The organism is Dactylosporangium sp. NPDC051541, from assembly GCF_044454505.1.
Lineage (GTDB): Bacteria > Actinomycetota > Actinomycetes > Mycobacteriales > Micromonosporaceae > Dactylosporangium.
Genome location: NZ_JBITDU010000022.1, coordinates 57,672 through 160,135, shown reverse-complemented (window position 1 = coordinate 160,135; position 102,464 = coordinate 57,672). Strand labels below are relative to the sequence as shown.

97 protein-coding genes and 1 pseudogene (1 of these 98 only partly in view) are annotated in these 102,464 nt (G+C 71.5%); 46 read left to right on the top strand and 52 right to left on the bottom strand.

The annotated features are described in order from the left end of the window. Nucleotides 1-135 precede the first annotated feature (135 nt). Nucleotides 136-861 (bottom strand): carbon-nitrogen hydrolase family protein, encoded by a 726-nt coding sequence (locus ACIA8L_RS50815; RefSeq protein WP_395916637.1) that lies wholly within the window; start codon nucleotides 859-861, stop codon nucleotides 136-138. 1,028 nt (nucleotides 862-1,889) lie between these two features. Between ACIA8L_RS50815 and ACIA8L_RS50810 the strand changes: the two genes are divergently transcribed. Then, the gene (locus ACIA8L_RS50810) at nucleotides 1,890-2,345 is read left to right on the top strand and encodes a response regulator (protein ID WP_395916636.1); all 456 of its coding nucleotides are present in this window, start codon (nucleotides 1,890-1,892) and stop codon (nucleotides 2,343-2,345) included. A 720-nt stretch (nucleotides 2,346-3,065) separates the two neighbouring features. Here the strand turns inward: ACIA8L_RS50810 and ACIA8L_RS50805 are convergent. The 7 genes from ACIA8L_RS50805 to ACIA8L_RS50775 form a co-directional block, all read right to left on the bottom strand. Further along, entirely contained in the window at nucleotides 3,066-3,323 is a 258-nt protein-coding gene (locus tag ACIA8L_RS50805) for a hypothetical protein (RefSeq protein WP_395916634.1), read from the bottom strand. Between the two features lie 154 nt (nucleotides 3,324-3,477). After that, on the bottom strand, nucleotides 3,478-4,737 hold the full coding sequence (locus ACIA8L_RS50800) for an EAL and HDOD domain-containing protein (RefSeq protein ID WP_395916632.1): 1,260 nt from the start codon (nucleotides 4,735-4,737) through the stop codon (nucleotides 3,478-3,480). A gap of 252 nt (nucleotides 4,738-4,989) precedes the next feature. Then, on the bottom strand, nucleotides 4,990-5,391 hold the full coding sequence (locus tag ACIA8L_RS50795) for a hypothetical protein (protein WP_395916630.1): 402 nt from the start codon (nucleotides 5,389-5,391) through the stop codon (nucleotides 4,990-4,992). Nucleotides 5,392-5,449: 58 nt separating this feature from the next. Continuing rightward, nucleotides 5,450-6,175 carry a DUF6766 family protein gene (locus ACIA8L_RS50790; protein WP_395916628.1) on the bottom strand — a complete coding sequence of 242 codons (726 nt, stop codon included), beginning with the start codon at nucleotides 6,173-6,175 and terminating at the stop codon, nucleotides 5,450-5,452. A gap of 81 nt (nucleotides 6,176-6,256) precedes the next feature. Next, entirely contained in the window at nucleotides 6,257-6,670 is a 414-nt protein-coding gene (locus tag ACIA8L_RS50785) for a hypothetical protein (RefSeq protein WP_395916626.1), read from the bottom strand. A 234-nt stretch (nucleotides 6,671-6,904) separates the two neighbouring features. Beyond that, nucleotides 6,905-7,948 (bottom strand): chemotaxis protein CheB, encoded by a 1,044-nt coding sequence (locus ACIA8L_RS50780; protein WP_395916625.1) that lies wholly within the window; start codon nucleotides 7,946-7,948, stop codon nucleotides 6,905-6,907. 149 nt (nucleotides 7,949-8,097) lie between these two features. Next, nucleotides 8,098-8,514, bottom strand: a complete 417-nt coding sequence (locus ACIA8L_RS50775) for an STAS domain-containing protein (RefSeq protein ID WP_395916624.1) — start codon at nucleotides 8,512-8,514, stop codon at nucleotides 8,098-8,100. 687 nt (nucleotides 8,515-9,201) lie between these two features. Between ACIA8L_RS50775 and ACIA8L_RS50770 the strand changes: the two are divergent. From ACIA8L_RS50770 to ACIA8L_RS50735, 8 genes and pseudogenes are all read left to right on the top strand, one after another. Continuing rightward, nucleotides 9,202-9,354 (top strand): annotated as a pseudogene (locus ACIA8L_RS50770) (hypothetical protein); the annotation flags it as partial. Between the two features lie 276 nt (nucleotides 9,355-9,630). Next, the gene (locus tag ACIA8L_RS50765) at nucleotides 9,631-10,863 is read left to right on the top strand and encodes a PP2C family protein-serine/threonine phosphatase (RefSeq protein ID WP_395916645.1); all 1,233 of its coding nucleotides are present in this window, start codon (nucleotides 9,631-9,633) and stop codon (nucleotides 10,861-10,863) included. Between the two features lie 271 nt (nucleotides 10,864-11,134). Then, complete coding sequence (locus tag ACIA8L_RS50760) at nucleotides 11,135-11,605, top strand: GAF domain-containing protein (protein ID WP_395916622.1); 471 nt, start codon at nucleotides 11,135-11,137, stop codon at nucleotides 11,603-11,605. Between the two features lie 2 nt (nucleotides 11,606-11,607). Next, nucleotides 11,608-12,243 (top strand): PAS domain-containing protein, encoded by a 636-nt coding sequence (locus ACIA8L_RS50755; protein WP_395916620.1) that lies wholly within the window; start codon nucleotides 11,608-11,610, stop codon nucleotides 12,241-12,243. Between the two features lie 170 nt (nucleotides 12,244-12,413). Further along, complete coding sequence (locus tag ACIA8L_RS50750) at nucleotides 12,414-12,791, top strand: sensor histidine kinase (protein ID WP_395916619.1); 378 nt, start codon at nucleotides 12,414-12,416, stop codon at nucleotides 12,789-12,791. A gap of 24 nt (nucleotides 12,792-12,815) precedes the next feature. Further along, nucleotides 12,816-13,109, top strand: coding sequence for a sensor histidine kinase (locus tag ACIA8L_RS50745; protein WP_395916643.1), 294 nt, complete (start codon nucleotides 12,816-12,818; stop codon nucleotides 13,107-13,109). Nucleotides 13,110-13,427: 318 nt separating this feature from the next. Beyond that, the gene (locus ACIA8L_RS50740) at nucleotides 13,428-13,616 is read left to right on the top strand and encodes a hypothetical protein (RefSeq protein ID WP_395916617.1); all 189 of its coding nucleotides are present in this window, start codon (nucleotides 13,428-13,430) and stop codon (nucleotides 13,614-13,616) included. Between the two features lie 39 nt (nucleotides 13,617-13,655). After that, a complete protein-coding gene (locus ACIA8L_RS50735) occupies nucleotides 13,656-16,493 on the top strand; it encodes a BTAD domain-containing putative transcriptional regulator (protein ID WP_395916616.1) in 2,838 nt (945 codons plus the stop codon). Nucleotides 16,494-16,662: 169 nt separating this feature from the next. Here the strand turns inward: ACIA8L_RS50735 and ACIA8L_RS50730 are convergent, their stop codons facing one another. The 3 genes from ACIA8L_RS50730 to ACIA8L_RS50720 form a co-directional block, all read right to left on the bottom strand. Continuing rightward, nucleotides 16,663-17,745, bottom strand: a complete 1,083-nt coding sequence (locus ACIA8L_RS50730; RefSeq protein ID WP_395916614.1) for a hypothetical protein — start codon at nucleotides 17,743-17,745, stop codon at nucleotides 16,663-16,665. Nucleotides 17,746-17,765: 20 nt separating this feature from the next. Further along, nucleotides 17,766-18,272 carry a SigE family RNA polymerase sigma factor gene (locus tag ACIA8L_RS50725; protein ID WP_395916612.1) on the bottom strand — a complete coding sequence of 169 codons (507 nt, stop codon included), beginning with the start codon at nucleotides 18,270-18,272 and terminating at the stop codon, nucleotides 17,766-17,768. A 166-nt stretch (nucleotides 18,273-18,438) separates the two neighbouring features. After that, nucleotides 18,439-19,245 carry an SAM-dependent methyltransferase gene (locus ACIA8L_RS50720; RefSeq protein WP_395916610.1) on the bottom strand — a complete coding sequence of 269 codons (807 nt, stop codon included), beginning with the start codon at nucleotides 19,243-19,245 and terminating at the stop codon, nucleotides 18,439-18,441. Nucleotides 19,246-19,394: 149 nt separating this feature from the next. Between ACIA8L_RS50720 and ACIA8L_RS50715 the strand changes: the two genes are divergently transcribed. Continuing rightward, nucleotides 19,395-20,354: a GlxA family transcriptional regulator gene (locus ACIA8L_RS50715; protein ID WP_395916607.1), complete on the top strand. Its 960-nt coding sequence runs from the start codon at nucleotides 19,395-19,397 to the stop codon at nucleotides 20,352-20,354. 257 nt (nucleotides 20,355-20,611) lie between these two features. On the opposite strand, the gene ACIA8L_RS50710 is transcribed toward ACIA8L_RS50715, so the two are convergent. The 7 genes from ACIA8L_RS50710 to ACIA8L_RS50680 form a co-directional block, all read right to left on the bottom strand. Continuing rightward, nucleotides 20,612-21,031 (bottom strand): hypothetical protein, encoded by a 420-nt coding sequence (locus ACIA8L_RS50710; RefSeq protein ID WP_395916605.1) that lies wholly within the window; start codon nucleotides 21,029-21,031, stop codon nucleotides 20,612-20,614. Next, nucleotides 21,028-21,723 carry a class I SAM-dependent methyltransferase gene (locus tag ACIA8L_RS50705; RefSeq protein ID WP_395916603.1) on the bottom strand — a complete coding sequence of 232 codons (696 nt, stop codon included), beginning with the start codon at nucleotides 21,721-21,723 and terminating at the stop codon, nucleotides 21,028-21,030. The genes ACIA8L_RS50710 and ACIA8L_RS50705 overlap by 4 nt, the downstream gene beginning before the upstream one ends. Then, a complete protein-coding gene (locus ACIA8L_RS50700) occupies nucleotides 21,720-22,499 on the bottom strand; it encodes a DUF2071 domain-containing protein (RefSeq protein ID WP_395916601.1) in 780 nt (259 codons plus the stop codon). The genes ACIA8L_RS50705 and ACIA8L_RS50700 overlap by 4 nt, the downstream gene beginning before the upstream one ends. Before the next feature lie 12 nt (nucleotides 22,500-22,511). Continuing rightward, nucleotides 22,512-23,414 carry a DUF3419 family protein gene (locus ACIA8L_RS50695; RefSeq protein ID WP_395916599.1) on the bottom strand — a complete coding sequence of 301 codons (903 nt, stop codon included), beginning with the start codon at nucleotides 23,412-23,414 and terminating at the stop codon, nucleotides 22,512-22,514. Next, on the bottom strand, nucleotides 23,407-23,778 hold the full coding sequence (locus ACIA8L_RS50690) for a DoxX-like family protein (RefSeq protein ID WP_395916597.1): 372 nt from the start codon (nucleotides 23,776-23,778) through the stop codon (nucleotides 23,407-23,409). The genes ACIA8L_RS50695 and ACIA8L_RS50690 overlap by 8 nt, the downstream gene beginning before the upstream one ends. Continuing rightward, entirely contained in the window at nucleotides 23,775-24,401 is a 627-nt protein-coding gene (locus ACIA8L_RS50685; protein ID WP_395916641.1) for a TetR/AcrR family transcriptional regulator, read from the bottom strand. The genes ACIA8L_RS50690 and ACIA8L_RS50685 overlap by 4 nt, the downstream gene beginning before the upstream one ends. A gap of 102 nt (nucleotides 24,402-24,503) precedes the next feature. Beyond that, entirely contained in the window at nucleotides 24,504-25,232 is a 729-nt protein-coding gene (locus ACIA8L_RS50680) for a lysozyme (RefSeq protein WP_395916596.1), read from the bottom strand. Nucleotides 25,233-25,367: 135 nt separating this feature from the next. Here ACIA8L_RS50680 and ACIA8L_RS50675 point away from each other — a divergent pair, with 135 nt between their 5' ends. Next, complete coding sequence (locus ACIA8L_RS50675; protein ID WP_395916594.1) at nucleotides 25,368-25,520, top strand: hypothetical protein; 153 nt, start codon at nucleotides 25,368-25,370, stop codon at nucleotides 25,518-25,520. A gap of 3 nt (nucleotides 25,521-25,523) precedes the next feature. Here the strand turns inward: ACIA8L_RS50675 and ACIA8L_RS50670 are convergent, their stop codons facing one another. The 3 genes from ACIA8L_RS50670 to ACIA8L_RS50660 all read right to left on the bottom strand — a co-directional run bounded on the left by ACIA8L_RS50670 (nucleotide 25,524) and on the right by ACIA8L_RS50660 (nucleotide 26,985). Continuing rightward, entirely contained in the window at nucleotides 25,524-25,865 is a 342-nt protein-coding gene (locus tag ACIA8L_RS50670) for a hypothetical protein (protein ID WP_395916593.1), read from the bottom strand. Further along, nucleotides 25,862-26,389, bottom strand: coding sequence for an SRPBCC family protein (locus ACIA8L_RS50665; protein ID WP_395916592.1), 528 nt, complete (start codon nucleotides 26,387-26,389; stop codon nucleotides 25,862-25,864). Before ACIA8L_RS50665 ends, ACIA8L_RS50670 begins: the two co-directional genes overlap by 4 nt. Before the next feature lie 188 nt (nucleotides 26,390-26,577). Then, nucleotides 26,578-26,985, bottom strand: a complete 408-nt coding sequence (locus ACIA8L_RS50660; protein ID WP_395916590.1) for a Dabb family protein — start codon at nucleotides 26,983-26,985, stop codon at nucleotides 26,578-26,580. A gap of 121 nt (nucleotides 26,986-27,106) precedes the next feature. On the opposite strand from ACIA8L_RS50660, the gene ACIA8L_RS50655 reads away from it, so the two are divergent. The 4 genes from ACIA8L_RS50655 (at nucleotide 27,107) to ACIA8L_RS50640 (ending at nucleotide 33,340) form a co-directional block, all read left to right on the top strand. Continuing rightward, nucleotides 27,107-29,812, top strand: coding sequence for an AAA family ATPase (locus ACIA8L_RS50655; protein ID WP_395916588.1), 2,706 nt, complete (start codon nucleotides 27,107-27,109; stop codon nucleotides 29,810-29,812). Between the two features lie 45 nt (nucleotides 29,813-29,857). Then, nucleotides 29,858-30,289, top strand: a complete 432-nt coding sequence (locus tag ACIA8L_RS50650; RefSeq protein WP_395916587.1) for a hypothetical protein — start codon at nucleotides 29,858-29,860, stop codon at nucleotides 30,287-30,289. 166 nt (nucleotides 30,290-30,455) lie between these two features. Next, nucleotides 30,456-30,737, top strand: a complete 282-nt coding sequence (locus ACIA8L_RS50645) for a GlsB/YeaQ/YmgE family stress response membrane protein (RefSeq protein WP_395916585.1) — start codon at nucleotides 30,456-30,458, stop codon at nucleotides 30,735-30,737. A 113-nt stretch (nucleotides 30,738-30,850) separates the two neighbouring features. Beyond that, on the top strand, nucleotides 30,851-33,340 hold the full coding sequence (locus tag ACIA8L_RS50640; protein WP_395916584.1) for a hypothetical protein: 2,490 nt from the start codon (nucleotides 30,851-30,853) through the stop codon (nucleotides 33,338-33,340). A 90-nt stretch (nucleotides 33,341-33,430) separates the two neighbouring features. Here ACIA8L_RS50640 and ACIA8L_RS50635 read toward each other — a convergent pair whose 3' ends face one another. The 5 genes from ACIA8L_RS50635 to ACIA8L_RS50615 are packed head-to-tail and all read right to left on the bottom strand — an operon-like array spanning nucleotide 33,431 to nucleotide 45,570. After that, nucleotides 33,431-36,613 (bottom strand): tetratricopeptide repeat protein, encoded by a 3,183-nt coding sequence (locus ACIA8L_RS50635; RefSeq protein WP_395916583.1) that lies wholly within the window; start codon nucleotides 36,611-36,613, stop codon nucleotides 33,431-33,433. Then, entirely contained in the window at nucleotides 36,610-38,541 is a 1,932-nt protein-coding gene (locus ACIA8L_RS50630) for a caspase family protein (RefSeq protein ID WP_395916581.1), read from the bottom strand. Before ACIA8L_RS50630 ends, ACIA8L_RS50635 begins: the two co-directional genes overlap by 4 nt. Before the next feature lie 12 nt (nucleotides 38,542-38,553). Then, complete coding sequence (locus ACIA8L_RS50625) at nucleotides 38,554-39,807, bottom strand: CHAT domain-containing protein (RefSeq protein ID WP_395916580.1); 1,254 nt, start codon at nucleotides 39,805-39,807, stop codon at nucleotides 38,554-38,556. A gap of 7 nt (nucleotides 39,808-39,814) precedes the next feature. Beyond that, nucleotides 39,815-42,529, bottom strand: coding sequence for a hypothetical protein (locus tag ACIA8L_RS50620; protein ID WP_395916578.1), 2,715 nt, complete (start codon nucleotides 42,527-42,529; stop codon nucleotides 39,815-39,817). A 38-nt stretch (nucleotides 42,530-42,567) separates the two neighbouring features. Then, nucleotides 42,568-45,570, bottom strand: coding sequence for a hypothetical protein (locus ACIA8L_RS50615; protein ID WP_395916576.1), 3,003 nt, complete (start codon nucleotides 45,568-45,570; stop codon nucleotides 42,568-42,570). 116 nt (nucleotides 45,571-45,686) lie between these two features. Between ACIA8L_RS50615 and ACIA8L_RS50610 the strand changes: the two genes are divergently transcribed. The 4 genes from ACIA8L_RS50610 to ACIA8L_RS50595 all read left to right on the top strand — a co-directional run bounded on the left by ACIA8L_RS50610 (nucleotide 45,687) and on the right by ACIA8L_RS50595 (nucleotide 53,002). Continuing rightward, nucleotides 45,687-47,831, top strand: a complete 2,145-nt coding sequence (locus ACIA8L_RS50610; protein WP_395916575.1) for a hypothetical protein — start codon at nucleotides 45,687-45,689, stop codon at nucleotides 47,829-47,831. 82 nt (nucleotides 47,832-47,913) lie between these two features. Beyond that, nucleotides 47,914-48,393 carry a hypothetical protein gene (locus ACIA8L_RS50605; RefSeq protein WP_395916573.1) on the top strand — a complete coding sequence of 160 codons (480 nt, stop codon included), beginning with the start codon at nucleotides 47,914-47,916 and terminating at the stop codon, nucleotides 48,391-48,393. After that, complete coding sequence (locus ACIA8L_RS50600) at nucleotides 48,390-50,783, top strand: esterase/lipase family protein (protein WP_395916571.1); 2,394 nt, start codon at nucleotides 48,390-48,392, stop codon at nucleotides 50,781-50,783. Before ACIA8L_RS50605 ends, ACIA8L_RS50600 begins: the two co-directional genes overlap by 4 nt. Before the next feature lie 35 nt (nucleotides 50,784-50,818). After that, nucleotides 50,819-53,002: a hypothetical protein gene (locus tag ACIA8L_RS50595; RefSeq protein WP_395916569.1), complete on the top strand. Its 2,184-nt coding sequence runs from the start codon at nucleotides 50,819-50,821 to the stop codon at nucleotides 53,000-53,002. Here the strand turns inward: ACIA8L_RS50595 and ACIA8L_RS50590 are convergent. Beyond that, nucleotides 52,999-54,066: an alkene reductase gene (locus ACIA8L_RS50590; RefSeq protein ID WP_395916567.1), complete on the bottom strand. Its 1,068-nt coding sequence runs from the start codon at nucleotides 54,064-54,066 to the stop codon at nucleotides 52,999-53,001. The genes ACIA8L_RS50595 and ACIA8L_RS50590 overlap by 4 nt on opposite strands. 535 nt (nucleotides 54,067-54,601) lie before the next feature. Between ACIA8L_RS50590 and ACIA8L_RS50585 the strand changes: the two genes are divergently transcribed. The 6 genes from ACIA8L_RS50585 (at nucleotide 54,602) to ACIA8L_RS50560 (ending at nucleotide 59,107) form a co-directional block, all read left to right on the top strand. Next, complete coding sequence (locus ACIA8L_RS50585) at nucleotides 54,602-54,826, top strand: hypothetical protein (protein WP_395916565.1); 225 nt, start codon at nucleotides 54,602-54,604, stop codon at nucleotides 54,824-54,826. A gap of 43 nt (nucleotides 54,827-54,869) precedes the next feature. Then, nucleotides 54,870-55,322: a DUF6879 family protein gene (locus ACIA8L_RS50580; RefSeq protein WP_395916563.1), complete on the top strand. Its 453-nt coding sequence runs from the start codon at nucleotides 54,870-54,872 to the stop codon at nucleotides 55,320-55,322. Between the two features lie 22 nt (nucleotides 55,323-55,344). Further along, entirely contained in the window at nucleotides 55,345-56,202 is an 858-nt protein-coding gene (locus ACIA8L_RS50575) for a helix-turn-helix domain-containing protein (protein WP_395916561.1), read from the top strand. A gap of 419 nt (nucleotides 56,203-56,621) precedes the next feature. After that, nucleotides 56,622-56,891, top strand: a complete 270-nt coding sequence (locus ACIA8L_RS50570; RefSeq protein WP_395916559.1) for a hypothetical protein — start codon at nucleotides 56,622-56,624, stop codon at nucleotides 56,889-56,891. A 17-nt stretch (nucleotides 56,892-56,908) separates the two neighbouring features. Next, nucleotides 56,909-58,117 (top strand): radical SAM protein, encoded by a 1,209-nt coding sequence (locus tag ACIA8L_RS50565; RefSeq protein WP_395916557.1) that lies wholly within the window; start codon nucleotides 56,909-56,911, stop codon nucleotides 58,115-58,117. A 189-nt stretch (nucleotides 58,118-58,306) separates the two neighbouring features. After that, complete coding sequence (locus ACIA8L_RS50560) at nucleotides 58,307-59,107, top strand: hypothetical protein (protein ID WP_395916556.1); 801 nt, start codon at nucleotides 58,307-58,309, stop codon at nucleotides 59,105-59,107. A gap of 201 nt (nucleotides 59,108-59,308) precedes the next feature. On the opposite strand, the gene ACIA8L_RS50555 is transcribed toward ACIA8L_RS50560, so the two are convergent. The 14 genes from ACIA8L_RS50555 to ACIA8L_RS50490 all read right to left on the bottom strand — a co-directional run bounded on the left by ACIA8L_RS50555 (nucleotide 59,309) and on the right by ACIA8L_RS50490 (nucleotide 74,803). Further along, complete coding sequence (locus tag ACIA8L_RS50555; RefSeq protein WP_395916554.1) at nucleotides 59,309-59,947, bottom strand: hypothetical protein; 639 nt, start codon at nucleotides 59,945-59,947, stop codon at nucleotides 59,309-59,311. Next, nucleotides 59,928-60,716 (bottom strand): ISL3 family transposase, encoded by a 789-nt coding sequence (locus tag ACIA8L_RS50550; RefSeq protein ID WP_395916552.1) that lies wholly within the window; start codon nucleotides 60,714-60,716, stop codon nucleotides 59,928-59,930. Before ACIA8L_RS50550 ends, ACIA8L_RS50555 begins: the two co-directional genes overlap by 20 nt. Nucleotides 60,717-60,811: 95 nt before the next feature. Then, nucleotides 60,812-61,066, bottom strand: a complete 255-nt coding sequence (locus ACIA8L_RS50545; RefSeq protein WP_395916550.1) for a hypothetical protein — start codon at nucleotides 61,064-61,066, stop codon at nucleotides 60,812-60,814. A 147-nt stretch (nucleotides 61,067-61,213) separates the two neighbouring features. Beyond that, a complete protein-coding gene (locus ACIA8L_RS50540) occupies nucleotides 61,214-64,456 on the bottom strand; it encodes a GH32 C-terminal domain-containing protein (protein WP_395916548.1) in 3,243 nt (1,080 codons plus the stop codon). Nucleotides 64,457-64,666: 210 nt separating this feature from the next. After that, on the bottom strand, nucleotides 64,667-65,878 hold the full coding sequence (locus ACIA8L_RS50535) for a right-handed parallel beta-helix repeat-containing protein (RefSeq protein ID WP_395916546.1): 1,212 nt from the start codon (nucleotides 65,876-65,878) through the stop codon (nucleotides 64,667-64,669). A 48-nt stretch (nucleotides 65,879-65,926) separates the two neighbouring features. Continuing rightward, a complete protein-coding gene (locus tag ACIA8L_RS50530) occupies nucleotides 65,927-66,301 on the bottom strand; it encodes a hypothetical protein (RefSeq protein ID WP_395916544.1) in 375 nt (124 codons plus the stop codon). 158 nt (nucleotides 66,302-66,459) lie between these two features. Next, the gene (locus ACIA8L_RS50525) at nucleotides 66,460-67,509 is read right to left on the bottom strand and encodes a LacI family DNA-binding transcriptional regulator (protein WP_395916543.1); all 1,050 of its coding nucleotides are present in this window, start codon (nucleotides 67,507-67,509) and stop codon (nucleotides 66,460-66,462) included. A 107-nt stretch (nucleotides 67,510-67,616) separates the two neighbouring features. After that, entirely contained in the window at nucleotides 67,617-68,522 is a 906-nt protein-coding gene (locus tag ACIA8L_RS50520; RefSeq protein WP_395916541.1) for a carbohydrate kinase, read from the bottom strand. Next, the gene (locus ACIA8L_RS50515) at nucleotides 68,519-69,475 is read right to left on the bottom strand and encodes a glycosyl hydrolase family 32 (RefSeq protein ID WP_395916539.1); all 957 of its coding nucleotides are present in this window, start codon (nucleotides 69,473-69,475) and stop codon (nucleotides 68,519-68,521) included. The genes ACIA8L_RS50520 and ACIA8L_RS50515 overlap by 4 nt, the downstream gene beginning before the upstream one ends. Before the next feature lie 32 nt (nucleotides 69,476-69,507). After that, nucleotides 69,508-70,530, bottom strand: a complete 1,023-nt coding sequence (locus ACIA8L_RS50510) for a LacI family DNA-binding transcriptional regulator (RefSeq protein ID WP_395916537.1) — start codon at nucleotides 70,528-70,530, stop codon at nucleotides 69,508-69,510. A 50-nt stretch (nucleotides 70,531-70,580) separates the two neighbouring features. Then, nucleotides 70,581-71,705, bottom strand: coding sequence for a glycoside hydrolase family 172 protein (locus ACIA8L_RS50505; RefSeq protein WP_395916536.1), 1,125 nt, complete (start codon nucleotides 71,703-71,705; stop codon nucleotides 70,581-70,583). A 37-nt stretch (nucleotides 71,706-71,742) separates the two neighbouring features. Continuing rightward, nucleotides 71,743-72,555, bottom strand: a complete 813-nt coding sequence (locus ACIA8L_RS50500) for a carbohydrate ABC transporter permease (RefSeq protein ID WP_395916534.1) — start codon at nucleotides 72,553-72,555, stop codon at nucleotides 71,743-71,745. After that, nucleotides 72,555-73,433 carry a carbohydrate ABC transporter permease gene (locus ACIA8L_RS50495; protein WP_395916533.1) on the bottom strand — a complete coding sequence of 293 codons (879 nt, stop codon included), beginning with the start codon at nucleotides 73,431-73,433 and terminating at the stop codon, nucleotides 72,555-72,557. The genes ACIA8L_RS50500 and ACIA8L_RS50495 overlap by 1 nt, the downstream gene beginning before the upstream one ends. 71 nt (nucleotides 73,434-73,504) lie before the next feature. After that, nucleotides 73,505-74,803, bottom strand: a complete 1,299-nt coding sequence (locus ACIA8L_RS50490; RefSeq protein ID WP_395916532.1) for an extracellular solute-binding protein — start codon at nucleotides 74,801-74,803, stop codon at nucleotides 73,505-73,507. A 265-nt stretch (nucleotides 74,804-75,068) separates the two neighbouring features. Between ACIA8L_RS50490 and ACIA8L_RS50485 the strand changes: the two genes are divergently transcribed. From ACIA8L_RS50485 to ACIA8L_RS50470, 4 genes are all read left to right on the top strand, one after another. Continuing rightward, on the top strand, nucleotides 75,069-76,106 hold the full coding sequence (locus tag ACIA8L_RS50485) for a LacI family DNA-binding transcriptional regulator (RefSeq protein ID WP_395916530.1): 1,038 nt from the start codon (nucleotides 75,069-75,071) through the stop codon (nucleotides 76,104-76,106). A gap of 104 nt (nucleotides 76,107-76,210) precedes the next feature. Continuing rightward, nucleotides 76,211-77,497 carry an extracellular solute-binding protein gene (locus ACIA8L_RS50480; RefSeq protein WP_395916528.1) on the top strand — a complete coding sequence of 429 codons (1,287 nt, stop codon included), beginning with the start codon at nucleotides 76,211-76,213 and terminating at the stop codon, nucleotides 77,495-77,497. A 57-nt stretch (nucleotides 77,498-77,554) separates the two neighbouring features. Continuing rightward, on the top strand, nucleotides 77,555-78,499 hold the full coding sequence (locus tag ACIA8L_RS50475) for a carbohydrate ABC transporter permease (RefSeq protein ID WP_395916526.1): 945 nt from the start codon (nucleotides 77,555-77,557) through the stop codon (nucleotides 78,497-78,499). A gap of 1 nt (nucleotide 78,500) precedes the next feature. Then, nucleotides 78,501-79,406 carry a carbohydrate ABC transporter permease gene (locus tag ACIA8L_RS50470; protein WP_395916524.1) on the top strand — a complete coding sequence of 302 codons (906 nt, stop codon included), beginning with the start codon at nucleotides 78,501-78,503 and terminating at the stop codon, nucleotides 79,404-79,406. An 8-nt stretch (nucleotides 79,407-79,414) separates the two neighbouring features. Here ACIA8L_RS50470 and ACIA8L_RS50465 read toward each other — a convergent pair whose 3' ends face one another. After that, complete coding sequence (locus tag ACIA8L_RS50465) at nucleotides 79,415-79,951, bottom strand: SMI1/KNR4 family protein (RefSeq protein ID WP_395916522.1); 537 nt, start codon at nucleotides 79,949-79,951, stop codon at nucleotides 79,415-79,417. Nucleotides 79,952-80,001: 50 nt separating this feature from the next. After that, nucleotides 80,002-80,784, bottom strand: coding sequence for a hypothetical protein (locus tag ACIA8L_RS50460; RefSeq protein WP_395916520.1), 783 nt, complete (start codon nucleotides 80,782-80,784; stop codon nucleotides 80,002-80,004). A gap of 383 nt (nucleotides 80,785-81,167) precedes the next feature. On the opposite strand from ACIA8L_RS50460, the gene ACIA8L_RS50455 reads away from it, so the two are divergent. Together ACIA8L_RS50455 and ACIA8L_RS50450 are read left to right on the top strand one after the other, a co-directional pair. Further along, a complete protein-coding gene (locus tag ACIA8L_RS50455) occupies nucleotides 81,168-81,986 on the top strand; it encodes a hypothetical protein (RefSeq protein WP_395916518.1) in 819 nt (272 codons plus the stop codon). Further along, nucleotides 81,983-82,525 carry a hypothetical protein gene (locus tag ACIA8L_RS50450; RefSeq protein ID WP_395916516.1) on the top strand — a complete coding sequence of 181 codons (543 nt, stop codon included), beginning with the start codon at nucleotides 81,983-81,985 and terminating at the stop codon, nucleotides 82,523-82,525. Before ACIA8L_RS50455 ends, ACIA8L_RS50450 begins: the two co-directional genes overlap by 4 nt. On the opposite strand, the gene ACIA8L_RS50445 is transcribed toward ACIA8L_RS50450, so the two are convergent. The 3 genes from ACIA8L_RS50445 to ACIA8L_RS50435 are packed head-to-tail and all read right to left on the bottom strand — an operon-like array spanning nucleotide 82,500 to nucleotide 83,260. Continuing rightward, nucleotides 82,500-82,733: a hypothetical protein gene (locus ACIA8L_RS50445; RefSeq protein WP_395916514.1), complete on the bottom strand. Its 234-nt coding sequence runs from the start codon at nucleotides 82,731-82,733 to the stop codon at nucleotides 82,500-82,502. The two genes, ACIA8L_RS50450 and ACIA8L_RS50445, sit on opposite strands and share 26 nt — an antisense overlap. A 57-nt stretch (nucleotides 82,734-82,790) precedes the next feature. Continuing rightward, on the bottom strand, nucleotides 82,791-82,949 hold the full coding sequence (locus ACIA8L_RS50440; protein WP_395916513.1) for a hypothetical protein: 159 nt from the start codon (nucleotides 82,947-82,949) through the stop codon (nucleotides 82,791-82,793). After that, nucleotides 82,919-83,260 (bottom strand): hypothetical protein, encoded by a 342-nt coding sequence (locus ACIA8L_RS50435; protein WP_395916511.1) that lies wholly within the window; start codon nucleotides 83,258-83,260, stop codon nucleotides 82,919-82,921. Before ACIA8L_RS50435 ends, ACIA8L_RS50440 begins: the two co-directional genes overlap by 31 nt. 127 nt (nucleotides 83,261-83,387) lie before the next feature. Here ACIA8L_RS50435 and ACIA8L_RS50430 point away from each other — a divergent pair, with 127 nt between their 5' ends. From ACIA8L_RS50430 to ACIA8L_RS50420, 3 genes are all read left to right on the top strand, one after another. After that, a complete protein-coding gene (locus ACIA8L_RS50430; protein WP_395916510.1) occupies nucleotides 83,388-86,924 on the top strand; it encodes a hypothetical protein in 3,537 nt (1,178 codons plus the stop codon). A gap of 22 nt (nucleotides 86,925-86,946) precedes the next feature. Further along, on the top strand, nucleotides 86,947-87,234 hold the full coding sequence (locus ACIA8L_RS50425) for a hypothetical protein (protein WP_395916508.1): 288 nt from the start codon (nucleotides 86,947-86,949) through the stop codon (nucleotides 87,232-87,234). A gap of 202 nt (nucleotides 87,235-87,436) precedes the next feature. After that, nucleotides 87,437-87,964, top strand: coding sequence for an IclR family transcriptional regulator C-terminal domain-containing protein (locus ACIA8L_RS50420; RefSeq protein WP_395916507.1), 528 nt, complete (start codon nucleotides 87,437-87,439; stop codon nucleotides 87,962-87,964). Between the two features lie 15 nt (nucleotides 87,965-87,979). Here the strand turns inward: ACIA8L_RS50420 and ACIA8L_RS50415 are convergent, their stop codons facing one another. Next, complete coding sequence (locus ACIA8L_RS50415; protein ID WP_395916505.1) at nucleotides 87,980-89,146, bottom strand: hypothetical protein; 1,167 nt, start codon at nucleotides 89,144-89,146, stop codon at nucleotides 87,980-87,982. Nucleotides 89,147-89,389: 243 nt separating this feature from the next. Between ACIA8L_RS50415 and ACIA8L_RS50410 the strand changes: the two genes are divergently transcribed. From ACIA8L_RS50410 to ACIA8L_RS50385, 6 genes are read left to right on the top strand one after another with little or no spacing between them, the layout of a single operon-like run. Next, nucleotides 89,390-89,983 carry a hypothetical protein gene (locus ACIA8L_RS50410; RefSeq protein ID WP_395916504.1) on the top strand — a complete coding sequence of 198 codons (594 nt, stop codon included), beginning with the start codon at nucleotides 89,390-89,392 and terminating at the stop codon, nucleotides 89,981-89,983. Nucleotides 89,984-90,028: 45 nt separating this feature from the next. Further along, nucleotides 90,029-90,547 carry a hypothetical protein gene (locus ACIA8L_RS50405; protein ID WP_395916502.1) on the top strand — a complete coding sequence of 173 codons (519 nt, stop codon included), beginning with the start codon at nucleotides 90,029-90,031 and terminating at the stop codon, nucleotides 90,545-90,547. Nucleotides 90,548-90,552: 5 nt separating this feature from the next. Beyond that, nucleotides 90,553-91,071 carry a hypothetical protein gene (locus ACIA8L_RS50400; RefSeq protein ID WP_395916500.1) on the top strand — a complete coding sequence of 173 codons (519 nt, stop codon included), beginning with the start codon at nucleotides 90,553-90,555 and terminating at the stop codon, nucleotides 91,069-91,071. Beyond that, entirely contained in the window at nucleotides 91,068-91,241 is a 174-nt protein-coding gene (locus tag ACIA8L_RS50395; RefSeq protein ID WP_395916498.1) for a hypothetical protein, read from the top strand. The genes ACIA8L_RS50400 and ACIA8L_RS50395 overlap by 4 nt, the downstream gene beginning before the upstream one ends. A 60-nt stretch (nucleotides 91,242-91,301) precedes the next feature. After that, nucleotides 91,302-91,823, top strand: coding sequence for a hypothetical protein (locus ACIA8L_RS50390; protein WP_395916496.1), 522 nt, complete (start codon nucleotides 91,302-91,304; stop codon nucleotides 91,821-91,823). Next, nucleotides 91,814-92,350, top strand: coding sequence for a MauE/DoxX family redox-associated membrane protein (locus ACIA8L_RS50385; protein ID WP_395916494.1), 537 nt, complete (start codon nucleotides 91,814-91,816; stop codon nucleotides 92,348-92,350). The genes ACIA8L_RS50390 and ACIA8L_RS50385 overlap by 10 nt, the downstream gene beginning before the upstream one ends. Before the next feature lie 86 nt (nucleotides 92,351-92,436). Here ACIA8L_RS50385 and ACIA8L_RS50380 read toward each other — a convergent pair whose 3' ends face one another. Beyond that, the gene (locus ACIA8L_RS50380; protein ID WP_395916492.1) at nucleotides 92,437-93,213 is read right to left on the bottom strand and encodes a phosphotransferase; all 777 of its coding nucleotides are present in this window, start codon (nucleotides 93,211-93,213) and stop codon (nucleotides 92,437-92,439) included. Between the two features lie 82 nt (nucleotides 93,214-93,295). Next, the gene (locus ACIA8L_RS50375; protein ID WP_395916490.1) at nucleotides 93,296-94,231 is read right to left on the bottom strand and encodes a LysR family transcriptional regulator; all 936 of its coding nucleotides are present in this window, start codon (nucleotides 94,229-94,231) and stop codon (nucleotides 93,296-93,298) included. A gap of 49 nt (nucleotides 94,232-94,280) precedes the next feature. Here ACIA8L_RS50375 and ACIA8L_RS50370 point away from each other — a divergent pair, with 49 nt between their 5' ends. Next, a complete protein-coding gene (locus tag ACIA8L_RS50370; RefSeq protein WP_395916488.1) occupies nucleotides 94,281-94,739 on the top strand; it encodes a group II truncated hemoglobin in 459 nt (152 codons plus the stop codon). A gap of 45 nt (nucleotides 94,740-94,784) precedes the next feature. Here ACIA8L_RS50370 and ACIA8L_RS50365 read toward each other — a convergent pair whose 3' ends face one another. Next, nucleotides 94,785-98,348: a trypsin-like peptidase domain-containing protein gene (locus tag ACIA8L_RS50365; protein ID WP_395916486.1), complete on the bottom strand. Its 3,564-nt coding sequence runs from the start codon at nucleotides 98,346-98,348 to the stop codon at nucleotides 94,785-94,787. Nucleotides 98,349-98,407: 59 nt separating this feature from the next. Next, on the bottom strand, nucleotides 98,408-99,664 hold the full coding sequence (locus tag ACIA8L_RS50360) for a PAS domain S-box protein (RefSeq protein WP_395916484.1): 1,257 nt from the start codon (nucleotides 99,662-99,664) through the stop codon (nucleotides 98,408-98,410). A gap of 322 nt (nucleotides 99,665-99,986) precedes the next feature. Here ACIA8L_RS50360 and ACIA8L_RS50355 point away from each other — a divergent pair, with 322 nt between their 5' ends. From ACIA8L_RS50355 to ACIA8L_RS50335, 5 genes are all read left to right on the top strand, one after another. Then, nucleotides 99,987-100,235, top strand: a complete 249-nt coding sequence (locus tag ACIA8L_RS50355) for a hypothetical protein (protein WP_395916482.1) — start codon at nucleotides 99,987-99,989, stop codon at nucleotides 100,233-100,235. After that, nucleotides 100,229-100,546 carry a type II toxin-antitoxin system PemK/MazF family toxin gene (locus ACIA8L_RS50350; protein WP_395916480.1) on the top strand — a complete coding sequence of 106 codons (318 nt, stop codon included), beginning with the start codon at nucleotides 100,229-100,231 and terminating at the stop codon, nucleotides 100,544-100,546. Before ACIA8L_RS50355 ends, ACIA8L_RS50350 begins: the two co-directional genes overlap by 7 nt. Before the next feature lie 306 nt (nucleotides 100,547-100,852). Further along, the gene (locus ACIA8L_RS50345) at nucleotides 100,853-101,005 is read left to right on the top strand and encodes a hypothetical protein (protein WP_395916478.1); all 153 of its coding nucleotides are present in this window, start codon (nucleotides 100,853-100,855) and stop codon (nucleotides 101,003-101,005) included. Nucleotides 101,006-101,123: 118 nt separating this feature from the next. Further along, the gene (locus ACIA8L_RS50340) at nucleotides 101,124-101,279 is read left to right on the top strand and encodes a hypothetical protein (RefSeq protein ID WP_395916476.1); all 156 of its coding nucleotides are present in this window, start codon (nucleotides 101,124-101,126) and stop codon (nucleotides 101,277-101,279) included. A gap of 75 nt (nucleotides 101,280-101,354) precedes the next feature. Then, nucleotides 101,355-102,119 carry a hypothetical protein gene (locus tag ACIA8L_RS50335; protein ID WP_395916474.1) on the top strand — a complete coding sequence of 255 codons (765 nt, stop codon included), beginning with the start codon at nucleotides 101,355-101,357 and terminating at the stop codon, nucleotides 102,117-102,119. Nucleotides 102,120-102,191: 72 nt separating this feature from the next. On the opposite strand, the gene ACIA8L_RS50330 is transcribed toward ACIA8L_RS50335, so the two are convergent. Beyond that, nucleotides 102,192-102,464, bottom strand: partial view of a B12-binding domain-containing radical SAM protein gene (locus ACIA8L_RS50330; protein WP_395916473.1) — the final stretch only. Its footprint extends 1,035 nt past the window's final position; the window shows 273 of its 1,308 coding nt (coding positions 1,036-1,308); its start codon lies off the right edge, out of view; its stop codon occupies nucleotides 102,192-102,194.

Genomic DNA, 102,464 nt, shown 5'->3' with positions numbered 1-102,464 from the left:
CAACCCGGCATCCCACGACCCGACCAGCTCAACATCGACCACAACCAGTCAACGAGCCAGCACGAGCGGAGCCACGACCTGCCGTTGCAGTACTAACCAGGACCAGCGCGAACCTGGCGGGTTCCGCGTTGGCGATCACACCAGTTGGGCGATGGCCATGCCGATCGTCCCACAGGGGACCTGGGCAATGACTCGTCCCATCGGGTCCATCACACAGGTGGGTCCAAGCCCGGTTCGGTATTCGTCGCGGTCGCCGGTTACATCGGCTGAGACCAGCCACATGCCAGTCTCCCGAACCCGGCGCGCACGGATCTCGTTATGCCGCTTGGACCACCACAACGCCTTGTCCCGGCGCATCATGTTCTGTGCCAGCACCAGGAGGACCCTGGCTCCCTTCGCCGCGATCGCGGCCGCCGCCTCAGGAACCCGCGTGTCGGAGCAGATGTTGATCCCGAACGGCACTCGATCACAGCCGAACACCAGGCCGTTGTCACCGGCGGTGAAGATCGACTCTCCTGGAGTCAGAAACCGCTTGCGATAGCGGCCAACGACCCGACCAGCGCTGATGAGCAGCGCCGTGTTGTAGTACGCCGGCCCGGATCGCTCGATCATGCCCAGCACCAGCATCGGGCGCACATCGGCCAGGCGGTGCAGAACTTCGGTCAACGCCGGCGAGCCGACCTCGAACGCATACTCCCGAACGTGCCGCTCAGTGACCAAGTAGCCCTGCAGGAAGCACTCCGGAAACAACAATAGATCGACACCCGCACCGCCCGCCTGCCCAGCGAAGTCGCGGACCATCCGAACAGCCGCGTCCACGTCACCGAGGATCTCCGGTGTCTGACAGCCCCCGACCCGCACCTCTTGAAGTTATCCGGTCGGCACGCCAACCACCACGACGGTCATGATCGGGTGCGCGGACATCCTTGATATGCCGCGATGCGCTCGTCCGCCAGGTCACGTTCCGTCGAGCTCGCCAGCCCGCTCCGACTCGTCGAATGTGAGAGCGACGTGGCTCCCGCTGCACCTGCCCGAGCTGTCAGGTCAGCTAGGAGTACCTCATTGCATGAGGAGGAGTGGAAGCTCACCGATCGCGATGAGAGGCTGAGGACACCGCACCAGGCCGGCGTCGCCGGCGACGCTGAATCCCGGGTTCCGAAATGGCGCGTCCCCATCATCAACTACCTGAGCAGTGGCGTGAAGAGCTCCGTCGTGTCGCACGCGAGACGGCTTCCACAGACGGCAACGACTGTACACAGGCAGCATGCGACCGGATCGCCAACGCCGTACTCGACCAGCTGTTGTCCCTTGCCGAGGTCGAGGAACACGTACGAGATCGACCACTCATGGACCAGATGCCGCCGCGACCCAAGCCCTCGCATTATGCAACCGAGCGTCGCCTGGCGATCTGTACTCCCGCCGAGCGATGCGCGAGCTACAGCTTGGACAGCACTGTCGACCAGCACGGACATTTGTGGTTCCCCGTGGGGTCGGCTCGCACCCCACCAGCAGCAGATCACCCACTACCCGACCATCCCAGGTCCGCTAATTAGCGCCTGCCCATAGGTTGCGCGCGCACAGCACGCCGTCACCAACCGCAGGGTCTGCCACCAAGCCGCGTCGCACCGACGTTGAACGGCAGAGGCCGAGGTCCGATCAGGCTTCAGGCGGCCTGTCGTGTGCGCCGCCGCCGGGAGGATCTGGCCAGGACCGGTTGGTGCATGTTTCGGCAGGACCGAGGTCCGGTCAGCGGCTGGGTCCGGGCCTCGACCCGATCGGGTGACAGCCGCTGCCGATGGTTCGCAGCTGCCCGCAGCCGTACAGTTACCGCAAACACCTCCTCGCCGATCGGGAGACCCCGGCGCAGGACCCTCGAAGGGAACCGCGCCATGCTGACCCAGCACCGTGCTCTACCGGCCCACATTCTGCTCGTCGAAGACGATCCGGGCGATGAACTGATGGCCCGAGAAGCATTCGAGGACGACGCTTTGGACAGCGAACTGCACGTGGCCCGCGACGGCGAACAGGCCCTGGACTTCCTCTATCAGCGTGGCGACTTCGTCGACGCCCCGCGTCCGGACTTCATCCTGCTCGACCTCAACCTGCCCAGAGTCGACGGCCGGCAGGTTTTGCGCCAGATCAAGAACGACGCGGTCGTGGCGAGTATCCCCGTGGTCGTCCTGACCACCTCGGCCGCCGTCGAGGACCTCATCGCCTGCTACGACACGCACGCCAACGCCTACATCACCAAACCCGCCGGTTACGAGGAGTTCATCGGCGTCGTACGGCGGATCAACCAGTTCTGGCTCGACACCGTCCGGCTGCCCACCGACGCAGCCGCATAGCCCGGCGCCGACCCGCCGCACCCCGGCGGAGAACGTCGATCAACCATCCGCTCGGCGGATCGTGGTGGATTGTTGATGCTTCTTCGGTGATTCCGATACGGCGTCCCCGCAGGCTCGTCGCGCGTTCAGCACCGCGCCCTTCGGCGTGGTCGGGCCTGACCGCATGTTCGGTGCGAGCGGCCAAGCCCCGGTGCAGCAATGCCAACGCGCGCGCTGCGGCACAGGCTGCGGCCCTGGCGGTGAGGAGGGTGTGCGGGGCCGAGGTGATGTCGTGTGATAGCCCCGGCTGCCGAACCGACCGGAGTGACCGTTGCCAGCAGCCCGCGTTGCCGGCCGAACAGAAATGTGCCGGTGTGCGGACGTCCGCCGCTGCAGTGCGCTGACCGCGACCGTCGAGCACGCTCGCCAGACCAAACCGCCGAGCAGGAGCAGAGTCGCAGCCGCCACGGTGGTCACCAGGGCGGCGACCGACAGCATGAGCAGCCCCGGATCGCCGCGGCGATGGGCAGTGCAGACGGACTCATTCGCCCGCCGCATCGCAACCCACGACATGACCGGCATCACCAGCACCGCCACAACGAACGTGGTCTCATGGACGCCCACGACCGGCTCGGCCGACTGGCCGAGATGGCTCCCGCGTCAAGCAACCGTTTGGGAAGGCCCATGCCGAACCGTGGGTGGGTTGTCATCCCCCGGCCCGCACTCCGTCACGACCTAAAATCAGAGGAAATCGGCACAGGGCGCCCGTTCTGGCGGAAGTAGCCAATCGTCCGCTTCCTGTAGGCCGGGAAGGAGACGGTGGCCGTCCGCAATCGCCGCATCGAGCTGGTCGAGCAGGGCGCCGATGGCCGTCGTCCCAGGATCGGCCGAATGACCCTCGGCGAGGCGGATCGCTCGGCGCATGAGCAGGCTGGCCTCTCTGGCTGCCATCAACACCGACTCAGCCGTGGCAACGAAATTGCGAGCTGGTCGTGTCATGGGGTACCTCATCAGCGGTTGGTGGACGACGTCCGATGCCGGTGGTGCGGAGCGTCGGCGGCGTCATCGAGAGTGCAATGCCCGTCAGCAGTCTCGATGCGGAGCGCTGCAGAGTTGACAAGGCGACTTCTTGCGATCGACCGGCCGACATCCGTCAGGCCGTCTGAGGCCGGTATTGCTGTGAGCCGGCACTGGCACCAGCGGGCGCGAGCTGTTGGATCGACCCGGTGGACCAGCACACGGCCAACAGGTAGTCGTCGGTCAGGTCCGCGGTGGCGGCGTCGCCGAGTTGATAGGCCAGCACCCTGTCGAGGATGGCCGCGAGTGGTCCGCACTGCTGGGTGGCGGCACGCGTGATGGCGTCGCTGAGGGAAAGTTGTGCGGCAAGTTCGGCGATCGGTATCGCCAGGAGATCGCTGGCAGCGGCGAGCAGGCCGAGGGTGAAGGCGCTGGGACCTGATTCGCCCTCGCGGCCGGCGAGGAGCTGGCACATTCGGGCGCAGATGAGCATGTTCTCGAGCTGCGCTTCGTCACCGTCAGCGACGTCTGCGATGGCCATCAGTGTCACCCATTGACGGATGCGAGTGGTGCCGGTCAATACGACTGCCTCGCCGATCGAGGCGACCGTGCGCGGCATGCCACTGGCGGCGGCATTTACCAGCCGCAGGAGGCGTATCGCGAGGTCCGGGTCGTGTTCGACGAGCGCGACGATGCGATGGATGTCGAAGTCGTCCTTGGCGAGCTCAGCCAGCAGCTGCAATCGTTGCAGGCGGACTGCGCCGAGCGATCGGGTCGTGACCAGGTGTGGACGGCCGAGGACATGGCCTTGGAAGAACTCAATGCCGAGATTGGTCGCGGCGATCAGCATTGCTTGCGTCTCGAGACGCTGAGCGATCAGCTGGACATGGCGGTACTGTCGGCATTGCGCGACTGTCGTGCGAGCGCGCACGACATTGCCGTCGAGCAGGTCGATCTTGGCGTAGTTCGCATACTCCAGTAGAGGGTCGCGTCCCTGGCCGGGTGCGAAGTCGTCCACGGCGATCGTGTAACCCTGTTCGGACAGAGCGGCGACGCCGTGCAGTACCGCGGAGTCGACAGGTACGTCGCTGAGAATCTCCAAACCGACCTGCGTCGCGTCGAACGGCAGCGGCAGGTCGCCGACGAGGAACTCTCGGGTCACGTTGACGAAGCAGGGACGCTGCCCAACCAGCTCCTGGATCCCGAACTGGCTGAACGCGGTGACGATTACCTGGCTGGTGGCGTAGGAGCCACGTTCGGAGGACGCTTTGCTCGCGGCGGTGTCGCGGAACAGCAGCTCATAGGCGACCACGTCGCCGGCCCGATCGTAGATTGCCTGCCGGCCGATATGTACCGCGTGCCCGGTCTCGACCGCGCCGCCAGTGTCCGCTGCCATACCTCATATCCAACTCGCGCTGCCGTGCCGGTGTCACCGAATACGTCACTGTGACGGGTGCAGTTCTGGTGCGGTCGGGTATCGGTGCGGCGCGGTGCAACGCCGTAGTCGCCGGTACTGTCGACGGCCGGAACGCCGGAGGCATCAGTGCCGCGCCCTACCGCTTCGATACCATCGACGTCCTGGTGAACTCGGTGTGACCGACTTCGACACAGGGTGATCCACCACACCAGCACCGGCAACCAGTGCCGATCAGTTCTGCTCGTCACTGGCCTGTCGCTGCTGCGCGGCGGCGTGCCGGTCCTCGGCGGCGTCCGCGCGGTGCTCGGCAGCTCGTACCCGGTGATCTTCCGCGTGGCCGATACCATCCTCGGCCAGCTCGTCGTGCAGCGTTGCGGCTTCTTCGTGTGCTGCCGCGGCGGCATCCTTCGCGGTCGCGGCGGACGCCGCCGCGCGGGCAGCCGCCACCTGCTCGCGGCGTGCGGCGCCGCGGCTGGCGTGGACGTGCTGCCCGGTTGAGCCGTGCGCGTCGTCGAGCTGTGCGTCGAGCTCGCGGCTGCGCTGGGCCAGCTCGTCGGCCCGCTCACGCGCTTGCTCGGCACGTTCGTGGGCCTGCTGACCGCGTGTACTGCGCGGGTCGTCGCCGGCGGTCATGGCGACACCACCGCCCCTTTCGCAGCATGTTGGCCATTGACCTGGACAGCCTGCCGGGTCATCCTTCGACTCCGGTAGCGGTGTGCGGGGTACCGACCGGTTTGGACTCCGGGGATCCGCGCTGGCGCAGGTAGATCGAGAGGATCGCCATGGACGCGACGGCGAGGAGTTCGGACTGCCAGTTCTGCAGGGTGCGGTTCCAGAAGTCCGGTTCGAGCAGGTACTGCGCCCAGGATACCGGGTCCTGCAGCTGGCTGAGTTGCCGCTCGTTGAACGCGGACGCGCCGGCGATCGACTGGGCCAGCCACGACAGCAGGAAGATGATCCCCATGACGAGGCCGAGGGAGTTGGCGTACAGCCACCGCCGCCACCCGGTGCGGCGGGCGAGCTTCGGCGAGTCGGGGGTGCTGTACGGGCCGACCTTCTGCTCGGCGTCGGTCTCGGTGCCGATCTTGTCGAGGGGTTTGGACTCGGGTGAGCCGCGCTGCACCAGCCACACGGTGAGGACGATGTAGAGGAAGAACTGCAGGTACTCCGACTGCCAGTTCTCGGCCACGTCCGCGGCGAACGAGGCGGAGGTGAGGTATCGGCCGAACGACACCGGTGGCAGCCCATCGGTGAGCTGTTCGGCGTTGAACTGGGCGTGCCCGGCGACTGCCTGCCCGATCAGGGCGAGCAGGAACAGCACACCGAAGACGAGGCCGAGGGAGTTGGCGCGCAGCCACCATCGGATGGGGGCCGTCCGCGCGGGCTGTTCTGTGGGTGTGCTCGTCGTGGCGCTCATCGGTGCAGGAGTCCGATCGTGATGAAGTAGGCCAGGCCGGCGCCGATGACCACGAGGCAGAGCATGAACATGGCACGCATGTCAGCCTCCGTTGACGGTGCAGTCGTAAGGGCGCTCGCCGCGGGACCGGCAGCCGGCGGCGACGACCCGCCAGCCGCCGGGGAACGTGGCGAGGAAGACGGTGCCGTCATCGTCGGCCGCGGCGATGACGACCTTGGCCCACTGCCCGTCCACGGTCACGTCGGTCACGGCGCCCGGGTCCGGCAGGTCCTCGTCGCCGACCGCGTCCGCGCAGTTGGTCCCGGACGAGCGGGCCAGCTCGGCCGCGGTGTCGGGTGCCAGCAGGGCGCACATTGCCTGACCGTCCCCACGCTGATGCGCCCGCAGCAGCGCCACCGCCTCGGCGGCAGCGGCGGCAGCGCTCGGCGGGACCCCGCAGCCTGCAGCAGCCACCAGGACCAGCCCAAGGGCCGCGACAGACCACCGCGTTCTCATGGCCGGATCATGCCCGCCGCAGACTAAATTCACACCTGCCGATCACGCATCGGAGACGCGGCCGCCGCTGGGCTCCGAGCATGACGCGACCTTCACCGACGTGGCGAGGACCCGCCATGGAGCCGATCACACAAGGGCACTGCTCGCGGGATATCGCCCCGCGGCCGCCGGGCGCAGGGTTCGCCGGGGCGCAGGGCGGCTGCACATACAGGCTCGGACGCGGCGTCGCATGCGTCATGGGCCAGGCTTGGACGGGTCGCCTTGCAGGTGTATCGCTGCTGGCGCCGTCGCGCCGGGCTGGTTGTGGTCCTCTGGTGCGGGGCTGGGTGTGTAATCGAGTTGGCCGGTGATGAGCCGGGCCAGCTCGGCGGCGCGGTCGGCGGCTTCCCGGTGCTCGGTGGCCTCGCCAGCGGTTGCCGGGTGGCGGCCGCCGGCGAGGTGGCGCAGGAATGCCGCCTGTTCCTCCAGTGCGGCGACCGCGGTCCACAGTTTCGCTTCGACGGTCTCGGCCTGTGCGGCGGCCAGGTGCTGCGGTGACCACTGGTGCCCGACGTGGCAGCGGTAGTAGCTGATCGCGGGCAGGTCGACCTGGGCGAGGGAGCCGCTGCAGTCCGGGCATACCAGCCTGGTCAGGCGGCTTTCGTCTGCCGACAGGAACAGCGGGTCATCGCTGTCGGCCATGCTCATGCTGACTCCTTCCGGCCCGGCGCCCGGGCGGGTCGCAGCTGCCGGGCGGGGCCGGATCGCGGCGCACAGCGCCGGGGCCAGCTCGGCGAGCGGGATGGCGGTCGCTGCCGGTACGGCCGCCTGCGCGGCGGCGGGCATGCCGGGAAACCGGGCATCGCGTTGCACCATGACACGTCCGCCGGCGCGTGCGGTCAGCGCGGCGCCGACCGCGCCGTCGTCAAGGGCCCCCGACAGCACGACCGAGATGAGGTCCGGGCCGGCCCATCGCGCGGCGCTGGCGAGCATCACGTCGACCGACGGCCGGTGCCGGTTGACTTTCGGGCCGGCGCTGAGCCGGACGCGGCCTTCGTGCAGCAACAGGTGGCGGTCCGGCGGTGCCACGAGAATGCTGCCTGGCGCGATGGACGCACCATTGCGGGCATGGGTTGCGGGCAGCGGCCCGGCCCGGGTCAGGATCTGCGGCAGCGCGCTGCGCGCCGTCGCCGTGATGTGGACCGTGACGAGCACCGCCGCGTCGAGATCCGCCGGGAGTCCGGCAACGAGGTACTGCAGCGCCTCGACGGCTCCCGCAGAGCCCCCGATACTGATCATCGGTACACCCATCCTCTGCTTGTGCCCCGCCGGCCCCGCCGGCAATCCAGCCGCCGGCGCGGACGCCCGGAATCAGCCGGTTGAGGTTGCCGACGTCGCGGCAGCACCGCACGTGGTGACCGGGACCCTTGCTGCGGCCGGCCGGCGTGTTATATGCCGGCCTGGTCCGAGTCCGGACGCCCGTCGGCGGTCGACGGTCCGGTTGTTGCCGGCACGGTGCTGATCGGTAGGACGGTGTCGAGACCGGTGAGGGCGAACATCCGGTTCAGGGCCGGATTCGGGCTGATGATGCTCAGCGACCGTCCGGCGTGCAGGGCGGCTTTGTGCGCGCGGACCAGGGCGGCCAGCCCGGACGAGTCGCAGAACCCGACCGCGGCAAGATCAATTGCCACCGCTGGTGCATCAGCGGCGTAGGCGTCGCGGACCGCGGTGCTCAAGGTGGCGATCGTGTCGTAGTCGAGGCTCCCGGCAACGGTGATCAGCACGGCACCCGCCGGGTCGGTCGTCTTGGTGATCGTCAAACCGGCGGCGGCCGGGTGTTCGTCGGACGGCTGGTCATGATCCATGGGCACTCCATAGCCGCACGGTGCAGCGGCCAGCCTAACGCAGCCTGATCGATCTTGCAGCGTGGCCGGCAGCCGTCCGGACGCTGCAGCCTGCACCTGGTCGCACGCCATCCGGTGGGCGTGGTGGTGGCGTCCGACGGGTCGTCGAGCAGGGATGCACGATGTACGGCCGGTCGGCGGACCCGGGCGGAGAGCCGTCCGGTGCAATTCGTCTGAACAATCCCGCCCGGCCGGGCAGCTCGTCGATCATGGAGGGGTGCGGCTGACGTGGGCGCGCACCGGGCTGGTGTGGTGGCAGTGGCGGCTGGCGGCGGTACCACTGGTGGTATGGCTGGTGGCGTCTGCGGCCGGCACCGGCGGTGTGCTCTACCTGCGGCAGCGGGCCCGCGACGCCGCCGTGCAGCGGTTCGTCGCCCGGACGGTGCTGATGCGCGACTCCGTCGCCAGCTACGTCGCGGATCTGCTTGAGCGCGAGCAGGTACAGGCCCGGGCGTTCCTGACCGACCCGACCGTCAACGAGCGGGACTTCCTGCGCTCGGTGGGGGCATTCGGCTACCCGGCCGCGGTACTGATCGATCAGGACGGCCGGGTGCTGCAGATCGCCCCACGCCGGCCGGACCTGCTCGGCGCTGACCTGACCGGCCGGTATGCGCACCTGCGAACCGCGGTCGTGGACGGCCGCCCGCCGTGTCCGGGGTCGTGCCGTCGGGCGTCCCGGAGCCGTTCGTACCGCACCTGTTCGATCGGTTCACCCGCGCCGGCAGTGGTGTCCCCACCACCAAACCCGGTACCGGCCTCGGTCTTTACCTCGTCGCCCGCCTCGCCGAATCCGGCGGCCTGCGGATCACCTACGCCCCGAACCGGCCCCGCGGCGCCCGGTTCATCCTCCACATCCCGCGCAGCGCCTCCCGCGACGCCGCAGCCCGGGAGGCCGGCACTGCGTCCCGGCCAGCCCCGGCCAGCCCCGGCCAGCCGGTAACCACGCATACCGCCGCCTCGCGGTGCTGGCGGCGGGTCTGGTACCGCGCGGTACAGTCAGCGTGGCATCGAGGAGGGACTCGCCGTGGCGGTGCAACAGATCGGCCGGCGCACCCGCCCGCCCGGGTGGAGGCGCGCATGAGCGCCACCGGCATTCCGCCCCCGACCGGCACCCTCGACAGCGTCGAGCAGCTACGCCGGCTGCAGACGGTCACCGACGCGGCCCTGTCCCGCCTCGGCGTCGAGGACCTGCTCAACGAACTGCTCGTCCGGGTCCGGGACCTGCTGCACGCCGACACCGCCACGATCCTGCTGCTCGACCCGACCGGTGCTGAGCTCGTCGCGACCGCGGCCAGTGGTCTGGAACGGGAGGTCCGCCTCGGCGTGCGGGTGCCGGTCGGGCACGGCTTCGCCGGGCAGGTCGCCGCCACTGCGGAGCCACTCGTCCTGGACCACGTCGACGCCACCACCGTCGTCAGCCGGATCCTGCTCGACGCCGGGATCACCGCGATGCTCGGCGTGCCGATGATCAGCACCGGGCAGGTCGTCGGCGTGCTGCACGTCGGCAGCCGCACACCGCGCCGGTTCACCGCCGAGGACACCGAACTGCTGCAGCTGGTCGCCGAGCGGGCCGCGCACGCCACCGTCGCCCGCGCCCACAGCCTCGACCGGGCCACCGCCCACGCGCTGCAGCGCAGCCTGCTGCCCAGCCGGCTGCCAGCCCTGCCAGGCCTGGACGTGGCCGTGCGCTACTTGCCCGGTACGGACACCGGCCTCGGCGGCGACTGGTACGACGTGTTCACCCTGCCCTCCGGTGTCATCGGCGTGGCCATCGGTGACGTCGCCGGCAAGGGGCTGCGCGCGGCAGTCATCATGGGTCGCATCCGCTCCGCGCTGCGCGCCTACGCCATGGAGACCGACGACCCCGCCGACGTCCTCACCCGCCTCGACCGCAAAGTGCAACGGTTCGAACCTGATGCCATGGCCACGGTCATCTACGCTGTCATCGCCCCCCGTCTGGACCGCATCACCCTGTCCAACGCCGGGCATCTGCCGCCCGTCGCTGTTACCCCCGGCCACCCGGCCCGGCTGAGCAGGGTCGGACCGGACCTACCGATCGGCGCATACCCCGGGGCCACCCGCACCGCCACCAGCCTGCCGCTGGACCCCGGCGACGGCCTGTTCTTCTACACCGACGGGCTCGTCGAACGCCGCCAGCCCATCACCGACGGCTTCGACAGACTCACCGCCGCGCTGACCGGCGGCGACGCCGAAGAGCAGTGCACCGCCGCGATGAACGCCCTGCTCGCCACGGACCCGGCAACCGACGACGTCGCGATGCTTGCCCTACGCCGGCCCGAGCCTCGCTGACCATTCGACCCGGACCGGCCCAGCATGACCCCAGTACCCCCAATGCCGCCACCTCCTGCGAGTCGGTGCTGCGCGACCGGACGGGATGTACCAAGAACAGACAGCAGCGGCCGTCATTCGACGGCTGACATGTCTGTGGGTGGTCGCGCAACGGCGCGCTACCCACAGCCGTCTATCGCCGAAGCGCGCACGCAGGGAGGCCTGCAGTGGGCCACCGGTCAAGCCAGGGGTTTCGTCGCCTGCTTACGTCGCTGCCGCGATTGCCGATCAGATGACCGTAATGCTGCGGCGGCAACCGCCGAATCGTGCGCCGGACCCGGTCGGTGACCCGGCCCGCCTGGCCGTGCTTCGCGGCAGCGAGCTGCTGCATGCGGGCAACCTGCCCGGGTTGGACCGGCTTACCGCGCTGGCCGCGCGGTTGCTCGACGCGCCGATCGCCCTGGTGACGCTCGTCGACGAAGCGCAGCAGGTATTCCTCAGCGACGCCGGTCTGACCGGTGAGCTCGCCGCGTCCAGGAAGACGCCGTTGTCGCATTCGTACTGCCAGCACACCGCGGCGGCCGATGCGCCGTTGATCGTCGGTGACGCCCGCGCTGATGCGCGGCTGTGGGCGAATCCCGCCATCGCCGCGTTCGACGCGATTGCCTACGCCGGGATTCCGCTGCACCATCCCGGCGGGCCGGCGCTGGGCACGCTCTGCGTCGTGGATCACCGGCCCGGCAGTGGTCGGAGGAGCAGGTAGCGGTGTTGCGGGATCTGGCGGCCGCAGCCGAGTCGGAAGTTGCGTTGTGGCTCGCCCACCGCGACGCGCTGCTGGCCGCGGCGCGGACCCAGACGATCCTGGACTGCGCGCACGACGCGTTCGTGTCCGTAGACGCCGGCGGCCATATCACCGGCTGGAACACTGCAGCTGAGCAGTTGTGCGGCTGGTCGGCCGCCGAGGTCCTCGGCAGACCCAGGACGGATCTGGTCATCCCCGCCCGATTCCGGGCCGCCTGCCAGGAGGCGCTGGCCCGGCTCCGTGACGGCCGGTCAAGGCTGGCCGGACGTCATCTTGAACTCGTCATGGTGCACCGGGCCGGCACCGAGTTCGCGGTCGAGATGACGCTGCAACGTCACGTCGAGCACGGCGAAGCGGCGTTTCACGCATTCGTCCGGGACATCACCGATCGCAAGGCCGCCCAGGCTGCGGTGGAGCAGGACCGGCAGCGCCTCGCCGATGAACAAAGCTTCCTGCAGACCCTGCTCGACAGCCTCGATACCGGTGTTGCCGCCTGTGACGCGGACGGACGGCTGGTGCCGTTCAACAAGGCACTGCGCGATGTACACGGGGCTGGCCCGCATTCCGCTCGTGCAGGCCAACGCCGGCATGCCCGTTAGCGGTCAGCAGATCGTCGTCCGCGCGGCCGGGCAGCCGCCACGACGATTCGTGGCCAACGCCCGCCCGATCGGCACCACTGACGGCCGGCACCTCGGTGCGGTCGTCGCCATGCATGACATCACCGAGCGGTATCACGCGGACCGGCACGGTCCTGCCCACCGACACCGACATGGCCACCGTCATGGCCCAGCGCATGCAACCCGATCTTCGTGATCGGCGGCAACACCGACATCCTGCTCAGGGTTCCCGTATCCCCGACAACCTTCGGACCCGCCTGAAAACGATTGCCCGCACCGGCCGGCACATGCAGCAACTCGTCAACGACCTCCTCGACGCCGCCCGCCTCGACGCCGGACCGCTGCACTTCACACCGCAGCCGGTCGCCCTGCGCGACGTTCTGCACGACTCCGCCGAAACTCTGCGACACGCCGCCGACCAGCAACACCTCACGCTGCAGGCAGACGTCGGCGAGCAGCTACTCGTCAGCGGCGATCCGCTGCGGTTGCGGCAACTGACCGACAACCTGCTCTCCAACGCCATCAAATAGACCCCGGCCGGCGGCACCGTCACCCTGACCGGCTGCCGCACCGGCGACCAGGTCACCGTCACCGTCTCCGACGCCGGCATCGGTATCCCCACCGACCAGTACCCACATCTGTTCACGCGGTTCTTCCGCGCCTCCACCGCCGTCGCTCACGGCATCAAAGGCACCGGACTCGGCCTTGCCCTGACCAAGGCCATCGCCGAAGCCCACCACGGCACCATCACTGTCAGCCCGAACACCGAACGTCCGGGCACCACCTTCACCGTCACCCTGCCCGCAGCGACCGGCACGATCGCCGACGAGCCCACCAGCGCCGCGTAGGGCACCCTCGTGAACGTGACGCGGGCAAGCACCTACTGCGACTCGCCGCTACCTTTCAGTTCGCTCTGGTGAGCGCACGATCGGCAGCCTGCCTTGCGGCGGGACGGTTCCGGTCTGCCGGTGACCGTGACCTGGTCCAGCTCGCGGCCGCAAATCACCATCCTCACCCCAGACCGACGCCGGAGGACTCCGGCAGCGGTCCTCCCACGACAACTCCCCTGCGCCGTGGCGATCCTGGACACGCTGAACCTCTGGTGAGCCGACCCGACCTGCTGACAGGACAACTCGCTGTTCAAGCCCAGGCCCCAGGGAGACTCGGTGACCACAACCGTCGACAACGCCAAGTCGCCCCATCTCAACTGGAGAGTCCTCCGCGTCGTCGGTCCTGCCGGAGTTCCGGCCGAGCCGGGCGATACCGGCCCGCTCGCCTATACCGACACTGGCATCGTCGGCGTCCTCGCCGAACCGCCGGGCCTGGTCTGGTCCGCAGGACGATGGACTTGGTAGCGTCACGGCTGCCAATCGGTCACGACGGGAGCCCAGGGTATGCAGGTCCGCCTACTCGGACCTTTGGACGTGGTGTTGGACGGTGTCGCGCGGCCGGTGCCCGGCCGCCGCCGACGTGCCCTGCTGGCGGTCCTGGCGGTGTACTGCGGCCGGACCGTTGACACCAGCCGCCTCGGCGACCTGGCCTGGGGGCCGGATGCGGCGCCGGCGCGAAACACCCTGCAGGTCAACGTGTCGTACCTGCGCCACACGTTCCGGCTGCCGATTGTGTCGTCCGCCCCGGGCTATCGGCTGGACCTCGGCTCCGACGGCACCGACATCCTGCAGGCTGGGCATCTGATCAGCCAGGGCAGCCAGTCCGCCGAGCTCACCGACCGGGTCGCGAAACTGCAGGCGGCCCTCGCCCTGTGGCGTGGTCTACCGCTGGCCGACGTCGTCGACGCCGCCTGGGCCCGGGAGCAGGTGGATCGGCTCGACCTGCTCCGGCTGCAGGCCAGGCAGTTCCTGATCGACGCCCAGCTCGGGCTCGGTGAGCACGCCGGGCTCGTCGTGGATCTCGAGGAGCTCGTCCAGCAGCACCCCCACCACGAGCCCTTCCACGCCCAACTGATGCTCGCGCTGTACCGGGCCGGCCGTCAGGTCGACGCCCTGGCCGCATACGAGCGGTTGCGGTGCACGCTCGCCGACGAGGTGGGCATCGACCCCGGTCCAGCGCTGCGCGAGCTGCAGGCCGCGATCCTGCACCACGACCCCGCGCTGGACCTGCCCGCGCCGCCGGTCGCCTCGCGCCCGGCGATCGCGGTGCCCGCGCAACTCCCGTTGACGCCGGCCGCCTTCACCGGGCGCACCCGCGAACTGGCCCACCTCGACAACCTGCTCAGCGCCAACAGCGCGACGCCGGCCCGGCTCGGCCCGGTGCTCATCTCCGCCGTGTCCGGCACCGCCGGCATCGGCAAGACCACCCTCGCGGTGCACTGGGCCCACCGGGTCCGCCACCAGTTCCCCGACGGGCAGCTCTACGTCAACCTGCGTGGCTTCGACCCCGGGCGTACCGCTATGGACCCCGCCGAAGCGCTCCGTGGGTTCCTCGACGCACTCGCGGCGCCTACCCTGCGCATCCCCACCGACCTCGACGCCCAGATCGACCTGTACCGCAGCCTGCTGGCCGGCAAACGCATCCTCGTCGTCCTCGACAACGCCAACCACGCCGATCAGGTCCGCCCGCTCCTACCCGCCGAGCCGGGCTGCCTTGCCATCATCACCAGCCGCAACCAGCTCAACGGCCTGGCCGCCGCCGACGGCGCCCATCCGCTCCACCTCGCGCTGCTCACTCACGCCGAAGCCCGTGACCTGCTGACCCAGCGTCTCAGCGCCGGACGGACCGCCGCCGAACCCGACGCCGTCGACATCATCATCGCCCGCTGCGCCCGGCTTCCCCTCGCCTTGGCCATCGTCGCCGCCCGCGCCGCCGTCAAACCCGGCTTCCCGCTCGCCACCCTCGCCGCCGAGCTCGGCGACTCCCAGGGCACCCTCGATATCCTGCACGGCGGCGAACCGTCCACGGACATCCGATCCGTGTTCTCCTGGTCGTACCGCACCCTCAGCGGCGCCGCCGCCCGGCTGTTCCGCCTGCTCGGACTCCATCGCGGGCCGGACATCGCGCTCCCTGCGGCGGCCAGTCTGATCGGCCTGCCGCCACATCGGACCCAGCCGCTGCTGACCGAACTGACCCGCGCGCATCTGCTGACCGAGCAGGATGCCGGCCGATACTCTCTGCACGACCTGCTTCGCGCCTACGCCGTCGAGCTCACCCTGGTCCACGACGACGCAGCCGAACGGTCCACCGCGCTGCGTAGGCTGCTGGAGCACTACCTGCACAGCGCCTACCGGGCCGAGCGGCTGCTGCGACCCAACCGGGAGCCCATCGAGCTCGCGCCGCCGGTCGCCGGGATCACCCTCGTCGAGTTGGCCGACCGAGATCAGGCCGTCGCCTGGTTCACCGCCGAGCAGCAGGTGCTCGTCGCCGCCGTAGGGCACGATCCCGGTGACACCGGCTGGCGGCCCTGGCAGCTGGCATGGTCGATGTTCACATTCCTCAGCCAGCGCAGCAGCTATCGGCTCAACGCGGTGGTCCAGCAGGCCGGGCTCGATGCCGCGCTGCGCTCAGCCGACGAACCCGGGCAGGGGTATGCCCATCGGTTTCTCGGTTCCCTCTACGGTCGGATCGGCGACTTCGAGCAGGCCGCTCACCACAACGAACGGGCGCTGCACTACTTCGAGCAGGTCAACGACCACGTCGTGGTCGCGAACATCCACCTGACCGTGGCCTGGGCGCTGGACGAGCAACACCGATATCAAGAGGCCATCCCCCACAACGAACGAGCGCTCCAGGCGCATCAAGCGGCAGGCAACCGATTCGGCGAGGCCGTTGCCCTCAACAACCTGTGCATGCTCTCCGTCCGCCTCGGCGAGTATCAGGCCGCCGAGGCGTACGGCACAGAGTCCCTCACCCGCTTCACCGAACTGGACGACCGGCTCGGACTCGCGAGCACCCTCGACACCTTCAGCCTCATGCACTTCCGTCTCGGCAACGTCGAGCAGGCGGCTGACTACGCGCACCAGGCCATCACCTTCTGCCGGGAGATCGGCGACCGTCACCACGAGGCCGCCATCCTCACCACACTCGGCGACGGCTACGCAGAAACCGGCGACCTCGTCCGGGCCCGTGACACCTGGCGGGAGGCCCTGACAATCCTGGAGGACCTCAAGCACTCGGATGCCGACAAGCTCCGAGCGAAGATCGGGCCGCCCGCGAGGCAGGCAGTGCGTGAGCCGGAGCGGCGTCCGGGGCCACGGCCGTCAACAGCCCCAGCGTGAGCGCGGCCGTGGCGACCACCGCCGGACCGATCCGCAGCCATCGTGCCTTCATCAATGGGTGCTCCTTCCGTCATCGACAACCACGATTGAGACGGCCGCCGTTGTTGCACGGAAAGCAGGACCGGCTCCGGTACTGGTAGCACCGGAGCCGGTCGATTCTGCTGGTCGGTCAGGGCGTCGGGTCCGCGGGCCAGGCGGCCGGGTCCGAGTTGGGCACCGGTTGCACCCCGGCGACGAGCCGCAGCGCGTCCTGCTGGCCGAGGAGCGCGGCGGTGTGCGGGTCGAGGGTGATCAGCAGGTCACCGGCGAGCCGGGACACGCGGCCCTCGCGGTACTCCATCGCCACTCCCCCGTACTCGACGTTCGGCTGGATCGGCTTGACCGCGGTCAGCGCGGCCGACTGGACGAGGATGGAGAACTCCGAGTCGCCGGCCTTGAAGTACGTGCGGGCGGCCGGGTTCGCGCCGCCGCTGAAGCCGCATGCGGTGACCGCCGTGGCCGGTGGCGTCCAGGTGACGGTGAAGTTGACGACGCAGCGGTACACCCGGTCGAAGCGCAGCCAGGTCGCCATCTCCAGGATTTTCGCCTGGTCGGTGTCGACGTTCGTGCCGGGGTTGTCGGGGAAGCCGCGCAGGATCTGGGCCCAGGTGCCGGGGACCGGCTGCCAGCGCAGGTATCCCCACCGCGCGCCGTCCTCCGGGTGCAGGCCGCTGGTCACGAACTTCGCCGGTTTCCCGCCGACGGTGACCGGCCTGGTGCTCGGGTTGCCGTGCAGTTCGGAGCCGTCGGCGTCGTGCGCCTTGTCGAGGCTGGCCTCGGAGACGCCGATCGACGCCCAGTACGCACCGTCGGCCGGCGTGGACACGTCGAGCAGTTCCCAGTCGTCCCCGGACCGCCAGAGGATGCCGCTGGGTTCGGTGCCGGTCACGTCCAGGTGGAAGCCGCCGTGCCCCGGCTGGCCGCCCTGGCCGAGGACCGGTGCCCCGGTGGCCACCGGGGGCCGCAGCCCGCCGGGCCACGCGGCCGGCGCGGTCGACGGCGGTGGCTCGCCGACCTGAGCCGGTCCGCCCTTGTCGCCCCCGCGCAGCGGGAGCACCGCGACGGCGCCGACCACGGCGAGGGCGAGCGCACCGGCGCCGGCGCCCACGAGGGTGCGGCGGACCGTCCGGCGCCGCTGTCCCCGCTGCCGGGCCCCGTCGAGGAGTTCTTCGACGTGGACGTCGCCGTCGGCGCGGTCGTGCAACGCCGTCATGATCTTTTCGTCGATGCGGTTCAACGAAGGTATCCCCTTTCGGTGTGGGCCGGCGTTCTCGCGAGCTGCTCGCGGAGCTTGTCCAGGGCGCGCATCGCCTGGGTGCGCACCGTCGCGGTGGAGACCTGGAGGATCTCGGCGATGCGTTCGTCGCTGAGATCCTCGTAGTAGCGCAGCGCGATCGTGGCCCGCTGCCGCGGCGGCAGGTCGGCGATGAGCCGCCACGCCGAGTCCCGGTCCGCCGCCTCAGCACCCAGGTCGACCCGGTCGACGCGGTCACCGACGGTGCCGGTCACGATCTCCCGCGACGACCGCCGCCGCCACCAGGTGATCTTGGTGTTGATCAGCATCCGGCGCAGGTACAGGTCCGGGTCACCGGACTCGGTGATCCTCTTCCAACGCACGAACGCCTTGCCCAGCACCTCCTGGACCAGGTCCTCGGCCAGGTGCCGATCCCCGATCAGCAACCGCGCCAGCTGGACGAGGCGCGCGCCCCGCAGCCGGACGTAGTCGTCGAACGTGATCACTCGGCCTCCCATCTCGTGTGTGCGCCTCTCACCCCTGCACCACGATCTGGAGGGCCGCTGCCGTTGCACGCCCCGCCGGCCAGTTTCCGCCGCGCCCCAGCGATATCTCCGGGTGCGGCGAAGGCCGGCTCCATCGTCGTCCCGCTTCAGTCACGCGCAACCCGGTTCAGGGGATGCGGGCGACCCCGCCGTCCAAGATGATCCGAGCGGGGTCCGGGGGCACGCTACCCGGCTCCGGCCGCCAGTGCCCGATCGGTACGACTCCCGGCTCGACCAGGTCAAGGCCGGTGAAGAAGCGGGCGATCTCGGCTCGGCTGCGCTGGCGCCACTGCCCGTCCGACTGCCGGTCCAGCTCCTCGACGGTCGCACGATCCAGCAGTTCGTCGGTGGCGTGGGAGATGACCAGATAGCTGCCGGCCGGCAGGGCCGCGGTCATCCGGGTCACCAGGCCGTACGGGTCCTCGAAGTCGCGGATGAAGTGCAGGACGGCCAACATGATCAACCCTACGGGCCGGCGCGGGTCGAGGACGCCGTGGCGGGTGCCGGCTTCGAGAATCCGTTCGGGCTGACGCAGGTCGGCCTCGAGGTAGTGGGTTCCGGTCTCGGGCGCGGCGGCCTGCAGCGCGGCGGCGTGCGCGAGGACGATGGGGTCGTTGTCGACGTACAGGACGCGCGCGTGCGGGTTGCTCCGTTGGGCGACCTGGTGCGTGTTGTCGGTGTCCGGCAGGCCGCTGCCGATGTCCAGGAACTGTCCGACGCCCGCCTCAGCGGCCAGGAATCGCACGGTGCGTGCGAGAAACCGGCGGTTCTCGCGGACCGAGTCGCGGATTGTCGGGAACGCGGCCGCGAAGGCGTCACCCGACGCTCGGTCGGCCGCGAAGTTTTCGGTGCCGCCCAGCCAGTAGTTGTACCGGCGCGCGGGGTGCGCCACTCCGGTGTCGAAGCGGCTCAGCGGACCGTGTTCCTCATGCATCGTGCCTCCTAAGGGTGGGATCGATCGATGGGCAGCCGGCCCGCGGCGAGTGGCACCCGGCCGGCGCCGATGAGTCAGGCCGTGCGGTATGGGCTCCCCCGGGTCGGCGACGCGAAGGTCGGAACCAGCGGCCGCGCTACAGTCGGGCCGTGTCGCGCCATCGGATCGTCGTGCTGCTGTTCGACCAGGTGCTGCCGCTCGACTTCGCCATCCCGATGCACGTGTTCGCCCGGGAGGCGCCGGCGTTCTACGACGTGACGACCGCGACCGTCGACGGCCGCCCGGTCGCGGCCGCGGGCGGGCTCCGGCTGACACCCGACGGAGACCTGCACGCGCTGCGCTCGGCCGACACGGTGGTGATCCCCGGCTACGCCGACGCGGTGAACACCATGCTCGATGCGGTGACGCTCGGGGCGCTGCGCGCGGCGGCGGGCCGCGGCGCGCGGATGGTGTCGATCTGCTCCGGCGCGTTCGCGCTCGCGCAGGCCGGGCTGCTGCGGCGCCGGCCGGCCACGACCCACTGGGCGCTGTGCGCGGAGTTGGCGCGGCAGTTCCCGGACACGGCCGTCGACCCCGCGGCGCTGTTCGTCGACGACGGGACGGTGCTCACCTCGGGCGGCGTGCTGGCCGGTGTCGATCTCGCGCTGCACATCCTGCGGCGTGACCTCGGTCCCGCGGTCGCCAATCAGGTGGCCCGGCGCATCGTGGCCCCGCCGCAGCGCGAGGGCGACCAGGCCCAGTTCGTCGAGTCGGCGCCGGTTCCGCCGGGCGACGACCCGATCGCGGCGGCCCAGCAGTGGATGCTGGCGGTCCTCGACCGGCCCGTCACCGTGGCGCAGATGGCGGCCCACGCACGACTGTCGCCGCGGCAATTCCACCGCCGCTTCGTCGACCGGACGCAGCTGACTCCGCTCGTCTGGCTGCATCGGCAGCGCATCGCGCGGACGAAAGAGCTGCTGGAGACGACGAGCCTCACGGTGCAGGCGATCGCGACCCGCGTCGGGCTCGGGACGTCGGCGAACCTTCGGCAGCATTTCCGGCGGGCGATGAGCATCTCGCCGACCCGGCACCGCCGGCTGTTCACCCACGGCGGCGCCCGCCGGCCCTGAGCATCACGCGGCCGCGGCGGCCGCGATCAGCGCGGCGGTCTCGTCCGGGCGGGTGACCGGCGCATCGGTGAGCGCGCCGTGCACCAGCACGATCGTTGGCCGCTGTTCGGTCATGCATCGATCATGGGATGCCGCGGGCGGTCCGAATAGCGGCAGAAATGACGTAAACGGCAAGGATGCTGCCGTGCACGCGCCGCCGATCGCACACCGTCACCAGCATCGCCGGGGCGTAGCTCCCGACCGGCGGGGTCACGAGATCAGCGGGTCGCGAGCGCGGCCGTGAACACGGCCAGGATCCAGGTCCAGAGCACGGCGAAGCCGACGTACCCGGCGGTGTGCAGGCGTGAGTCGCGCCAGGTCCGGGCCGGGAACGCCACGAACTGGGCCAGCCAGCGCAGGCCCCACACCGCGCACTCGGCGACCAGGATCGCGGTCGCCGTGCGGCCGGGCGCCAGCAGGTCCGCGGCCAAAGTGAGCGGAGCGAGACCGAGCAGGACACACATGACACCGATGAAGAACGTGTGGGTGTACAGCACGTGCCGGTTCAGCGGCCCCACGCCGGACAGTTCGCGGCGCCAGGCCAGCGCACGCGGCAGCGCCACGTGGCCGAGGCCGAGGGCTACCAGCGTGGCCCCGGCCAGCTGCAGTTGCCCGGTGACGGTGAGCAGGCTCGTCATCGGGCCAGTACCAGGGCCCGCACGAGCGGGGTCATCGTCGTCTCCCGCACCCGGGCCAGGCCGGCGCCGGTGGCGAGGCGCAGCCACTCGGCGCGGGGGTAGAAGTGCCAGGCGCCCGGGCCGTAGACGGCGATGTTGGCGGCGTCGCGGCAGTGTTCGACCAGGACCAGCCGGCCGCCCGGGCGCAGGACGCGGGCCAGCTCGGCGAAGACCGCCTGCCGCTGCCGGCTGTCGCGGACCTCGTGGGCGGCGAACGCGGCGAAGACGGCGTCCTGGGAGGCGTCCGGCACCGGCAGCCGGTCGGGGCGGCCCGCCACCGTCGCCGAGGCGGGTGGCACGTGGGCGCGGGCGCGGCGGATCGACGCCTCGCTGACCGCCGGGTCGAAGAGGTCCACGACGGTCGCGGCCCCGGCCGGGTAGCGGCCGGCGAGGGTGGCGCTGATCTCGTCGAGGCCGGTGCTCAGCACCACGTAGCGCTCCGGTGGGGCCGGGAGGAGGTCGGTCGCCCAGGTCCACCGGTAGAGCGGCGAGCGGTCGTAGACCCACCAGGTGGCGGCGAGCCCGGCGGCGACCCACACCGCCAGCCCGGCCGCGGCCGTGCGCACCAGCGGGTGCGGTGTCGCGAGGCCGGCGGCGACGGCGAGCAGCGCGATGAGGTACTTCGGCCAGTTGTACCGGATCACGGCGATCATCGGGCGGCTCCTTCGAGGGTGCGCCGGGAGCCGCGCTGCCAGCCGTAGTCGAGGTCGGCGACGTGGAAGGCGTTGGCGAGCACCGGCTCGGCGGCGGCGAACGGGCCGTGGCGCCAGAACGTGAGGCGGGGCACCTCGAGCTCGACGGGCTGCGGCTGCCAGGCGGTCCGCTCGGCTTTGACGACGACGATCGAGTGGGTCGCGGTCTCGAAGTCGAAGGTGTAGGGCAGCGGGCCCGCGAACCGGCGGGCGGCGGCCAGGTCGGCGAACGGGGAGCCGGGCGGCGGCGTGTCCGGCGGGTCGCCGAGCCGCGCGGTGACGGTCAGGTCGGCGCGGCCGTCGCGGCTGTCCACTGTGGCCTCCAGGTGGTCGGGCCCGCTGCGCAGGGCGATGCGGGCCAGGCGGTAGTGGTAGCGGGTGAGCAGGTTGCCACCGGCCGCGAGCAGCCGCCGGTCGGTCTGGCTGTGCAGGATGTAGAGACCGCGCATGGTGCGCCCGGCGGGCGTCGGGAAGCGGGCCAGGATGCGGTATCCGGTCAGGACGCAGTCGATGCCGAGCGCCGCGGGGACGCCGGCCGGCCGCAGCCCGCGCACGGACACCAGGCCGACGGCGACGAAGGCGTGCTCGGTGCCGCCGGGGTCGCGGTACACGTCGGGCTGGAGCCCCGGCGGGAGCGCGCGGCGGGCCAGGCTCGGCGGCACGGCGTAGGTCAGGACCAGCGAGTGGCCGAATCGGGTGCGCATCGGCAGCGGATGGCGGCGCAGCGCCTCGAGCATGAGCGTCTCCCGTCAGAGATCGACCGCGACAGTGGCGCCCCACAGCAGCGAGCGGTCGGGCAGGTGCCGGCCTGGCAACGGGGAACTGTCGCGGAATGTGCGCAGAATGGCAGTACCCCCGAAGCGCACTGCATGTCGCAGGGCTTCCACGAGGTCCACGGCGAATGCGGGCGGTGGCCCGTCCAGGACGTTGGAGAGCGTCACGGCGTCGTAGGTCCCGGCCGGAACCTGACGCAGGTGCGCGACGACCTCGGCGCGCACCCAGTCCACATCGGACGGTTGGGCCGGGGCGACGGCGCCGGTGTCGCCGAGCAGCAGCCGCCGCGCCCACGGGTTGGTGCGGTTCGGATAGCGGCCGAGGCCGGCCTCGAGTCGCCGGCGCAGCGCCCGGTCGAACCGCGGGGGGATCAGGTCGGCCAGGCCGGCGCGAAACCCGCGGTCCAGCACGGTGGCGACCGGCCGGGTCGAGCCGAGCGCAGTGAACATGAGCGCCCGCAGCATCGGCCGGTCGAGGTGGCGGCGCCAGTGCGCGGCCTGCGCGGTGGGGTCCTCGAGGCCCAGGAACTCCTCGAGGGCCGCCCGCCGCCACCCGGGCACCACTACGGCCGCGGATCGACGGGCAATTTTCAGGATCGATTCGGCGGTACCGTCGGCCGCGCGCGCTCCACCGAGCCGTCCCCGGGCGTAGGCGAGCTGCGCGGCACTGACGTCGACGGCGGTGACCCGGTGCCCGGCCGCGGCGAGCGCCGCCACCGTGTCCCCGGCCGAAGCGATGGCCAGCACCCGGCTGCGGGGCGCGAGCAGGCCGAGTTCAACGGCATGGTCCTCGTACATCCGCCCGAACATCACCCGCGCCGAGCGGCCCGCGGTGAGCCGCCCGGCCAGCCAGGGATTCGGCGTGCGGGTCTCAGGCACGGCGGGCCCGTTCGGGCAGCAGCCACGCGGCCGCGAGCAGGGCCGCGTTCGCGGTCAACATCCGCCCGGGCTCGTCGATGTGGCCCGCGCCGAACAGCAGCCCGCCGGCGTTGAACGCCACCAGCAGCACCGTCTGCACGGCCGCCGCGGCCCGCCCGGCCCGGCCCCAGATGACCCAGCCCGCGAGCGCGGTCTCAGCCAGGCCGATCAGGACGAGCAGCCCGTCCGACCATGAGCCGGCCCCCGGCACGCCGCTGACGATGGCGAGCTGGCCGGCGTCGGGCCGCACCAGCTTGCACCACAGCCCCTCGTAGAGCCAGACCGATGCGACGGCGCCGCGGGCCAGCCCGGTGACCGCGCTCATCGGGTGGCCTTGCGCAGCTTGGCCTTGAGCGCCCGGCGGGCGACCGGACCGAGGTCGTCGAGGACCTGGGTGAGCGCGGCGAACTGGGTCAGCGCGTCGATGGCCGCCGTGGCCCCGGCCTCGTCGACGCCCTCGTAGAGCTCGAGGCCGATGAACGCGGAGGCGACCAGCCGGGCCAGGCCGGGCCGGTCGAACAGGTCGGCGAGCGGCAGGTCGGCCAGGCCGCGGTCCAGGACCCGCTCGATCTCGGCGATCCACAGGCCGAGCGCCTCGGCGACGGGCCCGGCCAGCTTCGGATCGGTCTGCGCGCCGGCAAGCAGCTGCGCGAGCACGGTCACGTTGCCCTCGGCCCGCTCCGTCTCGTGCAGCTCGCGGCCGACGGCGAGCAGCTCGCCGAGGCTCGACGCGGCGTCGAACCGGTCGCGGTACAGCGCGACACGGGCCTGCGTCGCCTGCCGGCACGCCTGGGTGAGCAGCTGATCGATGCTGCCGAAGTGGTAGAAGACCAGCGCCTGGTTGACCCCGGCCGCGGCCGCGATGACCCGGGCCGAGGCGCCGGCCAGCCCCTCGGTCGCGACGACGCGCAGCGTGGCATCGACCAGTTTGCTCTTGGTGTCGGCCACGCCGCCCCCGTCCACGCCGCCCAGTTTGAGCGACTGCTCAAGAGCATAGCGCGACTTGAGCAGTCGCTCAACTGCCGTCCGGGGCGAGCTCCCAGACCCGGGTCAGCAGGCGCCGTTGCAGGCCAGGACCTTGAGCCGGTCGAGGGTGCCGTTCCACTGGTTGGAGTCGCCGGCGAAGGGACCGCTGCTGGAGTACTGCCAGAAGGACCACGTCGGCGCGCCGGCGGGCAGGGTGCCGGGGGTGCTGTTGTAGCGGGCGAGCCACAGTGGACTGCTGGCCCAGAAGCCGCTGTAGTTGCCAGTGCAGGTCACCCACCAGTCGGTGGTGGTGTAGATGACGGCCCAGCGGCCGGTGCGGGCGTGGTACTGGTTGAGAAAGGCCCGGATCCAGCTCACCATCGCGGACTGCGACAGCCCGTAGCACGTGGCGCCGTACGGGTTGTATTCGATGTCCAGCGCGCCCGGGAGGGTCTTACCGTCCTTCGACCAGCCACCGCCGTGCGCGACGAAGTAGTCGGCCTGGGCCGACCCGCCGCCGCCGTTGGGAATCGCGAAGTGATAGGACCCGCGGATCATCCCGATGTTGTAGGAGCCGTTGTACTGCTGGGCGAAGTACGGATTGGTGTAGTACGTGCCCTCGGTCGCCTTGATGTAGGCGAACCGCGAGCCGGCGCTCCACTGGGCCGACCAGTTCACGTTGCCCTGGTGACCGGAAACGTCCTGGCCGTACGTCACGGTGGCCGCCGCCGCGGGGTTGCCGCTGAGCAGCGCTGCGACCAGAACGGCCGCGGCCGACAGCGCCGCCAGCGCGCCGAGTCGTCGTGTGAACACGGTGCATCTCCTTCAGGGGTGCGGAAAGGATGGCAACGAACGCCATCGATTAACACCCGGACGGAAACGCCGATCAATAGACCTTCATCAGAGTTTAAGCGAGTTTTTAATATCCCCACCGTCGAGCCCTCACCGGTGGTGATCAGCCGGCCGCGCCGGCCCCGCACCGGCGGCCCGGCCCCCGTGCGCCGCTTCCTGCCCGACGTCGCCCTCCCGCTCGATCAGGCCGCCGAGGCCTACCGGACCACGGACGAACGCAACGCCGTCAAGGCCCTCCCGCCGCCCTGAGCGTCACGGTGCCGCGGGTCGTCGGCGCAGGACGTGGTAGGCGACCGCCAGGGCGACGCCGAGGACGACGATGGCGATCGCGTGCGCGGGGTGCAGGTTCTTCGACAGGCTGGGCGCGCGGTCCGGTCCGATCGCCCACAGGGCCAGGCCCGCCGCGTAGGCGGCGGCGAACGCGGCGGTCCACCAGCGCAGGGCGCGGAGGCGTCCGTTGCGCAGCACGGCGACCACGGCGATGGTGACCGGGACGACGGCCACCATGGCGAACTGCACAGCGACGAGGAACGTGGCCGACCAGGCGCTGATGATGAGGGGCCGGGAACGAGGGAGGGCCGGCACGGGGTTCACCGGCCTTCCGCGGTGGTCTTGAGGTCGGCCAGCCAGGCCTCGAGGCTGTAGCCGAGGTAGGCGGTGGAGGTCGCCACGTCGGCCTCGACCTGCTCGCCGGTCCAGGTCTCCTCGGTGCGCACCAGGACGCCGTCGGCGACCTCGGTGAACGTCCATACGTGCACGCCCATGTCGATGTGGACGCCTTCGCCGGTCCCCGCGCCGGTCCACCGGATGCACCGGCCCGTGGCCAGCTGCTCGACGGTGGACACGACGACCAGGGACGTGGCCGGGTTCAGCGGCGTCTCCGGAACCGGTGTCGTCCACCGGAACGCCGACCCGACCCGCAGGTCGCCCTCGTCGAGGCGCCGGCAGCCGGTGACCGCCGCCTGCCAGGACGGCCAGCGCTCGACGTCGGTCTGCAGGTCCCAGACGGTCTGCAGCGGCGCGTTGATCAACGTCTCGCCGCGGTAGCGGATCTTCGCCTCCGGATCGGCCCCGTGGCCGTCGCAGGTCACCACGGCCTGGTCGTCAGGGGATGTCACGTTGCTCCTCCCGTGTTCAGGTCGCTTGAATTGATCGACCAGTGGCGATAGGTGTGGCGCCTGCGTCACGGCGCGGGAGGGAATGGGCGCAAGAGACGGATGCCGTCCTCGGCCGGGCTGGCCTTCCACCTCGTGCGCCTCGTAGTCGAGGTTGCCGGGGTCGTTGCGCGACGGGGTGATCGCGGCGGTCATGTGGTTGTGGCGCTGCTGCCGAGATGGGTCGGGAGCGCCGCCATGAGCGCGGCCAGGTCGGGGTGCGCCTCGAGATGGCGTTTTTGCAGGTCGGCCACCTTTGCCGGGAAGTCGGCGTCGTCATCGTCGGTGATGTCGAAGGCCTCGAACTTCGCCATCAGGGGCAGCCCGTCGCGCTCGACGGCCAGGTGGGCGGGGTGGTTCAGGTACTCCCGATATCCGTCGAGATCCGGCAGGACGAACACGGCGCCGAAGTCGTAGTCGGCGCCGACATCGATGCCGACGACGAAGCTTCGCACGGCGGGGATTGCCGTGCCGACGGTCTGCATCAAGGTCAGCGCGCGCTGCACGACGTCGGCGGGCAGGCCGTCGCGCAAGGCGATGCGGTTGCCGTGGTAGATCACATCTGCTCCCGGTGACGCGGTCGGTGATGCGGTCCAGCCTGGCGGCGGCTCCGGCCTCGTCGCGTCGGTAGAACCTACTTACGTCTGGGTGCGGGCGTCCGGCGGTGGTTACCGTAGCCGGATGCGAATCTTTCCGCGCGGCGCTGCGCTCGTCGGCCGGGGTGCGGAGCAGCAGCGGATCGACGCGGTGATCGCCGCGGCCCGGGCCGGCCGCGGCGGTGCCCTGGTGCTGCGGGGCGAGCCGGGCGTCGGGAAGAGTGCCCTGCTCGGCTACGCTCGCGGTGCCGCGGACGGGTGTGCGGTCATGGCGGTGTCCGGGTCGCAGTTCGAGACGGAGCTGCCGTTCGCCGCCCTGCACCAGCTGTGCACGCCACTGCTGGGGAGGCTCCCCGACGTGCCGGTTCCGCAGCGCGAGGCGATGGAGGTGGCGCTCGGGCTGGCCAAGGGGCGGCCGGACCCGCTCGGCGTCGGACTGGCGGTGCTCAGCCTGCTCGCGTCGGCCGCCGGTGACCGGCCGGTGGTCTGCCTGCTCGACGACGCGCAGTGGCTGGACACCGCCTCAGCGGCGGCGATGACGTTCGTGGCGCGGCGCATCGGCGTGGAGCGCATCGCGGTCCTGTTCGCGGTTCGCCCGCAGGCCGAGGCCAGCGGTCTGGACGAGCTCCCGGCCCTGCCGGTGGACGGCCTGACCGCCGAGGACTCCCGAGCCCTGCTGTCGGCGTACAGCTACGTGCCCCTCGATCCGCAGGTGCGGGACCGGGTCGTGGCCGAGGCTCGGGGCAATCCGCTGGCGTTGCTCGAGTTCCCGAAGGGCGGCGGCTTCGGTCCACCGGACGCGCTGCCGATGGGGTCGCGGATCGAACGCGGCTACCGGGAGCGGCTGGCCGGCCTGTCCGCCGGCGCCCGGATGCTGCTGACCGTCGCCAGCGCCGACCCCACCGGGAGCGCCGCACTGCTGTGGCCGGCCGCCCAGCGGCTCGGCCTGCAGGTGCCGGCGGTCGCGGCGGAGGCGGCGGCGACGGGCCTGGCCGAGTTCGGCGCGCGGGTCCGGTTCTGCCATCCGCTGGCCCGCTCGGCGGTCTACGGCGCCGCCGACCCGCGGCAGCGCCGGGCCGCCCACCGGGCCCTGGCCGAGGTGACCGACGCGGCCACCGACCCGGTCCGGCGGGCGTGGCACCGGGCGCAGGCGGCCGCCGGCCCGGACGATGCGGTCGCCGCGGACCTGGAGCGTGCCGCGATGACCGCGCGGTCGCGCGGCGGGGTCCAGGCCGTCGCGGCGTTGCTGGAGCAGGCCGCGGCGCTGACGCTGGAGCCCGGCGCCCGGATCGAGCGCTCCCTCGACGCGGCCCACGCCAACCTTGACGCCGGCCGGTTCGACGCCGCGGCCGATCTGCTCGCGGTGGTGAACTGCCACCCGCTCGACGTCGCGCAACGGGCCCGCACCGAGCGGGCCCTGGGCGGCCTCGCCCTGATCCACCGCGACGACCGCAACGGCGCGGCGTTCATGCTGCAGGCCGCGCGCCGGCTGGCACCGCTCGACCCGGTCCAGGCGCGCGAGTGCCTCATCGAGGCGCTCGAGCTGAGCCTCTCCGCGGGATGCGCGAGCGCCACCTTGCCCGGCCTCCTCGAGGAGGCTGCCCGCACCCCGCGGACGGATCGGGAGACCGACGCCTTGGACGCGCTCCTAGCCCTGGTCGACGACGGGCACCGCAAGGCCGCACCGCTGATGCGCTGTGCCCTCGAACGCGCCGGCGAACCGCTGTGGCGGCGGTGGCCGTCGCTGTCCATCATGCTCGCCACGGAGCTCTGGGATCCCGAGGTGCACGCGGTGATCACCGCGTCGCTGCTGGCCGTCGGGCGGGCGTCGGGCGCGCCCATGCCGCTGCGGGTCGGGCTGGCCCAGGCGGCGCAGCAGGCGGTCCTGACCGGTGACCTCGACGCCGCGGTGGCCGCGATCGTCGAGGAGGAGGCCATCGCCGACGCGACGGGCGCGCCGCCGCTCGTGTATCACCGGCTGCAACTGGCGGCCATGCGCGGCCGGAAGGCGGACGTCGAGCTGCTGCAGCCGCGGGCCGGCGCGCCGGCCTCCGGGCAGCTCCGCGCCAACTTCACCTGGACGGCCGCGGTCCTGCACAACGGTCTGGGCGATTACCCGGCCGCACTCGACGCCGCGCGGAGCGCCACCTCCAGCGACGACCTCTTCCTCACCGGCATGGCCCTGCCGGAGCACATCGAGGCGGCCGTGCGATGCGGGGAGGAGCAGGAGGCGGCCGCCGCGCTGGACCGGCTGGCCGAACGGGTCGACGGCAGCCGCACGCCGACCGGCCTGGGGGTCGGTGCATACGCCCGGGCGCTTGTCACCGGCGATGAGGACGACTTCCGCGAAGCCGTCCGGTGGCTGCAGGACAGCACGCTGATCCCCTACCGGGCCCGGGCCCACCTGCTGTATGGGGAGTGGCTGCGCCGGCAGGGCCGGCGGCGCGACGCCCGGCGGGAGCTGACCACGGCGCACACCATGCTGTCCCGGCACGGCATCGAGGCGTTCGCCCGGCGTGCGGCCGATGAGCTGCGGGCGACCGGCCAGCACGCCCGCCGCCGCACCGCGCAGGGCCTCGACCAGCTCACGCTGCAGGAGCTGCACATCGCCCGGCGCGCGGCCGCCGGTGCGACGGCACCGGAGATTGCGACCCAGCTGTTCCTCAGTCCGCGCACGGTGGAGGCGCATCTGCGCAACATCTACCGCAAACTCGGCATCTCATCGCGGCGGCAGCTGCGCGAATTCGGGATCGCTCAGCATCCGCCGGGAGGTGACGCTGAGCGTACGTAGGTTCCGCCGACGCGACGGCGCCATGTGCGACGGCACGGTGGTGCGATGTCAACGACCTCTACAAGTACCGCAGCCGCGCGGCTCGGCGGCCGGGGCCCGGTCCCGGACCGCATCGGACGCATCCTCCTGGCCGTGTGCGCGGTCGCCACCCTGGGTGCGTTCGCCGACGGAATAACCCGGGTCAGCCGTGCGCCCGACGACTATCTGCTCACCGAGTTCTGGCGGACGATGGCCTATCTCGTCTTCGCCGGCATGTGGGCACTCCTGGCGGCCGCGCCGCGCGCGCAGCGCGGCCTGTTCGAACTGATCATGCTGCACAAGGGCGCGGTCACCGCCCAGGCGCTGCTGGCCTGGGACCTTCCGGGTGGGAAGCAGACGGCGATCATCGACGGTGCTGTGGTCACCGCGACCGCCGTCGCCTACGTGCTGTGCCGAGGCTGGTACGCGTGGCGGCGCAGCGGCCCACCCGGCGCCTAGTGCCGCCGCCCGCGGCTCTCGAAGCACTACACAACCGATCGGTTGCGTCAAGGAGTACACCCGGCGGCGTGGTTGGGAGCGGTACCACGTTTGCGATGCGGGCGTAGCGGGCAGACCGAATTCGGCGGCGGGAACCGCGCCGCTCGACAGCCTTCAGGAGGAAACTGTGACCGTCACCGGAATCATCACCGCGTTGATCGTCGGTCTGATCATCGGTGCGCTGGGGCGGCTCGTGGTCCCCGGCCGCCAGAACATCCCGATCTGGCTCACCATGGTCATCGGCGTCGTCGCCGCGCTCATCGGCACCGCGATCGCCAACGCCATCGGCGTCTCCACCGACACCCCGGGCGTCGACTGGGGCGAGCTCCTGGTCCAGGTCCTCGTGGCCGCCGTCGGTGTCGCCATCACGGTCGCCGTCATGGGCCGGGGTCGTAGCAGCGCGCTCTGACCGCCCCGCACGCCGCACTGATCGGCAATGCGGTCTCCGGACTTCACGGTCCGGAGGCCGCATTTTGCTGTCGCCGACCGTTCCCGGCCGGGTCGCGACTGTAGGTTCACTCCATGGCCGACGCAGAGCCGCTGCCCGACGGCGACGACGCCGCTCGCCGGCTGCGCGAACTGGTCGAACGGTTCACCGCCGGCGACCGGGCGGCCGTGACCACTGCCGGCGCGGCCCGGCTGGCCGAGGCGGCGGCCGCGGATCTGCGCTCCGGTCAGCGCGTGGACGTCCGCCGGCTGCAGGTGCTCGGCCACTTCCATCTGGCCCGGTTCCAGGCGCTCGACCAGGAGCCCGACCTGCAGCGGGCGATGACGTTCTACGCCCAGCTGTACCCGGTGCGCCCGGATCTGGTGCCGGCGAGCCTGCACGACCTGATCGAGGAGAACGCGGACGGCACCCGGCTGCTGCGGCGCGCCATCGAGGACGACGACCCGGCGGTCCTGGACGGGGCCATCGAGGTGCTGACCGCGGAGGCCGCCGCGGCCGACCCGCCCCGGCTGAGCAACCTGAGCACCGCCCTGATCCGGCGTTTCCTGCAGGCCGGCGACGCGGACGACCTCGACGGGGCGATCCGGGCCTTCGACCGGGCGGCCCGGCTGGCCGGTGGGGATGACCCGCAGCGGGCGCACTACCTCGCCGGTCTTGCCTCCGCACTGCGTGAGCGCGGTGTGCTCGCCGATGATGCCGGCGATCTGGACGCGGCGGTGTCGGCCGGCCGGGCGGCGGTCGCCGGCGCGGACGGCGACCTGTCGATGATGGCCGGGCAGAACCTCGGCAACGCACTGGTGGAACGCTTCCGCCGGGCCGGCGCCGGGGCGGACGTCGAGGAGGCGCTGCTCGCGCTCCGGGCGGTCGCCGCTCTGCTGAGCGCAGACGATCCGAGACTGCTCAGCGTGCGCAACTCGGCCGCGGTCGCGCTGCGGGCCCGCTACGACCGCTCGGGAGTGCCGGCCGATCTCGCCGCCGCGCACGACCTGCTGCAGGACATCGAGGAGCTTCCGGGCGACCCGCGGTCCCGCACGAACGCCTGGAACACGCGTGGCACGAACGGCATCGCCCGATTCGAGGCCTACGGCCGCCTCCCCGATCTCGACACCGCCATCAAGGACCTACAGAAGGCTCGGGGGTACGCGCGCGAGGCCGGTTCGCTCCCCGACGTCCTGATGAACCTCGGCAACGCCCACCTGGTCCGCTTCGAGCACCTGGACGACGAGACCGACCTGGCCGCGGCCGTCGACGCGCTGACCGAGGCGGAGCGGCTCGCGCCGAGCGCCGACCGGCTGAGCAATCTGGCCCTCGCGCTCAGCGCCCGCTTCGAGCACGCCGGCGACCGCACCGACCTGGACGCGGCCGTAGCCCTCGGCCAGCGGGCCGTGGAGGTCAGCGACGGCCACGTCGAACGGGCCGCGATGCTCGGCAATCTGGGCAATCTGCTCGCCGTCCGCGCCGACCATTCGGCCACGATGCTCGATCTGGACGCCGCCCGGGTCGTGCTCGAGGAGGCCGCGCGAACGGTACCCGGCAGCCACCCGGATGCGGCCCGGCACCGCAACAACCTCGGCCTGGCCTGGCGAGCACGCTTCGAGCGGACCGGTGAGCCGGGCGACCTGGACGCCGCGTTGCGCGAGCACGAGGCGGCCGTGGCGACGGTGCGGCCCGGCTCGCCGGAGCGGTCCGGCTACGTGTCGAACCTGGGCGTGGCCCGGCTCGCGCGGTACACCGCCGACGGCGACCCCGCGGACCTCGACGCGGCGGTGGCGGCGTTCGAGGCCGGCCTGGCGGCGCTGCCGGACGGCGCACGGGACACGCTCAGCATGTCGGGCAACCTCGGCACCGCCCTGACCGAGCGCGCCCGCCGCACCGCCGGCGTGGCCGATCGGGACCGGGCGGTGGACCTGCTGCGGCAGGCCTCGGCCGGCGGCCCCGACCAGGCCCGGGCGAGCTTCTACCTCGCCACCGCCCTGCTCGGGCCGCACAAGCCCGGACCGGGGTACTTCGAGGCGATGTCCGCCCTGGCCCGCGCGGCCGGGGCCGGCTCGGCGGCGCCGTCGCTGCGCCTCGCCGCGGCGTCGACGGCCGGGCACGCCGCCCGGGCCGCCGGGGACCCGTCGGTGGCCGTCGACGCCTTCCGGGTGGCGCTGTCGCTGCTGCCGCTGCTGTCGGGGCGCCGGCTGCGCCGGGCCGATCAGGAGTTCCACCTCGCCGAACGGGCCGGGCTGGCCGGTGCCGCCGCCGAGGCCTCCATCCGGGCGGATCGCCCGGCAGACGCCGTGGAACTGCTCGAGCAGGGCCGCGCGGTGCTGTGGAGCCAGCGGATCGCCGTGCGCGGCGCCACCGCCCGGCTCGATCCACGGGCCGCCCGCCGGCTCGCGGAGCTGCGTGAGCTGCTGGACGTGGACTCGCTGCGGCCCACCACCTTCGGCAGTCGTGGCGGGCCGGTGGCCGGGGTGCTGCGCGAGCTGCGGGCCGACGTGCGGCGGGAGCGGCTACTGCGGGAGATGCACGCCCTGCTGGCCGACCCGCCGCCCGCAGGCGAGCCGCAGCCGCGCTAACGAGATGGGCTCTTCAAGGGCGCCCGGCGATCGAGGTCGAGGCTGGTCGCGCGGATGCGCTCGGCGAGCAGTGTCAGGTCCGTCTGTACGTCAGCGCTCCGCCTTGCGGACGAGGCCGACGAGGGCGTCGGTCTCGGCTGACCACGGTGCGGTGGTGCGGGTCGCGCTGTCCAGGTCGGCCCGGATTCGTTCGGCCCGGCCGGCCAGGTCGGGGTGTTCGGCGCGCAGGGCGTCGAGGTGCGGGCTGATCTGCCGCGCCTGGTCCCACAGGACGTTGCGGCCGTGTTCGGTGAGCTCGACCGCGTGGCGGGGGTCGGCGGCGTGCAGGGCGGCCGCGGCGGCGTCGGCGGCCCAGCCGGAGCGGCGCACGAGCTGGTCCTCGCGGGCCGCGCGGTGCAGGCCGCGCCAGGTGAGCAGCGGCAGCAGGGCGACGGCCCGGCCGTAGCAGGCGCGGGCGCGGTGCCACTCGGCGTGCACGGCCGCGAGGCCGGCCGCGGCGATGGCGGCGTCGGCGCGTTCGCCCGCGGGGACACCGGGTAGTGCCGCGGCCCGGTCGAGCAGGTCCAGGGCGTCCGCCGGTCGTCCGGTGCGGGCGTACATGTCTGCCATGTCGATGAGGTAGCGGCCCAGGTACGGGTCGCCGTCGGCGGCGGCGCCGACGGCCTCCTCGGCGCCGGCCAGTGCGGCGGCCAGGTCCGGTCGTTCGCCCGTGGCCTCGTACAGCTGGAAGCGGATCCAGGCCATGGCGTGCAGGTAGCGGCTGCGGGCCGGGTGGGCGGCCGGAACCAGGGCCAGGGCGTCGGCGGCCACGTCGGCGGCCTCGGCCAGGTCGGTCAGCGCGGCCGTGACGAGGTACCGGTTGTGCAGGCTGGTGGCGAGCATGAGCCGGACGACCCGGCCGTCGGGGTTGTGCTCCGGCAGCGCCGCGCAGGCCTGCCGGGCGGCGTCGACGGCCGCGGTGGCGTCGGCCGGGTCCCGGGTCTCGGCGAGCCGGGCGGTGACCGCCAGGGCGTGCTGGTTCGCGGCGTCGGCCCGGGCGCCGCCGGCCAGCGCGTCCGAGCGGCGCGCCCACTCGGTGATCTCGACGGCGGCGTTGAGGTCGGCGAGGTCGCCGCGGACCTGGAACCGGTGCCGGAGCAGCCCGCCGAACAGGGCGGCGTTGCCCGCCACCTCGCGGGGCGTCGCCGTCGTGTCGTCCCGCAGGCTCCGGCTGAGCCGCGAGATCGCCTCGTCCAGGTGGGCGAGGTCGCCGGTGCGCTGATAGGCGATCAGCAGGGCGTGCGCGAGGTCGGCCACGGCCGCGGCGGTCGGCATCGCCTCGGCCGGGCCGCCGGCGGTGCGCGGGTTGGCCCGGCCGAGCCGGATCGCCTCGTCGAGGTCGTCCTGGCCGCCGCGGCTCATCGCCCGGGCCCGCAGGACCATCGCCAGGGTCTGGGTCGCGCCGCCGCGCAGGTGCTCGTCGGCCCCGGCCGCTGCGGCGTCCCGGGCGGCCGCCACCGCCTCGTCCAGCGCGGCCTCGTCGCCGCTGATGTAGAACCAGCGGTTGAGCGCACCGGCGAGGCAGGCCTGCGCGGCCGCGCGGCCGTCTGCGGTCAGTCCGGGCATTCGCAGTACCAGACGAGCGTTTTGCACTGCTTCTCGGGCGGTTTCCCGGTCCGCCGTGCGGGAGGCCTTGGATTCCAGCAGGGTGGAGAGTCGCAGCAGCAGGCCGGCGCGCTGCGGGTGGTAGGCGACGAGTGGCTCCAGCTGGGCCCGCGCGGCGGCGATCGCGGCGTCGAGGTCCTCGTCCCGGCCGGCCGTCAGGGCCCGCTCGGTCAGTGCGGTGAGGTCGGCCGGGTGGGCGGCGGTCGCGCCGATGATGGCCGCGTTGGTGAGGTGCAGCCCCCGGTCCGGGTGGCCGGGTGGCATCAGGTCGAGGGCGGCGCGGCTCAGGGTTTTCGCCCGGTCGGCGTCGGCCGGGTCGCCGGTCAGCTCGAACCGGGTGTACACGGTCATCGCGAGGTCACCGGTGACCGGCCCCCGCCGCGGGTGGTCCGCGGGCAGTGCGGCCAGGCAGCCCTCGTAGTGCGCGGCCGCCTCCGCCAGCGGCCCGGTGTCGCGGTCCAGGTCGGCCCGGGCCCGCAGCGCGGCGGCCAGGTTCGCCCGGGCCAGCGGCAGGTCGTCATGGCCGGGGCCGAGGGTGGCGACCGCCTGCCGGCCGCAGGCGACCGCGCGGTCCAGGGCGTCGGTGTCTCCGGTCACCTCGTACCGCACCCGGAGCGCGATGCCGAGGTTGGACCGCAGCAGCCCGAGCGCCGGATGGCCGGCCCCCGCGCGCACGGCGTCCTCGCCCGCCGCGATGGAGCGCTCCAGCGCGGCCGCGTCGCCGGTCCATTCGAAGCGCATCCGGTGCAGGGTGCACAGGTCACCGGCCATGGCCACGGCGTACACGTGACCGGGCGGCACCAGCCGGCCGGCCTGCTCCATGAGGCCGATCGCCGCATCGAGGCCGGCAACGTCCTGGGTCGGGATGGCCGCCTCGCGCCGGGCGTCGGCCGCCAGGTACAGGGTGAACGCCCGCTCCTCGTCGGTCCCGGACGGCGCCGGGCCGACCGGCGGCTGCTCGGCGAGCAGGGCGGTGACCTGCGCGTGGTAGCCGGCGAACCGGGCCGGGTCGGCCTCGGCCAGTGGCCGCAGCAGCGCCTCGGCCTCGGCCGCGTCGGTGCGGGCCGATCCGAGGTCGCCGGCCTCGGCGGCGACCGCGGCCGCGTTGAACAGGCACGCGCCGAGCTCGAACGCCCAGTGTTCGTCCCGGGCGCCGGGCGTGGCCCGGTAGATGGCGACCGCCTCGGCCAGGACCTGGGCCGCGTCCGGGCGGCCGAGTTCGGCGAGCCGGCCGCCGAGGTTGTTCAGGGACCGGGCGAGGTCGCCGCTGTACTCGGGGTCGTCGCGCGCGAGCGGCCGGCGCAGGTCCACCCCGGCCTGGGCGGCCGCGCAGGCGTCGGCGGGCCGCCCGCCGTCGGCCAGCCGGTTGCCGAGGTTGTCCAGCGCGGCCGCGAGGTTGCCCCGGTCGGCCACGGCACCGGTCCGCGCCGCGAGCGTGTGGAAGACCTCGACCGCCTCGGCGTGCGCGGCCAGCGCCTCGTCGGTGCGCCCCAGCCGGGCCAGGCTGGTTCCGAGGTCCGTCAGTGCCGAGCCGAGCACGCGGGCCGCGTCGTCCGTCCCGGTGCCGGCCGCCCGGGCCCGCGCCACCGCCCGGGCCGCGGCCGCGCGGGCGCTCTCGGCGTCCATCATGGAACGCGGGTGGTGAACTCGACGACCGTGACCGCCCAGTCCAGCGCGACCGGCGGCGGTGGCGCGTCCAGGTCGCGCCGGACGGCGAGCAGGCCGAGCCGGTCGAGCACGCCGGTGATGCCGGGCCGCGCGCCGCGCGCCGCCGAGTCCGGCACCTCGCGCAGGCGCGGTAGCGCGAACGGGTCCGAGCTGAACTGCTCCTCCGCGACCAGCAACACCAGCCAGTCGGTGACGGACGCACCCGGCTCGACCGGCCGCTCCGGGGGCAGGGACGCGGTGATCGGGCCGCGGTTGGCGGCCTCGACCGTCCACTGTGCCGCGACGAATTCGCCCGGGAACAGGTTCGCGTGCATGCGGTGCCGGTCGGTCAGGTCCAGCAGCACGCAGTACAGCTTCCGGTCGGTCGTGTTGTGCAGCCGGATGTACACCGTCGGCGGCACCCACCGCGCGCCGTCCCAGCGATAGGTGCAGTCGTACGCGGCCACCGGCTGGGCCTGGCCGCGGGGCGGGCGCGAACCGTCGGGCCGGGCCGGGACCACTTCGAGGCGGACCGCGTCCTGCAGGGCCGGGGATCCGCTTTCCAGGTTGCGGACCTGCAGCCAGCGGGCGATGTGCTCGAGGTCGCGGACGGTCTGCTCGATGCCGGCGCCGTCGGCGGGCACCGGCGCGGCCAGCGGCTTGCCGTCGGGCCCGGTGATCTGCAGGGTGCGGGCGCGGTCCACCTGCTGAACCCGCAGCCGCAGCGCCGAGGTGGCCGCGTCGGCCGGCGGCACGATCCGGATGTGCGGGGAGGGCCCGCCACCGGCGCCGCTGACCTGGACGGCGCCGGTCAGGGCCGCGATGACGTCGGGGTCGGCGTCGATCGACACCGCGACGGGCGGGAGCGGCACATCGGTGAGGACCATCTCGTACTGCGCCATGGTGTCCGGCGCCCAACCGTCCGGTTCGACAATGCTTCGATGCGGGTGTACTGCCACGACGTCGACCTCCCGCAGCGGCTCGGCGCCGTGCACGCCGAACCGCGCGCCGGCGACGGCACCGTGGAGCGCGCCGGTGTTGAGCTCCCAGCGGCCGTGCAGGTGGCGCATGACGATCCGCGCCGCCCGCGACCGCATGGCGCCGCCGAGGAACTCCCGGTCGGCGACGCCTTCGAGCGCCTCCAGCGTCGGCACCTGGCGGGAGAGCCGGCCCTCGACGCGGCAGCGGGCGTGGCTGTACAGCTCACGGTAGGTGACGTCGGGGCCGAGCCGGGCCAGGGCGTGGCACAGCGCCTCGGTGAAGATGCCGTGCCAGCCGTCGGCGAAGGGCCGCTCGTTCGCCAGCTCCCACTCGTCGCACGCGGCGAGCGCGATGTGTTCGGGCAGTTGCCGGCCCGCGGCGAGGGCCGGGTCCGTGGCCAGCTCCGGCAGCAGCTCGCGCAGCGTCGGCGCGCTCTGCGGCGCCGGGGCGAGCCGCGGGGTCAGGAACGGGTCCGGGGTGCGCATCCCGCCGCGGGAGTGGCAGGAGTCCAGGATCGTCACCAGCTGCGCGCCGCTGTGCAGCACCTCCCGCGCCAGGACCGCGAGCTCCTTGTCGTACAGGTCGGGCGCGCCGGCCCGGCTGTCGTGACACACGAGCGTCTGGCACATGCCGGAGTTCTCCGAGTACCAGATCTCGTCCGGCAGCGGGCCGGTCGAGCCGTGTCCGCTGTACCAGAACAGGGCGGTGTCGCCGGGGCCCAGCCCGCCGAGGTGGCGGCGGAACGCCTCGATGACGCCGCCGCGGGTGGCCTGTTCGTCGCAGAGCCGCTCGACGGCCAGGTCGGCCGGCCCGATCCGGTCGCGCAGGACCCGCTCGGCCAGGTCGATGTCGTTGACGCAGCCGCGCAGGTCCATCCCCGGCCGCCGGTACCGGTCGATGCCGATCAGCAGCGCGTTTACTCTGGGCATCGCGATCGCCGGTCAGGGTCCGGTGTGCGCGAACGGGGTCCACACGCTGGGCCGGTGGCGGTGCTCGGTCCGCAGCCGGCGGACCGCGTGATGCAGTGCCTGCGCCGACCGGTCGGCGTTCAGGACGCCACCGGCCGCGACGTCCTCGTACACCTCCTTGGCGACCTGGGCGGCCTCCTTGTCCCAGATCGACCACAGGGTGGCGATGACGTGCCGGTAGCCGGTGTAGTGCAGGGCCGCGGCGAGCGTGATGGCCTCGTCCGGCAGGTGTACCCCGCCGACGGCGGTCTTGCAGCCGGAGAGGTAGGCGAAGTCGCCGCTGTACTGCTGCGCGCTGAAGTCGGTGACGGTGAGCGGGCCGTCGTGCACGAGCAGCCCGCCGTGCGACGGGTCGGCCAGGTTCTGCTCCCCGTGGCACGCGAAGTGCACCCATTCGTGATCGTGGAGCTGCGCCATGACCGTGTCGCGGGTCGCCCGCTCGCCGACGAGTGCCGTGCAGGCGTCCCCGAACAGCTCCGTGATGAGCAGCTGCTCCGACTGTACGTTGGGCAGGTCGGCCTGGCCCGGGGTGTGCGGCATGCCGACGAACAGCATCCGCTCCGCGCCGGGGTGTCGCGGCCCGGCGCCGTTGCGCGCCTCGACCAGCGCGCGCAGCGTCGGGGTGTACGAGGAGATGACCCGATCCAGCACCGCCTCACCGGCCGTGCTGTGGTCACCGGCGGCGTGGACCGGCAGCAGGGCCAGCGGGCCGGTCGGGCACCACCAGATCCGCGGCCAGTCCCCGGCCGGCGGCGCGGTGTAGCCGAGGTGCCGCAGCACGTCGGCGGCGAACGCGTCCCACATCCAGTGCAGGCAACGGTCCAGGGCGGCCTCGACGGGGTTCGCCGCGTCGGCCGGGTCGATGTCGCGGACCGACGTGCCGCGCGTGTACCGGCCGGCCAGCGTCGCGGCCTGCCGGCCCTGCACCGCGTCCAGATAGGCCTCGACCTCGGCGACGACGTCCTCCTGCCGCAGGTTCGGCAGCTCGACCACGCTTACCCCGGACGCCCGCACGACCAGCGCGTCGCACCGCCACCGGCTGATGTTGATGATCACCACCGGGCCGCGGTCCGCGGCCGGCAGCAGTGTCTCCAGCCGGGGCGGGCGCAGGAAGTCCTCGAACCCCTCCAGTGCCCTGACCTGCTCGACGAGCTCGTCCCACTCCCGGGCCAGCGCCATGCGCCGGTCGACGTCCTGGGTGAATTGGTCGGGGCGGCCAGGCATCATGCGACCATCAAACCGGACCGGTACCGCCGGGATGAAGCGCGCCGCCGGGTTCCGGCCGAACGTCGGCGGTTGTCCGGCCGGGTGGCCGCGTGATTCCGGTTGCGGCGCTCAGCAGTTCCCGGCGGACCCGGTCCAGCCGCGCGGTGAGCCGCGGCCGGCGGCGGGCCAGGTCACGGTGGTCGCGTCGCAGGTGCAGCCGCTGCTCCCACAGCAGCGACCGGCCCTGGTCACCGAGCTCGACGGCCCGGTCCCGGTCCGCGGTCGCCAGCGCGGCGGCCGCCGCGTCCGCCGCCAGCGCGCTCCAGCCGGCGAGGGCCCGCTCCTGGTCGCGGCGCTCGAGCCCGACCCAGGCCAGCCGGGGCAGCAGGTCGACGGCCGCCGCGTACGCCTCGACCGCGCCCGGCGCGTCGGCCAGCTCCACGGCCTGCGCCGCCCACTCCCCGGCCGCGTGGATGCGCACCAGCGCCGCCGCGGTGACCTGCCCGGCCGCCGCCGCGTACTGCTTGACGGACTCCCGCCGGCGGTTCGTGTCCCCCGTCGCGTCGGCCAGCGCGGCCAGTGCGTTGGCCAGGTCGTACCGGTTCAGGGCCTGGTCCGGGTCGGCGTCGTCGGTCGCGGCCACGGCGTCGCGGTAGGCCCCGACCGCCGCCTCGAGATCGGCCGCCGAGCCGGACAGCTCCCAGAGCTCGAGCAGCCCGTCGCCGAGGGTTCGCAGCCGGTACCCGGGCGACGAACTCGCCTCGCGCGCCCGGGCCGCGGCCCGCAGGATGTCCACCGCCTCGGCGACCAGCGCCGCATCGCCGGACTTGGCCAGGGCACTGCCGAGCATCACCTCCCGCCCGACGCGCTGGACGTGCCGCTCCGGCGTGGCCGCGAGGGACTGCCGCATGATGGCCGCCGCCTCGGCGATGTCGGCCGGGTTCCCCCGGTCCCGAAACCGCGTGATCAAGGCGCTGGCCAGGACCGAAAGCCGCCGCGGCCGATCCGGATGATCGGCCCGGCAGTCGACGGCCACCCGCAGCAGCGCGATGCACTCGCCGAGGTCGCCGTCCCCGCCCCGCAGGTGAAACCGCAGGTGCAGGGCGATGGCCAGGGCCGAGGCGTGATGGCCGGCCCGCGCCGCCGGCGCGATGGCGTAGGCCCGGCGGTGCAGCTCGACGGCCCGGTCCAGGTCGGCGAAGTCGCCGGTCCGCTCGTGCCGCGAGTCGAGCGCCGTGGCCAGGTTCACTAGCCGCCGGGACCGATCGAGATGCCGCCGCGGGGTGCAGCGCAGCGACGCCTCGTGCACCGCGATCGCCCGCTGCAGATCGTCCAGGTCGTGGGTGCGCTGGAACCGGTCGAACCACAGGCCGCCGAGGTTCGACAGCTGCCCGCCGCGGTGGATGGAGCCCTCGGGCAGGCCGTCCACCGACTCGAGGTACACCCGCAGCGCTCTGTCGAGATCGGCGATGTCACTCAGCTGGTCGAACCGGGCCGCCAGCGCGTTCGCCGCGTTCCCGGCCCGCAGCGGATCGCCGCGCTGCTGCGCCTCGGCATGCGCGGCGACCGCGGCCTCGAGGTCGGCCGGGTCACCCCGCTCGTCGAACCGGTTGTGCAGCGCGTGCCCGAGGTTGGACCGGTAGCTCGGCCGGTGCGGATCACTCGGCCGGGCCGTGCGCACCGCTTCGCGGTCCAGCGCGACCGCCGTGTCGAGATCCTCCACATCGCCGGTGATCGTGAACCGCATGTTCAGCCCGGCCGCCAGGGCGGCCAGCCGGCGCGCCCGGTCGGGGTCGCCGGGCCCGGTGCCCTCCACGACCGCCTCGAGCAGGGTGATGGACCGGTGCAGGTCGGCCGGGTCACCGAGCGCCTCGAACCGGTCCCGCAGCATCAGGGCGAGGTTGGTCCGCTGCTGCGGCTCGTCGCCGTCGGCGTGCCGGATCGCCCGGCGGAGGTCTCGCCGGCGCCCGCCGGTCTCGTAGCGGGTGTGCAGGACGGCGGCGTACTGCGACCGGTACCGGGCCGTGTCCGGCTGATGGCGCAGCGCCCGCCGGTGTGCGGCCACCGCGCCGGCCAGATCCTCCGGCCGCCCGCCGCGCTGGAACCGGGTGTGCCACGCGACCCCCAGATTCGCCTGGTACCGGGCCTGTTCCTCGTCGCCGCCGAGTCCGTCGGTGGCGGCGAACAGCATGATCGCTTCGTCCAGGTCGGATTCGTCCGCGTGGTGGCGGTACCGTGCGAAGAGCCCGGCCCCGAGGTTGCAGGAGTACTCGGCCCGCTCCGCCGTGTCCCGCTCGGCCAGCGCGACGGCACACCGTCCCAGCCCGATCCCGAGCTCGACGGCGATGTCGTCGAACTCCTGGAGGCATCCGTCGACGAGGTCCCGCGACTCCTGGTGCAGCAGCTCCGGCACCGGCTCGGCGTCCGCGAGCGGCTCGTCGAGCTGCGGCGGGACCGTCGCCTCCGGGTCGACGGCCCGCAGCACGGCGTAGAGCCGGTAGGCGGTCTGGCAGTCGGGGTCCTCGAAGTCGGTGGGCGCCTCGATCCACCGGCTCCAGAAGAACAACGCCACGAGCGCCAGGAGGTCCTCCTCCAGGGCGACCTCATCATCGTCGCGCACCCGCAGCGCCCCGGTCAGCAGCCGGCGCGCCTCGGCGAGCGCCTCCGGCCCGGCGAGCACGTCCGCCTCCTGGCCGCGGAAGTAAGCCGCAAGCCTTTCCCGGACCGCGTCGACGGGTGTCATACCGGCCAGCCTATGTGCCGGAACGTCCGGGCCTGCGGTCACGAGACCGCGGGCTCCGGGAGCACGGTGATCGAGGTGCCCTCCAGTTCGGTCCGGATCTCCTGCAGACGGGCGGCCTGGTCCGGGCGGACCGCGGCCAGGGCGGTCACGTCGGAGCGGGTGTTCAGAATCTGCGTCCACAACACGGCGCAGCCCTGGTCGAGCACGACGACCGCCTGTTCCTCGCGGCCGGCGGCCACCGCCAGCGCGGCCGCGCCCGTCGCCAGGCCGGACCAGTCGGTGAGCCACCGCTCGCGGTCGGCCCGGATCAGGCCGTGCCAGGCGATGGACGGCAGCAGCCCCACCGCCGCGGCCATGCCGTCCGCGGCCGTGGCCGCGTCGCCGAGGTCGGTGGCGAACGAACCGAGCCATATCGCCGCCGTCATCCGGTGCAGCACCGGTCCCGTCGTCGCCGCGACGGCGTCCTGGAACGCTCGAACGGCTCCGTCGCCGTCCGGCCGGCCGCCGCCGCGACCGTACCGTTCGCGCAATGCCAGGCCCAGGTTCAGGACGCAAACGGCTTCGGCGGGGTGGCCGGCGGGGATGCCGCCGCGCGCCTGATCGAGGCTGGCGACGGCGGCGTCGACGTCGGCCGGGCGGGCGCGGCTGAGCTCGGCGGCCCCGAGGTTACTCAGGTACGGGGCACGATTCGGGTCGGCCGGCGCGGCGCACTCGACCGCCACCTGGAGCACGGCGATCGCCTCGTCGATGTGCGCCTGGGACCCGGTCGTGCGGTGCAGGACCCGCAGCGCGTTGCCCAGGTTCGACCACACGGCCGCCTGCGCTGTGCGGTTGTCGCTCAGCAGCGCGGCCGCGCCGCGGAGGTAGCCGACCGCGGCGTCGCCGTCCGGGCCGCTCCCGGTCCGTTCGTGCCGCAGCATCAGCGCGTTGCCGAGGTTGATCAGACACACGACCCGTGCGGCCCGGTCGGTCGCGCCCCGTTGCGCCTCCCGCAGCCGCTCGGTCGCCTCATCGAGGGTGCCGGGCTCGGACAGCCGGGCCGCCCGGCTGAGCAGCGCCGCGCCGAGCGTCGCCAGCCGCACCGGGAGCTGTGGATGCCCCGGCGGCGTCTCGTGCAGCGCGGCGCGGGCGGCGGTGACCGCCTCCAGAGCATCGGCGACGGAACCGGTCGCCTCACACAACCGCGCGAGCGAGCTCGCGAGGTTTCCCAGGTACAGCGGACGATCGGGGTGCCCGGCCGCGGTTGCCGCCACCGCCCGGCGCTGCCAGACGACGGCCTCGACGAGGTCCGGTCGGTGGCCGGCGAGGTCGTAGCGGGCCAGCAACGCCCCGCCGAAGTTGGTCGCGAACCCGGCGGTGTTGTCGAGGCCGCAGCTCGTCGCGTCCACAGCCGCCCGGCCGGCCGCGATCGCCTCGTCGAGGTCCTCTACCCGGCCGTTGACCAGGTATCGGTGCCGCAGCGCCGTGCACAGGCCCGCCAACCGCAGCACTTCCGGCCGGCGAGCGGTCCACGGTCCCGCACGCAGCAGCGCCACGGCCTCGTCGAGATCGCCGAGCGTGTCCTGGCGCCGGTAGCGGGCGATCAGCGAGCCGGCCAGGTTCACCACCGATCCGGGTCGCGCGGGATCGTCGGGCGGGTGGGCGGCCAGCGCCGAGCGGCCCGTGTCGACGGCCCGGTCGAGGCCCGGCGCGTCGTCGACCTGCTCGGCCCGGCGGCCCAGCGCGGCACTCAGGTTCGACCGGAAGCCCGCAAGCCCCGGATCTCCCGGAACGGCCGCTCGCGTCGCCGCTTCGAACTGGGCGATCGCCGCATCGAGGTCGGCGAGGCGCGCGGTGTGGCTGAAGCTGTCCAGGAGGGTGGTGCCGAGATTGGACAGCCGCCCGGCCCGTGCGGCGTGACCCGCAGGTGTCGCGGCCACGGCGGCCCGGCCCGCCGCGATGGCGTCGCGGAGGTCGTCCTCGGCCCGGGTGAACGCGAACCGGAGGGTGAGGTGGACGCCCAGGTTCGACAGGTACTGCAGCCGGTCCGCATGCCATTCGGGGGTGGCCTGTACTGCCCGGCGGGCCGCGAGAATGCCGGTGTTCAGGTCCTCCATGTCGCCGGCATGATTGAACCGTGTGATCCGGGCCGATGCCAGGTTGTTCCAGTAGCCGGGTAGCCCAGGATCGTCGGTCGCGAAGAAGGTCGCCTCGAGCAGGCAGTCGATCGCCCGTTCGAGATCCTCCACGCGTCCGTGCTGCCGGAACGCGGCGTGCCGCGCGGATGCCAGGCTCGACAGGCGTCCCGGCCGTCGCGGGTCGAGACGTTCTACCAGTGCCACGGCCCGTTCCCCGGCGACGACCGCGGCCCGCAGGTCGTCGACCGTTCCACGATGTTCGTACCGTTGCCGCAGCGAGATACTCAGGTTGTTCAGGTACCCGCCCAAGCCGTCCGCGCCCTCCGGACAGTCCTCGACCGCCGCCCGATGGGCCTCGACGGCGTCGTCCAGGTCGGCCGCGGCGCCGGTCAGATCGAACCGGGTGGCCAGCGCGTTGCCCAGCTCCGACAGCCGGCCGGGACGGTCTTCGGCATCGGCATCGGCCGCCCGGCGCAGCAGGCCGACCGCGCGGTCCAGGGCGCCGAGGTCGCCCGTTACCTCGGCGCGACGCAGCAGCCAGCTGGCGCCGGCCGCCCACAGCGCCGACGTCGGCGTGCCGGGCGGCAACGGGTCGGTGCCGGCGAGCACAGCGCGGATGGCCGCCGGGACCGGTCGCGCGGGGTCGTCCGGGGCGACCTGAGCGAAGTGCAGGACGGCGATCTCGTAATCGGTCACCTTGGCACGTCCGGTGCCGGTGGGCGCCGCCTGATGACGCGACCAGAAGAACCAGCCGAGGACGGCATGGGCCTCGATATCCAACGGGGGACCGCCGGCCTCGGCCGATTGCATGAGCGCCTGCGCCTCGGCCGTCGCCGCGGGTTCCAGGACCGCACCACCGTCGCCCGTCGCGTCGAAACGCCGGACCCGGCCGCGCAGCGCCCCGACGACCTGCTGTCGCATCATGCTTCCACCTGACGGACGCGATCCGGGTCGGCCGGTCGGCGGGACTGCCTGAACGTCCGGCGAGGTCGAGCCGGGTGGCCGCCCGGTTCCGATCGGCGGCGGCCCAGAATCGATCGATGGACGAGCTGCTGCGGGCGATCCGGCACCGGGTGGACCGGTTCCTGGTGACGCACGAACCCGGCCTCCTGCTCTCGCGCGAAGCGGTGGCCGAGGCCAATGCCCTGTGGAGTGCGACGTTCGGGGGCGCCGGCGAGGGGACCGTCGAGGTCGCCCACGCGCTCGGCATGTTCGCGATGGGCCGCGCCGCGGTCCTGCCGGACGGGCAGGATCAGGACGACGCACGGCAGGCGGTCAAGCTGTTCCGCATGATCGCGTCGCACGCGCCGGAACTGGTGCCCGAGCAGATGCGGCAGTACATCCCGCTCGGCGCGCGCGACGTCCGCGAGCGTTACGAGCGGGCCGCCGAGCTGCTGCGGCAGTTCGAGGAGCGGCGGGACGTGGCGCTGCTCGACGAGGCTGCGGCCGTATTGCGTAGCGCAGTCGACATTCCCGCGGACGACGGTGCCCGGGCGAGCGTGCTCAACGCGCTCGGCGTCATGCTGAGCAACCGGTTCGAGCACACCGGCGACGCGGGCAGCCTGGACGAGGCGGTGACCCGCGGGCGGGAGGCAGTGGTTGCCGATGGGGGCTCCCCGCTGTACCAATCGAATCTCGGCGTTTCGCTCCGCAACCGTTATCACCATCGGCGGGACCCGGCCGACCTCGATGAAGCGGTGCGCTGCGGCGAGGCCGCCGTGCGCGGCACCGGCCGGCCGCAGGATCCGGCGATGTACCGAGCGATGCTCGGTCTGACGTACCGGGCCCGGGCCGAGCACACCGGCGACCTGTCCGACCTCGACCGGGCCGTCGACCTCATGCGGGCGGCCGTGGCCGGCTCCGCGGTGGACGATCCTGACCTGGGGAAGCGCACGACGAACCTGACGTCGGTGTTGACCAGCCGGTACGACCTGCGCGGGAACGCCGCGGATCTCGACGAGGCCGTGGCGGTCGCGGACACCTGGGTGCAGCGAACACCGGTGTCCGGGCCCGACCGGGCCGCCGCGCTGGGGCTGCTCGCCTCGTGCCTGGAGGACCGGCATGACCGGACGGGCAATCGCGTGGACATCGAGCACGGCATCCGCGCGGCCCGCGATGCGGTGCGGGCATCGGCCGACATGGACCGCGCGGAGCACCTGTCCAGATTGGAGCGACTGCTCCGCAGCCGGTTCCGCCGGTACGGCGCCTTGGCCGACATCATCGCCGCGATCGAAACCGGGCGGCAGGCGATCGCGTTGCTGCCGACGAACTCACCGGACCGGGCCTGGATGAACTCCCACCTCTGCAGCGCACTGCGCAGCCTGTTCTTCGTGAACGGCCGGGTCGAAGACCTGCGGGCGTCGATCGATGCGGGCCGGGCCGCGGTCGCCGTGCGCTCCCTGCGCAGCGTCCACGACCTCGGCCACGCGACGAACCTGGCCGGTGCGCTGGCCGACATGGCCTACCACACCGGCGAACCGCACTACGCGGACGAGGCGATCCAGATCATGCGGGACACGATCGAACGGACGCCGGCCACCGACCGGTACCGGCCCAGCCGGTTGAGCAACCTCAGCAACCTGCTCCAGCGCACCCGCGCGCCCCACTCCCGAAGCGCCGCCGACGAGGCCGTGCGGCTCGCGCGCGATGCGGTCGGGCTGACCGATCCGGCCGCCCCCGGGCTGGAGTTCCATCAGCTGGCCCTGGCCGACGCGCTGCTCGCCCGGCACGCCCACTCGGCGTCGCCGGCGGATCTCGACGAGGCGGTCGCGGCGTACCAGCACGCCGCCGGCCAGCAGTCGGGCGCGCCGGACTGGCGCATCGCCGCGGCGCGGGAGTGGGCCTCGCTGGCCGCCCGGCGGGGGCAATGGGCGAAGGCCGTCGACGGGTACGTCAGCGCCGCCGACCTCCTCGACGTCGCCATCTGGCCCGGCCTGGACCGCGAGGATCGCGAACGGAAGCTGCTCAACGTCGCCCGCGACCTCGGCACCGGCGGGGCGGCCAGCGCCCTGAACGCCGGCCGGGCCGGCACTGCCGTCAGCCTCGTCGAGGCGGGCCGGGCGGTCATCTGGGCCCAGCTGCTGAACTCCCGCACCGACCTGACCCGGCTGTCGGCGGCGAACCCGCAACTGGCGGTCCGCCTCGACGCCGTGCGCCGGAGCATGGCGACCCGATCAGACGACTGACCCGGCCGCACAGCCGAACAGTTCCGGGTCCCGGGCGTGCTTTGGTGAGACACCCAACGTGGTTGCGAACGGAGGTCACCAGGTGCGACGCCTCTCCCGGCGGATGATCGCCGTCCTCGCCGCAGCCGTCGTGGTGATCGTCGCCGCCGGTATGGCGATCATGCTGCTGCATCCGTGGCGCACCGACGGAGGCGGTGGCGGGGCGGCGGCCGGGCCGCCGGAGATCGTCGTCGTGCGCACCTCGGCCGACCCCGGCGAGCAGCAACGCCTCGACGACGTCACGAGACTCCTGACCGGGCTCCCCGGACGGTTCGCTGCCGGTGACGCCGAGGTGCTGGCCGGCGGGGTGCGCGAGGAGTTTCCGGACGTACGCGGCGCACTGCCCGCCGGCACCGTGCTCATCGTCGACCCGGCGACGTGGCGGCGCACCGGCGCGGTTGCCTCCGTTGCCGTGAGCGCCCAGCCGCCGGGCACCGCGGCCAGCCGGTTCATCGTCGTCGTGGTGTTCGAGGACGGCGCCTGGCGGGTGCTGTCCACCACACCGATCAAGGCGGCGGCGTGAGCCGGGCCGCGCGGGCCGCGCTCGCGCTGCTGATGGCCGCCGCCGCGGGAGTCGTCGCCGCCGGGCCGGCCCGGGCCGACGCGACCACCCCGCCGGCAGACTGTGGCAAACGGGTGCACCTGGCGGCACCGGAGAAGGGCCGGGACGGTTCGGTACCGCAGCCGCGCCCCCACGCCGATGGCCACTACACGCCGATCCTGCTGGTCCACGGCTGGCGCGGCAATCCCGACATGTGGTCCCAGCCGACGAACATGTCCACGCTGAAGCTCGAGCCGTCGGTCAATCACAGCCTGCTGGGCAACCTGCAGAAGTTCGCCGGCGCGGCCGTCTACACCCTCGACTACAGCGACGTCGCGCAGAAGTGGTTCCGGGAGCCCGGTGCCGGCGGCGACCAGTTCGTCGCGGCCGAGCAGTGCCTCACCGGCAACGCCGCTTTCAAGGGCCACAAGCTGATGGTCGTGGCCCACTCGATGGGCGGCCTCATCACCCGCTGGGCGCTCAGCGACGCCGCGCCCGACGGTGCGGCCCGGCGCGGCCGGGTCGGGCTCATCATGACGCTGGGCACGCCGTACGAGGGCTCGATCATCGCCGGTCTCGGCACCGTGCTGTTCGACACCGCGGTCCAGGTCGGCGCGAAGGTCGACAAGCGGATCGCCACCATCGTCGCGATCATGCACGTGCTCATCACACTGTGCCGCGACGTCAACGGCTTCGGGCCGTGCGACGTCCTCAACTACGTCATCGACGCCTATGCCGCGGCCAAGGCGCTGTCGTACGGCAGCCCGGAAATGCGCGCTCTGTCAGCATGGCCGAAGGGCACCGACGTCGAGACGCTGGCCAGCCGGACGATCATCGAGCAACACTCGCTGTTCTTCCTCAAGGGCCCGGACGCCGACGTCGGCGACGCCGTCGTCGACACCTTCTCGGCGACGTCCGGCGACCACCCGGAGCGAGTCTCCGAGTGCCGCCTCACCGACTCCCCCGTCGCCGCACTGTGGGACTCGCTAATGGTCGACGCCGGGCAGAAGAGCGACCTCGACGCCCGCACCTACTGGCCCCTGGCCGTGCTCGGTGCCTGCTTCCACACCAACGAGGCCCGCCTCATCCAGCACGTCAACGAGATCCTCGGCGTCGTCGGCGACGAACTGGCCAAGAGCGAGCCCAGCTACGCGTACCTCACCGGCGACACGCTCGCCGTGGTCCGCAACGACCGCGTCGCCTACCAGGTGCCCGGCGCCTTCCGCGGCGATCCGGGCTGGACCGATAACGGCCGCTACGCCTATGCCGTCACCACCGGCGGTCAGCTGGCCTTCCTCGACACCGCGACCGGCGAGCAGGGCACCGTCCGCTGCAAATGCGAGGAGGCCGTGCCCGTCGACAGTTCCCGCGTCGCCTGGGTCGACAGCGCCGGCAAGGTCACCGTGCAGGACCTGCGTGACCGCACCGTCGCCGCCCCGATCGCTGTCGCCCTACCGGCTGGCCGGCGCCCCCGCCACGTCCTGGCCGGCGGTCACGGTGGCTACGCGCTGCTCGCCGGCGACGACCTGTACTGGGTCGACGCGGCCGGGAAGGCCCGGCTCGTGCACTCGTTCCCCGCCGTCGAGGAGGTGTTCGCCGCCGCGACCGACGGCGGAAAGCTCGTCTACGAGGTCGTCGAGGCCATGGGTGACTGCGCCCATCCGAGCCCAGTGTTCTTCACCGACCTCGCGACCATGACCACTACCGCGACGAAGACCGGCGCGCTGCAGCCCGGCCCCGGCGACGACGCCGACGTCGGCCTGCGCGACGCGTGGTGGGGCCGCGACGGCAGGCTCTACGCGACCCTGTCGAGCTGGGTCTGCGACCCCTACGGCGGGATCCCGATCATGCCGGCCAGCCTGTGGCGGCTCGACGGCGACACGTGGGTCAGCGTCGACGGCGGCCCACTGCAATCGGTGCGGCAGGTCACCGGCACGCTCAAGGCCGTCGTGGTCGAGAACGGGACGCTGTACAGCGAATTGAACGGCAAGGGCACGCAGATCGCCAACGACGTTCGCGGCATCGCCATGCCTGCCGGCATCACCGACCCGACCGCCGTCCCGACCGGCAAATCCCGCGGCCAGGCGACCGGGCCGTGCCTGAACGCCGCCGACTTCAAGAAGGTCGCCGACAAGGAAGGCCCGACCATCTTCGAGGGCGCACCGGTGCACTTCGCCGTCTCCGGGGACGTGACGTGCCAGAGCGGCTACGCCTACGCCCAGGTGACGGGATACTCGATCGACTGGATCATCCTGCGGTATGGGGACGGCAACTGGCACTGGGCGGCGGACCCCTACTGGCAGCAGTACGGCGATCGAGCCGCCGTCTGCTCGGCCGTGCCGCAGAAGATTCGCACGGCGATGCGCTGCTGACCAATGTCCTGCCGAACGAGCGCTAGGGTCGCAAGATGGCCGGTCGGTCGCTCATCGACGCCGTGCGGGCGCGGGTCGAGGCATACACGAGGCATGGCGACGCGGGCGCCGTGCTCGCCGACGAGGCCGTGGACGACGCGGGCGCGCTGCTGTCGACGGTCGCCGACGATCCGGGCGGACCACCGGCCGAGGTGCTGGAGGCGGTGGGACGGCTTTTCTGGTGCCGGTATCAGGCCCAGCCGTCCGGCGAGAGTTACGACGACCTCCGTCTCGCGCTGGAAATCTTCACGGAGCTGGCCGAGTCCGACCCGGAGCTGATTCCCGGCGAGCTCAGAGCATCGATGGACGATGTGGGCAGCGATGCCGAGCCGGTCGAGCCGGACAGCTATGAGGATCTCGCTGAAGAAGCCGACCGGATGTTGAGCTATGCGCGATCGACCGGCGATGACGGCGCGTTCGACCGGGCGATCGAACTGCTGAGACGGATCGTGCAAGACGGCGATCCGACCGGGGGTTCGCACCTGACGAACCTGGCGATGGCCCTGCGGGTGCGGTTCACCCTGACTGCCGACGTGGCCGACCTCGATGCGGCGGTGCGGTACGCACGGGCGGCGCTCGACGCCACCCCGCGCGCTCATCCCCGACGGGCCGATCGCCAGATGAACCTCGCGATCGCGCTGCAGATCCGCTTCGAGCAGGGCGGCGAACCCTCGCGGCTCGAGGAGGCGATCGGCCTGATGCGCGAAGTGGTCGCGGCGACGGCCTTGGACCACCCGGACCGCTGTGCCTACTTGAGCGACCTGAGCGGAGCGTTGCATACGCGGTACCAGCGCACCGGCGACGTCGGCGATCTGGAGCGGGCCGTCGACCTCGGCCGCGAGGCGCTGTCGACCATGCCCGGCGACCACCCCGAACGTGGGGTGCTGCTCGGGACGTTCGGCCTCGTGCTCGACGCACAATTCCAGGTCGCCGGGCGGCCAGGGGATCTCTCGGACGCCATCGCCGCGTACGCGGAGGCACTCGAGCTGACGCCGCCGAGCGATCCCTCGTACCCGCTCGCGCTGTCCAACCTGGCCGGCGCCGTGCAGGCGCAGTTCCGGCACACGGGCGGCCTCGAGCACCTCGACCGCACCATCCAGCTGATACGCCGCGTTGTTGCGGCCGGCTCGGGCCACCCGCTGCACTGCGGCTTCCTGTCCAATCTGGCAGTCGCGCTCGACGCTCGTTACGCCCGCACACAGGAGCTCGCCGACCTGGACGAGGCGGTGCGAGCGGTCCGGTCGGCGGTCGCCGTCGTCCCCGGGCCGGACCACCCGGACCTGCCGCAGTATCTGTCGAACCTCGCCGCGGTGCTCCTGCACCGCTTCGAACAGACCCGGGACGTTGCCGACCTCGACACCGCGATCGACGCGGGACGACGCGCGGTCGCCGCCGGCACCAACGGTGACCTGGCGCAGGCAGTTCGCCTGAACAACCTCGGCATCGTGCTACAGACCCGGTTCGACCACGCCCACGATCCCGACGACCTTGACGAGGCGGTGCACGTCGCCCGCGCCGGCGTCGAAGCCACGCCCGCCACGTACCCGCAGCGCGTCATGCACGTGTCCAACCTCGGCAAGGCGCTGCAGATGGTCGCGAGTCACACCGGCGACCGTGCAGCCCTCGACGAGGCCATCGCGACACTGACCGAAGCCGTCGGCGACGCGCGGTCCGGCGATCCGCTGCGGGCGGCCGCCCTGGCCAATCTCGGCCATTGTCTGTGCGATCGCTTCCGGCTCACCGGCGCGGCCATCGACCTCGACCGGGGTCTGGCCGCGCTGCAGTCAGCAGCCGAGGTGACAGCCGCGCCGAGCCGGCTACGGCTGATCGCGGCCGTCGGCTGGGCCTCGACCGCGGCTGAGTACGGTACGTGGGCATCGGCCGTCGGCGGCTATCGGGCCGCGATCGACATCCTGCCCGTCCTGGCCTGGCGAGGGTCCGGCCGAGCCAGCCGCGAGTGGATTCTGGCCAAGGTGCCCGATGTCGCCCGCGACGCGGCCGCGGCCGCGGTCCGCACCGAAGGCGGAACGAGCGCTGTGGTGCAGCTCGAACATGGTCGCGCCGTCCTCTGGTCCCAACTGCTGGATCTCCGCACGGACCTGACCACGCTCCAGCGACTCGATCCGGGCCTCGCCGGTCGGCTCCGTACCTGCGCCGCCGGCCTGGCGAGTACGTCTTAATACTGGTGGCTGCTGTAGGTGATGTAGCCGTCGTCGCCGCCCGCGTAGAACAGCTCCGGATCGGCTTCCCGTAGTGGCAGGCCGGTGCGGAAAAGCTCGACGAGGTCGGGGTTGGCGAGGTAGGCCCGGCCGTAGGAGATGAGGTCGGCGCCGCGCGTGAGCCAGGTCTGGCCGGCGGCCTGGTCCGCCGGCCGGCCGACGATGCCCGCCGACGGGTTGACGACGTAGGTGCCCGGCCACTCCTTGCGCAGCACGTCGAAGAGTTCGCGGTCGCCGTTCATCAGGGTGTGCACGTATGCCAGGCCCAGCGGTGCGAGCGCCCGGTAGAGCTCGGTGTAGAGGCCGAACGGATCGTCCTCGACGATGTCCCAGATCGTGCCGCCCGGAAAGAGCCGCAGTCCCACCCGCTCGGCGCCGATCGCGGTGGCGGTGGCTTCGACCGCCTCCACGGCGAAGCGGATGCGTCCGGTGAGCGAGCCGCCGTACTCGTCCGTACGCTGGTTGACGTTGGAGGACAGGAACTGCTGGATGAGATAGCCGTTGGCGCCGTGCAGCTCCACGCCGTCGAACCCGGCGTCGATGGCGCGGCGGGCGGCCTGCGCGTAGACCGCCGCCTCGCCCTGCACCTCACGCCGGCTCAAGGCTCGCGGCACCGGCGCGGGGCGGGGCCCGGCCGGTGTGAAGACGTCGGCCGGTAGGCGCACGGCCGATGGAGCGACGGGCACGAAGCCGGTGGTGTCGGGATGCCCGACCCGGCCGCCGTGCATGATCTGCGCGAAGATCCGCCCACCGTTCGCGTGCACCGCCGCGGTGACCGGCCGCCAGGCCTCGACGGCCGCGTCGCTGTGCAGGCCCGGGGTGTGCGGGTTGGACTGGCCCGGCCGGCTCGGCTGGGCGCCCTCGGACACGATGAGGCCGGCCGTGGCGCGCTGCGCGTAGTACGTTGCGGTGCTCGGCCCGGCCAGGCCGTCGCGCGTGGCCCTGACCCGGGTCATCGGCGCCATGACGACACGGTTGGGCAGGCGCAGCGGGCCGAGATCATAGGGTTGCAGAAGCGAAACCACGGGGTCCTCCGGTACAGCGACACTGTGACGCTGTGAACCGTAAAACCTCACGTTGACGTCAGGGGCAAGTGCGCGGCGGCGGAGCGCCTGACTCCGGGCGCGCCGCCACCGCCGGCGAGTGCTGGCACCTGCGGACTCTTAATCTGCGGGGTTGTAGGTTCAAGTCCTACGCGGCGTACAACGCGAGATAGGCCATGGCCTGGGCAAGAGCCTGGCGGTCTGAGTTGATCTACGAGGCACGCCGCCGTGGCGAGAACCACCCACCTACGGCTGGAAGTCGACGGCTCGCATCGAACAGCGAGCCCTTCGCTTTTATAACCGCTCGAGTCGCGTCCGTCCGGGCTGAACGCGGCATCCGTGGACCCGTCAGTGATCCGCTCGAACTCACCTCTCCTTGGACGAGGCGATGAGGCGATGAGGCAGCCTGGGCCAGCTCACTCAAAGATAGCTACCCGGGCACGCCTTGTGATATCGACGGCTCAGGACGAGACTCGACCAAGCATGTTCGAGCACATATTGCGCGAAGGAGCGTCCGGTGGCACTACAGTTCCTCGGCAAAAACCCTGACAGCCCGGACGGCGACTCGCCGACCATCTATCTGGACCGGACCACCGACTCGTACATCGTCCAGGGATGGAAGGTCACCGACCCGGAGCGGCTGGCCCAGCTCAGCCTCCCCGAGCACGAGACCGTCATCGAGCTGCCGCGACGCATGGTGCAGTTCTTCCTGGAGGTGAACGGTGGCGGCGCCAACCATTGATCAACTGCTCCGCGGCTGCTCGAGCTCCGCTGTGCACCTCGAAATGCGCGACGGGTACGACCGCACCGACCCGAACTTCATCGCCTGGCAATACGGCCACCGCGACGACCCAGCCGACCGGACCTCGTGGTGGCGGCCCTGGCTCGACCTGATCACGGAAGTTGTCGCCCGCGGCGTTGCGATTCGCCGCGCCCGGATCGTCTCCGAACCCATCAGTGAGTACATCCGCTTCGAGTACGACGGCACTTTCACCAACGTTGCCGCCGGCGAGCAGATCCGCTGGCTGCCACGCCGCGAGGCCACCGACCTGGCCCTGCCCGGCAACGACTTCTGGCTCTTCGACGGCACCATCCTGCGCATCGGCCACTTCAACGGCGACGGCCGCTCAACCGGCCACGAGATCGTCACCGACCCGGACGTGATCAAGCTGTGCAGCCAGGCGTTCGAGGCGGTGTGGGAGCGCGCGGTCCCGCACGAGCAGTACCAGCCCGCGTAGCACCGACCAGCAGACCCGCGCTGTGGCATCGCCGTCATCGAGCGCCCGTGAGGCCCTCAAGGCGCTCGGACGTCGCCTCCGCGAGATCCGAACCGATGCGAGTCTGACGGGGCGGCGCCTCAGCGGCGTCGTCGGCTGGCACGAGTCGAAGGTCAGTAAGATCGAGCACGGCCGGACCACACCGACCCCCGACGACATCCGGGCCTGGTGCCAGGCGTGCGGAGTACCCGACGAGGCAACCGCCCTCATCGCCCAGCTCCGCGACGTCGAGGGCATGTTCGTCGAGTGGCGGCGGATGGAACGCGCCGGCCTGCGCCCCGCCCAGGAGCGGGTCGTACCGCTCTGGGAACGCACCCGATCGTTCCGGATCTACAACCCGCGCCTCATCCCCGGGCCGATCCAGACCCGCGCCTACATCGCCGCCCTGCTGGCCGGCCTTGCGGTCCGCCGGAACATCCCCGGCGACATCGACGACGCGGTGCAGGTCCGGGTCGACAAACAGCAGGTCGTCCACCAGGGCGGCCGGTTCGCGATCATCCTCGAAGAGAGCGTGCTGCGCTTCCCGATCGGCGGCCCCGTCACCATGGCCGGCCAGCTCGGATACCTCCTGACCGCGACATCGCTGCCCGCGGTGTCGCTCGGCATCATCCCGCTCGACGCGGACCGGTCCACGATGTGGCCGGTCGAAGGCTTCTGGATGTTCGACGACTCCACCGTCACCGCGGAGCTGGTCTCGGGCCACCTCACGATCACGCAGCCGCACGAGATCGCCATGTACGCCGACGTGTTCCGCCGGCTGGCCGACCTCGCCGTCTACGGCGCCGACGCACGCACATTGATCACCCGGGCGATCGCGGTCCTGGACGATGCCAGCGAATGAGTTGGAGCAAGTTCGAGCACACTCGTTGAGACCGCTCGCTCCGTAGCCCTAGCGTCACTGGCGAGGTTCGATGGCGGACGGCGATCCACATAGGGCCCAACAGCGCGGCGGATGAAGGCCGGCGGCAGCACAGTCGCCCCGGCTGAACACTCCGCCACGGGACCACATCCGCCGCGCACCCGAAGACCGAGGGCGGCTGATGCTGCACAGGCTGTTGTCGGCCGCCCTCCTCCGCATCCAAGGGGACGGATGGACATCGCAACGTTGCTCCGAGAGGGCCAGCAACATCGCAAACAACCAGGCAGCGGGGCGGGCGATGTGTGCGGGCGTCCGCGCCCCTGCAACGAATGGCGGCTCGCGCGAGCAACAGCCCTCGTGCTCATCCACGCCGGGCTCCGTGACGGTCGAGCGAGAGAACCGTGGTGACCGGCGGGCCGGGCGGCAACACGGTCCGGCCGACACTCACGGTCGGCGAGCTGCTGTCCCTGGCCCAAGACGACTACCTGTACGGCTTCGGTGCCGTCCGCTTCCGCGTGACCGAGGTGCCAGAGCGGCAGAACCTTCCGGGGTTTCTTGAGGCGACCGGCTTCGAGCTCTCCACGGCCGGCAGTCGAAAGCCAGGCGAGCGGACGCTCTTCGTCCGGGAGGACGCGCTCGACAAGATCCGTGCGCTGTCCAACGTCGACTGATCCGAGAGGTGACCATCGTGCACCAGCTCATCGCCGCCCCGTTCCTCGACGAGGGGCACCTGATCCTGCGGCCCGGCAGCGAGCAGGGCATGCGCATCCCGGCCGGGCACTACGACGAGCTCCGCCAGGCAGCGGAGGCCAACGGCGTGGTGCCGGACTGGCTGTGGTCGGCCGCCCGGGACGGCTGGAGCCTCGACCTTGCCGGACGACAGCTCAACGACGCCGTCTGCGTCCGCAACCCGGGCCAGTTCGGCTATGGGCGGGCGACGTGGGAGCTCAACCTCGGCTGCAACTACGACTGCGAGCACTGCTACCTGGGCCTGAAACGGTTCGAGGGCATGCACTGGGAGCAGCGGGTCGCCGTGCTCAACGTCCTTCGCGACGCCGGTGTGGTGTGGTTGCAGATGACCGGCGGGGAGCCCCTCATCGACCGGCTGTTCGTCGACAGCTACCACTACGCGTGGGACCTCGGGATGATGATCTCGATCTCGACGAACGCGTCGCGGCTCTGGCGGCCGGAAATCCTCAACCTGCTGCGGGAGCGGCCCGCGTACCACATCACGATCAGCGTCTACGGCGCGACCGCAGACACCTACGACGCGCTCGTGCGTCGCCGCGGCGCGTTCGCCACGTTCCACCGCGGGATCACCGCCGCCGCCGAGGCCGGGCTGCCGATGAACTTCAACCTCCTCGCCACCACCACGAACGACACCGAGGTCGACGGCATGCGCGCCCTCGCCGAAGACCTCGGCGTGCCGTACCACGTGTTCAGCAACATGGCCCCGACCATCCAAGGCGACGCCAACCCCCTCGCGGTCCAGTCGATCCCGCTCATCGCCGACCGGAAGCCGTTCACCGGCTGCAACGCCGGGCACACGTTCTTCCACGTCGACCCGCACGGCAAAGCGTCGCTGTGCAAAATCGGCCGGAAGCCGAACATCGACCTCCTCGCCGAAGGCGTGGATGGTCTGCGCCGACTCGGCGGCATCGCCGACCAGTTGCTCACCAGGCAGGGCGGATGCACCGGATGCACCGTCCAAGGCACGTGCGGCACCTGCATGCCGCTGGTGCAGCTGTACCGGCAGGCGAAGTCGCCGATGGAGCGCTACTGCCAGCACCGAGAAACTGGGGAGGTGATCATCAATGGCACCCGTAGCAGCACCGCGACGTCCGCGGACGGCGGTACCCGTCACGATCTCGCGACGTCCGCCGGAACCGCCTGCTGACGTGACGGAGATACAGTTCGTCAACGTCGAGCAGACCGTCCTGGCCAACAACAAGTGCGCCTGCAACGCCGGCGACGACCAGCCGTACTGACCCGCAACGCACGAACGAGGAGTGGTCTCGGCTCGTCTGCCGGGACCGCCCTCGTGTCCGGGTACCGTGGTCGGTCGGCACGCAGAACGGAGAGCAGGGTGCACACTCGCGTCAGCTGGGCCGAACTACCCGACCAGGTCCGGCGGCTGATCGAGCACGAGACCGGCCCGTTCGCCGCCGGCATGCACATGCCCTCCGGCAGCAACTGCCTCCTCGCCCTGGCCATGACCACCGAGGGCGGCGACCGGTACTTCCTCAAAGGCGTCCCCGACACCGCCCGGGCCGTCCGCACGCAGACCCTGGAGGCGCTCGTCAACCCGTACATCCGCGACCTGTCCGCGCCGCTAAAGTTCCACGTCGCCGCTGCGGGATGGGACGTCCTCGGGTTCCGGTACCTTGCCGAGCACCGGCACGCTGACCTCCGGCCCGGCTCGCCGGACCTGGACCTGATCGCGAATCTGCTCGGCCGGCTCGCGGCGGTGTCACCTCCCGAGGGCCTGGCGTTGCGGACGATGTCCGACCGGTACGCCAACTACGCCGGCGACCATGCGGACCTGCTCGACGGGGCGACGATCGCGCACACGGACATGCAGGCCCACAACATCCTGATCGGGTCGACGGCCCGGCTCGTCGACTGGGCCTGGCCAACCCTCGCTGCAGCGTGGGTCGACACGGCGTTCCTGGCCTTGCACATGATCCGGGCCGGGCACCACCCCAAGGACGCCGAGCGGTGGGCGGAGACGGTGCCGACCTACGCAACCGCCGCGGACGAGGCGGTATCCACGCTCGTGGCCGGGAACGTCGCGGTCTGGGACGAGATCGCCTCGGCAGACCCCAAGCCGTGGAAGCTCGACGTCTTCGACGCCGCGCGCCGCTGGGCGCACCACCGCGGCCTGTAGCCGCTGCGTGGAGTAGCCGCGCTTCGGCAAGTGCGCTCGCAGCCAGCTCGATCGCGTGCAGTCGACATCGCCGTGTTCCGATGTGGCTTGCGTTCAAGCGCAACCGGCCGTAGGGCGTCCGCGCCAGACATTGATCCGTGACTCGGCCGGGGTCACGGTACGTCGTTCCAGGTCACGCAACGCCTGTTCAGCAACGGGATCCTACCGTCGATGGGCTCGCCGTCTGCGATAACGACAACTGCGCGCTGATGGCAAACGTCTGGCCAACGTTGAAGATCGAACTCGCCTGCCGCAGCAACGGCGCACCCGCAGCCACGTGGCCATCCATGCGTCGAGGTCTTGGCCGCGGCGTTCGGTGAGCAGCCCGGCGAACTGCTCGACCCGTTCGGCGAGGACGGTGAGGTGCGCGCAGGCGGTGAGGAAGTCGTGTCTGTGGTCTCGGTGCTGGGCGGGCAGATCGGCGTGTTTGGTCATCAGCCAGGCGACCAGCCGGCGTGGTGACGGCGGCTTGCGTGCCGCGTCGGCGCGGCCCTGGTTGAGATAGCGGACCAGGAGGTTCGCGCTGCCGGTAAAGCCGAGCTCGCGGAGCTCGGCCAGCAGCCGGGTCGACGGCACGCCGGGGTCTTCGGCGCGGCGGCGGCGCAGATGATCTCGGAACGGGTCGACGAGGGTGTCGCGGTAGCGCGGCGGGCGTTGCAGGTGTTCGGCTGTGGCCGCGCGGGCGCAGCGTTTCACGGTGTTCAGCGCCCAGCCGAACCGCCAGGCGCACTCGAGGAGGCCGTGGCCTTGGCCGAGGAGGGCATGCACGGCCCGGTGCCGCTCAAGGGTGCGTTCGTCCAATGGCTGCGCAGGCCGGGCCGTCACGCCAGCAGCCACTGTGAGCGATCACCGTCTTCTCCACGGCCCTGACCAGGTTTGCCCACAGATGCCACCGGTCCCTGACCTGCACCGCGTGTGGTGCGCCAGTGCGGATCGCCTCGGCATACGCCGCAGACCCGTCACGGCAGACGACCCGCACCCCGGGATGCTCGCGCAGCCACGCGGCCAGGGTGTCCGCCTTGCGATCGGGCAGGACGTCGACCCGGCGGTGCGTGACCGCGTCGATCAGCAACGTCGCATACCCGCGGCCGCGACGCAGCGCGAAGTCATCAACGCTCAGCACCGCCGGAACCGGTCCCTCGGGCACCGGCAGACCGAGCAGGACCCGCAGCACGGTGCACCGCGAGATCCGCACGCCGAGGCGGTGCAACACCGCTGCGCCAGCCCGCCCCGCCACCAGGACCGCGAGGTCGCCGACCAGCGCGGTCAGCTGCCGGATCCGACGCCCCCACCGGGTCGTCAGGTCGGGCACCTGTTCCCGGAACGTCTGCTGCGAGCAGTCTGCGGTCAGGCACCGCAGCCGCCGGACCCGCACCTCGAGCACGACACCACGCCCTCCAACCGGTAGTGCAACAAGCCGCCGAAGGTGATACGCATGCACCCGCCCGGTCGGCGCACCACACGCCGGACACCCCACCGACGTCCGCTGCGTCCTCGCCGACACGCGCACAACCCGGCCCTCATCGACCACCTCATCGATGACCAGCGAAGACAGCTCCGGCAGCAGCACCCTGACCCAGGCAAGATCGCACCACCGTCAGTCTTCCGCCTGGCCATCGACCCCAATCGACCGGCACCACCGTTTCTGCGCCAGAGCCGTTATTTTTACAGTCCCCGCCAGGCCTCGACGGCCGCGTCGCTGTGCAGGCCCGGGGTGTGCGGGTTGGACTGGCCCGGCAGGCTCGGCTGGGCGCCCTCGGACACGATGAGTCCCGCCGTGGCGCGCTGGGCGTAGTACGTTGCGGTGCTCGGCCCGGCCAGGCCGTCGCGCGTGGCCCTGACCCGGGTCATCGGCGCCATGACGACACGGTTGGGCAGGCGCAGGGGGCCGAGATCATAGGGTTGCAGAAGCGAAACCACGGGGTCCTCCGGTACAGCGACACTGTGACGCTGTGAACCGTAAAACCTCACGTTGACGTCAGGGGCAAGTGTGCGGTGGCGGCGCGCTGACTCCGGGCGCGCCGCCACCGCCGGCGAGTACTGGTTCCTGTCGGCTCGGCGTTGCGGTCAGTTGTAGGCGGGGTTCATCGGCCAGACCTTCAGGTTCTTGACGGTCGCGTTGCCGTCCGTCCACACCTGCACGCCGAGGGAGTCGGTCCGCAGCGGGTAGACCCGGCTGGTGATGGCGCGGCGGTCGTTCGCGTACGCTTCGATCATCGACTTGTCCACGTAGATGTCGAGTTTGAGGTTCTGCCCGGCGAGGTTGAGCGGGCCGCCTTGGACGCCGAGGTTGGTGTACAGGCTGGATCGGTTGCCGGACTTGGTGCGGTCGATGGACAGGGTTTGCGTGCCGGCGTCGTAGTAGAGCGTCGTCTCTTCGGTGCCGTCGGGGCTACGGCGTAGTTTGATGCCGTAGCGTCCGCTGCCGGTCATCTCCAGGGTGATGTGCAGCATGTCGCCGCGGACGGCGGAGAGTTGCTGGTTCGCGGCTTGGATACTGCTGTCGGTGGTGATGGACACCTCCGGTGTCGTGGTTTTGTGCAGCGTGGTGAGTTCAGGCAGCGCTTTGACGGCGACGTCGCCGTCGGAGCCCTGTGACAGCACGATCGGCAGACCGGCGTTGTGGGCCCAGCCGGAGTCGTAGCGTGCCTGTTCGGTGCGCTTGTCCTGGGCGATGGAGAAGACGACGGAGCGTCCCTGCTGGTCGACGAAGCCACTGGGGCCGGTGAAGTGCTCGCCGTAGTCCCACAGGCGCGGGACGGTGGAGTCCGGTGTGAAGGTTCGGCTGGTTGGGTTCCAACTGCCGATCCAGTACCAGACGTACTTGACGTTGTAGTCGCTGCCGGACGTCCACATGGGATTGGTGAGCAGGACGTACTTGCCGTTGCCGAGGGGCAGGAAGACGGGCAGTTCCCACACCTGGCCGGTCTTGGGGTAGGCGGCTACGTCGCCGACCATGAGCGGGCCGGAGTAGGTCCAGTTGGTGGCGTCGGTCGAGGTGTAGAGCAGTGCGGTGCCGCCGACGTCGGCCCCGGCGGTGGTCTGGACGCCGGAGCCGACGAGCTGATACCAGGTGTTGCCCTCGCGCCAGACGAACGGATCGCGGAATTCACCGAAGCGGACTTTGCGGCCGGCTCCGACGTTGAGGCCGGCGGATTGCACGGTGACGGGGGCCGGGTCGATGGTCCAGTTGTTCAGGTCGGTATCGGTCTGCCAGTTCGGGTCGCGGGCGATGCCGGTGCGCTGGTTGGGTGATACGGAGTCGTCGCCGGCGGTGATGAACAGCAGCGGTTTGCCGGAGGCGTCGACGGCGGCGCTGCCGCTCCAGACGCCGTCGGGTGCGGCTGTGCCGGCGGTGGGTACGAGCGCTACGGGGGCGTCGCGCCAGTGCACCATGTCGGGGCTGATGCCGTGGCCCCAGCTGATGTTGTGCCAGTACGGTCCGTGCTGGTTGTGCTGGTAGAACAGGTGGTACTGGCCGTTGGCGTACATCGGGGCGTGTGGCTCGTTCATCCAGTGTTCGGGAGCCATGAAGTGGTACTGGGGGCGGTAGATGTCGCCGTCGTAGCGGCTGCGGCGCATCGCGAGGTCGGGGGTGGGCACGGTCGCGACGGACTGATATGCGGCGCTGACCTCGGCGGCGGTCAGTGCGCGGCTGCGCAGTTTCACCTCGTCGAGGAGCCCGGCGAACATGTTGACGGTGAAGGTGCCGTTGATGACGACGCCCTGGTTGTGCCGACCGATCTGGAGATTGCCGGTGTAGGGGGTGATCCCGCCGGCGGGTGTGGTCAGGGTGCCGGCGAGGACGCCGTTGAGGTACACCCGCATGGTCTGTGACGGCGCGTCGAAGGTCGCGACGATGTGCTGCCAGCGGTCGCGGACCAGCGGTTTGGCCGCGTCGGCCCACAGTGTCTGCCAGGTGCCGGCGATGCCGGCCTGGAACGACCAGGTGCCGTGCCGGCCGATGCCGAGGATGAAGCCCTGCCGGGCGCCTTCGTCGTGCTGGTCGATGATGGCGGAGAGCTTGTGGTCGTCGCCCCATTCGAACGCGCGGGGTGCGACCCATGCCTCGAGGGTCAGCGCCTGCGTCGGGGTGGCCAGGCCGGAGCGGGAGATCCAGGTGGAGTAGCCGTCCAGCAGCAGGGCGTTGGAGGCGACGCCGGGGCGGCGCATGGGCGGCGTTGACGGCTTGTAGACGGCGTTGTTGAACACGTAGTTGATCGGGTCGTCGCGGCCGGAGACGCTGTCACGGGCCACCGAGCTGGCGGTTTCGTCGAACGACCAGTGGGCCAGCAGGTCGCTCGGTACCGGACCGTCGAGCCGGACGTCGTCGAGGTTGAGGTGGCCCCAGCCGCCGGTCGCGCTATCCACCACCCGCAGATACAGCGCCTGCCCAAGGTACGCCGAGGCATCCCAGTTGACCCGCTGATACACCTCGTCGTTGCGGCCCGTCGACCGGAACAGCACCGCCCCGTCGGAGGCCCGGACGAGGGCGACGTACAGGTTGGTGGCGTCATTGCCACCGCCGAGCAGGAAACTCACCTGACCCGTACCGCTCAACTGGAACTGACTCGACGTCAGCGTGCCCACCGCGGCGTCACCACCGGAACGGAAACCCCACACGTGCGCGGCACCATGCTGGCCGAAGCAGCACCCCCACCCCCAACCCGTCTCCGTCGTCACAGCATTGTTGAACGCCGTCCCCGTCACGGCCCACCCGCTCAGATCTCCCGTCTCGAAGTCCGGGTTGGTCAAGCCGGCGACGGTCTGCGTGTCGTAGACGCGCACATCGTCGAGGTTGAGGTGGCCCCAGCCGCCGGTCGCGCTGTCCACCGCCCGCAGATACAGCGTCTGGCCGAGGTACGCCGAGGCGTCCCAGTTGACCCGCTGGTAGCTCTCGTCGTTGCGGCCGGTCGCCCGGAACAGCACCGCCCCATCGGAGGCCCGGACGAGGGCCACGTACAGGTTGGCGGCGTCATTGCCACCGCCGAGCAGGAAACTCACCTGACCCGTACCGCTGAGCTGGAACTGACTCGACGTCAGCGTGCCCACCGCAGCGTCACCACCCGAACGGAAACCCCAGACGTGCGCGGCACCGTGTTGACCGAAGCAGCACCCCCACCCCCAACCCGTCTCCGTCGTCACCGCATTGCTGAACGCCGTCCCCGTCACGCCCCACCCGCTCAGATCCCCCGTCTCGAAGTCCGGGTTGACGATGTCGGTCGGGACGGCGGCGTGGGCCGGTGACGGCGCCACGGCCGGTGCGAACAGCAGGAGGACCGTCAGGAGGCCGGCAGCGAACCGTCTCATCGGACCTACTCCTCTCCCAGAAGGAATGTGTCGGTCAGGTGAGCGTGACGTTGCCAAAACGTTTAATCAAGCCCTTCAACCCGCCCATTTCCTGCCAAAAAGTTTGGCTGTCGATCCGCTGTCGACGTCGGCCCCACAACGACGATCGCCGATCAACCGCGGCGCGGCTGATCGGCGATCACTGATGCGCGATGGCGTCCGGGTGGAGCGTCAGGGAGTCGGCCGGAGCACGTAGTTCGTGGTGTACGCCTGAATCTGGTCGGCGGTGCCGCTGTCGAGCACCTTCGTGTTCGTGGTGCTGCCGTCGAGCACGACGTGCTTCGTGGCCACGTTCGTCACGAAGTGGTTGTTGCTGATGAAGTTCCCGTCGCCGCCGGCCACCAGGATGATCGTGGGGGTGGCGCCGGAAGGCGTGATGGCCGCGGGCGGCACGTCGAAGGTGAAGATGTTGGTGGAGACCATGTTGTTGTCGCCGACCAGGTGGACCACGCCGTAGAGGTCGTCCTTGCCGTTGTTGAAGCCCTGCAGAGGCGGGAATCCTTCCGGTACCCGCCGGAAGTGGTTACTGGCGATGAGGTGCTCTTTGTTGACGCCCTCGAAGTCGATCATGCCGGGATAGAAGCCCTGGAACCGGTTGGCGGTGATCGAACACCTGGCGCTGGTCTTGAGGTGTACCACGCTGCGGCCGCGCGGGAAGATGTTGTTGCCCTGCACGAGCAGACCTTCGGCGTTCTCGGCGAAGATGGAGAACCCGACGAAGCCGGCGCCGATGTGGTTGTTGGTCACCTTGACGGCCTGTGAGGCGCCGGTGAGCTCGACGCAGCTGCCGCATTCGGCGATGAAGTTGTCGGTGACGTCGAAGGCGTCGGCGCCATTGTTGATGAGCGCGTGTTCGAGGTAGACGAAGCCCATGCCGGCGACCTTGAGCGAGTCGTTGTCCGACGCGATCCGGATGCCGACTTTGCCGTTCGTATAGGAGTTCTGGGTGGGCGTGAAGGCGAGTCCGTCGATACAGAAGTCGCGGAACTCGATGGAGCTGAGGCGGGGGGCGCCGCTCCGGCTGACGAGGAAGGCCTCGTGGTTGCCGTCGGTGTTCTCGACCTTGATGTGGCTGGCGCCGGGCCAGAGCTCGCGCCAGCCGGAGGTGTCGGCGGTGTTGTACCGGATGCTCAGCGAGGCGAAGCCGTGGCCGGAGCCCTTGATCTGCAGGTAGCTGATGTCGATGACGACGCGGGTCTTGAGCGAGTAGTCGCCGGGCGGGATGTAGATGACCGCCCCGGGCTTGGCGGCCTGGTTGGGCTGCTTGGCCTTGATGTCGGCGATGATGCTGTTGATCACCGCACCGATGTCGGAGTAGGCGGTCACGTTGGGGCGGCCCGGGATGGTCCAGGCGGTCACGTCGTACACAGTGGACACGGTCATCCACTGCCTCCTTTCCGGAGGAGTCGAGGGAGTGGGGTACAGGCCGCGCTACAGAACGCCGATGAGTCCGTGACCGGCGTGGGCCGACGGGCGGTGCGCGGCGCCGGGCAGCGCGGTGTTCGCCGAGCCCGACGACGTGGATCGTTCGTCTCGGGCGGGGCCGGTGAGGGGGCTGGCGAGAACCGGGATCGCCGCCAGCGCCTTGAGCACCTGGCGGCGATCGATCGGGTTGTTGGGCACGGGCATGGGCCACTCCTTGCCGAGGTAGCGGCGGGTGAGGTGCAGCGTGGAGATGCCGAAGGGTCCGATCGGCTTTGCGGCGGGCGGCAGCGCCTCATCCGCGATCTGGTGCGGCCAGTGGTGCCAAAAGGTTTTGTCATCACTGTGGCCGTGAGCGTATGACCACCGCGAGAAAACCGTCAAGCGTCGATCGTGTTACGCGCTACTCACATCGCGTGATCGGAACGCAACCCGCCAGCAGACCGCTTGACGCTGCACCACACACGGCAGTACCGTCGGCCAAATCGTTTTTGCATTTGACGGTACCGCTGCCGTAGCGCGCGGTGCCAGCAGCCGGGCGGTCAGCGACCGGGTCGTGGCGGGGCGACCGACGATCGCCGCACGACCGGGCACGGCATCGCCACGTGTACGGATTCCTCGCCGTGCGGCGGCGGCTGCTCGGCACCTGCGCCGATGATGTCGATCAAGGTGCGCACGGCCCAGGCGCCCATGTCGTAGTGCGGCAGCGCCACCGTGGTGAGCCCGGGGAACAGCCCGTCGGCGATGAGCTCCTGATTGTCGAACCCCACGATCGACAGGTCCTCCGGAATGCGCAGGCCGAGCTCGTGAGCGGCCCGGTAGGCGCCCATCGCCATGCGGTCGTTGAAGCAGAAGATCCCGGTCGGCGGCTGCGGCCGGCGCAGCAACTCGAGGGTTGCCCGGTAGCCGCCGGGCGTGTCGGACTCCTCGACGACGACGAGGTCCGGGTGCGCGGGGATGCCGGCCGCGGCGAGGGCCTGCCGGTAGCCGGTGTGCCGGCCATGGGTGGCGGGGATGTCGTCGATGTTGGTGGTGAAGCCGATGCGGCGGTGACCGGCGGCGATCAATTCGTGCACGGCGTCGCGGCCGCCGCCGACCTCATCCGGCACGACGGAGGGGTACCGCTGGTCGGCCGAACTGGCGTCGAGCAACACGATCGGCAGGCCGGCAAGCCGGTCGGGCACACTGACCTGCCGGTGGTACATGGTCGCGTAGAGCACGCCGTCGATCTGGTACTGGAAGATGGCGTTGATGGCCCGCTCTTCCAGTTCCGCCTCCCCGCCGGTGTTGAGCAGCAGCACGACCCAGCCGTGCGCCGACGCCGTCTCCTGCGCCCCGAGGATGATGCGACCGGCATGTGGTGTCGTGGCGATTCTGTCGCTGAGCAGCGCGAGGACCTGGGTGCGTTGCTGGCGCAGTCCCTGGGCGAGCTTGTTCGGCGCGTATCCCAGCCGTGTCGCCGCCGCGAGCACCCGCTGCCGCGTCGCGTCGTTGATCCGTGCGCCGGAGGTGTTGTTCAGCGCGTGGGAGACCGTGGTGATCGAGACCCCCGCCTCGGTCGCCACATCCCTGATGCTTATGGTCCGTCTCATCGCCCACCCATGCCGTCGCGGTCCGGCGCCGGGCCGGCGCCCCGGCGTGGCCCGCCACCATTACGGTAACCGACGGTGTGGGACGGCTTCGGAGCGGGAACGGGTGCTCAGCCGGGCTCCGGGGCCGGGTCGGTCGCCTGGAGCTCGGCGAGGGTGGGCGGGTCGGCTCCGGGCCGGGTGCAGGTCAGTGCGGCGACCCGGCCGGCGAACCGGAGCGCGGCGGACATCGGCATCGTGCCGTGCGCGGTGAGCAGACCGGCCATGAACGCGTCACCGGCACCGATGGTGTCGGCAACTGCGACCCGCTCCCCCGGGCTGTGGACGGCGCCGTCCGCCGTCGCGGCGAAGGCGCCGCCGGCGCCGAGCGTCACGACCACGAGCTCCGCGCCGAGCGAACGCCACCAGGTCGGGACCTCGGCGATCGCACGGCCGGGGTACAGCAGCGCCAGGTCTTCCTCGCTCGCCTTCACCACGTCGGCGACGGCGACGAACTGCTCGACCCGCTGCCGCACGGCGTCCGGGTCGTCGATCAGACCCGGCCGGACGTTCGGGTCGTAGCTGATGAGCGTCCCACCGGCGGCCCGCACGCGGCGCAGCAGCGCGAGGATCTGCTCGCCGCCGGGTGGCCGCACGCACGCCAGTGAACCGGTATGGAGCACATCGAAGACCGGCAAGGCGGCCAGTTCGGCGGCCGTCCACTGCCAATCGGCGGTGCCGTTGAGGTAGAAGTCATAGGTGGCGCCGCCGCCGGGATCGACGGCCACCGCGGCGAGGGTGGCCGGCTCCCGGGTTGTGACGGCATGACGCAGGCCGACACCGTTGCGCTCCGCGTGGGCGCGTAGTCTGCGCCCGAACAGGCCGGTCGAGAACCGGGCCAGCAGTTCGACGGGCTGATCGAGCCGGGCCAGTGCGACAGCCACGTTGAGCGGGCTGCCACCGGGGTGCGCGAGGAACGCGCCGTCGGCCCGCTCGACCAGGTCGGCGACGGCCTCGCCCAGGACGGCGATGCTCACGCGTCCGCCACGATGGTGAGCCGGCCGTCGGCGGTGAGTGCGACCGGCATCGGGTCACTGAGCTCGCCGACGAAGGTGCCGTCGGCGCCGATGTTGCGGAACGCGAGCAGCATCGGCCGGCCATGCGGGTCGCGGACGATCCGGCCGCTGTAGAGGGAGCTGTCCGTCACCGGATGCGCGGCGCCGGGGTCGAACGGGCCCAGCGGGCCATCGCCGGTGACGGCCCAGACGCCGCCGGGGGCGCCGGTCATCCGGCGGCTGGCGGCCAGTTCGGGCCGCAGGCAGGAGAAGAGCAGGACGGTCCGGCCGTCGATCTGTTCGACCTGGGGTACCTCGAGCTGCCCGAATCCGGCGCCGGGCTTGGTCAGCGGCGGCCGGGCGGTCCAGGTCACCAGGTCCTGGGACCGGGCGTGACCGATGACGCCGCGGTCGTCGACGGGGCCGTCACCGGCGCGAGCAGTGATGAGCATGTGCCAGCCGTCCCCCTCGGGGTCGGCGAACACCCACGGGTCGCGCCACGCCTGATCGCCCCACGAACTGGTGCCAAGGGTCTCGTACCAGCGCGGGTCGGCCTGCAGTACCGGCCCGCCGGGGTCGCGGTGCCAGGTGTACAGGTCGTCGGAGACCGCGTGGCCGATGCGTTGCACGAGGCCCCGCTCGGCGCTGCCGGCGCCGGTGTAGAACGTGTGCCAGCGCTGGTCCGGGCCGCGCAGCACCGACCCGGTCCAGATCGCGACGTCGTCGAAGGCGGGACGGTCGGCCGGGACGATCGCGTCGGCGACCTGGGTCCAGCCGGTGAGGTCGGTGGAGACGGCATGGCCGACGCTGGCGCGCATGTGCCGGCGGCCAGGCTCGGTCAACGCCCGCGAGGCCCGCAGGAAGAACAGGTGGTAGGTGTCGCCGTCCTGCGCGAGCCAGAAGTCCCACACCCAGGCGTCCGGAAGTCGAAGCATAGAGATTCCTTGCAGTCAGTGAGGTACGAGGGTTATGCGGGGGCCGCGACCGAGCCGCGCTCGAGCAGCGGGCACGGCATCGTGGTCTGCGCCGCCGCCGGTCCGGCACCGCGCTCGATGAGGCCGATGGTGGTGGTCACAGCCCAGGCGCCCATCTCGTAGTGCGGCAACGCCACGGTGCTGAGCCCGGGGTGCAGACCTTCGGCGATGAGCTCCTGATTGTCGACGCCGACGACCGACAGATCCTGCGGGATGCGCAGGCCGCACTCCTGCGCGGCCCGGTAGGCGCCCATCGCCATCCGATCGTTGAAACAGAACAGGGCCGTCGGCCGGTCCGGGCGACGCAGCAGCGCCGTCGCGGCCCGGTGACCACCGCGGGCGTCGGAGACCTCGGCCGCCACGAGGTCGGGCCGCAGCGGCACCCCCGCCGCGGTGAGCGCGGCACGGTAGCCCTCCAGCCGCAGGTGGGTGGCCGGAATGTCGTCGACGTTGGTGACGAACCCGATCGAGCGGTGCCCGTGGTCCAGGAGATGGCCGACCGCGGCGCGGCCGCCCGCGACTTCGTCCGGTACCACCGACGGGATCGCCGGGTCCGCGCTGCTGGCGTTGAGCAGCACGATCGGCACGGACCCGAGCAGCGCCGGGACGGTCACCTCGCGGTGGTACATGGTGGCGTACAGCACGCCGTCGACGCGATGGCGGGCCAAGGCCCGGATCTCGCGCTGTTCGACCTGCGGGTCGTTGCCGGTGGTCAGCAGCATGAGCAGCCAGCCTCGAGCGGAGGCGGTCTCCTGAGCGCCGAGGATGATCCGGCCCGCGTGCGGCGTCGTGGCGATCTCGTCACTGAGCAACGCCAGGGTCTGGGATCGCTGCAGCCGCAGTCCGCGGGCGAGCCCGTTGGCCGCGTAGCCGAGCCGCCGGGCGGCGGCTTCGACCCGCTCCCGGGTATCGTCGCTGACCCGGGCCCCGGAGAACTGGTTGAGCACATGCGACACCGTGGTGACGGAGACGCCGGCCGCCGTCGCAACATCTCGAATGGTCACCCTGCGCGCCATGTTCAGCCACCCTCGCTCATTGCCGGCCGTCGGTCACCGTAGTGAACCAGTCACTCGTCCCAGAGACCGTGCTCGGGCCAGCGGCGCGGCAGACGCTCCGCGACCGCCGGCAGCTCGGGCAGCGGCCGGTGCGGGTGGGACTGATACCAGTACGCGACACTGGAGTAGTCGTTGCCCTGGTCGTTGGCGTGGCCGTGTTCGATGGTGACGCGGATGGACGTGCTGAACCGGACCGGGTCCTCGATGTGGAAGCGGTACATGCTCCACAGGCCGAAGTGCTCCTGGACGCTGCTGGCCAGGGTGATGCCGTGGTACGGGCCGGCGTACGCCCCGCTGGGGAAGCCCCACGCCGCGCCGAAGTAGTCCTCGGTGCCGGTGCCGTGCAGCGACGGTGGCCACTGCTCACCGTCGATGAAAATCATGTCGTCACCCTCACCCGGCCAGGAGTAGACCTGGTTGGACGCGTCGAAGTTGTCGATGTTCAGCACACACCCGACGTAGTGCCCGGTGCCTTCGGCGTCGAGGATCACGTAGTTGTCGTCGCCGGTCAGATTGATGCCGGGCAGGTCCCACGGTGCGGGCTTCGCCTCGCCGCCGGCCGCGTGGATGACCTTCTGGCAGGGCTTCTCCTGCCGGTACTGGGCGTGGAACCGGCCCACGTCCGGCGGCGTCGGCTCCTGGGTCAGCTCGTAGTCGACGTAGTAGAACAGGTTCTCGATCGGCAGGTCGGACTCATTGCGGATCTGCACCCGGGCGTGGCTGGCGAACGGCATCGGGAAGTAGCTGTTCATGGCCGCGGCGAACGGGCCTTTCGGGCCGCGCCGCGGCCCGGTCACCATGCTGATGGGCAGCGACACGAAGTGGGCGGAGACCGCGTGCCCGACACCGAAGAAGTCGCCGAGCGGTGTGCGGACACTGGGGTTGTCCTCACCGTCCCAGAAGATCTCCAGGACGAGTTTCCGCAGGTACATCGGCGAGTAGCAGCGGGTGGTGATCCACATGTGCTCGATGACGCCGGCGCCTTCGATGTCGGCCAGGACGTGCGTCTCGCCGGCCGGCACGGTCTTGAAGTCGCGGTTGCCGCCGGTGCGGTCCCAGCTGCTCTCGCGTCGGGAGCGCCCGGCCTTGATCCGCGGCAACCCGGCGAGTGGGCTGGTCGGCTGCCAGAAGGTCATGCTGTTCCTTTCGAGGTGCGGTGACAAGAGGCCGGATTCAGCCCTTGACGGCGCCGAGGCTCAGCCCGGCGACGATGCGTCGCTGCAGCAGCAGGGTGAGCACGACAGCGGGTAGGGAGTACAAGGTCGCCAGCGCGGTCATCGGGCCCCAGTCGAGGCCGAACTGGGTCTGCAGATTCGCGATGGCCAGTGGTGTGGTCTGCGCGCGCAGCGAGGTCAGCAGGAGGGCGAAGAGGAATTCGTTCCAGGAGGCGAGGAACGCGAAGATGGCCGCGACGGCCGCGCCCCCGGACACGACCGGCAGGATCACGCTGACCAGAGCCCGGGGGCGGGAGCACCCGTCGACCAGCGCGGCCTCCTCGATCTCCCGGGGTACCGCTTCGAAGAAGCTGGCCAGCAGCCAGATCGCCAACGGCATGGCCACAGTCGTCTGGGCCAGCGCCAGGCCGACCGGGGTGTCGCTGAGGCGCAGGCTGCTCATGATGCCGACCAGCGGCACCCCGACCGCGACGGCCGGGATCATGCGGACCAGCAGCGAGCCGACCAGCAGGGCCCGGCCGGCGCGGCTGCGGTACCGGGTGACGCCCCAGGCGGCCGGGATCGCCAGGCCCATCGAGAGCACCGTGGTGATCGCCGCGGTGGTGAGGCTGTTGATGAACGATGCCGCGACGCCTTCGCGGTGCAGGGCCTGGACGTAGTTGTCGAGCGAGAACCGGTGCGGGAGCACGCTCGGTGGCACGGCGATGGCGTCGGTCGGCGGCTTCAGCGAGGTGATCAGCAGGTACAGGAACGGGAAGGCGTAGATCAGGACCACCAGCACGGCGGTCGCCCACAGCAGGGCACGTTTCATCACGACTCCCGGGCCGGTCGCCAGACGGTGAACACCGCGATCAGCGCGACGGTCATCATGACGAGCATGAACAGGGTGCTGACGGCGGCGGCGGTGCCCGGATCGTTGAACGTGACCATCGTCTTGTAGACGGTCAGGCTCAGCGTCTCCGAGGCCGACTGCGGGCCGCCGTCGGTCTGCACGAGGATGACGTCGAAGGCGCGGGCCGCGTCGACGCCGCGGATGATCAATGCGACGGCGATCACCGGGCGCAGCAGCGGCAGCGTGATGTTCCACAGCATGCGCAGACCGCTGGCCCCGTCGAGCCGGGCCGCTTCGTAGAGGTCCGGCGGGATCGACTGCAGCCCGGCGTAGAGCACCAGCGACATGAACGACGTGGTGAGCCAGATGTCGGGCAACGCGACCGAGTACAGCACGATGTCCGGGTCACTCAGCCACGACACGGCGCTGGGTGAGTCGATGACGTGGGCCCGGACGAGCAGCTCGTTGAAGATGCCGAAGTTGTCGATCATCAGGAACCGCCAGAGCAGCCCGGCGACGACCGGTGCGATCATCAGCGGGTAGAGGAACAGCGTCTGCAGCGGCCGGGACCGGGGGCCCAATGCTCGCAGCAGCAGCGCCATACCGAGCCCGATGAGCAGCTCGGCGGTGACGACGATGACCGAATAGGTGACGGTGCGCCCGGCCGCGGCCCGGATGGCCGGGTCGGTCAACGCCGTGACGTAGTTGTCGAACCCGGCGAACCGGCGTCCGTCGCCCAGGCCGGAGCCGGTGTGAACGCTGTCGATGAGCAGCCGGATCAGCGGCCAGCCGACCAGCCCCAGCAGGACCGCCGCGGCCGGCGCGACGAGCAGCAGTGCGTAGCGCGCGTCGGACATCCGCGGACGCCGGCGCCGCGGCTGCGGCCGGGAGTTCCGGGCGCCCGCCGCGGCCGGCAGCGTTGCCTGGTTCACTTGATGATGCCCTCGATCTGCGTCCTGGCGTTCTTGAGCAGTCCGGCGTAGTCCGCGCCGGGGGTCAGGGACTTCTGCAGCATCGGGATGAGCACGCCGTCGACGATCTTCTGCCAGTGCGGGGTGGCCGGCCGGGTGCGAGTCGCGGCCGCGTCCAGCGTGGTCAGCAGCGGGCCGAACGACTCGTACCCCGTCTGCTGCGCGTACTGCTGGTAGGCCGACTTGCGAGCGGCGAGACCGAGCGAGGATTGCAGGCTCAGCGCGTTGGTGTCGTAGCACGCCTTGATGAACGCGACCGCGGCATCGTGCTTGGCGCCGCCCTGCGGGACGCTGAGGTACCACGGACCGGGGATCGCCGCGATGCCGGCCGACCCGGCGATCATTGGTGCGACGCCGACCTTGCCGGCCACCCCCGCGTCCTTCGGGATCTGCCGGTATGCGTGAGCCCAGAACCGGGTCATGGCCGTGCCGCCGGCGTTGAACAGGTTCTGCGCGGCCGTCCAGTCGGTCTGCTGCGGCCCGGCCGGGTTGACCTTGTACTTGTTGGCCAGATCGGCGTAGAAGGTGAGCGCCTCGAGGTGCTGGGCGTTGTCGATGATGACCCGGCCGCTGTCATCGAGGACCACACCGGGCGAGCCGGCCTGCAGCACGTGGGCGAGCCACTCGGTCTCCACCGCACCCTTGACGTCGGTGCCGTAGAGCTTCTGGTCGGGCCGGGTGAAGAACTGGGCGACCTCGGTGAACTGCTTCCAGTCTTTGGGCGCGGCCAGCGGATAGCCGTATCTGGTCTGGAATGCGGACTGCTCGGCCGGATTCTCGAACAGATCCTTGCGATAGAGCAGCACTTCGGCATTGGTCCATACCGGCATGCCGATGAACTTGCCGCCGGTCCCGGCCTCCTTGACCAGCGCCGGGAACAGATCCGCCTTCACCTGGTCGGTGAAGAGCTGGTCGATCGAGGCCAGCTTCGTCGCGAACAGCGGCAGCCAGACGGCGTCGACGGCGCAGATGTCGAAGCTCGCCCGCCCGCCGGCCAGTTCGCTGGTCAGGCGGTTGAACAGCCCGTCGTAGGGCAGCTCGACGAGGTTCACGGTGACGCCGGCGGACTTCTGATAGGCATCGGCGATCGGCTGTAGCTCGGCCTTGCCGCCGCCCTCACAGAGCACATTGAGCGTTGTGGCGTCACCGGAGCCGCCCCCGCCGGAGCCGCCGGCCCCGCACGCGGCGGCGAGCAGCGCCGCACCGGTGCCCGTGCTCAAGCCGAGGAAACGCCGGCGGTTCATGCCGTTTGCCATGTCTGACTCCGTTCACGTGAGAGGGGTTCGGCGCGGAGTTGCATATCTGCTGGTAGCCAAGTGCCAAAATGATTTGCCAAAAGGTTTTGTCACCAGCGTGGTCGAGAGCGTATGGCGACCCCGGAGCGACGGTCAAGGGTCGATCGCGTTACGAAGGGGTCACGCTGCGCGAGAGACGTAACGACCACGCAACAGGCCCTTGACTTCGCCGTGATCACCGTTGACAGTCGACACACCATCGACGCCAAAACGTTTGGGCAAGGGCATGAGACGGACGAAGGTCGGCATACGGGATGTCGCGATCGCAGCCGGCGTCTCGGTGACGACGGTGTCGCACACGCTCAACAACCTCGCCGAGAAACGCATCAGCCCCGACACCCGGCGCCGGGTCCACGAGGCCGCGCAGCGCCTCGGCTACACACCCAATGGACTGGCCCGCGGGCTGCGCCTGCAACGGTCCGGGACCGTCGGGCTGATCAGCGACGAGATCGCGACCACACCACACGCCGGCAAGATCATCCTTGGGGCGCAGGAGGCCGTGGCGCGCCACGGCGGGCTGCTCATGGTCCTGGACACCGGCGGCGCGCCGGCCCTGGAGGACCGGGCGGCCCGGCTGCTGATGCGCCACCAGGTCGACGGTGTCCTGCTCGCTGCCATGTACCACCGCCAAGTCACCGTGCCGGCCGCGCTGCACGGCGTCCCGCTGGTCCTGCTCAATGCGCTGGCCGAGGACCGGTCGTTGTCGTGGGTGGTCCCGGACGAGGTCGGCGGCGGCCGGGCGGCGACGCACGAACTGCTGGCCGCCGGGCACCGCCGGATCGCCTTCATCAACGACAGCGACGACATCCCGGCCCGGCACGGACGGCTGCGCGGCTGGCACGAGCGGCTGCACGAGGAAGGCATCGCCGTGGCGTCCTGCCCGGTCATCGACGTCGTACCCGGAGCACCCGCGGGCCGCGAAGCGGCCCTGACGCTGCTGCGGTCACCCGAGCCTCCGACCGGCATCTTCGCGTTCAACGACGCCATCGCCATGGGCGTCTACCAGGCCGCGGCCGAACTCGGGCTGCGCATCCCGGCCGACCTGTCCGTGGTCGGCTTCGACGACCTGCAGCTGATCTCGGAAGGGCTCCACCCCGGCCTGACCACGATCGCCCTGCCCCACTACGAGATGGGTGTCTGGGCCGCAGAACAGCTGTATGACCGGATCAATGCCCCGGCCGGCACGCAACCGCCGGTCCGGCACCGAACCCTCGAAGGGCCGCTCGTGCGGCGGTCCTCGGTAGCGCCACCGCCCCGGCGGTAATCCGGGACGGTGGCTCCGTCAGACGGTCGTTTGCCGCGACCGCCCAACCACCGGCCCGCAGCCGGTGTCCAATGAGTTGGAGGACGCCAGTGTATCCACCCAGATTGAGAATTTTCGCATCCGCCGTTGTTGCGGCCGCCGTCGGTGCCGGCCTGCTGACGGCCTGCTCGGGCACGTCCGAGTCCGGCGCGTCGACGTCCGGCGGGACCACGACGCTGGTCCTGTGGACCCACAACGCCGGCAACGACAAGGAGCTCGGCGTCGTCAAGAAGGTGATCGCCGACTTCAACGCCAGCCAGGACAAGTACAAGGTCGAGTACCAGGCCTTCCCCCAGGGCGCCTACAACGACGCCGTCGTAGCGGCCGCCTCGGCGAAGAAGCTGCCCTGCATGCTCGACGTCGACGGCCCGAACGTGCCGAACTGGGCCTGGGCCGAATACCTGGAGCCGCTCGACCAGCCGGAAAGCACCTTCGCCGACCAACTGCCCAGCACCGTGGGCAAATACGACGGCAAGGTCTACTCCTTCGGCTTCTACGACGTCGCCGTCTCGATGATCAGCCGCAAGTCGACCCTGGCCGACAACGGCATCCGCATCCCGACGGCGGACCAGCCGTGGACGGCCGCCGAATTCAGCACAGCCCTGACCAGACTCAAGGCATCCGGGAAGTTCGCCTACCCGCTCGACCTCGCGACCGGCCTGACCGGCGAATGGTGGTCCTACGGCTACTCGCCACTGCTGCAGAGCTTCGGCGGCGATCTGATCGACCGGACCTCATACACCGGCGCGGACGGAACGCTCAACGGAGCGCCCGCGCTGACCTGGGCGAAGTGGTTCCAAGGCCTCGCCGCCGACGGCCTGGTGGCCAAGAAGTCGGGTGACGACCCGGCGGTGGACTTCATCAACGGCAAGACGGCGATCAGCTGGAACGGCAGCTGGGCGGCCGACCAGGTCACCGCCAAGTTCGACGACGCGCTCTTCCTCCCGCCGCCGGACTTCGGCCGCGGCCCGAAGATCGGCGGTGCCTCCTGGCAGTGGGCGATCTCCTCCAGCTGCGCGGCCAAAGACGGCGCGCAGGCATACCTCAAGTTCTCGCACCAGACGAAGTACTTCGTCGAATTCGCCAAGACCCTCGGCCTGATACCCGCGACGCAGGAAGCAGCGGCGCAGATCCCGAACTTCGCCCCCGGCGGCAAATATCGTGTCTTCCTCGACCTGGCGAGCAAGTTCGCCGTCGTGCGGCCGGTAACGCCGGCCTACCCGTTCATCTCCACCGTCTTCACCAAGGCCGCGCAGGACATCCTCAACGGTGCGGACCCGCAGAAGACCCTCGACAAAGCGGTCAGTGACATCGACAGCAACATCAAACAGAACGACAACTACCGCTCGTGATTCGCGTCAGCGCTGCCGGGCGGACGCTCCGCCCGGCAGCGGTCCTGTGGAGGCACCATGACCGTTTCCCTCACCGCATCCCCACGGCCGGCGACACCCTCAGGCGCACCGCGCACCGGTGACCGATCGGCCCGCCGGTTCGAAGCACTGGCCGGCGCCGCGATGGCTAGTCCGGCCGTCGTGCTGCTCCTCGTGTTCTTCGTTGTGCCGATGGTGCTGGCGTTCGGCCTCGCGTTCACGAACGCGCAATTGATCTCGCCGCGTCCGGCCCGCTTCGTCGGACTCGACAACTTCACCCGGCTCTTCGGCGACACCATGTTCTGGGCATCGCTGCGCAACACCGTCTACTTCGGCATCGTGGTCGTCCCCGTCCAGGCCGGTGCCGCGCTCATCCTGGCGCTGCTCGTCAACGGCAAGGTCCGCGGCCGCAACTTCTTCCGCACCGTCTACTTCCTGCCGGTCGTCACCTCCATGGTCGTCGTGTCGCTGCTCTGGCGCTTCCTGTACCAGCCGGACGGCCTGATCAACCGGATCATCTCCGCGGCCAGTCTCGGTCATTGGCACGGCACCGACTGGCTCAACGACCCCAGCACCGCGCTGCCGGCCATCATGTTCATGTCGGTATGGCAGGGCGTCGGGTTCCACATGGTCATCTGGCTCGCCGGCCTGCAGACCATCCCCGCCGAGCTCTACGAGGCCGCGGCGATCGACGGTGCCACCGGATGGAACCGTTTCCGGTACGTCACCTGGCCCGGCCTGCACTGGACCCGCACCTTCATCCTCGTCACCATCACGATCTCCGCCTTCAGTCTGTTCACCCAGATCAGCGTCATGACCCAGGGCGGCCCGCTCGACTCCACCACCACGGTCGTCTTCATGGCCGTGCGCACCGGATACGAGCAGCACGCCACCGGCTACGCCGCCGCGATCTCACTGGTCTTCTTCGTCCTCGTCCTCGTGGTCTCGGCGATTCAACGGTTCCTCACCCGGGAGAAGTCCTGACATGGCCCGCACCAGATCCGCATCACTCCCCCGGGCCGGCCGGCGCCCGGCCCGGCTCGCCGGCCAGGCGCTGCGAGTCCTCCTCGTCGTCGGCTTCGCCTCCCCGATCGTCTTCATGATCGTGTCCTCGCTGAAACCGGACGCACAGATCTTCGGCGACCTCGGCTCCTGGCGGGCCTTCCTGCCGGTCGGCGACGTGACCCTGGACAACTATCGCGGCGTCTTCGACCGCGTGCCGGCCGCACGGTTCCTGTTCAACTCGATCGTGATCGCAAGCATCACCGTCGCGGCCGGAATCATCGTCAACAGCCTCGCCGCGTTCGCGCTGAGCCGGATGCGATGGCGGGGCCGGCGCATCGTGCTCTCGGCCGTCATCGCCACGCTCATCGTGCCGTTCGAGACCCTCGCGCTGCCGCTGGTGTGGTGGGTCAACAAGCTACCGTGGCTGGAGCTCAACGGCTTCCACCTCGCACTCACCGAGGGATGGCTGGACACCTACCGGGTGCAGATCCTGCCGTTCGTCGCCAACGCCTTCTCGATCTACCTGTTCCACCAGTACTTCTCGAGCATTCCAATCCAGCTCGACGAGGCGGCCCGCATCGACGGCGCCGGATTCTTCACCATCTACCGGCGAGTGGTCATGCCACTGTCCGGCCCCGCCATCGCCACGGTGGCCATCCTGACGTTCCTGCCGGCCTGGAACTCATATCTGTGGCCGCTGATGGTCGTGCAGACCGAAGACCTACGCCCGGTCATGGTCGGCATCCAGTACTTCTTCCAGCTCAAGGTCGCCTGGGGCCAGATCATGGCCTACGCCACCATGATCACAGTCCCGGTCCTGGCCCTGTTCCTGGCCTTCCAGCGGTCATTCATCAACAGCATCGCCGCCACCGGCGTGAAGGGCTGACGGCCGGACTACAGCGCGCTCATCGGGACGAACGTGTGCGGATCCGTTGGGTAGTCCGAGGAGAGCAGCTTGGAGCGCACGGTGCCGGTCAACGTTGCGGCCAGGAAGGACGCACACCCCATCGCGAAGTGCTCCCACTGCGGACCACGGCCTTCCTGCAGCAGCAGCGTCCAGTCGTCCGCGGACTGCCCGGGCCGGACCAGCCAGTACACGCATTGACCGTCGTCCGTCGTGGCCCACACGATCAGCCGTGCACCGTCCTCGAGTTGCCGCGGCTTCGGCTCGCCGTCCTTCCAGATCTCGTCGAGCGCCTGGCTCCGCTCCTCCTGGAGACGCGCGATGTCGTACCCGGAGCGGGAGGAGGACGGTTCCAGCAGGTACAGGTGATCGTCGAACTGGCCGCCACCGTACACACTGATTAGCTGGCGGTAGTCGCGTGGCAGTTCGGTGCCGAGCGCGGCGAACACGGCCGGCCAGTCGACGTCGGGCCGCCGGCCTTCGGGCGGGGGCACGACCTCCGACAGCTTGCGCACATCGTCGCTCATGGTTTCGGGCTGCCCAGGATCCGGACCTCGAAAACTCCGCCCGCCACGGGTCAGAAGACGGATCTCCACCGTACGGTGGCGGCCGAGCCGTCGGGCAGGTTGACGACCCGGTCGCGCTCCGGCGGGCCGAGCGTCCGCCGCAGGGCGGCCGCCTGGTCACCGTTGTAGCGGCCCAGATGCTCGTCGCCCTCGAATCCGGCGGGCAGCGGGACCTTGGACGGCCAGGTCGCCCGGGGGCCGTCGACGGTGCCGGCGCCGGGCGACCACTGCACGACGATGTCCGCGCCGGGGTCGGGCGTGCCGGCCTGCGCGGCCCGCGCCTTGAGCACCGTGACCCGGTCCACCGCGGCCTGGAACGCGGCCGGGCGGTCGGTGCGGTTCATGGTGTACGACGCCCAGTGGATGCGGCCGTCCAGGCCCAGGACCGTCACCTGCACGGCCGGCCGGTCGGCGCCGCCCGGGTCGTCGTGGCCGCCCTCGATCCCCTTGAGCCCGTCGACCAGCGCCCGGCGCAGCGCGTCGACCTCGTCGGCCGTCATCCGGATGAAGACCCGCTCGCCGGCCTGCAGCGCGGCACCCTGACCGTCCGGGGTGACCACGAAGACGCCCTGTTCCACGCCGCCGGACGCGTCCCGGCCGGTGTACCGCACCAGGGCGGTGCCCAGCTCGGGCGGGCGGCCCGAGACGCCGGGCAGGGGCGCCGGAGACGCCGTCGGGCCGCGGCCGGCCGACGGTGCCGCCGGGCCGCTCGGCGTGACCGGGCCGGGTCCGGTGCAGCCCGCAAGGCCGAGCGCGAGCACCGCCAGTGCGGGCAGGAATCGAAGGGTCACCATGGGCTCGCTTTACGGACGTTGGTGCGGGCGGGGGGTCACGGACGATCGTGTGCGGCGCGCTACTTCGGTACCGCGCCGCACAGTGCTGGGTGCGCGGCACGACCTGCGGCCGGGGTGCTGCGGGTGGGTACCGCCACGATCAGTACCGCCGGGCGCCATCGAGTTCGCCATCGCCGCCCTCCCCCGCTCACGGCCCGGTCTCAGCGCCGGCCTCAAAGCCAGGCCGTTCCATCCCGTGCCATCACCGCCCGTTCACCCCGCCGTCGTCTTGCCGTCCGCCGTCCGCCCCTCCGGTGTCCCAGGACCGCGGTCCCACCCCGAGCCGGGCGGACCGGGACTGCGGCCTCAGGCTCCGGGACCGGTCCGGTTTCTATCGTCGGCCCATGACCCGCTATCTGCGCTCGGCCGTCGCCGCCGCGGTGCTCGGCGCCGCGATCGCCGTTGCCCTAGATCATGGGGCGAGCGCCGCCCCACCCCCGCTGCACGCCGTCTGCCAGCACCGCGCCTGCCTGCTCCTGCTGCGGACCGCGAACGACCGCGACCATGACGGCGTCGCCGACGTCGACGAGCAGCTCGTCGGCACCGCGCTCGACGACCCGAAGTCGACACCCGACGCGGCCCAGCTGCTCGACCTGCTGCTGCAGCGCCGGCTCACCTCCTTCGAGCGGCACCTCACCGAGCTCGTCCTGCTGCCCACGCGTACCCCGGACGGGTCTGCGGTCGCCACCGGGCTGGGCGAGTTCACCCTCGACGATCACGACGGCAAGCTGCTCGGCTCGATCGGCATCGTCCCCTCGAAGCTGCGCGACAACGGCTTCGACGACGTGTTCGGGCTGATGGTCGTCGGCGCGACGAAGAAGACCGCCCCACAAAGCCCGTGGAACTCGCTGAGCCCGGACGATCTGGTGTGGGACAGCAAGCACAACAAGGCGCTGTACTCCGACGGGGAGGCCGAAGACGGGGCCGACGTGCGCGATCTCGGCCTCAACGGGGACCGGCAGGACGGCGTGATCTCCGACGACGTGCAGATCAGCGACAGCAGCAACAGCGCGGTCTGGAAGTACACCTTCAGCTACGGCGACGAGAACAGCGGCCGCACCGACCAGGTGACCGAGACGCACCTCGAGGTCGGCGAGCACATCATCGAGCAGCAGGAGCTCACGTCGGCCGACGGGACGGGACGGGCCGGACGGCCGAGGTGACGCTCACGTCCGACACCCGTGTCGGCGAGAACGGCGACAGCGAGGCCGACATCACGCTGAAGCAGACGCTGAAGGACAAGGACGGCAACGTCGTCGAGTCCAGGACCACCGAGATTCATGTCCAGGAGGCGGGCAACGAGGTCACGACGGTTGTGCGCGAGACGAGAACCGCCGGAGGCAAGACCGAGGTCATGCCGCTGCAGGTCACTACCAAGCCGAAGGGCGGCAGCCAGTTCTCCGACCCCGACTACATCGAGGTCACCGCGGTCACGTCGAGCGAGCAGGTCTTCTTCGCCAACCGCACCAACTGGATCCGTACCCCCGGACCCGACAACGGCAGCGGCGACGCCCCGCCCGACCTGCCGAAGGAAGGCATCGGCTGCGCACCCGAGTGCCCGGGCGCGAAGCTCTACATGATGATGGACCCGGACGGCGTCGTGGTCGCCGGCGTCCCCGGCGGCGCCGGTTCGCCGGAGTCGACGGCATCACCTTCAACCCGCGGACGAACCCGGACTACGACCCGTGGCTGCAGGAGCTGACCGGGCAGACCGGCCAGCCGGTGCCGGTGAAGGGTACCGGCAGCGAGCCCGTCATCACCTGAGCCGAACCTGACGCAGCGTGGGTGGCCAGGTCGTTCCGCGCGTAGTCGCCCTCGCCCACGATCTCGATGTCGGCCGACCCGGCCAGCATCAACTCCGGGCCGCGGCGGTAGGCCGGGTGGTCGTCGACGACGAGCAGCTGGATCACACCTGGGCCTCCTCGGACACCTCGGGATGCAGCGGATGGACGTCGATGCCCGGACGATCAGGCCGCGCTCGGCCCGGCCGGTGATCGACCAGTGGCCGCCGAGTTCGGCGACCGCTCGGGCATCGACGTCCAGCCGACGCCACCGGCGGCGTCCGAGCCGATGCCGTGGCGGTTGTCGGCGGCGGTCAGCTCGAACGCCTCGCCGACCGCGACCACGTCGTGCTGCTCCCGCTCTTGCTGATCGCCGCGTCGGTCGTGGCGGCCCGTGGCCCGGTGGTGCGCTGCGTGCAGCCGCTGGGTGTCTGACCGGCGGGCGAGCTCCGGCGGACGACCAGGATCCGTACCGACAGCACCAGACCGTTCAGCAGCAGCAGGCCGAGGACGTTGCGGGCCTCGCCGCGCCGCGCCGGCGTGCTGGCGAGCAGCGCGATGGCCGCGGCCGTGGTAGTGACGGCGGTGTAGAACAGGCCGGTGATCGCCACGATGAGGCCGCTATGGTCGATCAGGACGGACAGGCAGTTGCTCACGACGGCGCTCCCGGATGTGTGTTGTAGCTGGCCGGAGCCGATGTCACCCGTCCGGCCGGTGTCCGTCGAGGGGCCCGGACGGATTACGGACACCGCTGCACACGGTCACGGCGAGTAGGGTGCCTGCGTGGCCGACTTGCCGAGCGCCGATCCGGCCGGGGAGTTCAAAGCGCAGCTGCAGCGATTCCGGGCCGAGTGCGGCAACCCGTCGGTCCGGGAGCTTGAACGGCTGTTCGCCAAGCTCGGCCGGCCGCAGGGCCGCAGCGCGATCCAGCAAAAGCTGACCGGCGCGACCACCCCGGACTGGCCGTTCGTCGAGACGTTCGTGCAGGCGTGCGTGCGCCACGGCGGCACCGGCCAGGATCCGCGGCTGCAGCGCTGGCGCGACGGGCACACCCGGATGCTGGCGGCCTTGGCCGGCACCCGGGCGTCACCACCGGCCGGCGCGGGGCGGCCCTACCGCGGCCTTGAGGCGTTCACCGAAGCCGACGCGATCTGGTTCCACGGGCGGGGCGGGGCGGTCCAGGACGTGCTCGCCGCACTCATCAATCCGCGGGCGGCGGTCCTGCTGCTCGGTCCGTCCGGGTCGGGCAAGTCGTCGCTGGTCCAGGCGGGCGTGCTGCCAGCGGTCGGGGCCGGCGCGATACCCGGCAGCGACCGCTGGCTGCGGGTGTCGGTACGGCCGGGACAGGACCTGCAGGCGGAGCTGAACCAGGCCGGCGTCCCAGGGGCCGCGGCCGCACTGCCCGCGGCGCTGGCCCAACGGCTGGCGGCGGAGCCGTCCGGGACCCGGCTCCTGCTGGTCATCGACCAGTTCGAGGAGCTTCTGATGCCGCTGGCCGAGCCGGAGCCGGAGCAGGCCCGCCACCGGCTCCTGGCGCAGGTCGGCACCGCGGCCGGTGCGGCCGGTGTGACCCTGCTGCTCGTCATGCGCGACGACTTCTTCCCACAGCTGGCCGCGCAGGCCCCGGAGCTGCTCGCCGGGATGCCGCAGGTGAGCCTGTCCGCGGGCCTGGACGGCGGGCAGCTGCGCGACATCATCGTCGAGCCGTCGGTCACGGCCGGCCTGACGTGGGACCCGGGGCTGCCCGAGCAGATCGTCAATGATCTGCTGGCCGGCAACGACACCGACGGGACCCGGCGCGTGCCGGCGACCGTGCTGCCGCTGCTCGGACTGACGCTTTACCAGCTGTGGGATCGCCGGGCGGATACGCGGCTGACGCGGTCGGCGTACCACAGTGTCGGCGGGGTGCGCGGCGCGCTCGCCGTGTGGTGCACCGCCGCCGTCGAACGGCTCGACCCGGCCGAACGTTCCTGCGCCGAGCAGGTGCTGACCGCACTGGTACGCCCAGCCGAACCCGAACGCAACGTGCCCGCCGTGCGGCAGCCGGTGCGGCTGGACAGCCTGCGTGAGCTGGTGGCCGTCGGCGCCACGCCCGACCCGGCTGAGGGCGGCGGGTGGCTGATCGACCGGGTCCTGGCCACGCTCGTCAGCCATCGCCTCGTCAGCACCCGGACACTGCCTGGCCCGGACGGGGGTCCGGTGGCAGTGGCCGAGCTCGCGCACGACGCGCTCATCCGCGACTGGCCCCTGCTGCGCGGCTGGGTCGAGCGCGACCACCGCTTCCAGGACTGGCTCCGGCGGGCCGACGAGCGCCGCCGCCGGTGGGTTCGCCGGCCCAGCTCCGACGATCTCCTGCATGGCAGCGATCTGGCCGAGGGCATCGAGTGGGCCGGGCGACGGCCGCTGCCCCGTCCCATCGCCGGGTTCCTCGCCGCCAGTCGGCACGGCCAGCAGGCGCGCGTCCGGCGGGTCCGGCGCCTCAACGCCGTCCTGGCCGGCCTGCTGGCGATCGTCGCCGTCGTGGCCGGGATCGCCGTGTACCAGTGGCGCACCGCGGTCGCCGCCCAGCAGGTGGCGCTGTCGCGAGAGCTCGCCGCGCGGTCGGCGGCGGTGCGGTCGGCGGAGCCGGAGCTGGCCGCGCTGCTCGCCGTGTACGCCTACCGCACGAGCCCGACCGCCGAGGCTACGGACAGCCTCTACAGCGCCGCCACCCTGCAGCGCGCCGAGGGGGGCGGCGTCCGCCACGTCGGCCTGGCGGGCCCGGTGGCGTACAGCCCCGACGGCCGCCACCTGGCCGGCGGCGACGGGCGCGGGTCACTGCTCGTCGTGGACCTGGACGGCGGACCGGACCGGACGCTGGAGACCGGTGGCGGCTTCTGGCCCGCGGTCGCCTACAGCCCCGACGGCCGACGCATCGCCGCCGTCCCCGGCGACGGCTCGGTCTGGGAATGGGATCTGGACACCGGACAGACGCGCCTGCTCGTCACCGGCACCGGACGGATCGACGCCGTGGCCTACGGTCCCGACGGACGGCACCTGGTCGTGGTGAACCCGAACGGACCGATCCGGCTGTGTGACCTCGACACCGGGCTGCAGCGCACCCTCACGGACCGCAGCAGTCACGCCACCACCGCGGCGTACAGTCCCGATGGTCACCACGTCGCGGTCGGCGGTTGGGACGGATCGATTCGGCTCTGGGACCTCGACACCGGCCAACCGCGCACCCTCGCCGGCCACACCGACGTCGTGACCGCGGTGGCCTACAGCCGCGACGGCCGCCGGTTGGCCAGCGTCGGCGAGGACGGGGCGCTTCGGCTCTGGGATGTGGACACCGGCCAGTCCCGCGTCCTCGCCGGGCGCGCCGGCCCGCTGGTCGGCATCGGCTACGGGCCGGCCGCGCACCTGCTCACCGGCATCACCGCGGACGGAACAGCACAGGTCTGGGATGAGGAGACCGGGCAGATCCGCGCGCTGACCGGCCACACGGACACGGTGACCGCGGTGGCATACGGTCCCGACGGGCGCCACGTCGCCAGCGCCGGCACGGACGAGGCGGTACGCGTCTGGGACCTCGACACCGGGCAGACCCGGACACTGACCGGCCACCTCGACGATATCCTGGGCGTCGCCTACAGTCCGGACGGGCAGCACGTTGCCAGTGCCGGCGGCGATGACCAGACGGTCCGGGTCTGGGATCTGCGCACTGGGGAAGGCAGGGTCCTGACCGGGCACACGGGCAAGGTGACCGCGGTGGCGTACGGCCGCGACGACCGGTATCTCGCCAGCGCCGGCTGGGACGGTCTGATCAAGGTATGGGACCTCGACACCGGCCAGTCCCAAACCCTCACCGGCCACACCGACGCCGTGACCGCGGTCGCCTACAGCTCCGACGGCCGCCACCTCGCCAGCGGAAGCGCCGACCGGACCGTGCGCATCTGGGACCTCGACACCGGCCAGTCCCACACCCTCACCGGCCACACCGACGCCGTGACCACGGTCGCGTACAGCCCCGACGGCCACCATGCCGCCAGCGGCGCCGCGGACGGGACCGTCCGCCTCTGGAACCTGGACACCGGCGAGGCGCGGCCCGTGCCCGGTCACACCGGCCCGGTGAGGGCCGTCGCCTACGACCGCACCGGCCGGCACCTGGCCACTGGCGGCGCCGACCGGACGGTCCGTATCTGGCCGGACACCCTGGCCACGCCGGCCGAGGCCGTCGCCCGGATCTGCACGGCGCTCGGCTACGACCTCTCCAACTCCGAACGCTTGGAGTACCTGCCACCAGCCGCGTCCGGGCTTCGCGCCTGCCCGACGCGTTAGCCCGATCTTCCGCCCGTGCGGCATGGCCGAGGATCAGTCGACTTCTTCTTTCTGGATTTCGGTATTGCTGGTTGCGCTGCTGACCGAACATCCGTCTCGGGGGCTCGGCCCGGCCGACCGGCTCAAGGCAGTGAACAACGTCCGCGCACCGCTGGTCACCTTCGTCGCGGCGGCGGGCGCCGCCATCACCGTGTGGCTTACCGCGCGCACGTACCTGCTCAGCCGCGAAGGCCAAGTCACCGACCGGTACACCAAGGCCATCGAGCAGCTCGGCGAACCGTTGTTCCGGTCAGGATCTCCCCGGCGGTAGCCTCCCGCCGCGAGACATCTTCATCGACCACTGCTCGGCGCCGGTGGCGGTGTCGCCGACAACACCTATGATTACCGTTGGCGTTTCCATCCCGACTATCGGTGATCAGGGAGCCTGTCGATGTTGCGTCGTCGTGTCGCGTGGGCTTCGGGGATCGGGGTCGTGCTGGCCGCGGTCAACAGTGCTGTGATCAACGAATTGCATGGCGGTTGGCCCTGGTGGGCGGCGGACCGGTGAGATCGCCTGGATGATCGCGGTCACCGACTCCACCAACACCCTCATCGAGAGCGCGTTCGGCAGCGAACGCTCCGCCGACATGAGCCGGCCGTGGCCGGCCGTCATCCGCAGCCCCGGCTTCCTGACCACCGCCGCCGGCCGGCTCGTCCTCGCCGACCGCCCCGACCTCGTCGAGGACCTGCGGGCCAAACCGTTGCCCCGCCTCACCCCGTACACCGTCAACCACTGGGGTCAGATCGCCCGGACCTTCACCGACGTGCAGGCCACCGGCGTGGCCATAGAACACGAGCAGAATCGGCTGGGGTACAGCTGCATCGCCGCCGGCATCCGAGACGCCGACGGCACGCTCGTCGGCGCCATCGGGGTCGTCGGCCGCACCGGCACCTTCGTCGCCGAACGCATCGACCGGCCCGTCCGCCGCGCCGCTGAGGAGCTCAGCCGGCTGTTCACCGGGCCGGCCGAGCCGCCACCGGCCGGCCGGAGACCGTCATAGGGTTGCCGGCGTTGCTCAACGGCCGCCGTCGGCCAGGCTGAGCAGCGCCGGCGGGCCGGTGACCGTCGATACGGTGGTGAGCGAGCCACCGGAGGTGTGGTAGGCGAGGACCTGCCGGCCGCCCGCGTCCAGCAGTACCGTCGAAGGATCCCGCCAACCGAGGACCCGGATGTCGGCGACGGGCAGGTCGGCGAACGAAGCCGTGGCCGCGGCCGTGTTGACCAGGACCAGGCGGGTGGTCGGCGGCCCGGTCGGGGCCGCGACCGGGCCGGAGCTCACCGAGGCCACGCGGGCGGCCAGGTCACCGCTGCGCCAGCCCGGGCCGCTCCACGACATCAGGTCGGTCGCACCGCGCACCGGCGTCTGGTCGCCGCCCGGCCAGCGGCCGAGCCGGGCCTGGTGGTCGGGGCCGATCGACAGCGTCGACACCGTGGCGCCGGCCGGGAGCAGCACGTCGTCGCCGGCGTACGGGGCCGCGGCGGGTGACGGGCCGCCGGCCAGGTAGGTGCGCCCGCTCTGGGTCACCAGCACCTGCTCGCCGGACCAGGCGGCATTCTCGTTGAACCCCGGCACCGCGACCGTCCGGGCGCGGCCGGTGGTCAGGTCGACGATGACCACCTTGTCCGGCTGCGCGAAGGCGGCCCGGCGCCCGTCCGGGGACAGCGACGTGACGTCCAGCACCGGCTGGGGGTTGCCGGCGGCGTCCACCGCCGGGCGCAGGTCGCCGACGTCGAGCCGCCGCCACGTGTTGTCCTCGGCGAGCGCGAGCACCGGCGGGTTGGCGTCCGGTTCGTCCGCGCGGGGCTGCACCAGGGCGCGGGCCCGGGTCACCGGCCGGGCGCTCAGCGGCGCGGCCGCGGCCGGGTCGACGGTGAGCCGCGCGGGCAGCTCGGTCACCTCCTGCGGCCGTGAGGGCAGCGGCGGGCCGGCCGCACTGGTGGACGGTGAGCCGGCCGCACCGGTGGCCGCTGAGCCGTCCGACGCCGGGCCGCCGGTGGGGCCGGCGCTCGTGGATGCGGCCTGCGGCGTGCCCCCGGCGGAGCAGCGGGCGAACGCGACGACCGCCCCGGCGACGACCACCGCGACGGCGGCCAGCACCAGCAGGCGCGTCCGGCGCGGCAGCGGCGCCGACGACGGTCCGCCCGAGACGACGTCGACGCCGTCACCCTGCTCAGCTGCCACCGCTTGTCTCCGCTCGCTCGACCCGCTGGGCTGAATCGTCGCGCCTTGCCCGAGATGACGGTTTACCCGGCAGACGCGGACCACCTGCTCTGCATCCATCAACGTTGATAGCCTAGCCGCCACGAGACAACTGCCGGTGGAACGGGGGAAGCGGCGATGCCCACGACTGCGCCCGATGGTCGCACCCTAACAGTTACGGGAAACCCGCGCGGCCTGATCGGGCCTTGGCTGTTCATGATGTGGGTGACCAGCGATACCAACCGGTTCCGTCTGCACAGCGGGGTTCGCGGCGGCCAGGAGTCGGTCCTGGTGCACAACCCCGACGCCGCCGCGGCCAAGGTCCGCGAGGCCAGCCAGGGCCGCACCCGGCTGCTGTCCATTGAGGACGCCAAGCACGGCGGCACCACGCTGGTGTGGCAGGGCGACTTCCACGAGGTCTCGACGTTCGTGCACGGCATCGACGTGCCGCTGCAGACGCTGCCCAGCATGGTCGCCGGCCTCGACCTGCAGGACTCGCGCGACGGCATGGTGGTCCGGGCCCGGCCCGGCTCCGGGGTGCGGGTCGACTACGTGATGGGCGGCAACTTCATCCCCGCGATCGCCAGCGTGACCGTCAAGCCGCTGGAGTCGGCGACCGAGCAGGTGCCCAGGTCCGGCGGCAAGGCCGTCAAGGGCGGCCGGACGTGGCGCGACGACGAGATCGCCGACGACGGCACCGTGCTGCGCCGCCGGGTGGTGCTGGCCAACGGCTCGACCGCGTCGTTCCTCGACGCGCTGGAGCCGACCGGCCGCGACCTCGTTCCGCTGCTGGAGACCATCTCCTTCACGCTGTCCTGATCCGCGAGCCGCCCTGAGCTCACCGGGGGAACGGGGAACCGCCGCATGACAAGCATGTTCAACGCGATCGCGGTCCTGGCGCTGCTCGGCGTGGTGCTGCTGCTGTTCGCCAACTCCGCACTGCTGAAGATGGTCCGCGACCTGCAGCGCGCGCTGGTCGAGGCGCAGGCCGGCGGGCACGGCGCGTTCGGCGCCACGCCCGCAATGACGGTGCCACGGTTCGCCGCCGGCGACGGGCGGTCGACGTACGTGCTCGTTGTCGATGCGAGCTGCCCGGCCTGCCGCGACCGCGCCGAGGACTACGCGCAGCTGAGCCGCGCCGCACCGGCCGGCGAGCTCGTCGCGCTCGTCAAGGATCAGGCCTGCGCCGTGTGGTTCGCCGCCAGCGCCGTCCGCGTCGAGTTCGACGCCGCCCTCCTCGGCACCGTTGGCGTCGGCGTGACGCCGATGCTGATCAGGTATGACCCGGACGGCACCGAAGCGTGGCGCCGCGTTGTCGGCTCCCGCGAAGACCTGGACCGTTTCCTCGAGATCAGCGAATCCGGCGCCGCGGAAAGGGCGTGATCAGCATGACGATCGACGTGGTCCAGGACTACTGGGACAGCGTGCCGACGGTTGCCGCCCCGGACGTCACCGCCGACGGCTCCCCCGTCGCCGCCGCACCGGACGGGGGCACCGAAGGCCGCACGATGCAGAGCACGCTGCGCGCGCACCGCCGCACGCTACTCAAGACCGTCGGCGTGCTCGGCGGCGGCTTCGCGCTCAACGTCCTGAGCTGGCTGCCGCCGGCGCGTGGCCGGGCCGCCCAGGCCACCGTCGGCACCGAATACACCAGCTGCACCATCTACTCCTACGACGACAGCATCACCTGCACCGGCGGCCCCTACGGCAGCGGCTACTGCGGCTCCGACGGCTGGTTCCTGCAATACTCGGGCACCTGCTTCTCCAGCGGCGCGGTCTCCGTGTGCAACAACCGCAACGCGTGGCGCTGGAAGCGGGCCGACAACCAGAAGACGTATCGCTGCGCCGACGGCATGCAGTACTGGTGCGGCGGCTCCGGCTTCTACATCTGCGCGTGGCAGCTGTGACCACAGCCCTCGGACGCCGGGCCGGTCATCCGACCGGCCCGGCCGTCGCCCTCCTGGCCGCTGCCGCCGCACTGCTGGCCGCCACGCCACTGCTGCCGCTCGCGGTGCCGCTGCTGGCCTGGACGCTGCTGGGCGTGACCGCCGGATACTCCATCTCCGGCTCCGTTTGAAGCCTCAACTCGGCCGATCTGGTCACCTCGTCGGTCTGGCGGGGACAGCAGCAATACTTCGTGACCGGCCTCTTCGCCGGCGCGCTGCTGAGCGGGCTGCTGGCCGGGGTCCTCGGCGGTTTCGCCGCGGTGGCCCCCGATGCGTGGCGGTGGGCCGCGTTCGCCGTGCTGGCCGTCGTCGTGCTCGCCTTCGAACTGGCCGGGCGCCCGCTGAGGCTGCCCCAGAACAGTCGGGCCGTACCGCAGACGATCATCCCCGAGTCGAACGCCAGCGGCCCGCTGCAGTTCGGCTTCGAGATGGGCACCGGCGTGCGCACCTTCATGCCGACCGCCCTGCCGCACGCGCTGCTGGCCGCCGTGGTGCTCGTCGGCGGCATCCTGCCCGGCATCGGCGCCGGGCTGGGGTTCGGCCTCGGCCGCGCGCTCATGCCCCTCGTGCGGGCCGGCAGCGCCGACCCCCGCGGCTGGGACCGGCGCCTGCTGCTGTCCCTGCGCCGCATCGGCATCCTGTGCGCGGCCGCGTTCGCGCTCACGCTGGCCGCGTTCGCGCTGCACCGCTGGGGGCCGCCCGGATGGCGTTGACCGCGCTCGCTCTCGTGTCCTCCACCGTCGTGTCGCTCGCCGGTCAGCTGCTGCTGGCCGGCGCCGCCGTGCACCAGCTGGCGGCCCGCCGCCGGCTCTCCAGCACGCTCGCCGCCCACGCGCTGCTGCCGCCGCGCCTGCACCGCGTTACCGCCGCGGCGACCGTGGCGGCGCAGCTGACCATCGGCCTCGCCGGTGCCGTCACCTTCCTCGCCGGCGGGCTCGAGTGGATCCCGGCGGCCGGCGCCGCAGTGGTCTACACCGCGTTCGCGGTCTACCTCACGGCCCTGCTGCGGGTGCGCGGCCCGGTGCCGTGCGGCTGCCTGGGCGGCGATCGCGCCGGGCGGCCGGCGATCGCCCGCGCGGCGCTGTTCGCCGCGGCCTCGATCGGCGCGGCGCTGGCCGGCCCGCCGGACCTGGCCGGCGGGCCGCGGCTGCTGGCGTTCGGCGCCGCCGGCCTGCTGGCCGCGTTCGCCGCCCAACTGGTCGCGGTCGCCGAGGCCGCCACGAGCACCGCCCGACGTTAGAGCGGATCTGACGGTTCCTGCGCCAGCACGGCGTCGACACGATCATCCTGGCCGGAGCAGGCGCCGCCGGTCGGCGAGATGCAACGTCAGCGCACCCAGAAGTCGTCCGGCTGCGCCTCGATGTCCGCCGCCGACTGTTCCATGTAGCCCGCGACCGGGAGCATGGCGATCATCGCCTCGTCTCCGGCGGCGGCCGCCTCCCGGAAGAAGTTCGCCTGCCGCCGGGTGCGGTGCACGACGGTGGCGCCGAAGGCCTGCCGGTCGCCGTCGTACCCGTACGCGTCGAGCAGGAGGTGGAGGCGGCGGGACCGGTCGTCGGTGTCGTGGAAGCCCAGCCCTTCGGCCACGCCTGGCGGGCACAGCGGCACCCACCAGAGCGCCGCGACCGCCAGGTCGTACTCCCGGGTGGAGGGGAACGCGCTGTCCCAGTCGAAGAAGCCGACGAGACGGTCGCCGTCCAGGACCGCCGCGTTGTACGGCGCGACGTCCTGGTGGCCGACGATCAGACCGGGTTCCATCGTCCGCCCGGTGAACCACCGCGCATCGGCCGGTGGCACGAAGCCGGCGGTCGCGTCGTGCACGCGCCGCAGCCAATGGCCGACCTGGGTGAGCAGCACGTCGGTGAACGACCAAGCCGGCCAGGGGACCCGTCCGCCGGCCGTCTCACCGGGCAGGTAGGTGAGCATCTCGCGGCCTTGCTCGTCGAAGCCGAGCGCCCGGGGCACGCCGTCGACGCCGGCCGCCTCCAGATGGCGCAGCAACGCGTGCACGGTCGGCGTCCACGGCAGAGCCCGCTTGCGGACGGTGTCACCGATCCGTACGGCGCCGACGGAGTTGCCACCCGTGAGGGTCTCTTCACTCATTGATGGTTTATAGCGGCTGCCGAGCAACGCCGACACTCAGTTAACGAGACCGGGCAGCGAGCAGGCTGCTGCCCGCCCACTATTAACAGCCGGTGATCTCCCGCACGACGGCGATGAACTGGTTCACCGGCGGCGGATTGTCGCCGGCCCGCCAGGCGACGGCGACATTCGAGGGCGGGATGTCGTGTACCTCGACGAAGGCGATGTGGGGCCACGATTGAGCGTGTGCCACCGATTCGGCGACGACCCCGACGGCTTGGCCCGTCCGTGCGGCTTCGAGCAGGTCATCGAGGTTGTGCCCGGTGGCGCCGACGCGCGGCGGCCGGCGGCGAAGGGCGGTCAGGCGCCAGAAGTCGCACCAGACCGGGTCGGCCTCGTCGATTTCGATCCACGGCTCCTGCTCGATTTCGGTGAAGCTGATGCTCGCTCGCCGGGCCAGGGGATGCCGGTCCGCGAGTGCGACATACCGGGGTTCGCTGGCGATCATCAGCAGTTCCAGGCCGTCCGCCCGGAACGGCGGCCGAACGATCGCGACGTCGGTTTCGCCGGTGAGCAGGCCGCCGACAGGGTCGCCGAAGTCGAAGTGGCGGGTGCTGAGGGCAATCTGTGGATGCCGGCGCCGGAAGGTGTCCAGGAGCGTCGGCGTGAGCGGGAAGGCGGCGGTGGCGGCCAGACCGACGCTGAGCCGGGCGGCACGCCGGCTGCGCAGTTGCCCGACGGCGGTCTGGGCCCGCTCGGCCGCTTCCAGCACCTCCCGGGCGTGCGGTAGCCACCGGACGGCAGCATCAGTCAGTCGCACCGGCCGGGTGGTGCGCTCGAAGAGACGCAGGCCGAGCATGTCCTCCAGCTGGGCGATGCCCTCGCTGAGGGTCTGCTGGACCACGTGGACCCGGCGGGCGGCGCGGGTGAAGTTCAGCTCCTCGCAGACGGCCAGGAAGTACCGCAGATGCCGGAGCTCGATCGGCGTCGGAGCCGCGCTGCCGGAGTCCGGTGGAACCGGCCGTGCCTGTGAAGCCATCGTCAGGTCCTGTTCGCGGTGGGGCGATCCGTTCCGTAGCCTGCCACACATGGCCGACGAGACGCTCTACGAGCACGCTGGTGGCACCGAGGGTCTGCACCGGCTCGAGGAGACCTTCTACGCCAGGGTGCTGGCCGACCCGCTCCTGCAGCCGCTGTTCGGTGCCGGCCGGGCGAGCCACGTCGAGCATCTGACCTGGTTCACCGCCGAGTCCTTCGGCGGCCCCGACCGCTTTTCCGAGACACTCGGCTTCGCCCACTTGATCGACGTGCACCGACATCTGCAGATCACCGAGGAGCAGCGCCGGCGGTTCGTCGAGCTGTACATGGCCGCGCTCGACGAAGCCGCACTGCCCGACGACAAGCCTTTCCGCGACGCGGTGCGCTCGCACGTCGAGTTCGGCAGTCACGTCGCCATGCAAAACTCCCGCGCCGCAACCGACGACGAACTGCACCCCCTCCGCCAGGTCCCGCGTTGGACCTGGGACGCCGACCCGGCGGGGCGTTGAGAACCGACTCGACGGTCGTTGACCTCCACATCGTCGGCGTCCCGGTCACTGCCGGCCCCGCTCGAGCTTGACCTGATCGGCCGCTTCCCGGCCGAGCTGTTCGTGCACCCAACCCGGGAGCGGGTCGGGGGGATTGCGGGTGGACGACGAGAGCAGCTCGCGCGTCTGCTCCCGGGCCTCCTGGACGCTCAGCGAGCCGCGCCGGAACCGCTCGACGACATTACGCAGGCGGACCAGCTCGGCATCAGTCCACCCGTCCTCCACGGCGGCGCCCCCGCCGAGGGTGGCCAGCTCCGCGCCCCGGGCCTCGTCTCCGGCCTCGATGAACAGCAGAGTCGCCGCGTACCGGGCCAGCACCTCGGCGCCGAGCGCCGCCGGCACCGAGAGGTCGATCGCCCGGACCGCCCGGGCGAGGGCTTGCCGGGCGTCCTCGTGGTGGTCGTACCGCATGTGGAACGCGCTGCGCTCGATGAGCGCCTCCACCAGCCTGGGGACCTCGCCGCGGCGCTCCCAGTGATCGATCGCCGCGGCGTGCAGCTCGGCCGCCAGGGGCACGTCATGGTGGTCCTCGGCGAAGACGGCGCCGTTGGCGCTGGACTGGGCCGCGTTCCACCAGTCATCCAGCGCCCGGTACAGCGATTCGGCCTCCCGCGCGTAGTCGACGGCCTGCCCGTGATACCCGGCCGTGTTCTCGGCCCGGCTCCGTTCGAACGCCGCCGAGGCGCGCGCCTCCAGGTCGCCCCAGCGGCCGGCCAGCTCCGTCGCCCGCCGCCCCCAGTCGACCGCCTTACCGGCATCCCCGAGCTCGCGCGCGATCTGGCTGTTGTTGATGGCGATCGGCACCGCGAGTTCCTCCTGCCCGATCGTGGCCAGGGCCAAGGCCGACCGCTCACCCATGGCCAGCGCCTCGGCGAGCTCGCCCTGCCGCCAGTGCAGGACACTCAGCTCGAAGTCGGCCTCGGCGGCCAGGCGCAGCAGGTCGTGTTCGTGGGCGATCCGGCCGGCCCGGCGGACATAATCCATCGCCGCCGCCCCGTCGGATTCCTTCAGGACCTGGGCGATGCGGAAACACACCGCCACGGCCGACACCGCGTCACGGTCTCGCAGGTGCAGCTCAACGAGGGCGTCGTCGGTGGCGACCAGGCGGCCCAGCTCGCCTCGTGAGGAGTAGAGGCTGCGCAGCCCCTCGCTCAGCTCGACCGCCAGGTCGAACCACCCCCGCTCGCCGGCCAGGCGGGCGGCGGCGTGGAAACGCGCCGGGTCCAGCTCGTCGGTGAGGCTGGCGCCGAGCGCGTGGCGGAGGATGTCCGCCAGCCGCTCGATCAGGTACCCGACGGCGCGCCGCTGGAACGCGGAGACCGCGTCGCCGGGCTCGTCGGCCAGCCGCTCTTTCGCGAACAGCAGCACCAGGTCGAACAGGGCGAAGGTGGCGGACACCTCGCCGGCGATCGACGAGACGATCTCCTGCCCGGCCAGGCTGCGGTCGACCAGCCGGTTCAGCCGCAGCTCCTGGCGCAGCGGCTGCTCGGCGAGGCAGTGACCGAGCTCGGCGCCGCTGGTGGTGGCGCCCGGGGTCGCCGCCATGAACCGGAAGGTGCGCTGGGTGGCCGCGTCCAGGGTGTCGTAGCTCAGTCTGATCGCGACCCGCACCGCGCGCTCGCCGTCGTCCAGGTAGTCGAGCCGGGTGCTCTCCTCCTCCAGGATCCGGACCAGGTAGTCGAGGCGGAGATCGGGCCGGCTGGCGATCCGCGCGCCGATCAGCTCCAGCGCCATCGGGACGTCCGCGCACAGGTGGGCGATGCGGTGCAGCAGCTCGGCGCTTGCCGTCCCGCCCTCGGTGAACATCGTCAGCAAGGCGACCGAGTCGTCCCGGGCCAGTGGCTCGACCCGGAAGACCAGGCCCGGGCTCGCATAGCTCTGCACCCGGTCCCGCGAGGCCACGATGACGCCACACCCGTCCGGGACCCGGACGAGCGGGGCGACGTGCGCGGCGTTGAGGGCGTTGTCGAGGACCAGCAGGACCCGCCGGCCGCGCAACCCCTCGTGGAAGACTCCACACCGGTAGGCGTCATCCAGGGTGCCCACGCCCAGATTGAGTCGCAACGCCTCCGAGATCGTCCGGACGACGGTCGGTGCGTCCCGCCGCGCGTCGGCCACCAGCCCGTTCAGGTCCATGTGCAGGACGCCCCCGGGGAAGTCCGGGATCAGCCGGCGGGCCGCCTCGATCGCGACGACCGACGCGCCGACGCCCGGCTGGCCGGATACAAAGGCGACCGCCGGTTCGCCGGAGGCCGTTCGCCGGCGCACCGCACCGGCGATCCGGTCGATCAGCTCCGAACGGCCGACCAGGCGCGGGCTCGGGTTCGGGAGCCGGCACAGCTGGGCGGCGACCGACGCCAGATCCCGGCTGTGGTGGTCGACCGCCACGCCGGTCGATACCGGCACCGCCTCGACCGTGGTGGAGCGCAACGGCGGCAGCAGATCGCCCAGCGTCGACCGGAAGGCGTCCAGCTCGGCCGAGTCCTCCCCGCTCAGCGCCCGACGCAGGTGTCGTCGGCAGGTGTCCGACACGCCGGCGAACATCTCCCGGTCCAGCTCGTCGGCGAGCACCCGGCTCAACCGGACCAGCCAGCCCCCGCACCCGGGTCCGGACCGGTCACCGTCGTGCAACGGCTCGCTCCAGCGCCGCATCGCCTCGTCGTGCCGGGCGATGCGCGGCAGGAGCAGCCGGGGGTCGAGCCCCCGCCGCCGCAGCCGGGCCCGGAGTGCGGGTTCATCGGCGAGATCGCCGAGCATCAACTCCACCAGGTCACCGAGTTCGCCCAGACCGCGGCAGGAACTGTCGATCGCGATCAGCACACGGGCCGCCTCCAGCGCCGACTCGTGCATGCCGCTGCGCGCAGCGGGCGACCGCCCGACCCGTACCGGCAGCCGGGCCGACGCCGACGGCGCCGCGACCGACAGCACCGTGCGCACCGGCTCGGCCAGCATCAGCCGCCGGCCCACGCGGACGCCCGGTAGCTCGCCCAGCAACCGGACCAGGTCCTCCACCCGGGCCACCCACACCGAGTCGCGCAGCCAGCCGTCGGCGCTGTTGTACCGGGCCGACACCACGCCGACCACGGCCTGGTCGGACAGTCGCCGCACCGGGGCGCCGCTCATGCCCGGCACGACCGCCGTCGAGGTCAGGCGACCCAGCGCCAGCTCGCCGTCGCGCACGGTGCCGCCCTGCCAGGTGCCGGTGGCGTCGAGGTGCCGGTAGACGTGGCCGGCGTCGTCGACCACGGACACCCCGGTCACCGTGACCGGCGTCAGCAGGGCGACCGAGCCGGTGGGCACCAGACCGGCGATCGACTCGGGCAGCGGTTCGGCCCCGCGCAGCACCGCGAGGTCGCGGCCGGGGTCGCCGCCGATCACCTCGGCCGGGAAGCACGCCCCCGAGCCGTCGAGTGCGTCAAGGCGGACCGAGGCGCCGACCCGGCCACCACCGGCCGCTTCGAGCACGTGCCACGCGCTCACCACGATGCCGGGCGTCACCTGGAAGCCGGTGCCCACCGGCACGCCGCCGGGATCGAGTACCCGGCTCAGGAACCCCGGCACTTCGAGCACTCGCGCTTCGCCTCCGTCGCGATGGGATCTACAAACCGTAGGATCCCGACCACCCGGTGTCACGCCGCCCCGCGGTCACTAATACGAATAAAGTAGATCAGAGCGTCAGGTCCGGCGTTGGGTCTGACCGGCCGGCGCGGCTGCCAATAGAGCGGGTCGATGCGGACGGTCAGCGGCTGCGGGAACGGCTGGGCGATGAGAGTGATGTGCTCGCCGATCGTGCGCGCGAGGATGTCGCGGACCTCGCCGATGGCGGCGTTGAGGTCGACCTGTTGTGGCTGGATGGTGTCGCCGCGGGTGAAGGTCAGCAGCTGGCGGGTCAGGTTGGTGGCGCGGTCGGTGGCCGCGCGGACCTGGCGCAGGTCGGCTTGGACCTCGGGCCGGTCGCCGGTCAGCTCGAGCGCGAAGTCGGTGTAGTTGGCGATGACAGCCAGGAGATTGTTGAAGTCCTGCGCGACGCCGCCGGCGAGCTTGCCCAGGCTTTCCACGCGCTGGGCCTGGTTGGTACGTTCGGTGATGGCGCGGTGTCGTTCGGCGGCGTCGCGGGCGGCGGTGACATCGCGGGCGGTTACGGAGATGCCGATGACCGCGCCACCGGGATCGGTGATCGCGGTAATGTTGAACGACACATCGACCGGGGTGCCGTCCTTGCGCAGCCGCTGGGCTTCATAGCTGATGCTGCGTTCGCCGTGCCGGATGCGGGCGAGGGTGTCGTGTTGATCCTGGCCGCCCGACTCGTCGGCCAGGATGGCGCTGGGCCGGCCGATGACCTCCTCGGCCCGGTATCCGAAGATGCGTTCGGCACCGTAGTTCCAGGCGGTGATGACCCCTTCTGGATTCACGCCGATGATGGCGTCGTCGCTGTGCTGCACGACGGTGGCCAGCGTGGCCCGGTGCGCCTCGGCGGCGTCGTTCGCCGCGCGTTCGCGGGCGCCGGCCTCGTCCAATACCTGCTTGCCGGCCGGGTCGACGTAGATGGCGCCGCGGCTGAGCAGGACGCCGTAGGCACGCCGCAGCGTCCAGTAGTAGAGGCCGACGGCGGCGGTGAGCAGATCCCAGACGGCCGAGAACATCGACGACCCGGCCATCGCCATGCCGGGATGACCCGCGTCGGTCGTCTGCGCGGCGACGCGCAGCACCATCAGCGCGTGCAGGCCGTGCCCGACCGCACAGCTGAAGAAGATCATCGCGGTGGCGGTGGCCAGCTTGTTCGTGCGCAGCTGACCGGCCCGGGCGACCGGGACGACGATCGCCACCGTGATCGCCGCGTAGGCGGCCATGATGACGGTGTTGGCCAGAATGAAGATCTGCTCCACGCTCGAAGTCGACCGGGCAGCGACTTCCGATTTCAGTGGTCCCGCTGCCCAATCGCAACAATGAGCGGTCGCGCCGCGCCATCGCCGTCGGATCGGTCGAGAGGATTCGCCCGAAACTCAAACCCGTCCTCCGCGACCAGGTACGTGTCGCTTCGGTGTAGCGACTTCGACCTTCCAGAGCTTGCTGCGGACGGGGTACCACAACCAGGCAGTGCCTGACGCAAGCGGCGCTGAAACCAATCACTCTTTGTGCCATTGCAGCTACTAAATGCCACGGTCGGCGGCAGACTGACCTTGCCATGCGATCCGGTAGGATGAAAGTATGACCGTGAAGCTGAGCATCAGTGTCCCCGACGATGTCGCCGAGTACCTGCAAAGTCGGGGTAACGCATCGGCCGCGGTCGTTGAGGCGGTACGACGGGTCCAGCCGCAGGCCCGCCGGGCACGGCAGCGCGAGGCGGCCCAGGCGTACGGAGCGTTCCTGCGTGAGCGCTCCCCCCGGCAGCGCGACGACGATCGCGCCATGATCGAGGAAAGCAACGATATCGCGCTGCGCGACGCACAGTGGTAAGGCGCGGACAGATCTGGACCCTGTTGCGCGGCGGCAGTCAGCACCGCGTCCTGGTGGTCAGCAACGATGAGTACAACGCCGTCGATGAGCTCGCCCTGTGGGCTCTGGCCGTCGTGCGTGAAGTCCCACATCCCAATCATCTTGTCGTCCGCCTCGACACCAGCGATCCGCTGGCCGGGGCGTACATCAGGATTCACAGCGTCGTGCAGATCCTGGACCGGACCGCATTGCGTGACAACCACGGTTTTGTCTCGCACGACACGATGAATGCCGTCGAATTGGCGCTCCGCGAATTCCTGGAACTGCCGTAACACGCGCCTGCCGATGTCGAGTCCGGCGTAGCTGCGCCGGGCCGCGACCCGGTACGTCACCGGCCGGTCGCCGGACGCCACGCGGATCTGCGCTCCGACGGGCAGGTGCTCCAGGTCGTACAGCGCGCCGCGGGCGGCCTTGGCGGTGTCGGCGTGCCCCGGCGATGAGCACCGTGCCCGTCGGCCCGCCCGGCAACGCCGAGCCGATCCAACCAGCCGACGTAGCTCGGGTCATCAGGCACTCCGAGCGCGCCGGCCGATGTCACGCCGGCCGGGTCGACCGTCGCGTCCACGTCGAGTGCGTCGATGTGCAGTCGGGTGGGCGTGGCGAGCTCGCGGATCGCAGCCGGCGACGGTGACAGCGACGTTCAGGTCGCGGCCGTCCAGCACGCCCGCAGACTCGACATGAACGCCGACGGCAGCTCCACCTCGCCGGGCGTCAGCACCTGCCAGCCGTAGGTGCGCTCGGCCCGCGCAGACCGGCGCGCCCGACCCCGGCGCGGACATCCTCGCGCAGTGGTCACCCGGCGCCGGCACCGTCGACGGCCCCCGCGCGACCTGGCCGTCCAAGGTCCCCGTGCCCGCCGGGTACGAGGGCGGCGACCATCTCGGCCGCTACCGCGGCGACCAGGCCCTCGCGCTACGCCGGGTGCTCGGCCCAGCCGAGCGCGACAGCGTCGCCAACCTGCCCGACGGCTCGGCCGCCACCATCCGGTGGAGATCCGTCTTCTGAACCGCGAGGGGCGGGACACTGACCGGACGACAGCATGCCCCCCATGGCGCGCCGCGAGCGTGGCAGACTGCGGCCGTGTCGAAGTCCTCCGCCGCCGCGCTGGCGATCGTCTTGACCGTGCTGACCGCCGGCTGCTCCGACGACCCCGGCCACCAGGCCGCCCCGGCGTCGGCGGCGGCGTCACGGTCGGCATCCCCGTCTGCGTCACCGTCACCGAGCGCGCCCAAGTTCGCGGCGACCGACGCGTGGGCCGCGGCGCTCGACTCCGCCCTCACACCGGCGCTCAAGCGATACGGAACCAAGGTTGCCATGCCGAGAGCCGGCGGGGTGGACACGAAGACCGACCTCACGCTGGAGCCGTGCGCGGGAAACTCGACGGTGCCGGGCGACGACGTCTATGTGAAGGGCGTCGGCGCGCGCGAGTACACCGCCTACACCGACAAGGACAACCGCTCCGTGGAGCTGCAGGTCGTCGCGTTCGTCGACGCCGCCACCGCCTCGGGCGCATTCGAGAAGGTGGTGGCCGCGACCGGTACCTGCCCGAAGACGGTCGGCAGCATGTTCCCCGACGTCGGCTACGAGGTGCGGGTCGAGCGCATCACCGTCGCGGGCGCATCGGCGGTCGTGGTGTCGCGACGGATGACACTCAAGCAAGGCGTGACCCAGGGTGTCGCCGGAACGTCGGACGTGTACCTCGTGCACGGCGCGACGCTGGTCCGCGTCATCGTTGACGTGCAGCGGACCGTGTCGGCGGACCGGACCGGCACAGTCCGCGACGCCGCCCGGTCCGTCGCCCTCGAGGCCGCCCCCGCCTTCGTCGCGGCGATTCCAGTGGCATAACCGGCGGCCCCGATCCCGCCGGCGCCGAGCTCCCGTAGATCCGGCGGAGCAGCGGCGGCAGCGGATAGCCGATCACCGCCTCGGCGTGGGCGTTGGCCCGCGCCCATAATGCCCGTGCCGAGCACGGCGGTCGTCATGCCCCGCTCGTTGCGCGGCCCGGGTGCCGAAGCTGCTCAGAGCCGTCTCCAGCAGCGGCAGCGCGTGCAGGACCTGCCTCGAGCGGATGAGCGCGTCCCACGCCCGCTCGAACTTCTTCCACCCGCCGGCGTACGCGAGGTGCCGCAGCCGGTCCCCGATTCGCTCGTGGGTCGCCGCGCCCCGCCACAGCGCGGCCCAGCGGTAGAA

Excerpts from the sequence above, each read along its gene's own strand:
- ACIA8L_RS50810 (WP_395916636.1), top strand. The coding sequence starts at position 1,890 with ATGCTGACCCAGCACCGTGCTCTACCGGCCCACATTCTGCTCGTCGAA.
- ACIA8L_RS50805 (WP_395916634.1), bottom strand. The coding sequence starts at position 3,323 with ATGACACGACCAGCTCGCAATTTCGTTGCCACGGCTGAGTCGGTGTTG.
- ACIA8L_RS50800 (WP_395916632.1), bottom strand. The coding sequence starts at position 4,737 with ATGGCAGCGGACACTGGCGGCGCGGTCGAGACCGGGCACGCGGTACAT.
- ACIA8L_RS50795 (WP_395916630.1), bottom strand. The coding sequence starts at position 5,391 with ATGACCGCCGGCGACGACCCGCGCAGTACACGCGGTCAGCAGGCCCAC.
- ACIA8L_RS50790 (WP_395916628.1), bottom strand. The coding sequence starts at position 6,175 with ATGAGCGCCACGACGAGCACACCCACAGAACAGCCCGCGCGGACGGCC.
- ACIA8L_RS50785 (WP_395916626.1), bottom strand. The coding sequence starts at position 6,670 with ATGAGAACGCGGTGGTCTGTCGCGGCCCTTGGGCTGGTCCTGGTGGCT.
- ACIA8L_RS50780 (WP_395916625.1), bottom strand. The coding sequence starts at position 7,948 with ATGATCAGTATCGGGGGCTCTGCGGGAGCCGTCGAGGCGCTGCAGTAC.
- ACIA8L_RS50775 (WP_395916624.1), bottom strand. The coding sequence starts at position 8,514 with ATGGATCATGACCAGCCGTCCGACGAACACCCGGCCGCCGCCGGTTTG.
- ACIA8L_RS50765 (WP_395916645.1), top strand. The coding sequence starts at position 9,631 with ATGAGCGCCACCGGCATTCCGCCCCCGACCGGCACCCTCGACAGCGTC.
- ACIA8L_RS50760 (WP_395916622.1), top strand. The coding sequence starts at position 11,135 with ATGACCGTAATGCTGCGGCGGCAACCGCCGAATCGTGCGCCGGACCCG.
- ACIA8L_RS50750 (WP_395916619.1), top strand. The coding sequence starts at position 12,414 with ATGGCCACCGTCATGGCCCAGCGCATGCAACCCGATCTTCGTGATCGG.
- ACIA8L_RS50735 (WP_395916616.1), top strand. The coding sequence starts at position 13,656 with ATGCAGGTCCGCCTACTCGGACCTTTGGACGTGGTGTTGGACGGTGTC.
- ACIA8L_RS50730 (WP_395916614.1), bottom strand. The coding sequence starts at position 17,745 with ATGACGGCGTTGCACGACCGCGCCGACGGCGACGTCCACGTCGAAGAA.
- ACIA8L_RS50720 (WP_395916610.1), bottom strand. The coding sequence starts at position 19,245 with ATGCATGAGGAACACGGTCCGCTGAGCCGCTTCGACACCGGAGTGGCG.
- ACIA8L_RS50710 (WP_395916605.1), bottom strand. The coding sequence starts at position 21,031 with ATGACGAGCCTGCTCACCGTCACCGGGCAACTGCAGCTGGCCGGGGCC.
- ACIA8L_RS50705 (WP_395916603.1), bottom strand. The coding sequence starts at position 21,723 with ATGATCGCCGTGATCCGGTACAACTGGCCGAAGTACCTCATCGCGCTG.
- ACIA8L_RS50700 (WP_395916601.1), bottom strand. The coding sequence starts at position 22,499 with ATGCTCGAGGCGCTGCGCCGCCATCCGCTGCCGATGCGCACCCGATTC.
- ACIA8L_RS50690 (WP_395916597.1), bottom strand. The coding sequence starts at position 23,778 with ATGAGCGCGGTCACCGGGCTGGCCCGCGGCGCCGTCGCATCGGTCTGG.
- ACIA8L_RS50655 (WP_395916588.1), top strand. The coding sequence starts at position 27,107 with ATGCGAATCTTTCCGCGCGGCGCTGCGCTCGTCGGCCGGGGTGCGGAG.
- ACIA8L_RS50650 (WP_395916587.1), top strand. The coding sequence starts at position 29,858 with ATGTCAACGACCTCTACAAGTACCGCAGCCGCGCGGCTCGGCGGCCGG.
- ACIA8L_RS50640 (WP_395916584.1), top strand. The coding sequence starts at position 30,851 with ATGGCCGACGCAGAGCCGCTGCCCGACGGCGACGACGCCGCTCGCCGG.
- ACIA8L_RS50635 (WP_395916583.1), bottom strand. The coding sequence starts at position 36,613 with ATGATGGACGCCGAGAGCGCCCGCGCGGCCGCGGCCCGGGCGGTGGCG.
- ACIA8L_RS50630 (WP_395916581.1), bottom strand. The coding sequence starts at position 38,541 with ATGCCCAGAGTAAACGCGCTGCTGATCGGCATCGACCGGTACCGGCGG.
- ACIA8L_RS50625 (WP_395916580.1), bottom strand. The coding sequence starts at position 39,807 with ATGATGCCTGGCCGCCCCGACCAATTCACCCAGGACGTCGACCGGCGC.
- ACIA8L_RS50620 (WP_395916578.1), bottom strand. The coding sequence starts at position 42,529 with ATGACACCCGTCGACGCGGTCCGGGAAAGGCTTGCGGCTTACTTCCGC.
- ACIA8L_RS50615 (WP_395916576.1), bottom strand. The coding sequence starts at position 45,570 with ATGATGCGACAGCAGGTCGTCGGGGCGCTGCGCGGCCGGGTCCGGCGT.
- ACIA8L_RS50610 (WP_395916575.1), top strand. The coding sequence starts at position 45,687 with ATGGACGAGCTGCTGCGGGCGATCCGGCACCGGGTGGACCGGTTCCTG.
- ACIA8L_RS50595 (WP_395916569.1), top strand. The coding sequence starts at position 50,819 with ATGGCCGGTCGGTCGCTCATCGACGCCGTGCGGGCGCGGGTCGAGGCA.
- ACIA8L_RS50580 (WP_395916563.1), top strand. The coding sequence starts at position 54,870 with ATGCGCGACGGGTACGACCGCACCGACCCGAACTTCATCGCCTGGCAA.
- ACIA8L_RS50540 (WP_395916548.1), bottom strand. The coding sequence starts at position 64,456 with ATGAGACGGTTCGCTGCCGGCCTCCTGACGGTCCTCCTGCTGTTCGCA.
- ACIA8L_RS50535 (WP_395916546.1), bottom strand. The coding sequence starts at position 65,878 with ATGACCGTGTCCACTGTGTACGACGTGACCGCCTGGACCATCCCGGGC.
- ACIA8L_RS50525 (WP_395916543.1), bottom strand. The coding sequence starts at position 67,509 with ATGAGACGGACCATAAGCATCAGGGATGTGGCGACCGAGGCGGGGGTC.
- ACIA8L_RS50515 (WP_395916539.1), bottom strand. The coding sequence starts at position 69,475 with ATGCTTCGACTTCCGGACGCCTGGGTGTGGGACTTCTGGCTCGCGCAG.
- ACIA8L_RS50510 (WP_395916537.1), bottom strand. The coding sequence starts at position 70,530 with ATGGCGCGCAGGGTGACCATTCGAGATGTTGCGACGGCGGCCGGCGTC.
- ACIA8L_RS50505 (WP_395916536.1), bottom strand. The coding sequence starts at position 71,705 with ATGACCTTCTGGCAGCCGACCAGCCCACTCGCCGGGTTGCCGCGGATC.
- ACIA8L_RS50500 (WP_395916534.1), bottom strand. The coding sequence starts at position 72,555 with ATGAAACGTGCCCTGCTGTGGGCGACCGCCGTGCTGGTGGTCCTGATC.
- ACIA8L_RS50495 (WP_395916533.1), bottom strand. The coding sequence starts at position 73,433 with ATGTCCGACGCGCGCTACGCACTGCTGCTCGTCGCGCCGGCCGCGGCG.
- ACIA8L_RS50490 (WP_395916532.1), bottom strand. The coding sequence starts at position 74,803 with ATGGCAAACGGCATGAACCGCCGGCGTTTCCTCGGCTTGAGCACGGGC.
- ACIA8L_RS50485 (WP_395916530.1), top strand. The coding sequence starts at position 75,069 with ATGAGACGGACGAAGGTCGGCATACGGGATGTCGCGATCGCAGCCGGC.
- ACIA8L_RS50475 (WP_395916526.1), top strand. The coding sequence starts at position 77,555 with ATGACCGTTTCCCTCACCGCATCCCCACGGCCGGCGACACCCTCAGGC.
- ACIA8L_RS50470 (WP_395916524.1), top strand. The coding sequence starts at position 78,501 with ATGGCCCGCACCAGATCCGCATCACTCCCCCGGGCCGGCCGGCGCCCG.
- ACIA8L_RS50465 (WP_395916522.1), bottom strand. The coding sequence starts at position 79,951 with ATGAGCGACGATGTGCGCAAGCTGTCGGAGGTCGTGCCCCCGCCCGAA.
- ACIA8L_RS50460 (WP_395916520.1), bottom strand. The coding sequence starts at position 80,784 with ATGGTGACCCTTCGATTCCTGCCCGCACTGGCGGTGCTCGCGCTCGGC.
- ACIA8L_RS50455 (WP_395916518.1), top strand. The coding sequence starts at position 81,168 with ATGACCCGCTATCTGCGCTCGGCCGTCGCCGCCGCGGTGCTCGGCGCC.
- ACIA8L_RS50425 (WP_395916508.1), top strand. The coding sequence starts at position 86,947 with ATGGCCGAGGATCAGTCGACTTCTTCTTTCTGGATTTCGGTATTGCTG.
- ACIA8L_RS50420 (WP_395916507.1), top strand. The coding sequence starts at position 87,437 with ATGGCGGTTGGCCCTGGTGGGCGGCGGACCGGTGAGATCGCCTGGATG.
- ACIA8L_RS50405 (WP_395916502.1), top strand. The coding sequence starts at position 90,029 with ATGACAAGCATGTTCAACGCGATCGCGGTCCTGGCGCTGCTCGGCGTG.
- ACIA8L_RS50400 (WP_395916500.1), top strand. The coding sequence starts at position 90,553 with ATGACGATCGACGTGGTCCAGGACTACTGGGACAGCGTGCCGACGGTT.
- ACIA8L_RS50385 (WP_395916494.1), top strand. The coding sequence starts at position 91,814 with ATGGCGTTGACCGCGCTCGCTCTCGTGTCCTCCACCGTCGTGTCGCTC.
- ACIA8L_RS50380 (WP_395916492.1), bottom strand. The coding sequence starts at position 93,213 with ATGAGTGAAGAGACCCTCACGGGTGGCAACTCCGTCGGCGCCGTACGG.
- ACIA8L_RS50375 (WP_395916490.1), bottom strand. The coding sequence starts at position 94,231 with ATGGCTTCACAGGCACGGCCGGTTCCACCGGACTCCGGCAGCGCGGCT.
- ACIA8L_RS50370 (WP_395916488.1), top strand. The coding sequence starts at position 94,281 with ATGGCCGACGAGACGCTCTACGAGCACGCTGGTGGCACCGAGGGTCTG.
- ACIA8L_RS50355 (WP_395916482.1), top strand. The coding sequence starts at position 99,987 with ATGACCGTGAAGCTGAGCATCAGTGTCCCCGACGATGTCGCCGAGTAC.
- ACIA8L_RS50345 (WP_395916478.1), top strand. The coding sequence starts at position 100,853 with ATGTGCAGTCGGGTGGGCGTGGCGAGCTCGCGGATCGCAGCCGGCGAC.